This is a genomic window from Rossellomorea marisflavi (genome assembly GCF_001274775.1).
GTDB lineage: Bacteria > Bacillota > Bacilli > Bacillales > Bacillaceae_B > Rossellomorea > Rossellomorea marisflavi.
This window is the reverse complement of sequence record NZ_LGUE01000005.1, coordinates 346,028-457,265: the sequence shown is the minus strand read 5'-3', so window position 1 is coordinate 457,265 and position 111,238 is coordinate 346,028. Positions and strand designations below refer to the sequence as shown.

Annotated in this window: 127 protein-coding genes and 4 riboswitches (1 of these 131 only partly in view); of the genes, 51 read left to right on the top strand and 76 right to left on the bottom strand. The window is 48.7% G+C overall.

What is annotated here, in order from left to right; genetic code table 11:
- Positions 1 to 16: 16 nt before the first annotated feature.
- The 3 genes from AF331_RS17515 to AF331_RS17505 all read right to left on the bottom strand — a co-directional run bounded on the left by AF331_RS17515 (position 17) and on the right by AF331_RS17505 (position 1,665).
- A complete protein-coding gene (locus tag AF331_RS17515) occupies positions 17 to 529 on the bottom strand; it encodes a superoxide dismutase family protein (protein WP_082347037.1) in 513 nt (170 codons plus the stop codon).
- Between the two features lie 78 nt (positions 530 to 607).
- The gene (locus tag AF331_RS17510; protein WP_053429339.1) at positions 608 to 805 is read right to left on the bottom strand and encodes a hypothetical protein; all 198 of its coding nucleotides are present in this window, start codon (positions 803 to 805) and stop codon (positions 608 to 610) included.
- A gap of 143 nt (positions 806 to 948) precedes the next feature.
- Positions 949 to 1,665, bottom strand: coding sequence for a peptidylprolyl isomerase (locus AF331_RS17505; RefSeq protein ID WP_053429338.1), 717 nt, complete (start codon positions 1,663 to 1,665; stop codon positions 949 to 951).
- A gap of 95 nt (positions 1,666 to 1,760) precedes the next feature.
- Between AF331_RS17505 and AF331_RS17500 the strand changes: the two genes are divergently transcribed.
- Entirely contained in the window at positions 1,761 to 2,159 is a 399-nt protein-coding gene (locus AF331_RS17500; protein WP_053429337.1) for a kinase-associated lipoprotein B, read from the top strand.
- A gap of 40 nt (positions 2,160 to 2,199) precedes the next feature.
- Here AF331_RS17500 and kapD read toward each other — a convergent pair whose 3' ends face one another.
- A complete protein-coding gene (kapD, locus tag AF331_RS17495) occupies positions 2,200 to 2,820 on the bottom strand; it encodes a 3'-5' exonuclease KapD (protein WP_053429336.1) in 621 nt (206 codons plus the stop codon).
- 247 nt (positions 2,821 to 3,067) lie between these two features.
- Here kapD and AF331_RS17490 point away from each other — a divergent pair, with 247 nt between their 5' ends.
- Entirely contained in the window at positions 3,068 to 4,918 is a 1,851-nt protein-coding gene (locus AF331_RS17490) for a transglycosylase domain-containing protein (protein ID WP_053429335.1), read from the top strand.
- A 50-nt stretch (positions 4,919 to 4,968) separates the two neighbouring features.
- Here the strand turns inward: AF331_RS17490 and AF331_RS17485 are convergent, their stop codons facing one another.
- The gene (locus tag AF331_RS17485) at positions 4,969 to 5,544 is read right to left on the bottom strand and encodes a DUF5366 family protein (RefSeq protein ID WP_235576426.1); all 576 of its coding nucleotides are present in this window, start codon (positions 5,542 to 5,544) and stop codon (positions 4,969 to 4,971) included.
- A 122-nt stretch (positions 5,545 to 5,666) separates the two neighbouring features.
- A complete protein-coding gene (locus tag AF331_RS17480; protein WP_053429334.1) occupies positions 5,667 to 5,915 on the bottom strand; it encodes a hypothetical protein in 249 nt (82 codons plus the stop codon).
- 282 nt (positions 5,916 to 6,197) lie between these two features.
- Between AF331_RS17480 and AF331_RS17475 the strand changes: the two genes are divergently transcribed.
- From AF331_RS17475 to mnhG, 7 genes are read left to right on the top strand one after another with little or no spacing between them, the layout of a single operon-like run.
- Positions 6,198 to 8,603 carry a Na+/H+ antiporter subunit A gene (locus tag AF331_RS17475; protein ID WP_053429333.1) on the top strand — a complete coding sequence of 802 codons (2,406 nt, stop codon included), beginning with the start codon at positions 6,198 to 6,200 and terminating at the stop codon, positions 8,601 to 8,603.
- Positions 8,600 to 9,022 (top strand): Na(+)/H(+) antiporter subunit B, encoded by a 423-nt coding sequence (locus tag AF331_RS17470; RefSeq protein WP_053429332.1) that lies wholly within the window; start codon positions 8,600 to 8,602, stop codon positions 9,020 to 9,022. Before AF331_RS17475 ends, AF331_RS17470 begins: the two co-directional genes overlap by 4 nt.
- Positions 9,022 to 9,363, top strand: a complete 342-nt coding sequence (locus AF331_RS17465; RefSeq protein WP_053429331.1) for a Na(+)/H(+) antiporter subunit C — start codon at positions 9,022 to 9,024, stop codon at positions 9,361 to 9,363. The genes AF331_RS17470 and AF331_RS17465 overlap by 1 nt, the downstream gene beginning before the upstream one ends.
- A complete protein-coding gene (locus AF331_RS17460) occupies positions 9,356 to 10,837 on the top strand; it encodes a Na+/H+ antiporter subunit D (protein ID WP_053429330.1) in 1,482 nt (493 codons plus the stop codon). The genes AF331_RS17465 and AF331_RS17460 overlap by 8 nt, the downstream gene beginning before the upstream one ends.
- 7 nt (positions 10,838 to 10,844) lie before the next feature.
- A complete protein-coding gene (locus tag AF331_RS17455; RefSeq protein ID WP_053429329.1) occupies positions 10,845 to 11,321 on the top strand; it encodes a Na+/H+ antiporter subunit E in 477 nt (158 codons plus the stop codon).
- A gap of 47 nt (positions 11,322 to 11,368) precedes the next feature.
- Entirely contained in the window at positions 11,369 to 11,605 is a 237-nt protein-coding gene (locus AF331_RS17450) for a Na(+)/H(+) antiporter subunit F1 (RefSeq protein WP_412177728.1), read from the top strand.
- On the top strand, positions 11,589 to 11,948 hold the full coding sequence (mnhG, locus tag AF331_RS17445) for a monovalent cation/H(+) antiporter subunit G (RefSeq protein WP_053429327.1): 360 nt from the start codon (positions 11,589 to 11,591) through the stop codon (positions 11,946 to 11,948). The genes AF331_RS17450 and mnhG overlap by 17 nt, the downstream gene beginning before the upstream one ends.
- Positions 11,949 to 11,986: 38 nt before the next feature.
- Here the strand turns inward: mnhG and AF331_RS17440 are convergent, their stop codons facing one another.
- From AF331_RS17440 to AF331_RS17430, 3 genes are all read right to left on the bottom strand, one after another.
- Positions 11,987 to 12,613, bottom strand: a complete 627-nt coding sequence (locus AF331_RS17440; RefSeq protein ID WP_053429326.1) for a nitroreductase family protein — start codon at positions 12,611 to 12,613, stop codon at positions 11,987 to 11,989.
- A 103-nt stretch (positions 12,614 to 12,716) separates the two neighbouring features.
- Positions 12,717 to 13,085, bottom strand: a complete 369-nt coding sequence (locus tag AF331_RS17435) for a DUF2188 domain-containing protein (protein WP_053429325.1) — start codon at positions 13,083 to 13,085, stop codon at positions 12,717 to 12,719.
- A gap of 55 nt (positions 13,086 to 13,140) precedes the next feature.
- Positions 13,141 to 13,530: a hotdog fold thioesterase gene (locus AF331_RS17430; RefSeq protein WP_053429324.1), complete on the bottom strand. Its 390-nt coding sequence runs from the start codon at positions 13,528 to 13,530 to the stop codon at positions 13,141 to 13,143.
- A 168-nt stretch (positions 13,531 to 13,698) separates the two neighbouring features.
- Here AF331_RS17430 and AF331_RS17425 point away from each other — a divergent pair, with 168 nt between their 5' ends.
- Complete coding sequence (locus tag AF331_RS17425; RefSeq protein ID WP_053429323.1) at positions 13,699 to 14,067, top strand: hypothetical protein; 369 nt, start codon at positions 13,699 to 13,701, stop codon at positions 14,065 to 14,067.
- A 113-nt stretch (positions 14,068 to 14,180) separates the two neighbouring features.
- Here the strand turns inward: AF331_RS17425 and AF331_RS17420 are convergent, their stop codons facing one another.
- Both AF331_RS17420 and AF331_RS17415 read right to left on the bottom strand, forming a co-directional pair.
- Positions 14,181 to 15,497 carry a Na+/H+ antiporter family protein gene (locus AF331_RS17420; protein WP_053429322.1) on the bottom strand — a complete coding sequence of 439 codons (1,317 nt, stop codon included), beginning with the start codon at positions 15,495 to 15,497 and terminating at the stop codon, positions 14,181 to 14,183.
- Positions 15,498 to 15,721: 224 nt separating this feature from the next.
- The gene (locus AF331_RS17415; RefSeq protein ID WP_053429321.1) at positions 15,722 to 17,224 is read right to left on the bottom strand and encodes a leucyl aminopeptidase; all 1,503 of its coding nucleotides are present in this window, start codon (positions 17,222 to 17,224) and stop codon (positions 15,722 to 15,724) included.
- Positions 17,225 to 17,380: 156 nt separating this feature from the next.
- On the opposite strand from AF331_RS17415, the gene AF331_RS17410 reads away from it, so the two are divergent.
- On the top strand, positions 17,381 to 17,860 hold the full coding sequence (locus AF331_RS17410; RefSeq protein WP_053429320.1) for a divergent PAP2 family protein: 480 nt from the start codon (positions 17,381 to 17,383) through the stop codon (positions 17,858 to 17,860).
- Between the two features lie 12 nt (positions 17,861 to 17,872).
- Positions 17,873 to 18,661 carry a cobalamin-binding protein gene (locus AF331_RS17405; RefSeq protein WP_053429319.1) on the top strand — a complete coding sequence of 263 codons (789 nt, stop codon included), beginning with the start codon at positions 17,873 to 17,875 and terminating at the stop codon, positions 18,659 to 18,661.
- A gap of 66 nt (positions 18,662 to 18,727) precedes the next feature.
- Here the strand turns inward: AF331_RS17405 and AF331_RS17400 are convergent, their stop codons facing one another.
- The 4 genes from AF331_RS17400 to AF331_RS17390 form a co-directional block, all read right to left on the bottom strand.
- Positions 18,728 to 19,417 (bottom strand): 3D domain-containing protein, encoded by a 690-nt coding sequence (locus AF331_RS17400; protein ID WP_053429318.1) that lies wholly within the window; start codon positions 19,415 to 19,417, stop codon positions 18,728 to 18,730.
- A gap of 137 nt (positions 19,418 to 19,554) precedes the next feature.
- Positions 19,555 to 19,872, bottom strand: coding sequence for a YuiB family protein (locus AF331_RS17395; RefSeq protein ID WP_235563709.1), 318 nt, complete (start codon positions 19,870 to 19,872; stop codon positions 19,555 to 19,557).
- A 152-nt stretch (positions 19,873 to 20,024) separates the two neighbouring features.
- Positions 20,025 to 20,147 carry a YuiA family protein gene (locus AF331_RS22560; protein WP_159129969.1) on the bottom strand — a complete coding sequence of 41 codons (123 nt, stop codon included), beginning with the start codon at positions 20,145 to 20,147 and terminating at the stop codon, positions 20,025 to 20,027.
- A 316-nt stretch (positions 20,148 to 20,463) separates the two neighbouring features.
- Positions 20,464 to 21,681 carry an NAD(P)/FAD-dependent oxidoreductase gene (locus AF331_RS17390; RefSeq protein WP_053429316.1) on the bottom strand — a complete coding sequence of 406 codons (1,218 nt, stop codon included), beginning with the start codon at positions 21,679 to 21,681 and terminating at the stop codon, positions 20,464 to 20,466.
- Between the two features lie 443 nt (positions 21,682 to 22,124).
- On the opposite strand from AF331_RS17390, the gene AF331_RS17385 reads away from it, so the two are divergent.
- The 3 genes from AF331_RS17385 (at position 22,125) to AF331_RS17375 (ending at position 24,629) form a co-directional block, all read left to right on the top strand.
- Positions 22,125 to 23,123: an NAD(P)/FAD-dependent oxidoreductase gene (locus AF331_RS17385; protein WP_053429315.1), complete on the top strand. Its 999-nt coding sequence runs from the start codon at positions 22,125 to 22,127 to the stop codon at positions 23,121 to 23,123.
- A gap of 107 nt (positions 23,124 to 23,230) precedes the next feature.
- A complete protein-coding gene (locus tag AF331_RS17380; RefSeq protein WP_053429314.1) occupies positions 23,231 to 23,872 on the top strand; it encodes an SDR family oxidoreductase in 642 nt (213 codons plus the stop codon).
- Between the two features lie 112 nt (positions 23,873 to 23,984).
- Positions 23,985 to 24,629: a DUF6944 family repetitive protein gene (locus AF331_RS17375; protein ID WP_235576425.1), complete on the top strand. Its 645-nt coding sequence runs from the start codon at positions 23,985 to 23,987 to the stop codon at positions 24,627 to 24,629.
- Positions 24,630 to 24,678: 49 nt separating this feature from the next.
- Here the strand turns inward: AF331_RS17375 and AF331_RS17370 are convergent, their stop codons facing one another.
- Positions 24,679 to 25,041, bottom strand: a complete 363-nt coding sequence (locus AF331_RS17370) for a HesB/IscA family protein (protein WP_053429313.1) — start codon at positions 25,039 to 25,041, stop codon at positions 24,679 to 24,681.
- Positions 25,042 to 25,191: 150 nt separating this feature from the next.
- Positions 25,192 to 25,428 (bottom strand): YuzB family protein, encoded by a 237-nt coding sequence (locus tag AF331_RS17365; protein WP_048007027.1) that lies wholly within the window; start codon positions 25,426 to 25,428, stop codon positions 25,192 to 25,194.
- 306 nt (positions 25,429 to 25,734) lie between these two features.
- Here AF331_RS17365 and AF331_RS17360 point away from each other — a divergent pair, with 306 nt between their 5' ends.
- Positions 25,735 to 26,802, top strand: a complete 1,068-nt coding sequence (locus AF331_RS17360) for an NAD(P)/FAD-dependent oxidoreductase (RefSeq protein WP_053429312.1) — start codon at positions 25,735 to 25,737, stop codon at positions 26,800 to 26,802.
- Positions 26,803 to 26,872: 70 nt separating this feature from the next.
- Here the strand turns inward: AF331_RS17360 and AF331_RS17355 are convergent, their stop codons facing one another.
- A complete protein-coding gene (locus tag AF331_RS17355; RefSeq protein ID WP_053429311.1) occupies positions 26,873 to 27,193 on the bottom strand; it encodes a YuzD family protein in 321 nt (106 codons plus the stop codon).
- Between the two features lie 243 nt (positions 27,194 to 27,436).
- Here AF331_RS17355 and AF331_RS17350 point away from each other — a divergent pair, with 243 nt between their 5' ends.
- A complete protein-coding gene (locus AF331_RS17350; RefSeq protein WP_048007030.1) occupies positions 27,437 to 27,676 on the top strand; it encodes a NifU family protein in 240 nt (79 codons plus the stop codon).
- A 42-nt stretch (positions 27,677 to 27,718) separates the two neighbouring features.
- On the opposite strand, the gene AF331_RS17345 is transcribed toward AF331_RS17350, so the two are convergent.
- Positions 27,719 to 28,681 (bottom strand): 2-hydroxyacid dehydrogenase, encoded by a 963-nt coding sequence (locus AF331_RS17345; RefSeq protein WP_053429310.1) that lies wholly within the window; start codon positions 28,679 to 28,681, stop codon positions 27,719 to 27,721.
- A gap of 71 nt (positions 28,682 to 28,752) precedes the next feature.
- On the bottom strand, positions 28,753 to 29,754 hold the full coding sequence (yutH, locus tag AF331_RS17340) for a spore coat putative kinase YutH (protein ID WP_053429309.1): 1,002 nt from the start codon (positions 29,752 to 29,754) through the stop codon (positions 28,753 to 28,755).
- A gap of 220 nt (positions 29,755 to 29,974) precedes the next feature.
- Between yutH and AF331_RS17335 the strand changes: the two genes are divergently transcribed.
- Entirely contained in the window at positions 29,975 to 30,457 is a 483-nt protein-coding gene (locus AF331_RS17335) for a phosphatidylglycerophosphatase A family protein (RefSeq protein ID WP_410528340.1), read from the top strand.
- Between the two features lie 256 nt (positions 30,458 to 30,713).
- Complete coding sequence (sda, locus tag AF331_RS17330) at positions 30,714 to 30,908, top strand: sporulation histidine kinase inhibitor Sda (RefSeq protein ID WP_053429307.1); 195 nt, start codon at positions 30,714 to 30,716, stop codon at positions 30,906 to 30,908.
- On the opposite strand, the gene AF331_RS17325 is transcribed toward sda, so the two are convergent.
- From AF331_RS17325 to AF331_RS17315, 3 genes are all read right to left on the bottom strand, one after another.
- On the bottom strand, positions 30,894 to 31,145 hold the full coding sequence (locus tag AF331_RS17325) for a helix-turn-helix domain-containing protein (protein ID WP_053429306.1): 252 nt from the start codon (positions 31,143 to 31,145) through the stop codon (positions 30,894 to 30,896). The two genes, sda and AF331_RS17325, sit on opposite strands and share 15 nt — an antisense overlap.
- Before the next feature lie 584 nt (positions 31,146 to 31,729).
- Positions 31,730 to 32,494, bottom strand: coding sequence for a TIGR01457 family HAD-type hydrolase (locus AF331_RS17320; RefSeq protein ID WP_053429305.1), 765 nt, complete (start codon positions 32,492 to 32,494; stop codon positions 31,730 to 31,732).
- Between the two features lie 50 nt (positions 32,495 to 32,544).
- The gene (locus tag AF331_RS17315; RefSeq protein WP_053429304.1) at positions 32,545 to 32,982 is read right to left on the bottom strand and encodes a DUF86 domain-containing protein; all 438 of its coding nucleotides are present in this window, start codon (positions 32,980 to 32,982) and stop codon (positions 32,545 to 32,547) included.
- A gap of 131 nt (positions 32,983 to 33,113) precedes the next feature.
- On the opposite strand from AF331_RS17315, the gene AF331_RS17310 reads away from it, so the two are divergent.
- Complete coding sequence (locus AF331_RS17310; RefSeq protein WP_053429303.1) at positions 33,114 to 33,383, top strand: DUF3055 domain-containing protein; 270 nt, start codon at positions 33,114 to 33,116, stop codon at positions 33,381 to 33,383.
- A 60-nt stretch (positions 33,384 to 33,443) separates the two neighbouring features.
- Entirely contained in the window at positions 33,444 to 33,734 is a 291-nt protein-coding gene (locus AF331_RS17305) for a hypothetical protein (protein WP_053429302.1), read from the top strand.
- A 32-nt stretch (positions 33,735 to 33,766) separates the two neighbouring features.
- Here AF331_RS17305 and AF331_RS17300 read toward each other — a convergent pair whose 3' ends face one another.
- A complete protein-coding gene (locus AF331_RS17300) occupies positions 33,767 to 34,042 on the bottom strand; it encodes a YutD family protein (RefSeq protein ID WP_048007039.1) in 276 nt (91 codons plus the stop codon).
- A gap of 116 nt (positions 34,043 to 34,158) precedes the next feature.
- On the opposite strand from AF331_RS17300, the gene AF331_RS17295 reads away from it, so the two are divergent.
- Positions 34,159 to 34,860, top strand: coding sequence for a YhcN/YlaJ family sporulation lipoprotein (locus AF331_RS17295; RefSeq protein WP_053429301.1), 702 nt, complete (start codon positions 34,159 to 34,161; stop codon positions 34,858 to 34,860).
- Between the two features lie 452 nt (positions 34,861 to 35,312).
- On the opposite strand, the gene lipA is transcribed toward AF331_RS17295, so the two are convergent.
- The gene (lipA, locus tag AF331_RS17290) at positions 35,313 to 36,230 is read right to left on the bottom strand and encodes a lipoyl synthase (RefSeq protein ID WP_053429300.1); all 918 of its coding nucleotides are present in this window, start codon (positions 36,228 to 36,230) and stop codon (positions 35,313 to 35,315) included.
- Positions 36,231 to 36,460: 230 nt separating this feature from the next.
- Here lipA and AF331_RS17285 point away from each other — a divergent pair, with 230 nt between their 5' ends.
- Complete coding sequence (locus AF331_RS17285; RefSeq protein ID WP_412177727.1) at positions 36,461 to 37,453, top strand: M23 family metallopeptidase; 993 nt, start codon at positions 36,461 to 36,463, stop codon at positions 37,451 to 37,453.
- 42 nt (positions 37,454 to 37,495) lie between these two features.
- Here AF331_RS17285 and AF331_RS22010 read toward each other — a convergent pair whose 3' ends face one another.
- From AF331_RS22010 to AF331_RS17260, 6 genes are all read right to left on the bottom strand, one after another.
- A complete protein-coding gene (locus tag AF331_RS22010; protein ID WP_082347024.1) occupies positions 37,496 to 37,609 on the bottom strand; it encodes a methionine/alanine import family NSS transporter small subunit in 114 nt (37 codons plus the stop codon).
- The gene (locus AF331_RS17280) at positions 37,609 to 39,138 is read right to left on the bottom strand and encodes a sodium-dependent transporter (RefSeq protein ID WP_053429299.1); all 1,530 of its coding nucleotides are present in this window, start codon (positions 39,136 to 39,138) and stop codon (positions 37,609 to 37,611) included. Before AF331_RS17280 ends, AF331_RS22010 begins: the two co-directional genes overlap by 1 nt.
- A gap of 255 nt (positions 39,139 to 39,393) precedes the next feature.
- On the bottom strand, positions 39,394 to 40,959 hold the full coding sequence (locus AF331_RS17275) for a Na+/H+ antiporter NhaC family protein (RefSeq protein ID WP_053429298.1): 1,566 nt from the start codon (positions 40,957 to 40,959) through the stop codon (positions 39,394 to 39,396).
- Between the two features lie 113 nt (positions 40,960 to 41,072).
- Positions 41,073 to 41,254: riboswitch (Lysine riboswitch) on the bottom strand.
- A gap of 134 nt (positions 41,255 to 41,388) precedes the next feature.
- Positions 41,389 to 42,495 carry an HD-GYP domain-containing protein gene (locus tag AF331_RS17270; RefSeq protein WP_327205427.1) on the bottom strand — a complete coding sequence of 369 codons (1,107 nt, stop codon included), beginning with the start codon at positions 42,493 to 42,495 and terminating at the stop codon, positions 41,389 to 41,391.
- 139 nt (positions 42,496 to 42,634) lie between these two features.
- Positions 42,635 to 43,996 (bottom strand): bifunctional metallophosphatase/5'-nucleotidase, encoded by a 1,362-nt coding sequence (locus AF331_RS17265; protein WP_053429296.1) that lies wholly within the window; start codon positions 43,994 to 43,996, stop codon positions 42,635 to 42,637.
- A gap of 43 nt (positions 43,997 to 44,039) precedes the next feature.
- Positions 44,040 to 44,882 carry a DUF72 domain-containing protein gene (locus AF331_RS17260; protein WP_053429295.1) on the bottom strand — a complete coding sequence of 281 codons (843 nt, stop codon included), beginning with the start codon at positions 44,880 to 44,882 and terminating at the stop codon, positions 44,040 to 44,042.
- A gap of 259 nt (positions 44,883 to 45,141) precedes the next feature.
- Here AF331_RS17260 and AF331_RS17255 point away from each other — a divergent pair, with 259 nt between their 5' ends.
- Positions 45,142 to 45,651, top strand: a complete 510-nt coding sequence (locus AF331_RS17255) for a DoxX family protein (protein ID WP_053429401.1) — start codon at positions 45,142 to 45,144, stop codon at positions 45,649 to 45,651.
- A gap of 103 nt (positions 45,652 to 45,754) precedes the next feature.
- Here AF331_RS17255 and sufB read toward each other — a convergent pair whose 3' ends face one another.
- From sufB to AF331_RS17165, 19 genes are all read right to left on the bottom strand, one after another.
- Positions 45,755 to 47,152, bottom strand: coding sequence for a Fe-S cluster assembly protein SufB (gene sufB, locus AF331_RS17250; RefSeq protein ID WP_048007050.1), 1,398 nt, complete (start codon positions 47,150 to 47,152; stop codon positions 45,755 to 45,757).
- A gap of 39 nt (positions 47,153 to 47,191) precedes the next feature.
- On the bottom strand, positions 47,192 to 47,632 hold the full coding sequence (sufU, locus tag AF331_RS17245; RefSeq protein WP_048014620.1) for a Fe-S cluster assembly sulfur transfer protein SufU: 441 nt from the start codon (positions 47,630 to 47,632) through the stop codon (positions 47,192 to 47,194).
- The gene (locus tag AF331_RS17240; protein ID WP_053429294.1) at positions 47,622 to 48,851 is read right to left on the bottom strand and encodes a cysteine desulfurase; all 1,230 of its coding nucleotides are present in this window, start codon (positions 48,849 to 48,851) and stop codon (positions 47,622 to 47,624) included. The genes sufU and AF331_RS17240 overlap by 11 nt, the downstream gene beginning before the upstream one ends.
- The gene (gene sufD / locus AF331_RS17235; RefSeq protein WP_053429293.1) at positions 48,851 to 50,161 is read right to left on the bottom strand and encodes a Fe-S cluster assembly protein SufD; all 1,311 of its coding nucleotides are present in this window, start codon (positions 50,159 to 50,161) and stop codon (positions 48,851 to 48,853) included. The genes AF331_RS17240 and sufD overlap by 1 nt, the downstream gene beginning before the upstream one ends.
- A gap of 17 nt (positions 50,162 to 50,178) precedes the next feature.
- Positions 50,179 to 50,964, bottom strand: coding sequence for a Fe-S cluster assembly ATPase SufC (gene sufC / locus AF331_RS17230; RefSeq protein ID WP_048007054.1), 786 nt, complete (start codon positions 50,962 to 50,964; stop codon positions 50,179 to 50,181).
- Between the two features lie 306 nt (positions 50,965 to 51,270).
- A complete protein-coding gene (locus AF331_RS22780; protein ID WP_162838966.1) occupies positions 51,271 to 51,447 on the bottom strand; it encodes a hypothetical protein in 177 nt (58 codons plus the stop codon).
- Between the two features lie 237 nt (positions 51,448 to 51,684).
- Positions 51,685 to 52,050, bottom strand: coding sequence for a carboxymuconolactone decarboxylase family protein (locus AF331_RS17225; RefSeq protein WP_053429292.1), 366 nt, complete (start codon positions 52,048 to 52,050; stop codon positions 51,685 to 51,687).
- A gap of 74 nt (positions 52,051 to 52,124) precedes the next feature.
- On the bottom strand, positions 52,125 to 52,952 hold the full coding sequence (locus tag AF331_RS17220; protein ID WP_053429291.1) for a MetQ/NlpA family ABC transporter substrate-binding protein: 828 nt from the start codon (positions 52,950 to 52,952) through the stop codon (positions 52,125 to 52,127).
- A gap of 15 nt (positions 52,953 to 52,967) precedes the next feature.
- Positions 52,968 to 53,636 carry a methionine ABC transporter permease gene (locus tag AF331_RS17215; RefSeq protein WP_048013292.1) on the bottom strand — a complete coding sequence of 223 codons (669 nt, stop codon included), beginning with the start codon at positions 53,634 to 53,636 and terminating at the stop codon, positions 52,968 to 52,970.
- Positions 53,633 to 54,643 (bottom strand): methionine ABC transporter ATP-binding protein, encoded by a 1,011-nt coding sequence (locus AF331_RS17210; RefSeq protein ID WP_048007058.1) that lies wholly within the window; start codon positions 54,641 to 54,643, stop codon positions 53,633 to 53,635. The genes AF331_RS17215 and AF331_RS17210 overlap by 4 nt, the downstream gene beginning before the upstream one ends.
- 151 nt (positions 54,644 to 54,794) lie before the next feature.
- A riboswitch (SAM riboswitch) is annotated at positions 54,795 to 54,901 on the bottom strand.
- Positions 54,902 to 54,998: 97 nt separating this feature from the next.
- On the bottom strand, positions 54,999 to 55,352 hold the full coding sequence (locus AF331_RS17205) for a hypothetical protein (protein ID WP_048007059.1): 354 nt from the start codon (positions 55,350 to 55,352) through the stop codon (positions 54,999 to 55,001).
- 239 nt (positions 55,353 to 55,591) lie between these two features.
- Positions 55,592 to 55,903: a thioredoxin family protein gene (locus AF331_RS17200; protein ID WP_048007060.1), complete on the bottom strand. Its 312-nt coding sequence runs from the start codon at positions 55,901 to 55,903 to the stop codon at positions 55,592 to 55,594.
- Positions 55,904 to 55,905: 2 nt separating this feature from the next.
- On the bottom strand, positions 55,906 to 56,265 hold the full coding sequence (locus tag AF331_RS17195) for a toprim domain-containing protein (protein WP_048007061.1): 360 nt from the start codon (positions 56,263 to 56,265) through the stop codon (positions 55,906 to 55,908).
- A gap of 135 nt (positions 56,266 to 56,400) precedes the next feature.
- On the bottom strand, positions 56,401 to 56,634 hold the full coding sequence (locus AF331_RS17190) for a YusG family protein (RefSeq protein ID WP_222115231.1): 234 nt from the start codon (positions 56,632 to 56,634) through the stop codon (positions 56,401 to 56,403).
- 88 nt (positions 56,635 to 56,722) lie between these two features.
- A complete protein-coding gene (gcvH, locus tag AF331_RS17185; protein WP_053429290.1) occupies positions 56,723 to 57,106 on the bottom strand; it encodes a glycine cleavage system protein GcvH in 384 nt (127 codons plus the stop codon).
- A gap of 95 nt (positions 57,107 to 57,201) precedes the next feature.
- The gene (locus tag AF331_RS17180) at positions 57,202 to 57,558 is read right to left on the bottom strand and encodes an arsenate reductase family protein (protein WP_053429289.1); all 357 of its coding nucleotides are present in this window, start codon (positions 57,556 to 57,558) and stop codon (positions 57,202 to 57,204) included.
- A 354-nt stretch (positions 57,559 to 57,912) separates the two neighbouring features.
- On the bottom strand, positions 57,913 to 59,697 hold the full coding sequence (locus AF331_RS17175; protein ID WP_053429288.1) for an acyl-CoA dehydrogenase family protein: 1,785 nt from the start codon (positions 59,695 to 59,697) through the stop codon (positions 57,913 to 57,915).
- Between the two features lie 58 nt (positions 59,698 to 59,755).
- Positions 59,756 to 60,934 (bottom strand): acetyl-CoA C-acetyltransferase, encoded by a 1,179-nt coding sequence (locus AF331_RS17170; protein WP_053429287.1) that lies wholly within the window; start codon positions 60,932 to 60,934, stop codon positions 59,756 to 59,758.
- Between the two features lie 23 nt (positions 60,935 to 60,957).
- Positions 60,958 to 63,342: a 3-hydroxyacyl-CoA dehydrogenase/enoyl-CoA hydratase family protein gene (locus AF331_RS17165; RefSeq protein WP_082347023.1), complete on the bottom strand. Its 2,385-nt coding sequence runs from the start codon at positions 63,340 to 63,342 to the stop codon at positions 60,958 to 60,960.
- A gap of 202 nt (positions 63,343 to 63,544) precedes the next feature.
- Between AF331_RS17165 and AF331_RS22005 the strand changes: the two genes are divergently transcribed.
- Positions 63,545 to 63,676 carry a YuzL family protein gene (locus AF331_RS22005; protein ID WP_082347035.1) on the top strand — a complete coding sequence of 44 codons (132 nt, stop codon included), beginning with the start codon at positions 63,545 to 63,547 and terminating at the stop codon, positions 63,674 to 63,676.
- A 31-nt stretch (positions 63,677 to 63,707) separates the two neighbouring features.
- Here the strand turns inward: AF331_RS22005 and AF331_RS17155 are convergent, their stop codons facing one another.
- Positions 63,708 to 64,205 carry a GNAT family N-acetyltransferase gene (locus tag AF331_RS17155; protein ID WP_053429285.1) on the bottom strand — a complete coding sequence of 166 codons (498 nt, stop codon included), beginning with the start codon at positions 64,203 to 64,205 and terminating at the stop codon, positions 63,708 to 63,710.
- 57 nt (positions 64,206 to 64,262) lie between these two features.
- Complete coding sequence (locus tag AF331_RS17150) at positions 64,263 to 65,180, bottom strand: proline dehydrogenase family protein (RefSeq protein ID WP_053429284.1); 918 nt, start codon at positions 65,178 to 65,180, stop codon at positions 64,263 to 64,265.
- A gap of 228 nt (positions 65,181 to 65,408) precedes the next feature.
- On the opposite strand from AF331_RS17150, the gene AF331_RS17145 reads away from it, so the two are divergent.
- The 4 genes from AF331_RS17145 to AF331_RS17130 all read left to right on the top strand — a co-directional run bounded on the left by AF331_RS17145 (position 65,409) and on the right by AF331_RS17130 (position 67,652).
- Entirely contained in the window at positions 65,409 to 65,666 is a 258-nt protein-coding gene (locus AF331_RS17145) for a ferritin family protein (protein WP_053429283.1), read from the top strand.
- Positions 65,667 to 65,678: 12 nt separating this feature from the next.
- On the top strand, positions 65,679 to 66,017 hold the full coding sequence (locus tag AF331_RS17140) for a spore coat protein (RefSeq protein ID WP_053429282.1): 339 nt from the start codon (positions 65,679 to 65,681) through the stop codon (positions 66,015 to 66,017).
- Positions 66,018 to 66,115: 98 nt separating this feature from the next.
- Positions 66,116 to 66,424 (top strand): hypothetical protein, encoded by a 309-nt coding sequence (locus AF331_RS17135; protein ID WP_053429281.1) that lies wholly within the window; start codon positions 66,116 to 66,118, stop codon positions 66,422 to 66,424.
- Positions 66,425 to 67,010: 586 nt separating this feature from the next.
- Positions 67,011 to 67,652: a hypothetical protein gene (locus AF331_RS17130; RefSeq protein ID WP_235576424.1), complete on the top strand. Its 642-nt coding sequence runs from the start codon at positions 67,011 to 67,013 to the stop codon at positions 67,650 to 67,652.
- Between the two features lie 66 nt (positions 67,653 to 67,718).
- Here the strand turns inward: AF331_RS17130 and AF331_RS17125 are convergent, their stop codons facing one another.
- From AF331_RS17125 to AF331_RS17100, 6 genes are all read right to left on the bottom strand, one after another.
- On the bottom strand, positions 67,719 to 68,405 hold the full coding sequence (locus AF331_RS17125) for a hypothetical protein (RefSeq protein WP_053429280.1): 687 nt from the start codon (positions 68,403 to 68,405) through the stop codon (positions 67,719 to 67,721).
- A 122-nt stretch (positions 68,406 to 68,527) separates the two neighbouring features.
- The gene (locus AF331_RS17120) at positions 68,528 to 68,788 is read right to left on the bottom strand and encodes a DUF2573 family protein (RefSeq protein WP_048007073.1); all 261 of its coding nucleotides are present in this window, start codon (positions 68,786 to 68,788) and stop codon (positions 68,528 to 68,530) included.
- Between the two features lie 3 nt (positions 68,789 to 68,791).
- On the bottom strand, positions 68,792 to 69,544 hold the full coding sequence (fhuF, locus tag AF331_RS17115; RefSeq protein WP_053429279.1) for a siderophore-iron reductase FhuF: 753 nt from the start codon (positions 69,542 to 69,544) through the stop codon (positions 68,792 to 68,794).
- The gene (locus AF331_RS17110; RefSeq protein WP_053429278.1) at positions 69,541 to 70,359 is read right to left on the bottom strand and encodes an ABC transporter ATP-binding protein; all 819 of its coding nucleotides are present in this window, start codon (positions 70,357 to 70,359) and stop codon (positions 69,541 to 69,543) included. Before AF331_RS17110 ends, fhuF begins: the two co-directional genes overlap by 4 nt.
- 14 nt (positions 70,360 to 70,373) lie before the next feature.
- On the bottom strand, positions 70,374 to 71,429 hold the full coding sequence (locus tag AF331_RS17105; RefSeq protein WP_053429277.1) for a FecCD family ABC transporter permease: 1,056 nt from the start codon (positions 71,427 to 71,429) through the stop codon (positions 70,374 to 70,376).
- A gap of 3 nt (positions 71,430 to 71,432) precedes the next feature.
- Positions 71,433 to 72,422 carry a FecCD family ABC transporter permease gene (locus tag AF331_RS17100; protein ID WP_053429276.1) on the bottom strand — a complete coding sequence of 330 codons (990 nt, stop codon included), beginning with the start codon at positions 72,420 to 72,422 and terminating at the stop codon, positions 71,433 to 71,435.
- A gap of 220 nt (positions 72,423 to 72,642) precedes the next feature.
- On the opposite strand from AF331_RS17100, the gene AF331_RS17095 reads away from it, so the two are divergent.
- From AF331_RS17095 to AF331_RS22775, 6 genes are all read left to right on the top strand, one after another.
- Entirely contained in the window at positions 72,643 to 73,596 is a 954-nt protein-coding gene (locus AF331_RS17095) for an ABC transporter substrate-binding protein (RefSeq protein WP_053429275.1), read from the top strand.
- 130 nt (positions 73,597 to 73,726) lie between these two features.
- Positions 73,727 to 75,238, top strand: a complete 1,512-nt coding sequence (locus AF331_RS17090; RefSeq protein ID WP_053429274.1) for a spore germination protein — start codon at positions 73,727 to 73,729, stop codon at positions 75,236 to 75,238.
- Between the two features lie 18 nt (positions 75,239 to 75,256).
- Positions 75,257 to 76,342, top strand: a complete 1,086-nt coding sequence (locus AF331_RS17085; protein ID WP_053429273.1) for a GerAB/ArcD/ProY family transporter — start codon at positions 75,257 to 75,259, stop codon at positions 76,340 to 76,342.
- 8 nt (positions 76,343 to 76,350) lie between these two features.
- Positions 76,351 to 77,433, top strand: a complete 1,083-nt coding sequence (locus tag AF331_RS17080) for a Ger(x)C family spore germination protein (RefSeq protein WP_160316581.1) — start codon at positions 76,351 to 76,353, stop codon at positions 77,431 to 77,433.
- Positions 77,434 to 77,493: 60 nt separating this feature from the next.
- Positions 77,494 to 77,808, top strand: coding sequence for a thioredoxin family protein (locus AF331_RS17075; protein ID WP_048013305.1), 315 nt, complete (start codon positions 77,494 to 77,496; stop codon positions 77,806 to 77,808).
- 122 nt (positions 77,809 to 77,930) lie between these two features.
- A complete protein-coding gene (locus tag AF331_RS22775) occupies positions 77,931 to 78,080 on the top strand; it encodes a hypothetical protein (protein WP_162838965.1) in 150 nt (49 codons plus the stop codon).
- Positions 78,081 to 78,139: 59 nt separating this feature from the next.
- On the opposite strand, the gene AF331_RS17070 is transcribed toward AF331_RS22775, so the two are convergent.
- The 3 genes from AF331_RS17070 to AF331_RS17060 all read right to left on the bottom strand — a co-directional run bounded on the left by AF331_RS17070 (position 78,140) and on the right by AF331_RS17060 (position 82,225).
- A complete protein-coding gene (locus AF331_RS17070; RefSeq protein ID WP_082347022.1) occupies positions 78,140 to 78,994 on the bottom strand; it encodes a dimethylarginine dimethylaminohydrolase family protein in 855 nt (284 codons plus the stop codon).
- A gap of 157 nt (positions 78,995 to 79,151) precedes the next feature.
- Positions 79,152 to 80,735 carry a long-chain-fatty-acid--CoA ligase gene (locus tag AF331_RS17065; protein WP_053429271.1) on the bottom strand — a complete coding sequence of 528 codons (1,584 nt, stop codon included), beginning with the start codon at positions 80,733 to 80,735 and terminating at the stop codon, positions 79,152 to 79,154.
- A gap of 170 nt (positions 80,736 to 80,905) precedes the next feature.
- Positions 80,906 to 82,225, bottom strand: a complete 1,320-nt coding sequence (locus tag AF331_RS17060; RefSeq protein WP_053429270.1) for a DEAD/DEAH box helicase — start codon at positions 82,223 to 82,225, stop codon at positions 80,906 to 80,908.
- Between the two features lie 95 nt (positions 82,226 to 82,320).
- Between AF331_RS17060 and AF331_RS17055 the strand changes: the two genes are divergently transcribed.
- The 3 genes from AF331_RS17055 to AF331_RS17045 all read left to right on the top strand — a co-directional run bounded on the left by AF331_RS17055 (position 82,321) and on the right by AF331_RS17045 (position 83,819).
- Positions 82,321 to 82,779, top strand: coding sequence for a hypothetical protein (locus tag AF331_RS17055; RefSeq protein WP_053429269.1), 459 nt, complete (start codon positions 82,321 to 82,323; stop codon positions 82,777 to 82,779).
- Between the two features lie 79 nt (positions 82,780 to 82,858).
- A complete protein-coding gene (locus AF331_RS17050) occupies positions 82,859 to 83,395 on the top strand; it encodes a flavodoxin family protein (protein ID WP_048007086.1) in 537 nt (178 codons plus the stop codon).
- 136 nt (positions 83,396 to 83,531) lie between these two features.
- The gene (locus AF331_RS17045) at positions 83,532 to 83,819 is read left to right on the top strand and encodes a hypothetical protein (protein WP_053429268.1); all 288 of its coding nucleotides are present in this window, start codon (positions 83,532 to 83,534) and stop codon (positions 83,817 to 83,819) included.
- A 2-nt stretch (positions 83,820 to 83,821) separates the two neighbouring features.
- Here AF331_RS17045 and AF331_RS17040 read toward each other — a convergent pair whose 3' ends face one another.
- Entirely contained in the window at positions 83,822 to 84,256 is a 435-nt protein-coding gene (locus AF331_RS17040; protein ID WP_327205426.1) for a MarR family winged helix-turn-helix transcriptional regulator, read from the bottom strand.
- Between the two features lie 183 nt (positions 84,257 to 84,439).
- On the opposite strand from AF331_RS17040, the gene AF331_RS17035 reads away from it, so the two are divergent.
- Together AF331_RS17035 and AF331_RS17030 are read left to right on the top strand one after the other, a co-directional pair.
- Positions 84,440 to 84,862, top strand: a complete 423-nt coding sequence (locus AF331_RS17035) for an organic hydroperoxide resistance protein (RefSeq protein ID WP_053429267.1) — start codon at positions 84,440 to 84,442, stop codon at positions 84,860 to 84,862.
- A 635-nt stretch (positions 84,863 to 85,497) separates the two neighbouring features.
- Positions 85,498 to 86,580 carry an MBL fold metallo-hydrolase gene (locus AF331_RS17030; protein WP_053429266.1) on the top strand — a complete coding sequence of 361 codons (1,083 nt, stop codon included), beginning with the start codon at positions 85,498 to 85,500 and terminating at the stop codon, positions 86,578 to 86,580.
- A 23-nt stretch (positions 86,581 to 86,603) separates the two neighbouring features.
- On the opposite strand, the gene AF331_RS17025 is transcribed toward AF331_RS17030, so the two are convergent.
- From AF331_RS17025 to AF331_RS17015, 3 genes are all read right to left on the bottom strand, one after another.
- Complete coding sequence (locus AF331_RS17025) at positions 86,604 to 87,581, bottom strand: LLM class flavin-dependent oxidoreductase (protein ID WP_053429265.1); 978 nt, start codon at positions 87,579 to 87,581, stop codon at positions 86,604 to 86,606.
- Positions 87,582 to 87,699: 118 nt separating this feature from the next.
- The gene (locus AF331_RS17020) at positions 87,700 to 88,551 is read right to left on the bottom strand and encodes a VOC family protein (RefSeq protein ID WP_053429264.1); all 852 of its coding nucleotides are present in this window, start codon (positions 88,549 to 88,551) and stop codon (positions 87,700 to 87,702) included.
- 15 nt (positions 88,552 to 88,566) lie between these two features.
- Positions 88,567 to 88,941, bottom strand: a complete 375-nt coding sequence (locus AF331_RS17015; protein WP_053429263.1) for a DoxX family protein — start codon at positions 88,939 to 88,941, stop codon at positions 88,567 to 88,569.
- 146 nt (positions 88,942 to 89,087) lie between these two features.
- On the opposite strand from AF331_RS17015, the gene AF331_RS17010 reads away from it, so the two are divergent.
- A complete protein-coding gene (locus AF331_RS17010) occupies positions 89,088 to 89,399 on the top strand; it encodes a winged helix-turn-helix transcriptional regulator (protein WP_053429262.1) in 312 nt (103 codons plus the stop codon).
- Positions 89,400 to 89,729: 330 nt separating this feature from the next.
- The gene (locus AF331_RS17005; protein ID WP_053429261.1) at positions 89,730 to 90,926 is read left to right on the top strand and encodes an MFS transporter; all 1,197 of its coding nucleotides are present in this window, start codon (positions 89,730 to 89,732) and stop codon (positions 90,924 to 90,926) included.
- Between the two features lie 48 nt (positions 90,927 to 90,974).
- On the opposite strand, the gene AF331_RS17000 is transcribed toward AF331_RS17005, so the two are convergent.
- Positions 90,975 to 92,159, bottom strand: coding sequence for an MFS transporter (locus AF331_RS17000; protein ID WP_053429260.1), 1,185 nt, complete (start codon positions 92,157 to 92,159; stop codon positions 90,975 to 90,977).
- Between the two features lie 186 nt (positions 92,160 to 92,345).
- On the opposite strand from AF331_RS17000, the gene AF331_RS16995 reads away from it, so the two are divergent.
- A complete protein-coding gene (locus AF331_RS16995) occupies positions 92,346 to 92,786 on the top strand; it encodes a MarR family winged helix-turn-helix transcriptional regulator (protein ID WP_048007097.1) in 441 nt (146 codons plus the stop codon).
- A 16-nt stretch (positions 92,787 to 92,802) separates the two neighbouring features.
- On the top strand, positions 92,803 to 93,537 hold the full coding sequence (locus AF331_RS16990) for a sugar phosphate isomerase/epimerase family protein (protein ID WP_053429259.1): 735 nt from the start codon (positions 92,803 to 92,805) through the stop codon (positions 93,535 to 93,537).
- Between the two features lie 115 nt (positions 93,538 to 93,652).
- Here the strand turns inward: AF331_RS16990 and AF331_RS16985 are convergent, their stop codons facing one another.
- A complete protein-coding gene (locus tag AF331_RS16985) occupies positions 93,653 to 94,633 on the bottom strand; it encodes a zinc-binding dehydrogenase (protein ID WP_053429258.1) in 981 nt (326 codons plus the stop codon).
- A gap of 138 nt (positions 94,634 to 94,771) precedes the next feature.
- On the opposite strand from AF331_RS16985, the gene AF331_RS16980 reads away from it, so the two are divergent.
- A complete protein-coding gene (locus tag AF331_RS16980) occupies positions 94,772 to 95,149 on the top strand; it encodes a winged helix-turn-helix transcriptional regulator (protein ID WP_053429257.1) in 378 nt (125 codons plus the stop codon).
- A gap of 67 nt (positions 95,150 to 95,216) precedes the next feature.
- Here the strand turns inward: AF331_RS16980 and AF331_RS16975 are convergent, their stop codons facing one another.
- The 3 genes from AF331_RS16975 to AF331_RS16965 all read right to left on the bottom strand — a co-directional run bounded on the left by AF331_RS16975 (position 95,217) and on the right by AF331_RS16965 (position 97,661).
- A complete protein-coding gene (locus tag AF331_RS16975) occupies positions 95,217 to 96,161 on the bottom strand; it encodes an arginine deiminase family protein (RefSeq protein ID WP_053429256.1) in 945 nt (314 codons plus the stop codon).
- Positions 96,162 to 96,242: 81 nt separating this feature from the next.
- A complete protein-coding gene (locus AF331_RS16970) occupies positions 96,243 to 96,971 on the bottom strand; it encodes a YqcI/YcgG family protein (RefSeq protein WP_053429255.1) in 729 nt (242 codons plus the stop codon).
- 60 nt (positions 96,972 to 97,031) lie between these two features.
- Positions 97,032 to 97,661 carry a LysE family translocator gene (locus tag AF331_RS16965; RefSeq protein WP_053429254.1) on the bottom strand — a complete coding sequence of 210 codons (630 nt, stop codon included), beginning with the start codon at positions 97,659 to 97,661 and terminating at the stop codon, positions 97,032 to 97,034.
- Positions 97,662 to 97,813: 152 nt separating this feature from the next.
- On the opposite strand from AF331_RS16965, the gene AF331_RS16960 reads away from it, so the two are divergent.
- Together AF331_RS16960 and AF331_RS16955 are read left to right on the top strand one after the other, a co-directional pair.
- Positions 97,814 to 98,410, top strand: coding sequence for a spore coat protein (locus tag AF331_RS16960; protein WP_053429253.1), 597 nt, complete (start codon positions 97,814 to 97,816; stop codon positions 98,408 to 98,410).
- Between the two features lie 373 nt (positions 98,411 to 98,783).
- Positions 98,784 to 99,278, top strand: coding sequence for a L,D-transpeptidase family protein (locus AF331_RS16955; RefSeq protein WP_053429252.1), 495 nt, complete (start codon positions 98,784 to 98,786; stop codon positions 99,276 to 99,278).
- On the opposite strand, the gene AF331_RS16950 is transcribed toward AF331_RS16955, so the two are convergent.
- Both AF331_RS16950 and AF331_RS16945 read right to left on the bottom strand, forming a co-directional pair.
- Entirely contained in the window at positions 99,279 to 100,469 is a 1,191-nt protein-coding gene (locus AF331_RS16950; RefSeq protein WP_160316580.1) for an aspartate kinase, read from the bottom strand.
- Between the two features lie 24 nt (positions 100,470 to 100,493).
- Positions 100,494 to 101,735 (bottom strand): homoserine dehydrogenase, encoded by a 1,242-nt coding sequence (locus AF331_RS16945; RefSeq protein ID WP_082347021.1) that lies wholly within the window; start codon positions 101,733 to 101,735, stop codon positions 100,494 to 100,496.
- A gap of 110 nt (positions 101,736 to 101,845) precedes the next feature.
- A riboswitch (SAM riboswitch) is annotated at positions 101,846 to 101,950 on the bottom strand.
- Between the two features lie 228 nt (positions 101,951 to 102,178).
- On the opposite strand from AF331_RS16945, the gene AF331_RS16940 reads away from it, so the two are divergent.
- Positions 102,179 to 103,564, top strand: a complete 1,386-nt coding sequence (locus AF331_RS16940; protein ID WP_053429250.1) for a DUF2254 domain-containing protein — start codon at positions 102,179 to 102,181, stop codon at positions 103,562 to 103,564.
- A 76-nt stretch (positions 103,565 to 103,640) separates the two neighbouring features.
- On the opposite strand, the gene AF331_RS16935 is transcribed toward AF331_RS16940, so the two are convergent.
- On the bottom strand, positions 103,641 to 105,344 hold the full coding sequence (locus tag AF331_RS16935) for a M3 family oligoendopeptidase (protein WP_053429249.1): 1,704 nt from the start codon (positions 105,342 to 105,344) through the stop codon (positions 103,641 to 103,643).
- Positions 105,345 to 105,735: 391 nt separating this feature from the next.
- Between AF331_RS16935 and AF331_RS16930 the strand changes: the two genes are divergently transcribed.
- A complete protein-coding gene (locus AF331_RS16930; RefSeq protein WP_053429248.1) occupies positions 105,736 to 106,980 on the top strand; it encodes a DUF5068 domain-containing protein in 1,245 nt (414 codons plus the stop codon).
- 275 nt (positions 106,981 to 107,255) lie between these two features.
- Positions 107,256 to 107,669, top strand: coding sequence for a VOC family protein (locus AF331_RS16925; RefSeq protein ID WP_053429247.1), 414 nt, complete (start codon positions 107,256 to 107,258; stop codon positions 107,667 to 107,669).
- Positions 107,670 to 107,706: 37 nt separating this feature from the next.
- Here AF331_RS16925 and AF331_RS23130 read toward each other — a convergent pair whose 3' ends face one another.
- The 3 genes from AF331_RS23130 to AF331_RS16910 form a co-directional block, all read right to left on the bottom strand.
- On the bottom strand, positions 107,707 to 109,089 hold the full coding sequence (locus AF331_RS23130; protein ID WP_053429246.1) for a M28 family peptidase: 1,383 nt from the start codon (positions 109,087 to 109,089) through the stop codon (positions 107,707 to 107,709).
- Positions 109,090 to 109,178: 89 nt separating this feature from the next.
- Positions 109,179 to 109,976 (bottom strand): alpha/beta hydrolase, encoded by a 798-nt coding sequence (locus AF331_RS16915; RefSeq protein ID WP_053429245.1) that lies wholly within the window; start codon positions 109,974 to 109,976, stop codon positions 109,179 to 109,181.
- A 206-nt stretch (positions 109,977 to 110,182) separates the two neighbouring features.
- Positions 110,183 to 110,286, bottom strand: a riboswitch (SAM riboswitch).
- Between the two features lie 191 nt (positions 110,287 to 110,477).
- Positions 110,478 to 111,059: a hypothetical protein gene (locus AF331_RS16910; RefSeq protein WP_160316579.1), complete on the bottom strand. Its 582-nt coding sequence runs from the start codon at positions 111,057 to 111,059 to the stop codon at positions 110,478 to 110,480.
- Positions 111,060 to 111,213: 154 nt separating this feature from the next.
- Between AF331_RS16910 and AF331_RS16905 the strand changes: the two genes are divergently transcribed.
- A protein-coding gene (locus tag AF331_RS16905; protein ID WP_053429243.1) for an SDR family NAD(P)-dependent oxidoreductase crosses the window boundary here: on the top strand, positions 111,214 to 111,238 show its 5' end (the start). Its footprint extends 737 nt past the window's final position; 25 of the gene's 762 nt are visible here — the first part of the coding sequence; the start codon lies at positions 111,214 to 111,216; the stop codon falls past the right edge of the window.

The window sequence follows — 111,238 nt, the reverse complement described above, 5'->3', positions numbered from 1 at the left end:
GCATCCCCTTCCTTTTTTATTTTTTCCCGATGGACCCGCAGGCAATGCGCTCCCCGGAGTCTCCCGATGGCTGGGTCATGCCGTCATCGGCGCTTTCGTCAATGACCAGCGAGGTCCCGTCCTTGGTCATGAGGGAGGTCTTGCCCTTTGATAGGGTCACCTGAGGAGCCGTGATCGTTGCTTTCACGCTACCATCTTCCCCGACGATCAGATTGGGTAGATCCCCTGCATGGGGACCTTCGGGATGGAGAAGTCCATGCTTCTTTTCCAAGGGATTGAAGTGATTTCCCGCCGAAGCAAAATCAGGCCGTTTACATGCGCTCTTTTCATGGATGTGGATACCGAGGTCCCCCGGCGGAAGCCCTTCAAGATCAAGGGCGATCTCCACCCCATCTGCTGTTTCCTCGAGAATCGCTGTTCCGATGGTGTCCCCGACCCCGTTCTTCATGTCAACTTTCACTTTCGTCGGCTCTTTCAGGACGCATCCTGACAAAAGAAGCGCCGTGATTCCGATCAAAAATAGTTTCATCAGCCGTTCCTCCACGTTCATACTCCTCACCATTGTTGACGAGCGATGAGAAAAATATTCGCGGAAGCGGTGAATTTGTCAGTCCTGCTGGCGTCGTGACGCCTCTTCTTCCATCTTCTTCGTCTTCAGCTCTTCACGCTTCGAGATGCGGATGATCAGCCGGAACGTGAGGACGGCGGCAATCATGAAAATGAACATCGTGATGCCTGCAGGGATATATTCACTTTTATCTTCAGGAAAATACAAGAATAGATTAAGGACAAAGAATGATAACATAGAAACGCCCCTTTCCAATTAAAGCGATTACAGTCATGTTCATTATAGCAATCTTCCCTCCCGTTCACCATGCCGGATCGGGAAGGAATGTCACAATCCCTTGAACGCCGCATAAGAAAGACCCGGATTTCTCCGGGCCCCTGTCACTTCACGACTTTGATGCTTTCGATGATCACGTCTTTTTTCGGTGCGTCCTGGTCTCCGACTTCTACCGCAGCGATGTCATCCACGACGTCCATGCCTTCAATCACCTGACCGAAAACAGTATGCTTCTGATCAAGCCAAGGCGTGCCGCCGTTTTTCATGTACGATTCAATGACCTCTTTGGGGAATCCAGCCGATTTCATTTGCTCCTCAACATCTGGGTCGACTGCTTTATTCTGTACAATGAAGAATTGGCTACCGTTCGTATCCGGACCGGAGTTTGCCATAGAAAGGGCCCCGCGAAGATTAAATAGTTCTGGAGAGAACTCATCCTCGAATGGTTTCCCCCAGATGCTTTCACCACCCATTCCGGTTCCCTCGGGGTCTCCCCCCTGGATCATGAAATCATTGATGACCCGGTGAAACTTGAGTCCGTCATAGTAGCCTTCCTCGCTGTGGGTCACGAAGTTCTCGACGGCTTTCGGTGCTTGATCCGGGAAGAGCTTGATCTTGATCGTTCCCATGGAGGTTTTCATCTCCACAAGCTTCTCATTCCCCGTCACTTCCTTTGTAAGTTGCGGATAGGTGATGTTCGCGTCCGACGACTGTTCCTTCTTCGTCTCTTTCTTGCTTTCTGAACTTTTGTCGTTATCTTGTCCGCAGGCTGCCAGCAGGAGGGCCAGGCCGACCATTAGGACCAAAAACCACTTCTTCATATATGTACCTCCACGTGTTACATTGTATATAGCGTATTCTCAAACATTTCCACCTATTATTATAATCGAGTTCATCTTCTGTTAGGAGGGGTTTTATGAAAAATATCCAAATTGGTGATTATGTCACGGCCTTTTATAAGACAGGCACTTATATCGGTGAGGTGACGGGGGAACGCCCGGGCAGCTATGTGGTGAAGGTACTCGCCGTCGTGAAGCATCCGCGCCAGGGAGACCTCCACAACCCGGGAAAAGTCGACGTACCGCTCTTTCATGAGCGAAAAGCACTAGCTTTCCGTGAGCAGTCAAACATACCCGATAAAATGGTCAAGCCATATGAAGGGACGATTCCCGAATACAACGAATCATTACTTACTGCTTTCAAGGAATTCAAGGAGAAACTCTCCTCCGACCCGACACCCCATGATGTGAAAAGCCTTGAAGCACTTGCCGAAATCCAGAAAGAATATGCCTTGATGTACGGGATTGAGTTTTAAAGAAAAGGACCTGATCGCTCATCGGCGGTCAGGTCCTTCATCATGCAAGCTGATTATAGAATTTCGAAAGGTCGATCCGGTCTCCTATAGTGGTGGGCTCGGCTTTTTCGAGGTATTTCTTATCCTTTTCCACGAGATGATAGATATGCTGGGTCGTCATGGCGTCATCAAGTGCTTTGTGATGTTTCCCCACGCCCTCACGTCCGTATTCCTGCACGGCCTTCCACAGCCCCGTCTGGTTCTGATCACCGAAGAACCGCTTATATTCCATGGAAAGGTCGACGAATCGTGCATGGAAAGGGAAGGCAATTCCGAGGCGCGAACAGCTGTCCCTGAGCACCTTCATGTCCATATTCCCCCAGGTGACCACTTCCTTTACCCCCAACTGGTCCAATGATGTGAAATAATCATGCATCTCTTTGAACGAGCGTCCCCCATCTACATCGGCCTGAGTGATGGATAAGAACCTTTTGCATCGATTCGTTAGCCTAGGGAAGAAGACCGGCTTGATATAGCAGGAAAAGGTGTCGATGACTTTCCCTCCGTTCACCACGACCACACCGGTCTCGATGATTTCCGGATGAAAATCCTTCGGGACCTTCTGCCGCTCGGGCATTGAAAACTCAAAATCAATGAAAACAAGCTGTCCGTCACTCCCCATTTCAACCCCTCCTTGTTTGGTCGTATCCCGTTATCCCATCCTGGCGTGGGACCACTGATGGTGTATTCTTCTATTATATCATGTTTATTTCCTGAATTATGACTATTTCCTCCCATCTCCACTGAAACTTCACTCATCTAACCATCAGGGTAAAAAGAACCATCCTCTACACGAAAATGCTTCTTTATTAATTGGTTCAATTGGATTATCATGGGAGAATAAGATTACGAGAAAAGTAGAGGGTTTCATGAGAACTTTTGCAGGATATATCGCCATCAGTTGTATTGTTGCCGTCTTTTTCACCACCTTGTTTTTTTCCGCCGGGGAAGTGAAGAAAGCCGGTGAATTCCAAGAGGCGCTGGAATCAAAGGTGAGTAAGGAGCATATGAACGTAAACCGCACATCCCTGATGAAGGATGCGGACGGTCGGGTATTTTCCGAGATCAACCGTCCATACAGGCTTTACACGGAGGATGAGGACATACCTGACTTTGCGAAGGATATTATCATCACGAGTGAAGATCAGAATTTTTACGAGCACGTCGGATTCGATGCTGGAGCAATCCTTAGGGCAGTGGTGAAAAACCTTGTGTTCACCCATATCCAGCAGGGAGGCAGCACCATCACCCAACAGCTCGCCCGCAATATGTACCTTGGTCAGGAAAAGACGTATAACCGGAAGCTGACCGAACTCTTTTATGCCGGTCAGATCGAAAAAAATCTGACCAAGGATGAAATCATGGAAATGTATTTGAACGTGATCTACTTCAGCAATGGCGTGTACGGTATCGGAACGGCTTCCGAGTATTATTTCAGCAAGCCCGTGACCGAACTCAACCAGGGGGAAATCTCCTTCCTCGCCTCCATCCCGAATAACCCGGGGAAATATGATCCGATCAAGCACTTCGATGAAGCGAAAAAGCGTCAGGAGCGGCTTCTCGAGCTTATGGTCACATCGGACAAGCTCACGGAAAAAGAGGCCGTGAAGATCAAAAAGACCCCGGTCCATTTGAAGGTGAAAAAAACCGTCGAAGAATATCCAGACTATGCCTTTTATGTTGAACATGAACTGAAGGAACTGATCGGAGAAAAAGAAGGATTCGCAGACGAGCTTGCAGATGCCGGATCTGAAGAGGAGCGGGACGGGATCCTGAAAGACTGGGATGAACGTTTCCATGCCGTGATTTCTTCCGGCGTCATCATCAACACCGCCCTGGACCCCGCCATGCAGAAAAAAAGCACGAAAGCACTGAATGATACGCTTGAGTCCACGGAACTAGAGGGGGCGAGTGCTTCCATCGACAACAAGACCCGTAAGATCGTTGCCATCACAGGCGGCAAAAACTATAAGGAATATAATTTCCACCATGCCTTCCAGGCGTTCAGGCAGCCAGGATCCGCCATCAAACCGCTCCTGGTCTATGGTCCCTATTTGGAGAAGCTGCATCCCTCCCTGCAGGAAACGATCGATGGAAATCAATACTGCATCAAGGGATACTGCCCCGTGAACTACGGGAATGCGAGTCCCGGCATGGTGACGATCAGTCAGGCATTCGCCCAATCGTATAATGGTCCCGCCCTTCGCATGATGGAAAAGGTGGGCGTCGATCAGGCCTTCGCATTCATCCGCCCGTTCCACTTCCAAAAGGTCAACAAGGAGGATATGACCTACGCCGCTTCCGTCGGAGGATTCACCTATGGGATGAGCCCCCTTGAAATGACAGATGCCTATACGTCCTTCATCGATGGGGAGTATACACCGGCAAGGGCCATCACCAACGTGACTGATTCCGAGGGGAACCTCCTGTATCAATGGAAGGACAACGCAACGGACGTATGGTCAAAATCCACCACTGCACAAATGAGATCCTTGCTTCATCAAGGAGCCGTCAGCGGGACTGGCAAACCTGCCTATGTCTCAAAGCCTTATGTGGGAATCAAGACGGGGACGACGAACCAATATCATGATTTTTGGGTCATGGGCCTCACCGACCGCTATACTACAGGGGTATGGGTCGGCCATGATACGCCTGAAAACATGAGCAGCATCGAGTCATGGCGGCCCGGACACAGGATCTGGAAGCAGATCATGCAATAAATAAAAACGGATATCCCCCGTGTGGTGGATATCCGTTTTTTCATTCTAGCTCACAGCTTGACCTCCGATATGATTGGAAGGCTCGCCATCAGGCCGTTGTAAAGTTTAATGAGAACGAAGAAAATGGTCAGGATGAGGGCGGCCCATGAAAAAAGCTGCATGGTGACGACACCAAGCAAGCCGACTTTGGTAAGGGAAGAGCTGATTTTATTCACAAAATAAAAGAAGTAAACCGCCGAGGTCAAAACAAAGATGGCGATCAATCCCTTGAATGATTGCAAGCTGAGGACAGAAACGAGGCCCCCGAGAAAATAAATCATCGAACCCGGACGAACTTTATTATACAGTTCACCCTCTGAATCAACCGAGAAGAACAGCATGGAAATGCCGTTGATCGTCTCAGCGATGAGCTTAAGGGCAGATAGAATCATAAAGAAGACCATCATAAGCAGGACAAGGATGGCCAGCTTCAGCTGCATCTCGGAAAGGAATTCACTCATTCCCGCATAAACGCCGATCTTTTTGGACAGCGTCTCGAAAACGCCCACCCCGTATACCGAAAACGTCAGGCTGAACAAAAGGATGGACAAAATAGGCAGATAGCTCGTTAAGTATGTATTCTTCAAAAAGTACCTCTCCCGTGATCAATCTGTGCATTCTCATCATAATCGTTTATGAGCAGATTGAAAAGGGTAAAGGTACCAAGTGTACAGGTCGAAAGTCCCTCCATTTCAAGAGCTGACTTCCCTCATTCAACAGCCGATCCCGACTTGATCATGTGTCGGTCCCTGTCGATCACCTTGATGTATTGACGCGGTTTGAATTCAACAGGTACCAAAGGGTCTGTACCTTCCCGGTCGTACCCGATTGGAAGATAATTCGTTCCTTCCCCGCTTTCGACCGATTCCAGATCGATTTGATCCCTCGAATCCACCACGATGGCCAACATGAGCAATCCTGTGAAGATGGCACATGCAATCAGCAGCTTTTGCTTCATGAATATCACCTCTTGAATAGGATGCTCACAATAGTGTTAAACTATTCTAAAACATGAACCACAGCACGGAATGTGCTTTTTTTTTCGACGTGATTTTCCGTTTCTCTACATATTTAATAACAAAGGGGGAAACCCTTATAGGCTGGGCGTCCGACTAATGCAAGGTGCTTTTTTTTACGTTATAATGCCTATTAGGTGCACTGTTCGGTCGCAGAATGCTCTAGTGACTATCTTAATTCAGCAATTACCTACATAATCTGATGTATTCAAGGGGGGTTTTTTGTGACACTGCTACATTGGGCAATCCTATCGCCTTTTTTATTCGCTATACTCATTCCGTTCCTGTATAAGGCGTTCCGCAAGATTCACACCGGCTGGTTCGTCCTGATCCTGCCCGTAGTCCTGTTCGTCTATTTCTTCCGCTTCATCTCATTGACGAAGAATGGAGATACGGTAACGGAAACCGTCAATTGGATGCCTTCCTTCGGTATTCAATTCACCGCATATGTGGACGGTCTAGGCCTCCTGTTTGCCATGCTCATCACAGGAATCGGGGCGCTTGTCGTCCTGTACTCGATCTACTACCTGGATAAAGCAAAAGAACAGCTACATAACTTCTATGTCTATTTACTCATGTTCATGGGGGCCATGCTCGGGGTCGTGCTATCGGATAACCTGATCACCCTCTATATGTTCTGGGAGTTCACATCCATTTCATCCTTCTTGCTGATCGGATATTGGTATCAGAAGGAACGCTCGAGATACGGGGCACTAAAATCGATGCTCATCACCGTATTCGGAGGCCTTTCCATGCTCGGGGGAATCATACTCCTCTATCTCATGGGCGGTACATTCAGCATCAGGGAGCTTGTGGGGATGAGCGATCAATTGGTAACGGACCCGCTATTCATGGGGGCTCTGATCCTGATCCTGCTGGGGGCATTCACGAAATCGGCCCAGTTCCCATTCCATATCTGGCTGCCTGATGCCATGGAAGCACCGACTCCAGTCAGTGCCTACCTTCACTCAGCCACGATGGTCAAAGCAGGGATCTACCTCGTTGCCAGGATGAGTCCGATCTTTGCCACTTCGGGTGTTTGGATCTGGCTTGTTGGCGGGATCGGATTATTCACCGTGTTCTGGGGTTCATTCAATGCCGTCCGTCAAAAGGATCTGAAAGGGATCCTCGCCTTCTCCACGATCAGTCAACTCGGAATGATCATGTCCTTATTGGGCATTGGAGGAGCAGCGCTTCATTACAATCAACTCGATGAAAACATTTATATGGCTGCAACCCTAGCGGCCGTGTTCCATCTGATCAATCACGCGACATTTAAGGGAAGCCTGTTCATGGTCGCAGGAATCGTCGATCACGAAACCGGGACAAGGGATATCCGTAAGCTCGGCGGACTGATGAGCTTCATGCCCATCACCTTCACCATTGCCATCATCGGAGCATTCTCCATGGCGGGGCTGCCTCCATTCAACGGCTTCCTCAGTAAGGAAATGTTCTTTACTGGAATGATCAATGTCCTTAGCCTTGATATCTTCAACTTTGAAACGTTCGGGGCGCTCTTCCCGGTGCTGGCTTGGGTGGGAAGCATCTTCACCTTCGTCTACAGCATGATCCTCGTCTTCAAGACGTTCACAGGGAAGTATCAGCCTGAGAAGCTTGAAAAGAAACCACATGAAGCACCGATCGGGATGCTGATCTCTCCGATCATCCTTGCTTCCCTGGTAGTCATTTTCGGTTTCTTCCCGAACATCTTATCGGATCGGATCCTTGCTCCAGCAGTGGAAGCCATCGTACCGAGTCTGATTGCCGACGGACAGACCGTGAAGACGGAAATCTCCTTCTGGCACGGCTTCAGTCCGGAGCTATTCATGACAATCGGCGTCATTGCCTTTGGTGTGATCTTGTATCTCACCCTTTCAAAATGGGAGAAGATCTATCGGGTACTACCGCAAAGGCTTTCCCTTAATTCCTTATATGACGGAGGATTACGTGGGAGCGAACGTGGGGCATACAGTTTCATGAACGGACATATGACAGGGTTCATCCGCACCTACCTTGTTTATATCTTTACGTTCTTTGTCGGGATCTCCCTCTTCAGCCTCTGGTATAACGATGCCTTCTCCCTGGAGATGGACAAAATGGCCCCGATCGGGATCTATGAAGTGGCCGTCGCACTCCTTCTTGTGGTCAGTACCGTCATGATCCTGTTCGCAAAATCACGCCTGACATCCATCATCCTGTTGGGAGCAACCGGCTATACGGTATCCTTATTCTTCGTGGTGTTCAGGGCTCCAGATCTTGCCCTGACACAGCTTGTCATCGAAACCGTGTCGGTTGCCCTATTCCTGCTTTGCTTCTATCATCTGCCAAAATTGAGCAGGCATGAAGAACGCATGCGCTTCAAGCTCGGGAATGCATTGATTGCCCTCGGCGTCGGTGTGACCGTGACACTGTTTGCCATCTCGGCATACAGCACAAAGCTATTTGATTCGATCTCAGAGTATTACATCAAAAACGTTTACGAGGAAGCAGCTGGTAAGAATATGGTCAATGTCATCCTCGTCGACTTCCGTGGATTCGATACATTATTCGAAATTTGCGTTCTTGCCATTGCGTCCCTCGGAATCTTCGCCATGATCAAACTGAGGCTGACAAGGAGGGATGAAGGATGAAGACGAATGATGTGATTCTCCAAACCGTAACGAAAGTGACTGTGTTCATTATCATCCTGTTCTCCCTTCGCCTCTTCTTCTCCGGTCACTATACTCCAGGAGGAGGCTTCATCGGGGGACTCATGACAGCAGGAGCCCTCGTCCTTCTGCTCCTGGCATTCGATCTGAAGACAGTTGCGAATATCCTGCCAATCGATTATAAGATCGTAACGGCAATCGGCCTTCTGTTCGCCATCGGGACTGCGGCAGGGGCACTATTATTCAATGTACCGTTCCTGACGCACGCGTTTGACTATTTCACCCTGCCGATCATCGGCAAGACGTCCCTTCATACGGCCGTCCTGTTTGATACCGGGGTGTATCTTGTCGTCGTCGGCGTCACGATGACCATCATCCAAACGATAGGGGTGAGCGATTAATGGAATTATTAATGGCCATTGTCATTGGGATCCTGTTCACCTGTGCAGTGTATCTCATGCTTTCAAAAAGTTTACTTAGGATCATCATCGGCACCGCTGTTTTGAGCCATGGCGCCCACCTTCTCATCTTGACGGTGAGCAGCCTGAAAAAAGGGGCACCCCCGCTCCTCGGACAGCATGCCGAATCCTACGTCGATCCGTTACCGCAGGCACTGATCCTGACAGCGATTGTCATCAGCTTCGGTGTGACGGCCTTTTTCCTGGTCCTTGCCTACAGGGCCTATCAGGAGCTTGGAACCGATAATATGGATCAGTTGAGAGGAAACGAAGGAAATGATTAATTTATTGATTCTACCGATACTCATACCACTTATCACGGCAACGATTCTCATGTTCTTCAGCAAACAGGTGAAGACGCAGCGGACAATCGCAGCGGTTTCCACGATCGGGACCGTCATCGCATCCGTCATCCTCGTCATCACGGTTTCAAAAGAAGGGATCCAGACCTTGAACCTGGGGAGCTGGACGGCACCATTCGGAATCACGCTTGTATCCGATATGCTCTCTGCCCTTCTTGTACTTACTACGAGCATCATCACCCTGCTGGTAATCCTCTACTCCTTTAAATCGATCGGACGGGACAGGGAACGATTCTATTATTATCCTGTTGTCCAATTCCTTTTAGTCGGGGTGAACGGCGCCTTCACGACAGGGGACATCTTCAATCTGTTCGTCTTCTTTGAAGTGATGCTCATGAGCTCTTATGTTCTCATCGTCCTGGGCGGGACAAAGGTCCAGCTACGGGAAGGGATCAAATACATACTGGTGAATGTCATTTCATCAGCCCTGTTCGTCATTACGGTTGCCTATCTGTATTCAGTCGTCGGCACCCTGAACATGGCGGATATCTCACAGAAGATCGCGAGCGTGGAACAACCGGGCATCCTGACGGCCATCGCCATCCTGTTTTTGATCGTGTTCGGTCTGAAAGGCGCCATATTCCCGCTTTACTTCTGGCTTCCGGGCTCCTACTACGCACCTCCTACACCGATCCTGGCTTTATTCGGGGCATTGCTGACCAAGGTCGGCGTCTATTCGATCATCAGGACCTATACGTTGTTCTTCTATCACGATCCAGGGTTCACCCATGAAATGCTCGGCATACTGGCAATCCTGACCATCGTTGTCGGATGCGTGGGTGCCATCGGGTTCTGGGATGTGAAGAAGATCATCATTTATAATATCGTCATCGCCGTCGGGGTCATCCTTTTCGGGATTTCCACCATGAACGGTGAAGCGATGGAAGGTTCCATCTACTATCTCATTCACGATATGCTCATCAAAGCCGCTCTCTTCCTTTTGATCGGCGTCATGATTTCCATTACCGGTACGACGGATGTCCGGAAAATGGGCGGACTGATCAAGGAGTATCCGTGGCTCGGATGGACCTTCCTCGTAGCAGCGTTTTCACTAGCGGGAATTCCTCCCCTCAGTGGCTTCATAGGGAAATTGTTGATCCTGAAGGGCAGTTTCTCTTCTGAATTCTATGTAGGGGCGTTTGTCATCCTCGCCTCGAGCCTGATCGTCCTTTATTCTGTGATCAAGATCTTCCTGACCGGTATCTGGGGCGTACCGAAAGAATACACAGGCATTTCCAAAAGTCACGCACGCTATCTGTGGGCAACATCCGCCGTACTTGTCCTCCTTTCCGTGTTTTACGGGTTGGGAGCAGATGCACTCCGCCCGCTATTTTCACAGGCGGCAGAAGTACTTGTGGATCCGCAAATCTATATTGACGCAGTGTTAAAGGAGTGATGTAACCATGGCTTTTCAAATCTTATTGAACTTCATCCTGGCATTTGTCTGGATGTTCCTATCCGTCTCCTTTACCGCTCCTTCATTCATTGTCGGTTATCTCCTCGGCTTATTGATCATCCTGGCCATGAGGCGGTTCTTCCCGGACCGCTTCTACCTTTGGAGGGTATTTGCTGCCATCAGCCTGCTTTTGTTGTTCCTGAAGGAACTGATCAAAGCGAATATAGATGTATTGAAAACGATCCTTAAGCCTAAACTCGATTTCCAGCCGGGGATCTTTGCTTACGAGACCAAGCTGAAAAAGGATTGGGAAGTCACCCTGTTGGCCAACCTGATCACATTGACTCCGGGGACGCTGGTGATGGATGTTTCCATGGATAAGAAGATCCTCTATGTGCATGCCATCGATCTTCCCGATAAAGACGCGGTCATCGATGACATCCGTAACTCTTTCGAAAAAGCTATCATGGAGGTGAGCCGCTGATGCTTGAGATCATCATCCGTATCACTCTGATCTGTGTGTCCCTTTCCATGCTGGGACTCATTTACCGGGTCATCAAGGGGCCAACCATCCCCGACAGGGTAGTGGCATTGGACGCCCTAGGGGTAAATCTGATCGCCATCGTCGCACTGGTCTCCATGCTGATCGATTCCGATGCCTTCTTAGAAGTTATTCTATTGCTCGGAATCCTTGCCTTCATCGGGACAGTGTCATTCTCCAAATTCCTTGAGAAAGGAGCGATCATCGAACGTGACCGAAATCGTTAACTATGTCATCGGATTCTTTCTTCTTGCAGGTGGATTCCTTAGCCTTGTGGCATCCTTCGGAGTGCTGAGGCTTCCGGACATCTATACACGGAATCATGCGGCATCCAAAAGTGCCACGCTCGGAATCATGTGCATCTTGCTAGGAACATTCCTTTATTTTTATATCGTACACGGCATCTTCAACTCCAAGGTCTTACTGGCCATCGTGTTCATCTTTGTCACAGCGCCGGTCGGTGGTCACCTCATCGCTCGTGCGGCCTATCATTCAGGGGCAAAACTCTGGGATAAAAGTATACGTGATGACTTGAAGGAGAAGGAGAAATATGACCGGCAACATCCATAAAAAAAAGCGAAAGCCATCGTTTGACGGCTTTCGCTTTTTCATTTCCCGATATATGTAACAAACTCACTGACGGGCTTCCGGTAGCCCCGGGGTTTTCGACTCTCTCTCTTTTCCTTCCCCATTGAGATCATCATGACGACTTCGTACTGATCCTCTATCTTCAAGATTTCCTTGATCTTTTCCGGATCGAAGCCAATCATGGGACAAGTATCCCAGCCCTTTTCCTTGGCAGCAAGCATGAAGACCATGGAGGAAAGGGACGCATTACGGATGGCTTCATCACGCTGGAACCCAATTCCCTTCCCTTCATAGAAGGCCGTGGTATTCTCGACCATACCGGAGAATTCCTCTTCATTCACGATTTTCAGCATCTTCAATCCCCGGTAAATTTCTTCTGCTGACTTGTACGCTTTTTTATCCCCCAGGAGCAGGACGACCGCTGAAGCAGAACGTACTTTATGCTGCCCCATGGCTGCACCCTGCAGCTCCTCCTTCACGTTCTCGTCTGTTACGACGATATACCGCGTATGTTGAAGGTTGAACGCGGATGGAGAAAGCTTCACCAACTCAAAAATATCGTTCAATTCGTTTGTTTGAATCGGATGATCAGGAAGAAAATTCGATGCCGAGCGGCGCTCTTTCATCAGTTCTGTAAAACCGGCCATGCTTCCACTCCTTCAGTTATCTTGAATTCAAGATAACTATACAGAATAGGCAGAATATTGTCAAATCTAACCATAAGAAAACCCCCGTCTCCGGGAGCTCTCCTTATTTCTGATAAAGATGATTTTCAACCGATCCATCCTCTTTATACACCACAAGTGTGCCGGAATGATCCGTTGCATATCGCTTTGCCCGCTCCAACAGCTTTTCCTTCGTCTCTTCCACCATGATGGCGCGCTCTCCTTCGGCTTTTTTCAGCTGCCAGCCATCATCATGGACAGTGACGTGATATTCTGCCTTATCGGTTTGCGTACCCTCCTCGGACTTGTGGGCCCGATCCGTGGCTATGGCAATCGCCCTGCCCTCTTCATACCCTTCATCAAGCAGGGCATTTCCAATCTCGATGGCTTTATTCCGGACATCAGACGGCAGATTCTTCAGTGATTCAGGGTAATCTTGTTTTGACCAGCTCATGTTCATACCTCCGTAGTAAGTGGGATTGTTTATCCTTTTCCCCCACCAGTCACGGTTAAACGTTCTTTTTTGGTACCACGGCCATTGTACAGCGTGACACACAGATGAGATCGTCTGCCTCGTCCGTGATCTTGATGTCCCATACCATGGTGGTTCGTCCCTGGTGCAGGACGGACGCCGTCGCTGTCACCTCACCGTCTTTTTTCGCCTTGATGTGATTGGCATTGATCTCGAGACCGAAGCATATCTCTTTATCGAGATCGATCAGTTCCACAGCCCCGACGCTTGCGACGGTTTCTGCCAGGGCGACGGATGCTCCTCCGTGGAGGAATCCAAAAGGCTGCCTCGTCTGCTCATTGACGGGCATCGTCGCCACGATCCTGCCTTTTTCTACCGTTTTGAATTCAATTCCCAGTGCACTGATCAATGTGTGATCAAGTTTCATATTCCTTCACCCCTTCCCCATACTCTTCGACCTCGCGAGTCAAAATCCTTTATCTGCTCACTAGGTCCAGATTCAGCCTATCACAAGGTGGCAGGAAGATGAATGAATAAATGCAGTGCCTCTTTCATACGTTTACGTAGATGATGTCAGAGAAAGGAGTGTTTCTCGATGTACCGTTTCCATCCTTTCCATGGGAACAGACCGTCGCCTCAATCGTATATGAACCAGCAGCGGGTGCTCCCTGCAACCGCCCCCGATATACTAATGGCTTCGGCAGGGAAGACCCTTAGCTTGATGGACGATGCCAAATTGGTTCTCGGGCGCATCAACAGCTCAAGGGAATTTGCCTCTAAGCTGATGACCGCCGCTCAACAATCCAATCTGCCTGAAGTACATAAATTACTTCAGACAATCCCGACGCGCGTACAGCCGGTCGTATCCTTCAATCCTGATGGTGTGAGATTCGTATTTGATGAAAAATTGGGTCAGGTGGATTGCTGTCATTTGATTGTATCCGTCAAGTGGAATGAGTTTTGAAAAGCCGAAGGAAGCCGGAGATCCTGCTTCCTTCGGCTTTTTCCATACAGTTGATCCAGAGGAGGGTGCTTTCTCGATTTCTACAAAAAAAGAACCTCCGAAGAGATTCTTTTTTAAAAGATCATGGCCGCAATCCAACCGAAGGCCACAAGAGGGATGTTATAGTGCAGGAATGTAGGGACACATGTATCCCAAATGTGGTTGTGCTGTCCGTCTGCATTCAAACCGGCAGTCGGCCCCAGTGTGCTATCCGAGGCAGGTGAACCGGCATCACCGAGGGCCCCGGCCGTCCCAACTATGATAATGGTAGCAAACTCACTGAATCCTAGCTCCATGCAGAGAGGAACAAAAATCGCTGCAATGATTGGGATGGTGGCGAACGATGATCCGATCCCCATTGTGACAACCAGCCCGACTAGGAGCATCAGAAGGGCAGCAAGGGCTTTATTCCCACCGATGGCATCGGCTGTTCCCTTCACCAGGGATTCTACATCACCGGTTTCCGTCAGTACGGCTGCAAACCCGGAGGCTGCAATCATGACGAATCCAATAAAGGCCATCATCTTCATTCCATCGTTAAGGAGTCCATCTGCTTCCTTCCAGTTGACCGCACCCGACACATACAGGACGGCGATACCAGCAAGTGCTCCGAAAATCATGGATCCGAGCAGGAGCTGGACCGCAAGTGCGGCAATGATGGAGATTCCGGCAAGGATCATCGCCCGCTTACTGTACTCGACCTCCTCTTCCACCACTACTTCCTTGGACTCATCATACTGGCGTGGTTTACGATAAGAGAAAAATACGGCAATCAGAAGTCCTAGAACCATCCCGCCTACTGGAAAGAGCATGGCTTTCGGAATATCTCCCATGGAGATGGCCATTCCGCTCCTGTCCATATTCTGTGCAATGACCTCGTGGAACTGAAGTCCGAAACCGACCGGCAACAGGATATAAGGCGCCGTCAGTCCGAACGTGATGACTGTGGCGATCAGACGGCGGTCGATTTCGAGCTCCGTCATCACCTTCAGGAGCGGTGGAATCAAAATCGGGATGAAGGCGATGTGAATAGGGATGACGTTCTGAGAGAAACAAGCCATGATCAGGATGGCAAACACGATCAGCGCCTTCGATAGCTTCTTCTTCTTTGAGTCCCCGTTCCGGCCGACCATCTTCAAGACGAAATCAACCAGTAAATTCGGGATGCCTGTATAGGAAATCGCTACAGCAAATCCCCCCAAAAGGGCATAGCTCAGGGCGATATTGGCTCCTCCGCTAATTCCATCGGAGAAGATGGTGACCGTTTCATTCAACCCCAGGCCTCCAACTAACCCGCCTGCAAGCGCCCCTGCAATAAGGGCAAAAACTACATTCACACGCAGTAAGCTAAGTATGAGCATGATGAGTACGGCAATGACGACTGCGTTCATAATAATGTCCTCCTTGAATCTATCTTCAAATTGCTTTAGTCTGCTAAATTGGTAGAGTGATAAAACACGTTTTCTACTTTATCAACATAAAGGCTGTTTGTCAACGGTTATTCCTCTCATTATTCTTCCCTCTTTCTTGGCATACGAACCTGCTGTTGAGAGCCGTACGCGCGCTTATATCAACCCATACAAAAAAGACCGACGATTGTCGGCCTTTTCTTGTATTATTTCGCAGGTTCAAAGGATTCCACCATAAGGGCAAGGGTACGGACCATCACGCCCGTGGCACCGGAAGGCCCGAGGTCATATGCTTTGTTGGTCGTAGCCGTACCGGCGATATCAAGATGCACCCATGGAGTGCCTTCAGCAAATTCCCCTACGAATCCGCCTCCCATGATCGCATGCCCGGCGCGGCCTGGAGAGTTGTTCAGATCCGCGATCTTGCTGCTTCTCACGCGCTTCTTATCCCCTTCTGTGTAAGGCAGCTGCCAGATGAACTCGCCCGATTCAGCTGAAGCAAGCAGCACTTGCTCAAAGAATGCTTCGTTATTGGTAAGGGCCCCTGTCTTATCTTCACCCAATGCAACGATGACTCCTCCTGTGAGCGTCGCGACATCCACAAGATAATTTGCGCCGTGATGCTTTGCATAGGTCATACCGTCAGCAAGTGCAAGGCGTCCCTCTGCATCGGTATTCAATACTTCGATCGTCTTTCCGCTCATGGATGTGATGACGTCGTCCGGCTTGAATGCTGCTCCGCTCACCATATTATCGGTTGATGGGATGACGGCAATGACATTCTGTTCCGGCCTCGTCTCCCCGATGATTTCCATGGCGCCTAGGACGGCTGCGGCACCACCCATATCCGTCTTCATGCCGACGATGCCATCCTTCGGTTTAAGGGAATATCCGCCTGTATCAAAGGTAATCCCTTTTCCTACAAGTCCGATGACGTCTTCCCATTTCTCTCTCCCTGCATATTTCAGGACGATCATCTTCGGAGGCTCCACTGAACCCTGGTTGACTGCCAATAAAGCACCCATGCCCAGATGCTCCATTTCTTCCTTATCCAGGATCTCTGCCTCGAAATCATATCTCTTTGCAAGCTCGAGCGCATACTCGGCGAGCTTTGTGGATGTCAGCAGATTTCCCGGTGTATTCACTAGGGTCCTTGCCGAGTTGACACCGTTTCCGAATGCCGTACCCACCTGCAGAGCCGTTTGGACTTCCTTATCATCCGAACGTGTGATGAATTCGACATCAGCCGCTTCATAGCCTCGTTCGTTTGAAGATTGTTTATACCCGTGGAAGGCATAAGTCGCCATCGTAAAGGCTTCTGCCCATGCGTGGGCTACATCCTCTGCCGGTACTTCATCTGTTTCAAACGTATCGATCGCGACTGCAAATGAAGTGAGCTTCATCTGTTTGATCTGCTTGGCTGCCGCACCGAACGCTTCTTTCATATCATTGAAAACCGCTTCCTTGGCCTTTCCAAGTCCGACAAACACAATCCGTTTCACGGAAAGCTGTCCCAGCGTATGTACAACGGTGATTTCTTTGGCAGCTGAAGAGATATCTCCCTCTTTGGCAAGCTGGGTGAGATGCCCCCCCATGGCTTGATCAAGCTCTTTCAGTTCTCCTGAAAATTCAGGTTGATTATAGACCCCGACGATGAGGCCACCACCTGTTGTTTCTGTTAAACGTTTACTATTGACTGCATAATTCATTATCCAACACCTCCTCCCCCATTATAGCCCGAGTGAGTGAACATTTCGACTATCTAAGCAAAAGCGTTTGTAAGTTAAGGTTGGGTGGATAAGGGTATGTTATAATGGAGGCAACTCAGAGTATTCAAAACATTAGAAAGGATGGGATGTTTTACCATGGAGATCTTTCATAATTTCCCCCTTTGGGCTTCATTGATTTCCATCTTGTTCGCCCAGTTCGTCAAGGTTCCCATCCAATTCATCGCCACGCGGGAACTCAATTGGTCGCTCATCACGTCGACCGGAGGGATGCCGAGCTCCCACTCTGCCGCTGTCACCGCCCTTTCAACCGGGGTGGCAATCGAAAGTGGAGTATCTTCACCGGTCTTTGCCGTAGCTGCCATGTTTGCCATCATCACCATGTTCGATGCGACAGGGGTCAGAAGGCAGGCCGGTGAACAAGCCATCGTGCTCAATCGACTCATGGGCGACTTCCAGAAGTTCATGACCGATGCCAAAGGCTGGCAGAACAAACCCGATCAGGAAAAACGGAAAGAGCTGAAGGAGCTGCTCGGTCATAAGCCGATCGAAGTCTTCTTCGGGGGGATCACGGGAATCGTCCTTACACTGCTCATCCACTTTTTCATGTTTCAATAGGAGGAATGATCAATGCGCCTCATATCCATATGCCCCAATAATACGGAGCTGATTGATGAGCTTGGACTCACCCCTTACCTCGTGGGGGTTGACGACTACTCCGATCATCCGGAAGCCGTCTTATCCCTGCCCAGGCTCGGCCCCGACCTATCCATCGATATGGATCGGGTCGAAAGCCTTCAACCCGATCTTGTCCTTGCATCGCTGAGCGTACCGGGAATGGAGAAGAATATCGAGGAGCTGGAGAAACGGGGCATTCCCCATCTCACCTTGAACCCTCAAAGTTTCAACGATATAGGCGATGATCTCCTTGCCATCGGTCGCGCCTGCGGTATGAAAGACTCTGACGCTTTGACTAAGCGAGGGCACTTCCTCCAAAAAGTCGAAGAACTGAAGGCCATCGGCCAAGGCATCACCAATCGCCCTTCTTTGTACTGGGAATGGTGGCCGAAGCCCGTCTTCACACCCGGCAGGACGAACTGGCTGACGGAGCTGAGTGACATGTGCGGGGCCGTAAACCTCTTCCGTGACGTCGAACTGGCGAGCGTCCAGACAGACTGGGAAGATGTCCTGGCAAGGGATCCTGATTATATATGCCTCGCCTGGGTAGGTGTGCGGCAGGATAAAGTAAAACCCGACCTGATCAAAAAGAGACCGGGCTGGTCCTCCTTGAAGGCCGTTCAGGATGAGCGCATCCTCGTACTCGAGGAAGCCCTCTATTGCCGGCCATCCCCACTCCTGTTAAAAGGTGCCGTCAAGCTTGCAAAAATCCTGCATCCTGACGAATACGCCCATATGTAAGCTGAGAAATCCATCATTCTAGCACAAAACAAAACCGGCAGGAGCCCCTGCCGGTTTTGCCTTTATTCATTCTTTCTCAGGTGAAAGGATCTGATCCCTGAATACCTGCATGGTTTTATTTTCATTCAGCTTGGTCAACTGTTCTTCTGTCAGCTTACCTGAACCCTCTTCGATGATATATACATCTAGGGTTTTCTTCCCCCATTCCGCATATACCTCATCGACCGTGTCATAGTACAAGTCGAGCTTGTTTCCTTTGATGGCACTCCCAGTATCGGCGACCACGCCGAATCCATAGTCAGGGATATAGAGGACCGTTCCGATCGGAAAGACCGTCGTGTCTGCTGCAATGGTCGAATAAAGGTCACGTTTCACTTTGACGCCGGAGTATGTAATCCCATAGCCAGGATGGCCAGGATTCTTCCCGGTTGACTCCACCCCCGCCGTGTAGCCCGTGGCGACGACGGTATGCTTCTTATATTGATTCCAATCCAGCCCGTTCAGGGTGACCGGCTTGTCTTTCACAGGTTTACTCGATGAAATCTGGGTTTTGGTACTGCTCACTTTCTTAAGGATTTTTGCTGTCATCCCTAATTGATTGATCTCATGTTCCCCGCGCCCGGCGTTCTCCATCTGGGTCTCCCACCACGCTTTAAGGGTTGCAGCCTTGACACCTGATACCGATTGGAATGTCGTCTCAAGGGCAAAAATGAACAAAAGGACCATCAAAAGTCGTTTGCTCCAATTCTTAATCATGTATACACTCCTCCCACCCTTATTCCTTCCCATCCTGGAGGGCATGTATTCATAAATTGATAAAATAATCGAATTATCTCAAAAATTGGAAGTAAAAAAGCCCGCTCTCCGGAATTCACCCGGACGAACGGACTGTTTTAAAACATTCGATATCCCTTTGATCTCAATATCCTCATGACGACTCCTGAAAGGACCGCCCCTATTAAACCGCTTCCAAGAATCAACAGATCGGCTGAAGCCAAATGACTGATCCTTCTCCCTAGTTCAGGGAAGGCTTCCCCGGCGTTTCTGAAATAGTCGATGAAACGCACTTCATCCACGATGAAAATGACGATGATCGGATAGATGATGGTCATGATCCATGTCATTCGGAGCAGCATATTAAGCAGAAAACCGATTCCGAAAAACAGGACAAGAAACAGAAGCATTGAAATCAAGATGACGTGTATTGGCATTTCCCCACCCCCATCTAACACTGGCTCCATCGGCAAATTACACCTGTCGTAGGAGCCAAACACTATTGTTAAGTGTACTGAATGTTGATGGAAGCGTCAATAAGTCGAAGGAAAATTTCGACATTATTCACAAAATCACCACAACTGGTGGACTATTTTTGCTTGCCGCTTCCACTGCAGCAAGGACAGGTTTCAGATCCGCCCAATACCAGCTGGAAATATCCTTTTCCCGAACAATATTCACATGATTTGGTCTTCGTTGTACCAGCTCTCATCGAATCTCTCCTTTGATTTCTTAATTTTCTGATAATATATCATCTTTTCCGATCCATGAAAAGGTTCCTATGAGGGGATGTACACCGAAGAAAGCGAATACATTTTATGTTTACTTTAAATATCTCAATATTTCAAAAAGTTTGTAAGCTTCTTTCACAAAAACCTTTCCTTGCTGGGAGCGTTCTATTTCATGCCTTTCCAAATCGTCCATTTATTCTTTTCTTCCAGTAGATTGAGTTCCTAGAACTTATGTATAAACGTTTCTACACAAAAAAAAGCGGAGCATCAGCGCTCCACTTTTTTCAGCCAATCGGCTTAGAAAAATTTGAATTTCCCTTTTTTGAATACGAGTGATGGTCCGCCTACCATGAAGAGTGAACGGTTATCGATCACTTTTTTCATGAATGAAGCTTTCACACCAGTCAATTTCTTACCGTAAACAACACCGATTGCATCGTCTTCACCAAGTGAGCAGACGGTACCTTTGATGTCCGGCTTGAAGTTTTCCAACTGATCTTTACCGTGAACAAGTGCTGCGATGTTGCGCGCACAAGTTTCCCCTTGCTGCATGGCGATCTGTGCAGTTGGAGGATAAGGGCGTTCTGTTTCTTCGTTGATCATGAGTGAACAGTCACCGAGGACGAAGATATCGTCATGTCCAGGTGCACGAAGATCAAGGTTGACTTTGACACGGGCACGCATGTTTTCGATGCCTGATTTCTCGATGAGCGTGCTTCCGCGCACGCCGGCTGCCCATACGATGGTACCGGCTTTCAGTTCCTCGATTTCATCTTCGCTTTTCGCAATGAGGACACTGCCTTCTCTTGCTTCTTTAAGCGGAGTTCCGATCGAGAATTCCACGCCTTTCTTCTCAAGTGCCGCACGAGCGTATTTCACTAGTTCCGGATCGAATCCAGGAAGGATCATCGGAGCAGCTTCCACACAGACGATGCGTACTTTCTTCTGATCGATATCGTACTCTTTGCATAGCTCAGGGACACGGTTACCAAGCTCACCTAGGAACTCGATCCCTGTGAAACCTGCACCACCGACGACGATCGTCAAACGCTCATCGTTGATTTCGCCTTCTGCTTTGTACGTAGCGAATTGAAGATCGATATGGTCACGGATCTGACGTGCACCATTCACATTGGAGATCGTGAACGCATGCTCGTGAAGACCTTGGATACCGAATGTTTCAGCTTCTGCACCAAGTCCGATCACAAGGTAATCATACTCGACATCACCCTGGTCCGTTACGACTTTCTTCTCAGCTACTTTAATATCTTCAACAGATGCTTGAAGGAAGTTGACCTTGCTAGTATTGACTACACCTTTGATATCGTAGCGTACACGATCATGATGCAGTGTACCAGCTGATGCTTCATGCAACCATGTTGTTTCATAGTGATAATCATTTTTATTCACTAGGATAATTTCTGCGTCATTCGTACCCAATTGTTTTTGAAGACGGGTAACCGTCATCAATCCAGCGTAACCTGCACCTAAAACGACAACTCTTGGCTTTCTCAACTGAATCACATCCACCTTTTATTTAGATTTGTGTAGGATAGTATTAGAATCCTCCACATGATAGGTTTTTATCCCGTAAGTCTCATCCATCTTCTTTTCCCTGGATCGATGGGAATCAAACGGCACAACACCTTTATTAAAACGGTAATGAATAATATAAAGACAAAGGAACAAGAAAGTATGTGACATCTTTCACGAACTAGGACATAAGACCGCGAAAATTGTCATAAATCCTTAACAATACGTCCATATAACATAATATGCTTTTTACTGCGGTTTTTCAAGATATTAAGGCTAAATAATAAACTTAAGAATATTGGAAAAACGACAGTTTTCTCATTCATAAGTCTGAATTATCGCCTGCCCCATTTCAAATCATAGGAAGAATGGAATTGCGTATGATAGAATACGTTATAATAAATGAAATTTCGGAGGGATCGCAAGTGAAGGAAGATCAAAAAGTATACGATATCACGGTCATCGGCGGAGGTCCTACAGGATTGTTCACGGCCTTCTACGGGGGAATGAGGAAGGCATCCGTCAAAGTCATCGAAAGCCTGCCCCAGCTCGGCGGACAGCTCGCCACCCTTTATCCTGAAAAGTACATATATGATGTTGCCGGATTCCCGAAGGTAAAGGCACAGGAGCTGGTCAACAACCTGAAAGAACAGATGTCGAAGTTCGAAACGACAGTCTGCCTCGAACAAGCGGTAGAACAAGTCGAGAAACAGGGCGACGGCTGCTTCAAACTGACGACAGACAAAGAAATCCACTACTCCAGGACCATCATCATCACAGCCGGGAACGGAGCGTTCCAACCTCGCCGCCTGGAACTTGAAGGGGCACTGGAATACGAAGGGAAAAACCTTCATTACTTTGTGGATAACCTTGAATTTTTCCGTGGTAAAAACGTCGCCATCTGCGGCGGCGGTGATTCAGCTGTGGACTGGGCTCTCATGCTCGAACCGGTGGCAAGCAAGGTACAGCTCATCCACCGCAGGGACAAATTCCGTGCTCACGAGCACAGTGTCGAGCTTCTGGAACAATCGAGCGTCGAACTCAAGACCCCATTCGTTCCATCCGATCTGGTGGCAGATGGAGAACGGATCAACCAGCTTGTTCTCGATAAGGTGAAGAGCGAAGAAAAAGAAGTGATCGATTTCGACGAATTGATCGTGAACTTCGGTTTCGTCTCATCCCTTGGCCCGATCAAGGACTGGGGTCTGGATATCGAGAAAAATTCCATCGTGGTGAACTCCCGCATGGAGACAAATATACCGGGAATCTATGCAGCAGGTGACATCAGCACGTATGATGGCAAAGTCAAACTCATCGCAAGCGGATTCGGCGAAGCGCCTACAGCCGTCAACAATGCGAAGGCCTTCATGGATCCAAAGGCACGTGTACAGCCTCTTCATAGTACGTCCATGTTCAATGACTGACATCCTAAGGGCAGCAGGGAATCCCCCTGCTGCCCTTTTTTTGTTTAACCCGGGCGCCTTCGGGTAAAAAATAAGTATGAATCCATTTAGAAAGGGAGATTAAGTCAATGAATGTATTAGTAATCGGAGCCAACGGTCATACGGGTCGTCTTATCGTAAAAGAACTCGCTCACAGTGATCAGCATTTCGTTAAAGCGATGATACGTAAGACTGAGCAGGCAGAAGAATTGGAGAGTCTCGGTGCAAGGCCGATTGTCGCAGATCTTGAAGGGGACTTCTCCTATGCCCTCGATAACGTGAACGCCGTCATCTTCGCAGCAGGAAGCGGCGGAAGCACAGGGGATGATAAGACCCGTGCCGTTGATCGGGAAGGCGCCATAAAAGCCATCGACTTCGCGAAAGAGAAAGGCATCGAACGCTTCGTGATGCTCAGTTCCATGGGGGCAGACAACCCCTCAAACGGACCCGAAGGCCTGCAATACTATCTGGAAGCCAAGGGGATCGCCGACGAACATCTCAAAGAGAGCGGGCTTAACTATACCATCGTCCGACCAGGTGCCTTGAGCTTTGATCCGGGAACAGGCAAGATCACCGCGTCCGAATCCATTGCGGACAAAAGCAATGATATCCCCCGTGAAGACGTGGCAAAGGTCCTCGTCGAATCGATCACCACAGAGGAAACGTATCACAAAGTATTTGAAATCCTCGGTGGGGACGTACCGGTTGAGCAAGCACTCAAGACCATATGACCAACGGCCGTCTTCATAATGAAGGCGGCTTTTTCATGCATGGCTGGGTAGGTACCCATCCTGAATGGATTGAATACGATATAGCACTATATCCACTGATTGGGTTGATGACATGAGCAACGAATCCAAAGCCATCTTCGGGGCTTCCGTCACCGCGGTCGGTACCGTCATCGCCGCAGTGGGAGCCACCCCCTTCCGCGTCCTCTCCAAACCGTTCCGACTGGATTTGAGCGTCATCGGGAACGTCATGCAGGGAGTGGGAAACGGAATCGAGGCCGATACCCAGGAACCTTTTTCCCTCGGCCGGATCGGAAATGAAATCCAATCCCTCGGAAACTCGACGGTCGTCGCCGGACTGATCATCAACTTTGACGATGAAACGAAGCAAAAGCTGGTGATCACCGGGAACTGGTTCCAGGCACTGGGAGGAACCGCCGCCCTCGGACCGGAATTCAGTGAACCCGACCCCGATCTAAACGACGGCCTCTCAATCATCGGAAATATACTCCAAGTGACCGGAAACTCCCTACAGGCCATCAACGGCATCGAAAACCTAAAGAAGAGCAGGATTCAAAAGAAGCTTCAGTACCCTGATGACGGGGACGATGATGACGGAAGCTTCCGAACCTTTGACGTGGTCGGCAGCTGGATCCAGGCGACCGGCGCCGTCATTTCCCTGATCAGTACGATCGGCATCCCCGAATGCAGCCGGTTCGGGTATCTCGTAAAGGAAGACGATCCGGAAGATCCCACATAAAAATCCCCTGACCGGAGAACGATCAGGGGATTTTCGTTGTTTTTATGAATCAGCATTCCTCAGGCGTACCTTTATTGTTGGCCGTCACGAACGACGATCCGCACCCGCATGACGCGATGGCGTTCGGATTGTCGATGGTGAAGCCTCCACCCATCATGGACTGCTTATAGTCGATCTTTGTGCCATTCAGGATGGCCGCATCGTTTTTTGCCACGACCAGCTTGATGCCGTGCTGTTCAAGGAGGGTATCCCCTTCCTGCACGTCATGTTCGAATCCCATCCCGTAGGACAAGCCGCTGCATCCACCGCCTTTGACTCCTACGCGGAGCATGGCATCCAGCTCATCATGTTCCTGCATCATATCCTTGATCTGACCGGCGGCTGCTTCCGTCAGGTTGACGATTTCACTCATTTCTTACACCTCCAGCACCTTATGGTATCTATAGTATACTCCTTTCTATTTTACTACTCAACCGAAGTGGATGCGCCAAAAAAAGGCTCACCCTCTCCATTTATAATAGAAAGAAGAAAATGCCTCTCCGACAAGGGAGCAGGCATTGAATTAAAACATCGGGTTTTCTTCAAGGAATTGATAAATCTCATCCACCAATCCCTGTGGTGTATCGCCTGTTACGACTTCCCCGTTAACGAGGGCGTACATGGATTGGGCACATTTACCGCAATACCCGAGACAGCCGTATTCGATGACATCAAGATTCGGGTCCCTCTCCAATATTTCAAGCGCTGCCTGCGCACCACTCGCAAGATTACTGATACAAAATTCAATTATTGGTTTCAACGCGATCACCTCACTGCTGTTATGCTACCTTTTTTTATTTTAAACGTCAATCATTCGTCACTGATTGAATTGGTATAACAGATTGTGAACAATTTACCTTGTTTCTGTTGTGAAAAAGGCGTGATTTCGATATACTTTTAGTGACAAAAGGATTCGAAACTATTATTCAAATGTAATTAGTACTCACATTGAAAGTGCTTACTTCTGTAGGGTCCTGTTCAAGGGTCTCTATGCACCCTGTTCTCTGGGGATAAAATCAACGCTACTGTGGCTATCATACTGTAGAGTGCAAAAGGGGAAATCTGTATGAAACATTTAGTGCTGCTCGGCGGCGGATATGGCAATATGCGCGTACTCCTTCGCTTATTACCGAATCAACTTCCAGAAGATGTATCGATCACCCTGATCGACCGCAATCCGTATCACTGCTTGAAAACAGAATATTACGCCCTCGCGGCAGGTACCATTTCCGATCACCATGTGAGGGTCACCTTCCCTGAGCATGAACGCCTTTCCTACATATATGGAGATGTGACACAGGTCGACATGGACACCAAACAGATCCATATCGCCGGCCAGGATTCGGTTCCATACGACGACCTGGTCATCGGATTGGGCTGTGAGGACAAGTTCCACGGAGTGCCTGGTGCTGAAGAGAATTCGTACAGCATTCAAACCATCGAGAAATCCAGGAAGACCTATCATACCTTGAATAGCCTTCCTGCGGGCTCCATCGTCGGGATTGTAGGGGCCGGATTAAGCGGCATCGAGCTTGCCAGTGAACTCCGTGAGAGCCGCAGCGATTTGAAGATCAAGCTCTTCGACCGCGGACCGCGTATCCTCAATGCGTTCCCGGAACGCCTCAGCTCCTATGTGCATGGCTGGTTCGACGAGAACAACGTCGAGATCGTGAATAATTCCAATATCACGAAGGTGGATCCGACAATCCTTCACAATCACGAAGAGCAGATTCACTGTGATGCCATCGTATGGACGGCGGGTATCCAACCGAGCAAGGTGGTACGCGACATGAATGTCGAAACGGACGCGAGTGGGCGTGTCGTCATCAGCAAGTACCATAACCTCCCGAATGATGAGCATGTCTACATTGTCGGGGACTGCGCCAGCCTCCCACAGGCACCGAGTGCACAACTCGCGGAAGGACAGGCAGAACAGATCGTCACCATCCTGCTGAAACGCTGGGCCAATGAGCCCCTTCCCGAGACCCTTCCCAAGATCAAGCTGAAAGGGATCCTCGGTTCCCTTGGCAAGAAGCATGGCTTCGGTCTGGTGAATGAGCGCTCCATTACGGGTCGTGTCGCACGACTATTGAAGTCCGGTGTCCTCTGGATGTACAAATATCATAACGGATAATGGAAACGCCCGGTGATCCCGGGCGTTTTTCTTTATTGAAAAAAGCATTCCATCACGGGAATGCTTTCGTTCATACGGCCTTGTAACCATACTTCTCGAGCTCTGAATACACGTCTTTCAGGCGGGGATTCCCCTCGCCCACGATCGTCCCTTCCACCGTCACTACGGGATAAAAGAGATCTTCTTCGATCACACGTGCGGAAAACTCCTTGAAGACGTCATTCTCGGGAGGAGAATGGATATCGATATACGTGATGGTGAAGGGCTGTTCGGGGTACTTCCTCCCGATTGCGGCCTCCAGCCACTCGTACGTTTCTTTTGATGACGGCAGGTTCACACAGCTTGGACATGTGACTTCTGCTCCATACACACATAGTTCGATCGGTTTCATGGCAGACTCCCCTTTGGCGTGTTCCTATGACCATTTTACAAAAATGCCGGGTGATTTGGAACTCCAATTTTGACATTGGAGGTGTTTTTATCATATCTTGGTAGTAATCCATTAACCACCAGCGTGTGGAAATGACGGGATCGACGATCTATGCCACGAAAAAAATCACCATTCTTTTCAGGTTGATAGATTTTTTGTGGATATGTCATTATAATAGGAGATAAGGAAAGGAGTCGATCAAATATGACTGAACAAACAGATATGATGTCGTCCGTACAGGAAGTATTAGATAAATTGCGTCCGTTCCTCCTTCGCGATGGCGGTGACTGTGAGCTCGTCGACGTAGAAGACGGGATCGTCAAACTTCGCCTATTGGGTGCATGCGGAAGCTGCCCGAGTTCAACCATTACCCTCAAAGCAGGTATCGAGCGTGCCTTGGTTGAAGAAGTACCTGGAATCGTCGAAGTAGAACAAGTCTTTTAATGCAATGAAGAACAGCTCCGGACTCCCGAAGCTGTTCTTTTTTTATAGGGCCGTCCTTGGTTCTTTTCCTTCAAGGACGGCCTGTATATTATCGGTGCAAAGCCGGACCATATCATACCTCGTATCGACGGATGAACTCCCGATATGTGGGAGCACCACGACCCTATCCAGTGAAAGGAGGGGATGATCCATGGAGATCGGCTCCTGGGTGAACACATCCAGTCCCGCTCCCGCAATCATTCCTTCACGAATCGCTTCAACCAGTGCATCTTCGTCCACGATGGGTCCCCTGGCGGCGTTGATGAAGATCGCGCTGTCTTTCATCATGTCAAACTGTTCTTTCTGGAACAACCCTTTCGTCTCCTCTGTCAGTGGAGCAAGGACCACAACGAAATCGGACTCCTTCAATAGCTCATCAAGGGATCTGAACGCAGCACCCAAGGCCTCCTCCGCTTCCGGTCTACGGTTCCGGTTGTGATAGAGGACGTCCATGCTGAACCCCTTGGCTCTCCTCGCGACCGCTTCCCCGATGCTTCCCATCCCGACGATGCCCAAGGTCTTGTGATGGATATCGGCTCCGGCGAGGAGGAGTGGAGACCAGCTTTTCCATTCGCCTTCCCTTATGTATCGATCACCTTCAACGATCCTTCTTGCCGTAGCCATCATCAAACCAAAGGCAAGGTCCGCCGTCGTTTCCGTCAAGACGTCCGGGGTATTGCAGACCGCGACGCCCTTTTCCTTTGCGTACGCCACATCGATATTATCAAACCCCACTGCCAGATTGGCGACGACTTTCAGGTGTTCCCCCTGGTCGAGCAGTTCACCGTCGATCCGGTCTGAAAGCATCGTCAGGAGCGCGGACGCCTTCCCTGCTTTCTCCAAAAGGACCTCCCTCGGTACTTGCACATCGTCCTGGTCCCACATCTCCACTTCATAACGATCTTGCAGTGGCTGTATCAATGTTTCAGGTAGCTTCCGCGTAATGTAAATGAACGGTTTCATGATCTGTTCCCCACTTTCATGTTGGTAGTCGACTATATACTACCAGTGTAGCATAAAAGCAGGGGATCTTCTTTTCATAGCCAGTCGATCACGGGGATTCCCCATTTCTTCACAGGGACCTCCGACATATGGTAAAAGTCTGCGAGAAAGGACTCATACTGACCCGAATTCCTCAAGTGGACGTTCAATTGATCCTCCACAAGCTTTTTTTGCTGCTCGGAAGTGGAAATATAATACTCTTCGATACACTCGAAATAATGGAGCGGGAAAAGAAGGCGGGAATACATCAACCTCCACGCAAAGGGTGATAGCGGATTGATTTTTTCATACTCCCGGATGAATTCCTGCAGCTCAGGGTGGAACGTCTGGCTCTTCTCGAAGTACTTCTCTCTCAACCACTCGGCCAGATCACGCGTGCTGTGATCGAATACCCACTGAAACGGGAAGTGTATACAGTTCTCGGTCCCCCACGTATTCTGCCCGAACCGTTCGTGGCAGACCGTCCCTGCATCGGCTACATCGGGGTCTTCATCAAGCTCCGTATCCACGAGATACTGGATGGCATTCTCTGCGAGAGCGGTGTAATAAGGGTAGCTTTCGACAAACCGCTCTTCGAATTCATCAACAGGCTGATCCTGGATCACTTGATAATATGCCTTCTCAAGCTGGGAAAGCCTCCGTTCCCACAGCATCTTCCACTGTCCCATCCGGTTGATTTTTTCGACCTTCTCCTCATACAACCTTCCCCTGAAGTGGAACTTGCCCAATTTCCTTCCGAGTGCATTTCCCTCAGGTGGTGAAAGCGGTTCATTCCGGAGGACGACGAAGTCCTTTTCCCCTTCCGTGACCAGGAACTTTCCTTCGTTGCTCTGTACAAAACGCGACGTATACCGGTCCCCTTGAGCGCTGAGATGCTCCGACAATTTGTAGATCTCCACAAGGGTTTCCTGTTCCGTATTCGATACGCCGACAATACTATATAAAGATCCCCCCGCCATGTATCGGTTCATCGTCCCATCAAAGAATGTTCGTTCTGGGCGCAACCCAAAATGGTTCATCAATAGTTCTGAAGACATCACGTTCTCTCCTTAAAAACCAGAATAGTGGCCCATACAGTCATCATAAATATGAATACGCTCATCGTGCCGAGGGCATGAATGAAAAGAATGACTTATTAGTAAAGTCTATTTTCCATGCCATCATCATATGAGTAAAAAACAGGGCTTCGTCTAATCGAAACAGGGGCTATCATTATCTTCCAAGGAAAAGGTGAATAGGATGAAGGATAAAGAATCGATGGATTTATTAGAGAAAACGGCACGCAACTGGCTTCTCGAAAGAGGAGTGACTATCGAAGATATTGCAGATCTGGTCATGTTCCTGCAGAAAAAATATCATCCTGATCTTGAAATGAAGGAATGCATCCATAATGTCGAAAGGGTGCTGACGAAACGGGAAGTCCAAAATGCGATCCTGACCGGGATTCAACTGGATAAGCTGGGTGAAAAGAAAATGCTTGAAGAACCCCTTCAAGCCATCATCGAAGTAGACGAAGGCTTATACGGGGTGGATGAAATCCTCGCTTTTTCCATCGTAAACGTCTATGGATCAATCGGGTTCACCAACTACGGGTATATCGATAAATTAAAACCGGGGATACTGGAACGATTGAACGATAAGTCCACCGGTATGTGCCACACCTTCCTTGATGACATCGTAGGCGCCATCGCTGCTGCAGCTTCAAGCAGGCTCGCCCACCGCGCCAAGCACCAAGACTAAGGGCAAAAGAAAAATCAGACGGAGCCCCGTCTGATTTTTTTAGTGTGTTAAGAAGCGATGCCCAGTGACCATTTTTTCAAACGAAACATTCCCCTCATTCAACCATTATATAAACAGTTAATAGAACCTTTTTACTAACTTACTGTTGCACAATGTGCTATACTTAGATATAGTTACAATTATAGTTGTAATAATTATCACTATAGTGGTACTAAAGCATTGAACGGCAAAATACATCTAACAAGGCGATCACTTCATGCGTTTCGCAGAATTCGAATCAAATTTCACGCTACCCAAAACGGAAATAGAGGTGGATTCCATGAAAACATTAAGTGATCAAGCCCTTTTAGATGCATATAAAAAAGCAAAGTTATTAAACCTCAGCTCTGAATTCATTCTATTGATCGAAGAGGAATTGAAGAAAAGAAAACTGGGATCAATAACTCGATAGTTCCTTCTCGCTGATGACCTTTTGCTCATCCTTCGACGGCATGATATCCGACCAGTGAACTTCCAATGCATTGATGATTGCATGGAGTTTATTCAACGATGGATTCGCCTCCCCTTTTTCAATTAACGAGATGTAATTGACCGTTAATCCGCATACACGACTTAGTTCCTGAATGGTGATTTCTCTCGACCTTCTATGATGTCTGATTTTCTTCCCGACAAGTTCTGTAACACTCATTACCTCACTACCCTTTTAAAATTCTTTAGAATTGATGTGTGTTGTTTCGCGTCAAAATAAGAAACAATGTCTTCCATTCTTAAAGTTGCCTTACTTTTCGTAAAGAATAGTTAGAAACTGAAAAGGTACCAATGCTAATAGTCCCCAATTTTCATCTTGTCTGTTGTCTTTACCCGATTAAGTCTCATTTAACACATGAAAAGATTAGAAAAATTGTAGCTTTTTAACCTTTTCAACTCTATCAGTATTGGCAAGAAGAAGACCTTCTGTTCAAATTGATGGTACTGGGAAAGTTAGCTAGAGGGAGTAGTCAAATCCTGATGGAGTAAACGCAAATTCCACGAATGCTTATACGCTAAGTTGAATGAGGGATGTCTCGATCATAGGGTTCATAGGCTTTTCAAACAGAAATATGTCTTTTTTGCTTCTTAAACACTAGTTCTATTTTACTTATACAAGGGGATGTTGTCCATTAAAAATGTGTTATTTCTTATGGGATTTTCCTCTTAAATACCAAAAATTTTCACACTTGATCAAGAGAAAAACCTGTCCTCCCATGGGAGGTACAGGCTTCTCTTCACGGATCAAATTTCCCATTGGCCAAGGTGGTCCAATGAATACGTAGGTTGCTCTCTCTTTTCTTTCAACATTTCCTTCGGTGTCACTCCCGTGTGAACCATCAGGGTGTCGATCCCGGCACGGATTCCGGCCATGATATCGGTGTCGTAATTATCCCCAACCATGAGGGTCTCCTCTTTACTGGTGCCGAGTACAGAAAGCGCCTGCTCCATGATGATCGGCTCAGGCTTCCCGATGAACACAGGATCCGTCCCCGTCGACACGGTCACGACTGACGTCAGCGAACCGTTCCCCGGGAGAAGTCCCCTTTCAGTCGGGATGGCGATGTCTCCGTTGGTCGAGATGAACTCTGCCCCGTTTCGAACCGCAAGGCAAGCAAGAGATAATTTTTCATAGTTGATCTCCCGGTCGATCCCAACGATGACGAAATCCACTCCGTCGTCCTTAAGGGTGATGCCTTTGTTCTCGAGTGCATCACGGATTCCTTCCTCACCGATCACGTAGGCACTGCCCCCTGCTTTCCGTTCATGAACGTATTGAGCAGTCGCCATCGACGTCGTGAACACTTGCGCGGCTTCAGCCGGGATATCGAATCCCCGCAGTTTTTCTGCAACCTGCTCCGGTCTTCTCGAAGAGTTATTCGTCACAAATAGATAAGGGATCCCCTTATGTTGGAGACTGCGGATGAAATCACCCGCTTCTTCAATCTTTTCCGTCCCTTTATACATGGTCCCATCCAAATCAATGAGATACCCTTTATAGTCCTTCATGTTCTCCACCTCATCAAGAAAACGCTTTCTGCAAGGAAAGCGTTTCGTTATCAATTTTTAAATGCCGATACCGGGCCAAGCTCGTTTTCAAGATAGCTCCTGATTTCATCAGGGAAGCGCTCCAGATTTGCTTTGATGTCTTCAAGCAATGTCCGGATTTCTTCACTATCGACAGACGGATAGTCCTGGACAAGGTCCTTCCGTTTGGCAATGAACCTCTTGAAGTCCCCACTCATCGCTTCGTCGATTACTTTTTCATCGAGGAGGATATCAATGATATCATCATAACTCCCTGGATCCCTCATGATGAAACCATCGATCATGCTGTTTCCTACATCCAGGATCGACTCGATCAAGGTATGCGCAATACGTTCAAGGGCTAGCCTTCCGTATGGCGTGTCCCATTCCCTGCCTTCCGTGTAAAGGACCAGTTGATCTTTCATGAATACGAGTCTTTCTTCGATTTTTTCCCTGTCCACAAAATACATTATGTCCACCTCATCTCGCAGTACTGTCCCCATTTTATCACAGATTCCGGGAACCGACTAAGATCGGATGTTGCACATCAACCTGATTTTGTTATGATGAATGAAGCGATATACAAATGGAGGGAATACAAGTGGAAGAACGTTTTTATCTTTATGACGACCAGGAACAGACCCGCACCCGATTCGTCAGCTTCATGGGAGAAGAGCAGCGCTACGACCTGGCCATCACCCAGACGGAACGATACTACGGGAAATCTTTGGTCTTTGATTTGCAGGGAAACCGCTTCGCCATCATCGGGCGTGACGATCTGGACGAGCCCGGCTATTTGGAAAGCACATTCAAGCTTACGGAAGAAGAAGCCGGCGAATTAAGGGATTTCCTCTCTGAAGTCATCATGTAATCATGAATGAAGCTTGCCCGCCCTTCACATACTATTCCCAAACGAAAGTGAGGGAATACCATGCCGGATAAAGAGAATCAGTCGTATACAGACTTCTCAAATGTAGAAACGGGTAGAAACTTTCTCGTCCCCGAGACCCTTCCAGAAGGTCCCTATGGATCGCCCATTGGGAAGAAGACCCCCGTTGAGAACAAAAGCACCCCATGGAAAGAGGGACAGCGCTATTATAGCGCCTTCAACTACGAAAACAAATCGCTCCACCAGGATATCCCACGTCAAATGCCGGGTGCCCATCCTCCCCATGCGGATCCGGACCGGAATGAAGAACCGCCTTATACTGAAAATGAATGAACAAAGGAACAACATAGACGTTGTTCCTTTGTTCATTTCTTTACTTTTTTCACAAGAAAGTATGCACAACCGAAGTTACAGTACTCATACAGGTAATCCTTATGGGTGCTTACCTTTGTGTCGAAAGATGACTTTTGGTTCTGATCATCGAAGAATCCCTTCAACCGAAGCTGACCATAACCCCAGTCCCCCAAGATGTAATCATATTTACTCAAGATATCACTGTAACGTTCCTTGAAAGCTTCCTCATTGAACCCATCCCGGTACTCATCTATGATTTCATAGCACGCATTCTGTATACAGATCATATGCTCCCACCTACTTTCCATTTATCTCTCTACTTTAAATTATAACGGATTGTCCATTAATTACTATGATAAATTGCATTTCAGGTTGGTCACCCTAGAAATAGGGGGTGTTTTGATTGAAGAAAACATTCGTAAGCTTCGCCATACTCGGCCTGACTGTGACCAGTGCCGGCTGTAATGGCATCAACAAATCGAATGAAGAAATGTTCCATGACAACGGAAATACGATCAATGTTAACGACAGAGAAGATCTCTACAACAAAGACAGCTGGACCAAAAAGGGCTCACAACGCGGAGAAGACTTTGGATACGTGCGACACCAAAAGACACCCGGCGGCAACGTCATGCCCATGAAGGATATGTACAGCATCAACCGGGAACAAGTGGCGGACACCATCAGTAAAATGAGCGTCGCCATCCCTCACGTGAAAGACTGTGCGACCCTCGTCACCGACGAAGAGGTCCTCGTTTCATATGTAACGGATAAAACCGATAAAGACGGACGGTTCAATGTCGCCGACCAGGTCAAAAAAACCGCCATGTCGGTCATACCGAGATGGTACCATGTGTATGTAACCGATGATAAAGCCCTCATGAGGGACGTGGAAAACCTGGCCAAGATGGATACCGATAGCCAGCATGTAAGCGACAGCATCGACAACACCATCAGCCTCATGCTACAGGATTCCCCCCAAGGCAGGGAAATAAACAATGGTGAAAACGCCAACGGTGAAATGTCATCTGACTACGAAATGCAAGACGACGACGTCCACCAGATCAACCCGGATAAAATCAGAAAAGACAATATCATGGATTAACGAAAAGCGGAGGCGGGTTGCCCTGAGGCGACACGCATAAGACGAGACACCCGGAAAGGCGTCCTTTGCCTTATTGGGTGTCTTGACTTATGACCTCGAGCCTCAACACGCCGGAGCTAGACATCACGAAAAGCGGAGGCGGGTCGCCCTGAGGCGACAAGCATAAGGCGAAGCACCCAGAAAGGCGTTCTTTGCCTTTTTGGGTGCTTTGACTTATGACCTCGAGCCTCAACACGCCGGAGCTAGACATCACGAAAAGCGGAGGCGGGTCGCCCTGAGACGACAAGCATAAGGCGAAGCACCCAGAAAGGCTTGCCTTTTTGGGTGCTTTGACTTATGACCTCGAGCCTCAACACGCCGGAGCTAGACATCACGAAAAGCGGAGGCGGGTTGCCCTGAGGCGACACGCAAACAATAAGAAAGCATCCCGGAACCCGGGATGCTTTTTGACATTATGCGTTTTGAGTTTCCTGTTCACCTGCTGCCTGTCTTGCTTTGGCTGCAGCATTGACTTGTTCGTCCGCGTGGTATGAAGAACGCACGAGTGGACCTGCTTCACAGTGGCTGAAGCCTTTTTCCATGGCGGCTTCACGAAGTTCTGCGAACTCATCAGGGTGGTAGTATTTTTGAACTTTCAAGTGCTTCTTGGAAGGCTGTAGATATTGACCAAGCGTAACAATATCCACATGGTTTGCACGAAGATCATCCATTGTTTCAAGGATTTCTTCCTTCGTTTCACCAAGCCCCACCATGATGCTTGATTTCGTCGGGATGTCAGGGTTGAGTTCTTTTGCACGGCGAAGGAACTCAAGGGTACGGTCGTAGGTTGCACGGGCACGAACTCTCGGAGTCAGACGGCGCACCGTTTCAACGTTATAGTTCATGATATCCGGTTTCGCATCCATCAATGTTTTGATGTTTTCGAAAACTCCACCCATATCGGAAGGAAGTACTTCGATAGATGTGAACGGACTCTTCCGGCGGATGGCACGGACCGTTTCAGCAAATACTTGGGAACCTCCGTCTTTCAGATCATCACGCGCAACAGCTGTGACAACCACGTGCTTAAGGTTCATGAGCTGAACTGAATCCGCAACGCGTTCCGGTTCTGCCAGATCAAGTTCATTCGGAAGGCCTGTTTTGACCGCACAGAAACGGCATGCACGCGTACATACGTCACCTAGGATCATGAATGTAGCCGTACGGCGTGTTCCCCAGCATTCATGGATATTCGGGCAGCGGGCTTCCTCACATACTGTGTGAAGATTCTTTTCCCTCATCATTTTCTTAAGACCCATATAATTATCATTCGTATTCAGCTTAATCTTAAGCCAATCCGGTTTTCTGATATGTTCTTCTTTCTTGCTCATCCTCCACATCTCCCATCCTAAATAGTTGACTTAGGCAAAGAGTGAAACGCAAATACAGCTCGTTCATCTTATGTAAAAAAGCCATCATCAATAAGTCTCTTTTGTCACTTTATCATACTAAAAATGCGAAAACAAGCATGCTGACCATGATTACCATTTATTGATGTTAATGAAAATGCGTTCTGGAAACAAACTATAAACAGATAGAAATCCTAGGAGGGTTGCCCTTGTTGAATAAGGTGATTTTAGTTGCTATCATGTTCTTCTTCATTGTCATCCATCCGGTTCAACTGACCGTCGCTAAGGAAATGTCAGAAGAACAGATCCATAATAAAAGGATGGAGCTTTTCAAAAAAAATGAAGCCCTCACCCAGATTCCCTGGTATTATATGGCGGCCATCGATCAATACGAGAGAAGTTTGCGCTTCTCCAGGCAGGACCGGGAAAAACCAACCTCTCCGATTTCCATTCACATCAGCCCTGAAACATGGACCGGCGCCCTCAATCCCAACCGGGAAGATGCCAATCCATTGACCATCTCTCTATTTGACGGATTCGGTCGTGATGGTGATCTTGACGGTAAGGCCAGCCTGCTGAGCGATGAAGATCGCCTTGCATCCCTTTCCCACTTCATTCTCCGCTATGGGATCGACCACGATAACGTGAAGCTTGCCCTTTGGGAGTATTATAAGCGGGATAAGACCGTCAGCATCATCATGGGGAAGGCGCTGGTGTACAAGAAGTTCGACACGATCCACCTCAACGCGAAAGCATTCCCGCTACCTCAGAGGTATAACTACAGCTACCGGAATACATGGGGTGATGCCAGGGGTTGGGGCGGTAAGCGGATGCATGAAGGAACAGACCTGTTTGCCGATTACGGGGTACCGGTCCGATCGACTTCATATGGCATCGTCGAAATGAAAGGATGGAACCGATACGGAGGATGGCGCATCGGAATACGTGATATCAATAATACGTATCACTATTATGCACATCTGAACGGATTTTCCAAAGATCTGAAGGTCGGGCAGGTTGTTGAACCGGGCACGGTGATCGGAGGCGTCGGGAGTTCCGGTTACGGTCCCCCAGGGACGGCAGGAAAGTTCCCACCTCACCTTCATTACGGGATGTACAAAGACAATGGAATCACAGAGTGGTCCTTCGATCCATATCCCCACCTGAAAATGTGGGAGCGACAGGATCGGACAAAGGGCGAATAAAAAAAGCAGACAAGGGAGATCATCCCATCGTCTGCTTTTTCCTTATGCCTGCTTTTGCTTTTTTGAACGGATGACGGCATTGGCTATGCTGGCCGCTAAACCGCCCCAAATGATTACGATACCAACGATCATGCTGATGATGGCTCCTGTACCCATTAGCTTACCTCCTTGTATGTGGTGTCAGCTTCTGTTTTGGAGCTCCAACGCTTGACGGTAAAGAGGAAGCCAAGTACAAGGGCAAAGGCTGCAACCGCCCACCCGCTCAGGTTGATGAACATATCAGGATATCCCTCATAATTTCCATTCTCAGTGTCAAATTGCCTCAAAAGATTCACTTTGAACAATCCAAACATCATGACTCCGAGAACAACCGGTGTGATGATTCCAAGACAGACTTTCCACCAGGCTCCAAGACGGATATCAGAGATTTCATTAGCATGCGCTTGAAGGGGATTGAGCTTGCGCAAGAACCAAACGACCGCAATGACTTCGATCAAGCCGACGAAGGCCACTCCGAATTGATTGATAAAGTAGTCAGCTACGTCGAGGAAGAGTAATCCTCCCTGCGTTGCGAATAGGATCGATACCAAAGCCGAAAGTCCGCCACCGAATAGAACGGCTTTCTTCCTGGAAAGTCCAAATTTCTCTGAGACTGCTGCCACATAGGTCTCGGTAATCGAGATCAGGGACGTCAATCCGGCCAGGACAAGTGAGGCGAAGAACAGGAATCCAAACAAGCCATTCAACGCTGGGAATGAATTGATGATCTGCGGGAATACGACGAATGCAAGACCGACTCCACCGCTAACGACTTCCTGAACCGTAACCCCTTGAGACTGGGCCATGAAGCCCAATGCTGCAAATACTCCGATCCCTGCCAGCAATTCAAAGCTGGAGTTTCCGAAACCGGTAATGAACGCGTTGTTGGTGATATCCGATTTTTTCGGAAGATAACTCGAGTATGTGATCATGATGGCAAAGGCGATGGATAGACTGAAGAAAATCTGTCCATATGCTGCCACCCACACGCTCGGATCGGCAATTTTCGTGAAATCTGGTTTGAAGAAGGCGTTCAGTCCTTCAACAGCCCCGGGAAGAGTGACGGCTCTGATCACAATGATTAAGAATAAAATGACAAGTGCCGGAATGAAGATCTTGTTCGCCACTTCAATTCCCTTTTTGACTCCACGGAAGAGGATACCGAGGGCAACCACCCATACAATCACCAGTGGAATAAATACGCCAGGGACGATGCTTCCCGTCTGCCCTGCACTCACATCCAGTTTCAGGTATTCCCCGAACAAGAAACCTTCTGTATCATCTCCCCATCCAAGATTGAAGGAGAACACGCTGTACGACATGGCCCAGGCGATGATGACCGAGTAATAGGTCGAGATGACAAACGCAATGGCCACCTGCCACCAGCCAAGCCATTCAAGCTTGCGGTTCAACCTGAAGTAAGAAAGCGGAGCGGATCCACGATATTTATGCCCGATCGTGAACTCCAGGATCAAAAGCGGAATTCCCGCCGTTAAAAGGGCGAAGAGATACGGGATGAAGAATGCTCCTCCTCCGTTTTCATAGGCGACCGCCGGGAATCTCCAGATATTCCCTAGTCCAATGGCGGATCCGACAGCCGCCATGATAAAGCCTGCACGGGTGCCGAACTGACTGCGATTTTCCATCTTATTTCCCCCTGTGTCATTCCAACCTTATAAGATTGAAATTTTTATATTTTCTGAACATTAAATCTAAAGACAGTATAGCTAGTTCTAGGACAATTGTCAAAGAGATTTTTCATAATTCAGACACATTAGAGGAGAATGCATTACTTATTCACCACGCCTCTTTCCCCATATAAAAATGCGCTTGCGGAGAACTGTTGATTCCACGTCATTCCCGAAATAAAAAAGAAGCCGGGATACATTCCCGGCTTCTTGCTAATGCTGTTCTGCCACTGTTTCTGATTTCTTGCCGATCAGGAACGATACTCCCACAACGAGCACGATGACCGTCAACAGCCCGAGCCACGTGTTCTCAGTGAATCCAAGGACAAGATAGCCGATTGACGCTGCACCCGCTGCAATGAGGGCATATGGCAGCTGGGTGAGGACGTGGTCGATGTGATTGCTCCCTGCTCCGGTGGAGGAAAGGATGGTAGTGTCTGAAATCGGAGAGCAGTGGTCTCCGAATACCGCTCCGGCAAGGACGGCCGCCATTGATGGAAGCAGGATCGTAATATCCGTATTTGCCGCAATCTCACCTGCAATCGGGAGAAGCAACCCGAAGGATCCCCAGGAAGTTCCCGTAGAAAAAGCCATGAATCCAGCCACAACGAACAGGATGAACGGTAGGGCCGCAACAGGTATGCTGGATTGTTCAACGAGACCCGCAAGATACTTGCCTGTCTCCAATTCTCCGATCAGCGTCACGATCGTCCAAGCGAAGAATAAGATGTAAACGGCCGGCAACATGGATTTGATTCCCTCGATGATCCCTTTACCAAGTGCACTCCTCTCTACCCCTTTCATGCTTACCTGTCTAAGGAAGAAGAAGAGGGAAACGATGAATCCGACAATCCCGCCAAGAATGAGCGAAAGGGTTACGTCGGTGTTTTCGAATACTTTAAGAAGGTCGAAGCGCCCCACCGCACGGTATCCCGTCCAAAGCATGGCACCAACTGTCCCTACGACAAGAGCAACGATGGGCCAGACAAGGTCACCGACTGTTCCCCTAGGGCTGACGGGAAGTTCATTTTTCAGCTCTCCAGGAATTTCTTTTGAGGAATCATACAACTCTCCTGTTTGGATCGCTTTCACTTCATGCTCACGCATCTTCCCGAAGTCGATGCCCCTTACGGCAATCAAAAATACAAAAAGGATTGTGCCCCATACATAAAAGTTCATTGGAACAACCTGCACGAATGCTGAAAATGCCGAGATGTCGGTCACATTATGGGCAGCCAGAATCGTCCCCATGATCCCGATGATATACGCCCCCCAGCTTGAAACCGGAGAAACAACGCAGATTGGGGCTGAAGTCGAATCAATGATATAGGCAAGTTTTGCCCTTGAGATATTGTGACGGTCCGTGACAGGACGTGCTACCTGACCGACCGCAAGTGCATTGAAGTAATCGTCGATGAAGATGATGATACCGAGTACGGCTGCAAGAAGCTGTGCTCCCCTGCGGGTCTTCACGCGCTTGATGGCCCATTCACCAAAGGCACGGCTTCCGCCCGTGATATTGATGAATGCAGTGATGATACCGAGCAGAAGCAGGAAAAGGATGATGAAGATATTACCCTTATTCCATTCTCCATCTGAGTATAGATTTCCGATGAATCCGTCCCATACGAGGGAGATCGTTTCTACAATCGAAAAATTAGCTATTAAAAGTGCGGATGCCACAATCCCCACACCGAGGGATAAAAGCACCCTCCGCGTCAGTATGACCATCAAGATGGCCAAGAGTGGCGGGATTAATGAATAAATAGTGTTTTCCATGATTTCCTCCTATGAATTGATAGGGGGGAATGCTGAAACATGATAGAAGGCAAACAAAAAAGGCAATGATAGAGATACTATCATTACCTTGTCAGTAACGTAAGTGCTCCATCACGATCTGTAGCTCCCCATTATAGAGTGTCTCTATAATGACAGTGTCATCCTTTTTCAAGATAACCCCAGCACCCATGCATTCGACATACATGGCTACTTCGGCAAAAGTTCCCTTTCATCTGTTCTCTCTGTTGTCATCCTCAAACAGCTTACTAATGAACCCTGCTCCTCTACCCCATCGGATTGATGATGTGGTTGCATATAAAATTTTCTATATAACTATATCAAACTGCCGGGTCTATGACAATGGGTATTCCCTATTGGAAATATTTTAAACCTTCCAACGCAAAAAAAAAGACCCCCATGAGTGAGAGGTCATGTACGGGAAGGGATCCCGACTTCAAAATCAGGATCAAAGCCCGTGATGATGATATCAAATTCCTTGCTCAAATCGATTTCATAAGGGGTTTCCAGACGTTCTCCCCGCTCTTCGACGATCCGTACAACAGGACGGTCGGTCACTCCTTGATTCTGCTCGGCCACGATGGCTTTCCGATCGTCGTTCAGCTCGATGATCATCCCATTCGGATAGATGGCCACGGAGCGCCTGAAGGCTTCGATGACATCCCTGTCGAACAAGGTCCCCGCTCCTGCATAGAGAATCTCGAGGGCCTGATGGGGAAGCATGGCATCCCGGTATACCCGGTTGGAGGTCATGGCATCAAAGACATCAGCGACCGCGATGATCTTGGCGAATGGGTGGATATCTTCTTCTGTGATTCCCCGGGGATATCCGGACCCGTCTAATCTCTCATGATGCTGATACGCACAGTGCGCTACCAGGATGGATACCGAATGAAGGCCTCGAAGAATTTCGAATCCCCTCTCGGAATGGAGTTTGATTTCAGCAAATTCCGCTTCCGTAAGCCTGCCCGGCTTCATGAGGATTTCCTCAGATATGCACATCTTGCCGATATCATGAAGAATCGCTCCCACCCCTAGTTGCTCCAGCTGCTTTTGGGGAAGATTCAGCTTAAGGCCGATCGACAGGGTATAAAGTGTCACATTGAACGAATGATGGAAGATATAAGAATCATAGGAGAAGACATCTGTCAGGATTGTAAGAAGGTCATTGTTCTCCTTGACTTCCTGCAGGACGACTCCGATGATACCGGTCATCTGCCTGGCACTCTCCTCAAACAGGACGCTTTTTGGGATGCCCGATTGCTTGACCTGACTGAATGCCTTCTCGATGCTTTTGATCGTCTCTTGTCTCACTTTCTTTGAAACGGTCTCTTTGACTTCAATTCCATGGGAAAGAGAATCTTCGATATAGACATATTGAATATTCAACTCTAACAGCCGCTGAATCATGCGGTCCGTTAAAGGAACCCGATCATGAATCAGCGTCTTCCCTCTCATGTTATAGACCGGTGAACCTAGAACCATGCCGGATCTGATGGACCTTGTAGAAATGAGCATCATACTAATCTCCTATATATCCCCTTCATTTTTCGACAAAATTTACTAATATGTCCATTATAAAGGAAACCTGTAATTCTGCAAGGTATAATTACCTATTGCAGGGGATTATTCATAGAAGAATAGCAAATCGGTTCCATCAGTTCTTCATTTTGCCCAGTTTCCACCCAAGCACATCCCGTAAGAACTCAGGCATGAAATATTTCTTGGTTTTTGTTTTTAGAGAAGGGAAGAAATGACCGAATGTAAACATATCCGGCAGTGCCACCTTGTAGCTCTCATGAGGATCAAGACGCTCTCCTCCCACCAAAAGATCACCTTCAGTAAAGCTGATATTGGTGTAAACGAATTGCCCGAGGACCCTACCCCTGAATCCCAGACCTTTCACTTCAAGGGCTGGCCATGATTCATTTAAGGTGAGCGTGATGATCTCCTTCAACTCTTCTCCCGTGAGCGTGATCAGACACGGATTAATCGGGTGTGGCAGGATGTGATGCAGGTCCCTCTTTGTGACGGCCCCTTTTTGCAGGCCTTCCATGAGGAGTCCCGCATTCACGAAGGAACAATCGGCATCTGTCCACTCCATGAGTGCTTCACTGAGAAGGAGCGGCAGCGGCGACGGAGCATACCAATCGACGGAGAGCCCTGTTTTAAGATCGGCAATTTCTTCCTCCAGTAATGCCTGACCATTCAGTACCCACCCTCGTTCCTCATCCAGCTCAACACCGGATTCAGGAAGATCTTCATACGCATAGAGCCCGGCTTTCCTCGTGAGGATCTTCTTGCTTGAAGAATCCACTTCAATCACCATATGACCGACAAAATTACCGTACTTGCCTGCTGCACCGAGAAGGGTGCCGTTGACCTCTTTCCCTTCATGTAGGATGTGATGGGTGTGGGCACCGAGGATGACATCCACTTCGGGAAACTCCTCCCCGATCCATTCATCGTCACGGATGCCCAGATGGGATAAAAGGATGAGGACGTCCACTTTCGGCCTCAGTTCGTCCAACAGCTTCCTCAGCTCAGCGATGGGCTCGGTGACGGTCCAGCCCAGCGCCTGATAAAAAGGATAGAAAGGCGCCGTTAAACCGAGAACCCCGATCTTCACGCCTCCTTTCGTCCTGTAGATCTGATAAGGACTTGCCCAATCCGGCAGCGCCATGGATTCGTCAAAGAGGTTCCCCAGAATGACCGGGAATGCCGCTTCATCATACAGGTGATTCAGTTCTTCATGATCAAGGGTGATGCCTTCGTTGTTCCCGATCGTGACTCCGTCGTACCCTGCTTCGTTCAGGAACTTGATGTTTCCCTTCCCTAGGGTGGCCTCTGTGAGAGGATGGGATCGATCGACATGATCTCCTATATCAAATGCGAAGACTTCGTCTCCTTCGCCCTCATGCAGCAGTCTCCTGTCCTTCATGAGGTCCCGGATCCTCGACCAGTGTTCAAAATGGCTATGCAAATCATTGGTGTGATAAATATGGATCGTTTCTTTCAATTAAGTTCACTCCTGTAAGGCTATTCCTTTTTCTACATGTGCATCAGAACAGATCCAGCTGCTTAGGTGCAAGGCCACTGTACTGTATTCCAAGCAGGTCGATCATCTGTTTGGCATTATCCGCAGCGTCACCGCCTGAATTATTATTGAAAAGGATATACAGATCCTTCGATTCTTGCTCCAGCTTCCTGATATGGGGAATCCACTCCTCAAGCTCGGCCTGATTATACCGGTAGAGATAACGGACCTCGCGCCAGTTTTCCTTACCCGTGTGATTCCAGCCATACACATTCCGTCCGTGGAAACGGATGAGGGTGGCATCTCCGTTCGTCGCTTCGACCACTCTTGGGACAGATCCTTCTCCAGCCTGAGGCTCATCACAGATCGAATGGATCCAGTCTTCATTCTTCATGAAACCGAGCGTCCCCTGGCGGAAATCGGGTGAATACCAGCTTTGGTGACGAAATTCCAGAGACACGGGGATGCCCTGCATCTGTTCCCTGCAATATCTGATATAGTTCACATTATCTTTTGTACAGTCGAACCATGGCGGGAATTGGAATAAGATCATGGCAAGCTTACCGCTCTCCAGGAATGGAACGATGGATTCCTTGAAGGCCTCGAACATGGCATCCTTTGATTCAAACGGGATCTCACCGCGCTGATGCCCCGTCATCCCCTGATAGGCCTTCACGATGAATCGGAACGCATCAGGTGTTTCATCCACCCATTTCCTTACATTTTTCACCGGCTGTACGGCATAAAAGGATGCATCCACTTCCACCACAGGGAAGTGAGCGCCGTACTCCTTCAGCTTATCCCTTGCCGGGACGTTTTCATAAAGGGTGTCATGGTCCCCCCACCCTGTCACGCCAACATAGATCATCGTTCAGCACCTGCCTTTTATGTGAATTCATTCTATCACAGAACCCATTCGATTTCCGTTTGGAGGTGTCGGAATCGCTTATGAAAAGCCCCTCATTGCTCCTTTTAACCCCTTCATCCAAAAGTTAACAAGTTTGTCATGAAGAATTGTCTAGTTTGTGAAATACTGAACAAACTTATCGTCTTTTTTCTCTTTCGTGCTTATACTGAAAGTGTAGAGGAGCTAGCCCTCTTAAAACGGAATCAGGGAGTGAACGATGATGATAAACGCATTTCTACGTAACAATAAAGCAGTGGCAGGCGTATTGACGATTATCAGGCTGTATCTGGGGTACTTCTGGTTGACATCCGGCATTGGAAAGATTACCGGGGGATTTGAAGTCAACGGGTTCCTCCAAGGAGCAATCGGCAAGGCGACAGGTGATCATCCGGCTGTACAGACGTGGTGGGCAACCTTCCTTGAACAGGTCGCACTCCCTAACCATGAGCTGTTCGCCACACTCGTCATGTGGGGAGAGGTTCTCGTCGGAATCGGCTTGATCCTCGGACTGTTCACGAATCTTGCAGCCCTCGGTGGCATCACGATGAACTTCAGCTTCCTTCTCAGCGGAACCACCAGCACCAACCCGCAGATGGTCATCCTCACAATCTTCCTGCTTGTCGCAGGAGCGAATGCCGGCCGGTATGGACTGGATCGGTGGGTAATGCCTTATGTGAGGAAACAGCGAAAAAATCGAAAAGGGCATAAGAAGTTAGCTCCAGCGGTATGAGAGCCTGTGAGCGGGCTACAAAACAGATAAATTTTCTTCCTTATGAAATAAATAAAAAAAGACGGAGCCGAGATGGGCTCCGTCTTATCGTCTGCGTTGATTATTATCCGATTGAACCTTCCATCTCGAACTTGATGAGACGGTTCATTTCAACGGCATATTCCATTGGAAGTTCTTTTGTGAACGGCTCGATGAAGCCCATTACGATCATTTCCGTTGCTTCTTCTTCTGAGATTCCGCGACTCATCAAGTAGAAGAGCTGCTCTTCAGAAACCTTCGATACTTTCGCCTCGTGCTCAAGGGAAATGTTATCGTTCAGGATTTCGTTGTAAGGGATCGTATCAGAAGTGGATTGGTTATCCATGATCAGCGTGTCACACTCGATGTTCGAGCGTGCGCCTTCCGCTTTGCGTCCGAAATGCACGATTCCGCGATACGTTACTTTCCCACCGTGTTTCGAAATGGATTTGGAAACAATCGTAGAGGACGTGTTCGGTGCAAGGTGGATCATTTTGGCACCGGCATCCTGATGCTGCCCTTTACCTGCAAGTGCGATGGAAAGCGTCATACCACGAGCGCCTTCCCCTTTAAGGATGACCGCAGGGTATTTCATCGTCAGTTTTGAACCGATGTTTCCATCGACCCATTCCATCGTTGCGTTCTCTTCACATACTGCACGCTTCGTTACAAGGTTGTAAACATTGTTCGCCCAGTTTTGGATCGTTGTATAGCGGCAGTACGCATTTTTCTTGATGATGATCTCGACGACAGCCGAGTGAAGGGAGTTCGTTGTGTAGACAGGTGCTGTACATCCCTCTACATAGTGAACGCTCGCATCTTCATCCACGATGATGAGCGTACGCTCGAACTGACCCATATTCTCAGAGTTGATACGGAAGTAAGCTTGAAGTGGCGTATCCACCTTGATGCCCTTCGGTACATAGATGAAGGATCCACCTGACCATACAGCCGAGTTCAATGCTGCGAACTTGTTGTCTGTAGGCGGGATGACTTTCGCCCAATGCTCACGGAACAGCTCTTCATTTTCTTTAAGAGCAGAATCTGTGTCCTTGAAGACGATCCCCATTTCCTCAAGATCTTCCTGCATGTTGTGGTAAACCACTTCGGACTCATACTGAGCCGATACACCGGCAAGGTATTTTTGCTCTGCTTCAGGGATCCCAAGCTTATCGAACGTCTGCTTGATTTCTTCCGGAACTTCATCCCAGCTGCGCTCGGACTTCTCAGATGGCTTCACGTAATATGTGATATCATCGAAATTCAGTTCCTGGAGATTTCCTCCCCACTGAGGCATCGCCATATTATAGAAATGATCCAATGATTTCAAGCGGAAATCAAGCATCCATTTCGGTTCATCTTTCATACGGGAGATCTCTTCAACGATTTCCCGCGTCAAACCGCGTTTTGAACGGAAAATCGATACGTCTTTATCGCTAAAACCGTATTTGTAATCTCCGATCTCAGGCATCTTCTTCGCCATGTTGATTCCTCCATTCGTTAATGGAGCAAGAAGAAAAGCTTAGTTCTGCTCTTCTTCACGCACTCCTTTTTCCATCGCCTTCCACGCGAGCGTCGCACACTTGATGCGGGCCGGGAACTTGGCGACTCCTTGTAATGCTTCTATATCTCCAAGATCGACATCATCGTCATAGTCATTTCCTTGCATCATATCAGAGAAGATCTTCGAAAGCTTGAGTGCTTCGTCGATTTCCTTGCCTTTGACCGCCTGGGTCATCATGGATGCCGAAGCCATGGAGATGGAACATCCTTCTCCGTCGAACTTCGCATCCTGGACGATCCCGTCTTCCACTTTCAGTGTAAGGTGGATGCGGTCACCGCACGTCGGGTTGTTCATGTCGATGGTAAAGCTGCCATCTTCGAGAGAACCCTTATTACGTGGATTTTTGTAATGATCCATGATGACTTGCCGGTAGAGCTGATCTAAGTTATTAAAAGACATCGCTGAAAAACTCCTTCGTCTTCACTAGCCCCGCAACCAGTCTGTCGATCTCTTCCTCTGTGTTATACAGGTAGAAGCTGGCGCGGGCCGTTGCTGATACATTGAGCCATTTCATCAGCGGCTGAGCACAGTGATGGCCGGCACGGACGGCTATGCCTTCCGAGTCGAGGACGGTAGCGACATCATGTGGATGGACGTCATCGATGTTGAACGTCACGAGTCCGGCACGCTGCGCAGGATCCTGTGGTCCGAAGATCTTCATGCCTTCTACGGCGCTCATTTTTTCAAGGGCATAAGCGGCGAGCCTATGCTCATGGGCTTCAATGTTGGAAAGACCGACATCTTCGAGGAAGTCGATGGCGGCTCCTAAACCGATCGCTCCTGCAATGATCGGGGTGCCTCCTTCGAACTTCCACGGAAGCTCTTTCCAGGTAGAGTCATACAAGCCGACGAAATCAATCATCTCGCCGCCGAACTCTACCGGTTCCATCGCTTCCAGGTGCTTCTTCTTCCCGTATAGAACACCGATTCCTGTAGGTCCGACCATCTTATGGCCTGAGAAGGCAAAGAAATCACAGTCGAGATCCTGGACGTCGATCTTCATATGCGGGGCAGCCTGGGCACCGTCCACCATCATGACCGCTCCGTTTTCATGGGCGATCTTCGTGATCTCCTTGATTGGATTCATCGTACCGAGTACGTTTGAGACCATCATGATGGCCACGATTTTCGTCCTGGATGTGATTGTTGCACGTACATCCTCCAGGGTGATGGTTCCATCCTCCTGCAGGGGAACATACTTCAGGACGGCCCCTTTTTCCTTGGCAAGCTGCTGCCATGGAATGATGTTGCTATGGTGCTCCATGTGGGTGATGACGATTTCGTCGCCTTCTTCCACATTGGCGCGGCCGTAGCTTGCTGCGACGGTGTTGATGGATGTCGTCGTCCCACGGGTGAAAATCACTTCTTCCGTGGTCGCCGCATTGATGAAGGAGCGTACCTTTTCACGTGCTCCTTCATATCCATCCGTCGCCCTTGTACCGAGGGTATGGACCCCGCGGTGGACGTTCGAATTATAGCCTTTATAGTAGTCGCTCACAGCCTCAATGACCGAAATCGGTTTTTGAGAGGTGGCTGCACTATCCAGATACACCAATGGATGGCCGTTCACTTCCTGGTCGAGAATCGGAAAATGTTTACGAATCTCTTGGATATCCATTAGTTGACTTTCCTTTCGATTACCTCGACAAGCTGTTTCTTCACGCCCTCGATCGGCAGCTGGTTGACAACCGGCGCCAGGAATCCGTGAATCACGAGACGTTCAGCTTCTTTCTGAGGGATCCCGCGGCTCATGAGGTAGTAAAGTTGAAGCGGATCAACGCGCCCTACAGAGGCAGCATGTCCTGCAGTTACATCGTCTTCATCGATCAATAGGATCGGATTTGCATCTCCGCGCGCTTTTTCACTCAGCATGAGGACGCGTGATTCCTGCTCGGCATTCGATTTCGAAGCACCGTGCTCGATCTTTCCGATTCCATTGAAGATAGAAGAAGCTTCATCTTTCATCACACCATGTTTAAGGATATAGCCTTCGGAATTTTTACCGAAATGAACAACCTTGGTGGTGAAATTCTGCTTTTGTTTGCCTCGACCGACAACAACTGATTTCGTATCGCCGTAAGAACCGTCACCGATCAGGTTCGTCACGTTTTCAGAAACCGTATCTCCGTCGTTCATCAGGCCCAGTGCCCACTCGATGCGCGCATCACGTGATGCCACACCGCGTCGGTTGACGTATGTCGTCACTCCGCTGTTAAGGGTATCCACGGCACCGTAAGCAACTTTCGCATTATCCTTTGCCACCACTTCTGATACAATGTTGAACACGCCGTTCTCCACGTCCACTGTAGAGATATAGTTTTCCACATACGTGACAGAACTATTGTCTTCTGCCACAACGAGTACGTGGTTGAACATGGCTACTTCCGCATTATCATGGATGAATACGGCTTGAACCGGTTCAGTCAGCTCCACATTTTTAGGAACGTAAAGGAACGTACCGCCGTTCAAAAGGGCTGCATGAAGGGCAGTCAGCTTGTTCTCATCCACTTTCACACCATCGGTCATGAAGTATTTTTGAACAAGGTCACCGTGCTCCTTCACAGCAGTGAAGATATCGGTGAAGATGACGCCGTTGTCCTTCAGTTCGTCCGTGATCTTCAAGTGGGCAGGCGTATTATTACGCTGGATATACAGGCTGCCTGATTCACTTTCAGATTCTACTAATGCTTTTATTTCTTCGGGCAGCTCGCTCATGGATGAAAACGCAGCACTTTCGACTGTATGCTTCTGGAATTGAGTGAAGTTCCAGTTGGTGATCTTCGTTTTATCCGCAACAGGGAGGTTCAGGTCTGAGACTTTGGCGAATGCGTCTGTACGCAGGGCCGTCATCCATTCTGGTTCTCCGAGTTGTTTTGAGTAGGAGCTGACATAGTCTTGATCTACTGGTAGTTTCGTTTCTACAGTCATATTCATCCCCCTAACTCTTACGCTTCTTGGCCGACAGTTTCGTCTTTGATTCCCAGTTCTTCTTTGATCCAGTCATATCCTTCTGCTTCAAGGCGCTGAGCAAGTTCTTTACCGCCGGATTTCACAACGCGTCCTTGCATCATCACGTGAACGTGATCAGGCGTGATGTAGTTCAATAGACGTTGGTAGTGAGTGATGATCAAGCAGCCGAAGTCTTCTCCGCGCATTTTGTTGATTCCTTTTGACACGACTTTGAGGGCATCGATATCAAGTCCTGAATCGATCTCATCAAGGATGGCGATTTTAGGCTGAAGCATCATCAATTGAAGGATTTCGTTACGCTTCTTCTCCCCACCGGAGAATCCTTCATTCAGGTAACGCTGTGCCATGTCCGGATCCATTTCAAGGTATTCCATTTCGGAATCCATTTTGCGGATGAACTTCATAAGGGAGATTTCTTCCCCTTCTTCGCGTCGGCTGTTGATGGCAGAACGAAGGAAGTCGGCATTCGTCACACCGCTGATTTCACTTGGGTATTGCATAGCGAGGAAAAGACCTACGCGTGCGCGTTCGTCTACTTCCATTTCAAGGACATCTTCACCGTCGAATGTGATGCTTCCTTTTGTCACTTCGTATTTCGGGTGACCCATGATTGCAGATGAAAGAGTGGATTTACCAGTACCATTCGGTCCCATGACCGCGTGAATTTCTCCACCTTTGATTTCAAGGTTGACACCCTTGAGGATTTCTTTACCTTCGATCTCCACATGAAGATCTTTGATTGTTAAAGTAGAACCTGCCATGTATATTACCTCCGTGACTTTATAAATGAAATAAAGGGATTCTTTATCCATTCTCAATTTATTATCATTACAATCTTATAACAAATAAAAGCTATAATCAACTTTTTCAGACAAAAGGGGACGGCATGGAAACGGGAAAAAATACCCTTCTATTGTTGGCCCAAACGCCCTTCTGCATACATGATCCGTCCCATGAGCGAATCATGTTCCCACAACCCCTACCTTATCACGGATGGGTGCCCATTTAAACCTCTATACATAAGAAAAACCAGTGATTCATCCATCACCGGCTCCTCCGTCATTCTTCTATATATTAGCATGCACTTTTCGATCGAGTGCAGCAATCATCCTGCGGCTTTCCCTATAATCCTTCTCTCTCTGCTTCTCTACTTGCATCCGAACTTCATGCTTTCGTTTGTACACCTCGTACCCTACTCCGTGGGCTCCATGCATGGCCTTTTCCATTTCGCTTGTGTACGACATACTGTCAAGAGAGTCGATAGTGAATCATTCCTTTCAGGTTTTTGTGTTACTCATTAAGGATACTACCCTGCCATTCTTTTGCCAAAACGTGTGTAGGGTGATTTTTTCAGAAAATCATCCTTCACTCCTGTTCTGCACTAAATTGTCAGACTTTCTTACACGTTTCCGCCTGTATCCTCCTGAAAGGAGTTCATCCTCTTTTATAATGCAAAAAAAAGAGAGTCCGAAGACCCCCCTTTAATGCTTCAGTTCATTCAGATCCTGCATGGATTGCTGAACAAGCGTGACCGCCTGGCTCATGGCTGCGCCGCCGCCGAATGCAGCGGTCACCCCCACGGCTTCAAGGATTTCCTCTTCCGTACACCCTTGATCGAGACAACCCTTTGTGTGGTAGATGATGCAGTACTCATCTTGAGAATACAAACTGATGCCAAGGGCGATCAGCTGCTTCTCTTTCTTTGATAATACCCCTTCACGGAAACAGTGCTCCGTGAAAGCATTGTATTGCTGCGCCAGCTCCGGCATTTTTTCAGTGAAGATCCCAAGCCCCGTCTTATAATCGAGCAGGGCCGCTTCCGTTGTATTTCTAGGCTCTACCTGCATTCACTTTCAGCTCCATTCTAATTCGAGTGATCGAAAATAGTATGAGCTTATTGCAAAAAGATTATGTTTGGTATTTATTCTTTGACCGGAACCACGGAACCTTTCCACTCTTTATTGATGAAGTCCTGGATTTCATCAGACTGGAGAACCTTCACAAGCTCCTTGATTTCTTTTTTGTCCTCATCACCTTTTTTGACCGCGATGATGTTCACATACGGTGATTCCTTGTCTTCGATGGCAATGGAATCCTTGACCGGATCCAGTCCGCTATCAATGGCATAGTTGGAGTTGATGACGACGGCATCGCCTTCTTCATTATTGTAAAGCTGAGTAAGAAGGGCCGGCTCATATTCGTAGTCGAATTTCAGCTTTTTAGGGTTTTCGGCGATATCATCCAACGTCGCCTGGGTTTTATCGATACCATCCTTCAATTTGATCAGACCGTTTGCTTCAAGCAAGGTAAGGATCCTTCCGTGCTCTGCAACGGAGTTACTGAATAGAATGGTTCCGCCTTCCGGGATATCCTTAAGGGATTTATGCTTCTTGGAGTATACTGCCATCGGTTCGATGTGAATTCCTCCGGCACTTACGAAGTCATAACCATGTTCCTTCTTTTGCCCCTCAAGGTAAGGAATGTGCTGGAAGTAGTTGGCATCAAGATCTCCACTTTCTAGATCTTTATTTGGCAGGACATAATCCTGGTACGTTTCGATCTTGAGGTCGATCCCTTCTTTTTCAAGGATTGGTTTTGCTTCCTCCAGGATCTCAGCATGAGGGACATTGGATGCTCCGACCACGAGTTCCTTTGAATCGCCAGAGCTTCCGTTGCTCCCGCCGGTTCCGCATGCTGCCAATCCTACAATACTTGCTGCTGCAATCGTTCCCACTAACCATTTTTTCATCTGAATTCTCTCCTTTTATCGTTTATCTATTTTATTGGTGAAATAATCACCCACAAGCTGAATGATGAATACAAGAACCAGGATCAAGATGGTCGCCGCCAGGGTGACATCGGTCCTGCTGCGCTGGAATCCATCAAGGAATGCCAGATTCCCAAGACCGCCAGCGCCGATGACGCCCGCCATTGCGGTATAACCGACCAGTGCGATGGCCGTCACTGTGATTCCGGAGATGAGGGCAGGCATGGATTCAGGAAGAAGGACCTTCATGATGATGGTGCTCGTTTTTGCTCCCATCGCTTTTGCCGCCTCGATGACCCCTTTATTGACTTCGCGCAGGGCGATCTCGACCATGCGGGCATAGAACGGGGCAGCCCCGATGATCAAAGCAGGCAACGCTGCGTTCGCCCCTCGGATCGTACCAATCAACACTTTGGTGAAGGGGATCAACAGGACGATCAGGATGATGAAGGGGATCGACCGGAAGACATTGACCACAGCGTTGGTGATGGAATAGGCCACCTTATTTTCCCAGATGTTCCCTTTTGATGTGAGGAACAATAAAATCCCTAGTGCGAGCCCGAGGACAAATGTTACGATCACCGACATACCAGTCATATACAGGGTCTCAAGAGTGGCTTCCCACATCTTTTCCCAATCGACGTTCGGAAAGATTTTCTCGATCATCGCTCCATCACCTCCACTTTCACCGATTGTTCTTCAGCGAAGGCGACCGCCTGATCGAGGATTTCACGTTCACCCTTCAGATGGATGAACAGCGTGCCGAATGCTCCTTTTTGAGTTTGCGAAATCTGGCCCTGAAGGATGTTCACCTCAAGATCGAACCTTCGGATCAGTGAGGTGATGAGAGGCTGATCCGTACCGCTTCCAACGAATGTAAGCTTCAACACTTTCCCATCCGGATACTGATCGAGGATGTCATCCGACTCCTGCTGCTGTGCGACCTCTTTCACGAAGCGCTTCGTCACTTCCTGACGCGGATTACGGAATACCTCTAGGACATCCCCCTCTTCGACCACTTTTCCCGCTTCCATGACCGCCACCCTGTGACAGATTTTACGGATGACGTGCATTTCGTGGGTGATGAGGACGATGGTGAGCCCAAGACGCTCATTGATATCAACAAGAAGATCCAGGATGCTGTCCGTGGTTTGGGGATCCAGTGCGGACGTAGCTTCATCACATAGGAGCACCTTCGGATCATTCGCAAGTGCCCTTGCAATCCCGACGCGCTGCTTCTGACCTCCACTGAGTTGCGCCGGATAAGCATCCCCCCTGCCTTCAAGTCCTACCAGATGGAGAAGTTCATTCGCCTTCCTGATCCGTTCTCCTCTTGGCACTCCGGCTATCTCGAGTGGGAACTGGATGTTTTCAAGTACCGTACGGGACCAAAGGAGATTGAAATGTTGAAAGATCATCCCCATGGACTGCCGGGCTTCACGGAGTTTACGTCCCTTCGCCTTTGATATCACTTGACCGTTCACATCCACAGATCCATCAGTGGGTAGCTCGAGCCCATTCAGCATCCGGATCAACGTGCTCTTTCCTGCACCGCTGTACCCGATGACACCGAAGATTTCCCCATCCTTGATGGTCATATCCACCCCATCGACAGCTGACACCGTACCATTTTTGGTTTGAAAGATTTTTTTTACATCAGAAATCGTAATCATGTTGTATCCACCTCGTCATCAGTAAAACCACCTGTTTACTAGGAATTATATCCAAATACGTCATTATTGTTAAAACATCCAACCTCATTTGAAAAACAAAAATGCCTCCCTGCGATAAGCAGAAAGGCATACTATTTCAATAGTTGACTTTCCCTCATCTGTCGAAGCCTTCGCTTCGAGTGAATTGGCACCGTGTCAATTTTCATTGACGGTTGCCGGGTTTCATCGGGCACTTCCCTCCACCACTCTAAATAAGAGATAAACGTTATTCAATTATTCATACTAAATACTCAGAAATTTGTTACTAAACAGATACTATCACCGAATAAACAAGGTGTCAATTCTTTTTTGCACATTATACGCTCACTGGTTCGACCATGTGAAATCGGGTCAACCAAAGCACCGATTCAGCAAACAACAGATGCCGGTAACCTCCACGGACTTCGATTTCCTTTTTATCGACAAGGGAAGTCAATCGTTCATTCCCTTCAAGTAAAGCAATCAACCGCCGGACATCTCCAGCCGTTATCGTCAGGTTGGGATCTGGGTGAGGATCGGGAAGTACGTTGCAGCCCTTATTAGAAATGGACAGACTGTGGCCGCTAGTGCCGCATTGGAAATGTAGGACGAACGGGGTGTCTGGAAATAACAATTGTAAGTGATACCTGGTCTCGCATTGATCTACGACTTTCTCTAAATACTCTCTCATGCAACCCCTCCAGTATCTCGGATACTTAACTAATTCCACTATTGGATAGTTTATCCTCCTGTACTTTCTCGACAGATTGTGGACGCACTGTCGAAGGAAGGGCCCAACAGACAATAAGTTGGCGGGTTCGCTTCATTTCCCGAGAAATATGTCCCGGTATGTAGAAAAGTCGCAGTGGTTTCCGTGAGAATCTTTCAGTTTCTTTTATCGTTCGAACAAAAAAAGGCCTTTTCGGCCCTTTATGCTACCTTATTCAAAGCTTCATACAAAAACGGTACAGATTGAAACGCATAGATCCGTTCCACCTCGACTCCATCTTTGAATAGCAGGAGGCAAGGAACGCTTTCGACCGCATGCTCTGTTGCAAATCCTGCCAGGTAATTCAGATTTGCCTTTGCAAAAACGAATGGTTGAGGCAGTTTCTCTACAATATCAATCATCCTACCTGCAACCTGGCAGGTGCCGCACATGGGGGTGTACAGATAGAGCGCAAGCAGTCTTTCATTCTCCCGTATCGTGTGCAGCGCTTCCTGGCTGTTCAACTCTTTCAAAGCTAATTCATCCTTTTTCCAAGATATTGTTTGTGGACATCAATGTTGGCTCCGATCAAGACGGAAGCGAGGTGATATTCCGGGGCAGCCGCCACTTCCTTGTACATCCTGTCGATATACAGGTGACCCGCTTCGGGGAACTCCCGCTTGAATTGCTTGCGGAGTTTCTCACCGGCTTCATCGGCATCCACCAAGATGTATACATCCCTGTCGAATAATGAATCGATTAGTTCGTCCATTTTGGTCAGACTGATCGTACCATTGGTACAGATGATTTCTACGGGCTCACTGATGATATCTTTAACCTTTCGTTTGTCGGATGTCCCTTCTACGATCAGAACTTTTTCATCCACGACTTCCATGACAATCACCTTGACTTTCAGTGAAGTAGTAAAAGATTTGATAGATCCACTTATTATCTCTATTTTCTCATGTCAGTGGGATTTTGCAAAGGATTTGATCCAAAAGAACACCGGGGGTGATCCCCCGATGTCATTCTAACACCATCCACCTTCATCGCAATCCGTATAGCGGGCATCATGCCCTTCTGATGAGGTATAGCTCTGGTAGATTTTGTTTTCTTTCGCCTCGAAATTCGGCTGCATGCTGATCCCCTCCAACGAAAGGGGGACTTTCCCGATTGACTGGTTATCGAGGAACAGCTCAATGGAGCCATCCTTCACTTTTCCAATGACACGATCGGTCACATCGGCCTGTTTGGGTGTAAGCATGACCATCATCCTTTCCTTAAAGGTTGAATTTATCTTGCCCCTCCGGATAAAAAAACACCTTGAGAATTTATCCCAAGGTGTTCCTGTTTTAGCCTTCGTTGATCATTTTATCGTATTCTTCAGATGTCATCAGTTTGTCCATTTCACCAGCGTCTGAAGGTTCCACAACAACCATCCATGCTTTCTCGTATGGAGATTCGTTGACGAATTCAGGGCTGTCAGACAGGTCTTCGTTCACTTCGACCACTTTTCCTGATACAGGAGCGTAAAGTTCAGAAACGGTCTTGACCGATTCAACGCTTCCGAAAGGCTCGTTCGCTTTGACTTCATCGCCGACTTCCGGCAGCTCGACAAAGACGATGTCACCAAGTTCTGATTGTGCGAATGCTGTGATTCCGATTCGGACGTTACCGCCTTCGGACTTTACCCATTCATGTTCTTCTGAATAACGCAGTTCTTTCGGTGTGCTCATCTTTATCCCTCCACATGCTAGTTATACAAACTAATATTGACACATTCTTTAAGAGAAAAGCAAGGAAGTCTTGCACAAATATTCTGTTGCTTCCATTACTTCCAAGCATCTTCAAACGTTTCTTCCTTGAAGCCGAGGGTCACCTTTTGACCATTGGTCGTGAGGGGGCGCTTGATCAGCATCCCATCTGAAGCCAGTAGTTCGAGGAGTTCGTCGTCTGAGGCGGTATTTACCTTGTCTTTCAAGCCTAATTCCCTGTATTTCATGCCGCTTGTATTGAAGAATTTTTTCAGGGGCAGTCCGCTTTTTTCATAAAGTTCTTTCAGCGTTTCCTTAGACGGTGGCTCCTCGACAATATGTATTTCGTTGAAGTCAACCTCTTCTTGTTCAAGCCATTTTTTCGCCTTGCGGCATGTCCCGCATTTAGGGTAGGAATAGAATGTGATTGCCATTGTTTTCACCACCTTTCGTTTGAGTGCTTTCCTCTTCATTATATCCGTTTTTGTCCTTGACGAACAATACCGGCTGTCGAATGTTGTAGAGAAATGACCGGCCATTATGGTCTGTTACATTTAATGAGAGATTTTTCTTCCTCAGCTATCCTGTTATTGCGCAACCTGCACACGTTCCCGCCTAAAGTGTCTCTCCCGCTCTCCCGCAGTTATCACATTGGGGCGAAATGGGGTGATGGTTGAACATGCTCTGCATGAAGTGACATTCTGTTCTGCATACCGGGCTCTTTCTCGATTTTCACACTCTATATGCCTCCATGAAAAAGGGGCTGCATACAGGCAGCCCCCTTCTCCTTACACGGTATATTTTTCAGCGTCGATCAGTTTCACGGAGGCATCGCGTTTGAGGGCGATGACGTTGACCGGCGTGTGGCGGGTGAATTTTTTCAAGGCCGACAGCATGATGCGGAGCGTGTCACCTGATTCCGTCGCCACCAATGTTTCTTTGGCATGCTGCTCGATTTTGTTGAATGCTTCCTGACAGAAGATCTGAGTATAAAGGAGCTTCTGCTTGGCTTTCTCCAAACCGGTCGTTTCGATTGCTTTTTCGGTCCTCAATACAACGGATTCCATTGCATATGCTTCTGAGACGATATCAGCGATATTCACAAGGACTTCCTGCTCTTTCTCAAGGGCCTTACCGAATTTTTGCGCGGCAAGTCCTGCAAGCATCAAGCCGATCTTCTTTGCATTGCGTACCAGGTACTTTTCTTGAGCAAGAGGCTCGTCGCCCACTTCTTCTGGCATGAGCATCATCAGTTCTTCCTGCAGGGCCTGTGCTTTTTGAAGGAGTGGAAGTTCGCCTTTCATGGCTTTTCTCAAATAGGTGCCAGGTACAAGGAGACGATTGATCTCGTTCGTGCCTTCGAAGATCCGGTTGATACGGGAATCCCTGTAGAGCCGCTCGATTTCATATTCCTGCATGAACCCGTAACCACCGTGAAGCTGGACGCCTTCATCCACGATGTAGTCCAGCACTTCCGTACCGAAGAATTTATTGAGTGAGCATTCGATGGCATATTCCGCAATGGATTTGGCCACTTCCGACCCGTTTTTCACTTCTTCATCAGAGAGCTTGCTCATCCTATCCTCGAAGAGGCCGACCGTACGATAGACGGAGCTTTCTGCGGCATATAGCTTGGATGCCATGGTTGAGAGTTTTTCTTTTGTCAGGTTGAAAGAAGAGATCGGCGTCTTGAACTGCTGACGCTGATTCGTATAGGCTACCGTTACTTCCAGTGCTCGCTTGCTGGCCCCTACTGCCCCCACCCCTAGCTTATAACGGCCGATGTTGAGGATGTTGAATGCGATAATATGCCCTTTACCTGCTTGACCAAGGAGGTTTTCAACCGGTACTTCTGCATCTTCAAGGATCAGCGTACGGGTGGAGGAACTCTTGATTCCCATCTTCTTCTCTTCAGGACCCGTCGATACCCCAGGGAATTCTTTTTCTACGATGAAGGCGGAGAAATGCTCGCCATCGATCTTGGCGTATACGATGAAGACATCGGCGAAGGCGGAGTTAGTGATCCACTGTTTCTCACCATTCAGTACGTAATGGGTCCCCGCTTCGTTCAATTTGGCAGTCGTTTTTGCCCCCAATGCATCAGATCCTGACCCCGGTTCTGTCAGGGCGTACGCCGCAAGCTTTTCTCCCGTGGAAAGAGGCGGCAGATACTTTGTTTTCTGTTCTTCATTCCCGAAAAGGACGATTGGGAGGGAACCAATCCCCACATGTGCACCGTGTGAAATCGAGAATCCTCCTGCTCTCGACATACGCTCTGCAATCAGGGCTGAGCTTACTTTGTCGAGGCCAAGTCCGCCATACTCCTCTGGTACATCCGCACCGAGAAGTCCCAGCTCACCTGCTTCTTTCAAGAGGCGCACGGAGTGATCGAACTCATGGTTTTCAAGATTCTCGATGACCGGAACGACTTCGTTCAGTACATAATCTTCCGTCGTCTTAGCAATCATTTTGTGCTCATCGCTGTAGTCTTCAGGCGTGAACACCTGCTCATACGTTACATCTTCAATCAGGAAGCTTCCGCCTTTGATCAATTTATCTGTTTGATTTGCCATTTTGGTCTCCTCCAATTTCTCTGTTTTCATAAGGTCATTCAACTCTGGGTGGTGGGACTCAGCCAATCAGTTCAAAGACTCCAGCTGCGCCCATTCCACCACCGATACACATCGTGACGATCCCAAACTGTTCATTGCGCCTCTTCATCTCGTGCATCAGAGAGAGGGTGAGTTTTGATCCTGTGCATCCAAGGGGATGCCCCAAGGCAATGGCCCCTCCGTTCACGTTCACCTTCTCTTCATCCAGACCAAGATGACGGATCACCTGGAGGGACTGGGATGCGAATGCTTCATTCAATTCGAACAGGCCGATATCTGAGAGCTCCAGGCCTGCCATCTTGAGGGCCTTCGGAATCGCTTCAACAGGACCGATCCCCATGATTTCAGGTGGAACACCCGCTACGGCAAAGCTTCTGAATTTCACCAATGGCTGGAGTCCGAGTGAGCCCGCTTTTTCGCGATCCATGACCATGACCGCAGCTGCCCCGTCACTCGTTTGGGATGAGTTCCCCGCCGTGACCGATCCCTTTACGTTGAATGCCGGACGAAGTTTTGCCAGTACATCGGAGCTCGTTCCTTCCCGAACCCCTTCATCCGTATCAAATGAGAATGACTTTTCCACCAGTTTATTGGCGTCTGATACGGAGCGTCTCACAACATCGACCGGTACGATCTCGTCGGTGAACTTTCCTTCTGCGATGGCCCTGGCCGCTTTTTGGTGGCTTCTAACTGCAAAGGCGTCTTGATCTTCACGTGATATACCGAATTTCCTGGCCACCTCTTCAGCCGTGTGACCCATGCTCATATAGTACTCAGGTGCTGTTTCAGCCAAGGATGGATTCGGTCGTGCTACATGCCCCATCATCGGGACCATGCTCATGCTTTCCGCACCGCCGGCGATGGCTGTGTCTGAATGGCCCAGCATGATCTTCTCCGCTGCATAGGCAATGGATTGCAACCCGGAAGAACAATAGCGATTGATGGTAATGGCCGGAACCGTATCTGGAAGACCCGCAAGCCCTCCGATGTTACGGGCCATATTCAACCCCTGTTCTGCTTCCGGCATGGCACAGCCGATGATGAGATCATCGATGTTGCCTTCGTAAGCGCCTGCGCGTTTCAACGTTTCCTTGACGACCAGTGCTCCAAGGTCGTCCGGTCTCACCCCGGCAAGCGAACCTTTCCTTGATTTCCCCACCGGTGTACGAGCACCGGCGACAATGACTGCTTCACGCATGATGATTCCCCCGCTTCCTTCGATTAATTGCGCAATGGTTTTCCTTTAACGAGCATATGCTGCATCCGCTGCTGTGATTTCGGTTCTGCTACAAGACTGAGGAACGCTTCCCGTTCAAGGTCCAGAAGGTACTGTTCATCCACTTCCGTACCGAATGGAACTTTTCCGCCTGCAATCACATAGGCAAGCTTCTTGGCGATCTTCAGATCGTGCTCCGAGATATACCCGGAATGAAGCATCGCTTGTGCTCCTAGCAATAATGTCCCGTAGCCTGTTTCGCCCACGACCGGCACTTTTTTGCGTTGCGGGGCGCGATACCCGGTTTGATGGAGGGCAAGGACCGCCTGCTTCGCATCATAGAGCTGGTGATCCTGATTGACACTCACACCGTCACGGTTACTGAGGAAATTGTTTTCCCTCGCTTCATCACCCGATGTGGACACCTTTGCCATGGCGATTGTTTCGAACACTTTATTCGCTACTTTCTGAAGATCGAACTCCACTCCGTTTGGAAGGTCCTGCAGGTGCTTCATATAAAGCTCCTTATTGCCCCCTCCCCCGGGGATCAATCCGACTCCAACTTCGACAAGTCCCATATACGTTTCCATCGTTGCCTGGACGCGGGCTGCCGGCAAGCAGACTTCGCTTCCGCCCCCCAGTGTCATACCGAACGGGGCAGCCACAACCGGTTTGGATGAATACTTGATTTTCATCATCGCCGATTGGAAGTGGCGGACGACCATATCCAATTCGTACACATCATCCTGCGCTTCCATAAGGATCATGGCGAGATTTGCCCCCACACAGAAGTTTTTGCCCTGATTTCCGATGACCAGTCCTTTGTAATTCTTCTCCACTTCTTCAACGGAAGCATTGATCATCTGCAGGATGTCGAGACCGATGGCATTGTTCTGAGAATGGAACTCGAGGAGTGCCACGCCATCGCCGATATCGATCAGGCTTGCGCCTGTGTTTTTCTTGATGACCTTCCCTTGCTTCTTCAGCTGCTTCAAACTGATATGCTTGGGATTTTTCTCTTCCGTTCTGTAGCTTCCTTCGTGGTAGAAGGATCGCTCCCCGGATTCATCCTCGCTATAGAACGTCGTGAACCCAGCTTCAAGCATTTGATCTACCCAAGCAGGGACGTTCAGTCCTTGTTCCTTCATTAAACTGACGGACCGCTCCACTCCGATGGCATCCCATGTTTCAAACGGTCCCTTTTCCCAGCCGAAGCCCCATTTCATCGCCTGGTCGATGGCCACGATATCGTCGGCGATTTCACCGTGCAGCTCAGCAGAATAAAGAAGGACCGGAGATAGTATATTCCATAGTAAGGAACCAGCACGATCCTTGGCATAGACCAATGCTTTCATCTTATTGTTCAAGCCTTTTTCATTCCGGCTCAGCTCTGTTGAGGCCGTTTTCAATTTTTTCCTCTGACCATATTCAAGTGTTTCCGGATCAAGCTCAAGGATCTCTTTACCTTGCTTCAAGTAAAAACCCTGCCCGCTCTTGCTTCCATACCATCCTTTTTCAAGCATGGTCTGGATGAAGGCCGGGATCTCGAATACGTTTTTCTCATCTCCGTCCACCTGGTCGTACACATTTTTCGCCACATGGGCAAATGTATCGAGCCCGACAACGTCAAGGGTCCGGAAAGTGGCGCTCTTCGGCCGTCCGATGGCTGGACCCGTGATGGAGTCCACCTCGCCGACGCTGTATCCGCCTTTGAGCATCTCCTGCACCGTGACGAGGAGTCCGTACGTGCCGATCCGGTTGGCGATGAAGTTCGGCGTATCTTTCGCAAGGACGACGCCCTTCCCAAGCACATCTTCGCCGAATTCCTTCATGAACGTCAGGACCTCAGGATCGGTTTCGCCCGTCGGGATGACCTCCAATAGCTTCAGATAGCGGGGAGGATTGAAGAAGTGGGTGCCGAGGAAGTGCTTGCGGAAGTCCTCTGATCGCCCTTCCTTCATCGCTTCGATGGAAATGCCGGACGTATTCGAGCTGATGATGCTCCCTTCTTTTCTGAACGGCTCGATTTTCTCGAATACCTGTTTTTTCACATCCAAGTTCTCCACGACCACTTCAATGATCCAATCACAGTCTTTCAGTGATTCAAGATCGTCTTCCAGATTTCCAGCCGTGATCAAGCTGAGATTCCCTTTCACCGTGAGAGGTGCGGGCTTTTGCTTCAAAAGCTTTTTTAAAGCGTTTTCACTGAATTGATTCCTAAAGGACGGATGCTCCATGGTCCATCCTTTTGCTGCGTCTTTGTCGGAGAGTTTTTTAGGGACGATGTCGAGAAGCATGGTGGGGATCCCGATATTTGCAAGGTGTGCAGCGATGCCGGAACCCATGACACCTGATCCCAATACTGCCGCTTTCTGAATTCTACGTGCCAATCTATTTTCCCCCTTTGAAGGTTTTTGAATGAATACTCATTCATTTTATGTCGAAAAAAAAGACCCGAATGAGTTTCTGCTACCTATAATATATACGAAAATCAAAACTATCGCAATATTTAAACGTTTAAAAATTCTATTTTTTGTTAACGGTACATCTCCTTCTCTGTCTGCGGACACCCTAAGGGTGGAGGTGAGAAACTTGGCCAAACATAAGAAGGATCCATCAAAAGGCGGGGTCAGTGCAGCCAGCATCAAAGGGGATGCCGGTCCGGGCACTGAACCTAGCGGCAAGCGCAACAGTCAGAACAATCAATACAAAAAACAACCGTAATGCGGAAGGCGTTTCCTAGGGGAACGCCTGTTTACGTAAGCTTTTTGCCCATGATGAAATATTCCTCCGGTACATGGGGGAAGAATCCTTTCTTTACGACCACCCATCCTTTTCTTTCATATAATCGGATCGCTCCTGTATTTTCCTTCCTGACAGTCAGAAGTGCCTTTTCTTCCCTCCTTCCTTCAAGGAGGGTATCCATGAGTTTCCCTGCAATACCTTTTCCCCTATGTTCAGGAGCCACGCCCAGTTCCACAAGTTCCATAGCGTCCCTTATCCAATCTGTTTCAGGTAGCAGATGCCGGGCGAGTAGATCGTGGTAATACTGGCCTTTGAGTGAGGTGTACCCATATATGTAGCCGATGACAGCCCCATTCTCCACCACAAGATACCCTTCATGCCCCGGGTATTTCGCATGTTTTCTGAACTGGATCTCCATCGGTATGCGTTCCACGTTAAAAAGCCTGCTGTACAATCTGACCATCCTTGGAAAATAAGGACTGCGGATCTCCATCGGTATAAACTCCATTCCACCCCTCCATTCTCTCCAACCAAAAAGACCCCATTTGAGGGGTCCTTGCCATTCTTATTTCTTCATGACCCCTTTTAGAACAAACGCGACGTTTGCCGGTCTTTCAGCGAGCCTCCTCATGAAGTATCCGTACCAGTCGGTGCCATACGGAACATAGACGCGCATTTTGTATCCTTCCTTCACAAGTTCATGTTGACGCTCCACCCTGATCCCGAACAGCATCTGGAATTCAAATTGGTCGTAAGGAATGTTATATTCCTCGACGAGCTGTTTCGTGTATTCGATCATGGCATCATCATGAGTCGCGATGGCGGTGTAATTACCGTTCAGGAGATGGGTCTTGATGATGCGCTTGAAGCTCTCGTCCACGTCTTTTTTGTCTGGGAACGCCACTTCGGGTGATTCTTTATATGCTCCCTTCACCAAGCGCAGATTGGGTGAGTAGTGATTAAGATCGTCTATATCCTTTTCCGTTCTATATAGATAGGCTTGAATGACCGTACCGATGTTGTCATATTCGGATTTGAGCCTCTTGAAAATATCGATTGTCTGGCCGCAACGTCCATAATCCTCCATATCGATGGTAACGAATACATTTTGCCTTGTAGCCTCATCGAGGATCATCCTCATGTTCTTCATGACCACTTCCTCTGAGATATCCAGTCCCATGGACGTCATCTTCAAGGATAACTGTGAGTTCAGATGCTCTTTCCCGATGGCGCGGATGGCCTCAACACATTCCTTCGCCATGGCATTCGCCTCTTCTTCATTATCCACAAATTCACCAAGGTAATCGATGGTGACAGCAAGATTCTGTTTGTTAAGCTCCCGTATTACTGCTGTTGCCTGGACGATCGAAGACCCTGCCACGAAACGTGCGGCACCGAATCGCAAACCGTACTTCTTGGCAAGCTTCGTCATTGATTTATTTTTTGAAAGGAATAAAAAGAAATTACGCATTGCCTGTTCCATGTTGTTATGCCCCCTGTAGAACAATTATCTTTATTCGGAAAACGTTTTCTTTAGTGCCAAAAAATAAAATGTTCAAACAATTATCATATTTACCAACATTCTATCACCTTTTGTCGAGTTTGAATATAGTGTTTGATTACTTTATCAGGAGAACGTTCCGACTGAATACTTGATTGTAGGGGAGGCACAATAATACATGTTCGCCCATTAAGAAAAGGAGGAACCATTTTGGACCAACAACCAATGAATACTTCCCAAGGTACCGTCTATCAACAACCGCCGCAAGTGATCACAACAAAGGATTCCCTTTATATAAACGATATGCTGGCATGGAACCTCAATGCCATGAAAAAATGTCATTTTGCCGCTGCCCATTCACAAGACCCATCCATCCGCTCCATGCTCGATCGGTGCGGTCAGATGCATCAGCGACATTACGAACAATTGATGAGTCATCTTCAGAAGCATACGATGCAACAATCATAAGGAGGAATTCACATGGATCAGTCCAAGATTCAAAACCCCAAGACCCAAGTACCCGACACGCCACAGATGAATGATCGGGACTTCATGACCGACATCTTGTCACTGGAAAAGCATATGACTGCATCTTACGGGACCGCATTGAACGAAGCGAGCCACGACGGATTGTACCAGGACATCCTCTCCGTCTTCACGGAAACCCAGAACGCCCAGCGGGAGCTCTACAATGAAATGTTCAGGAAAGGCTGGTATTCACTAGAAGCAGCGGACAGCCAAACACTGCAGCAGTCCCTCATGCAGCACCAGCAGACCGCATCCCAGTTCCCCTATAAGGGGAATGGGCCCATTCAATAATCCCACAAGCAGACAGGCGAACATTCCTGTCTGCTTTTTTCTTTCTCTGGCTGCTCATCATGGTATGATGATTAAAAAGATGATAGGAGAGGATATAAATGGGGAAAATTACAATTTCAAGAGAGTCACAATTCATGAACAAAATGCGCAGTTATGACATTTATGTGGATGGGGAAAAAACGGGGGAGATCAAAAATGGTGGTACAGAAGAATTCTCTGTCACTCCAGGTGAACATGTCATACAGTTGCAGATCGACTGGTGCAAAAGTAAAAAAATCCCCTTCCGTGTATCAGAAGGAGAATCGCTTTCCTTCCAGTGTGGAAGCAGGCTGAAGGGATGGAGGGTATTGAAGGCTTCTTCAAGCATGGATAAAGAGGATGTTTTCGTTTATCTGGATCAAGTGTAAGGACTGGGGCGTTTCTATTCTTACTGAGAATCCATTTATGAACACTAGCAAAAAGCATCGTTCATAAATGCTCAGAAGTACGCTGATGAATTGGAGAGTGCTGTAGGGTGAGCGAATCTATCATATGGATGGGACAGGGGTTCGTTCCGTTCCGCTGCGGCCACCCGCTTTCCATGGGGCGTGCGGTGAGCCGCTTCGGCAGGCCTGCAGGGTCTCACCCTGCCCGCTTTTCCCATAGGAGTCGGGTGGCCTCCGCTTCACTGCACTGTGTGCATTTGGATTGGTGAAGGCTTTCTGGTCATCCACCTTTTCACACATATATCACCTCAATTAACATCCCAGAGCTTACATCGCTTCTTCTTGCTTTTTTGAGTTTCCTTTGAGAATGGCCTATTCACTTAGGATTTGGTCGATTACTCTGTATACTCACTATCCACGCCTTTTTATCAGGGCGTTTTTTTCATATGGCGGTATCGTTGATTGGTAGAGAGGATAATCAGAAGTCTACTCTTCTAAGTTCTGCAGAAATAGTCCGAACCCTTCTCTATCATTTTCATATACTATTACTAGAAATGGAGGTGATTACATGGCAAGAAACCGAAGACATCAAAGAGGGGAAGGTCCTCCTGCTTCTTCGGATCATGATGATGCGTGCATGGTTCACAAGAAGTGTATGGACAGGGCGTTCCGCCTTCCTGTTTTCTTAAGTACTACCAACACCCTCAATCCCCGTCAGCAGCAATTCCTTAATCGGCTGATAGCCGAGATGGAAGAAGCCCTTCTTTTCCCCCGTACTGGCCCTATTACCGAAAACTATCCGGAAACCATTTTAACCAACGTTCGAAGACTGGTATCATCAAGCTACGGCATGCTGGCTATGAACTTCCGCCGCTTTCTTGTAGAAGTGGTGGATACCAATGTAGGAGGTACACCTTCTCCTGAACCGTTTTGGCAGGGCTCGAGCTTTGCTCAGATCGAGCCCGCGATGGCCTTCCAGCGAGGCATCCCGATCCTTCTGGTCAGGGAGAAAGGAACAGATTTGACGAACGGTCTATGGCTTGGAGGTATCCCACCGCTCAACACGTTGATTGAATGGGATTCAGAGAACCAGTCCGTTGATGAATTCTTTGAGAGCGTATCTTGGAGAGAGGCATTTGCTTTCTGGACGGCGGAGGTCAGGACCACTTATTACAACCTGACTGAACCGGATGTCCAGTACAGGTGCTGATACCCGTTCCATAATAAAGCCCGTCCCGGTGTGTCATCACACATCGGGACGGGCTTGTTTGTACTCTTACGTTTCATCGACGGCACGCTGAATGGCATTGAAGGGATTCTTGTCATCTGAATCAATGGTATAGACTACTTTTCCATCCTGCCACATCACTTCCGTACCGGGATGCTCCTTGAATCCGTTGATGGTGATGACTCCCCTGTCATGCGGAGCAGGAAGAGCGTGGTCTTCAAGATAGGCAACGACCTCTTTGGCCATATCAAGGCCTCCATCATAGCCGTCAATGGCATATTGCCCGTCAGTTGGGAAATCGACCCTGATCAGCCAATTTCCTTCATTCCATGAAACATATTCATGTCCTGCTGCTCCTTCTTGGAGGGCTTTGAGTCCATGCCCCAAATCGGTATTGGTTTGTTCCACTGTTGAATAATCTTTGATGGACTCTGCTGCTTTTTCAGCTGTTTCATACTTTTCCTCTTCAACATTCAGTTGATTTTCACCTTCCTGTTTCCCTGTCGCCTGCTCTTCTTTGTCTTCACTACGATCATTCATTTCATCTTCATCGGATACTGAAGTCCCTTGCGTCTCTTCCATTTCATCAGGCTTCATGTCATCGGTCTGGTCGGTTTGTTTCTGGGAGGTAACCTTTTGATCCTTGTCATCTGAAGCACTACTGTCCTGGCTGCACGCCGACAACGTAAGGAATCCCGTCAACAAAAACGCCGCTCCGGCATAATATCCTTTCATAGAGTTGCACCACCTTTTGTTGAATATATAGATTCTTTTCCCTTCTCTTTCTCCATAAAACATGGATACAAAAAGAGCCACCCGAAACGGTCCGCATTCTGCGCCCCGTTTGGGAATGGCTCTTATGAATCATCCTGGCCTTTCGTTTGCTCGCGGTGGATCCTGTTCCACTCCTTGATCTGCTCCACCATCTCTTTCATATCCGCTTTCCCTTCCGGATAAAGGGAGTTCCAATGCTTGACGAGAGCGGGCATATTCTTCGCAATGAAGGAATATAGCGCATAGCGTGTGACCATTTCTTTCTTTTCAGATGTGCTCTCACCAAGGAGCAGCTCCGTGTATTTTTCAATCAAGGCATCAAACTGATCGTCGAATTCACTCATGGTTCAACTCTCCTTTCTGGTCCTGTCTTGAAGGGGACAGGTTATACATTTACCGGTGGCTCCGTCTAGACGATATGAAAAACAGCAGGTTTTTCTGACTCTGATCATTTCCCCGTCAACCGGGGATTTCTCCCTGAAAAAGCGGTTAAGGGGGTTTTTCCTGCAGGTGCCGAACCAGTGGGCGTTTTCTTCAGACAGGATCATACGGAAATCTTCTTCCCTGTCAGATTCATTCCCTTCCCCCATGAAAAAATCGTCTGTTTCATAGACCCAGTAGATATAGACGGCAACATTTTCCCAAAGAATCATCTCTGGCACGTTGAATGTGGAGTTCACAGCTTGGATGATCGGAACAATGGTATTTTGGAAGAGGTTTTGGAGATATGTCCTTTTCTCTTCATTAGAATGGAAAGCCTCCATCCCCACATTTTTCATATGCACACGGGGAAGCCATAGTCCACTCTTCATATGATCGACAAGGATCATATTCTCTGGGTTCACGTCCATCTTACGATTCCAGCAGGTCATCGCCATGAGTGCCATGGCAGCGGTGAAGGCGTATCGTTTCATAAAGATCGATGCGGCTGCCATACAATCTTCCGTTCCGATCATATGGAGCCTGCTTGAGATGTACAGGTCCAATTCGGCAGGATCGAGTAAAGATGCCACATCGGTACCGTCTTCATCATCGTGCACCGTGAAACGATATTTCTCGAGTAAGCTCCATTGGTCCCTGCCGAGACCCGCTTCTGTCATCCCGTGACACCGACAGGTTTGAGGATGCAGCGCCCCTTCCCGAACGGAATGCAGAGCGGTGTACCAAATAATGGATCACTGGAAACCTGACAGTCCATCCCGAATACGTGCTTCACCAATTCACAGCTGATGACTTCTTCCGGTTTTCCTTGGGCGTAGACTTCCCGGTCGCGGATGGCCACGATATTGTGAGCATACCGGCATGCAAGGTTGATATCATGAAGGACCATGACGATCGTGCGGCCCTCCCTTTCATTCAACTCAAACAGGAGATCCAGGATTTCGATCTGATGGGTCATATCAAGATAGGTTGTCGGCTCATCCAGAAGAATAATATCTGTATCCTGGGCGAGAGTCAGGGCAATCCATGCGCGCTGACGCTGACCGCCGGAGAGTTCATCCACTTTACGATCGCGGAATTCCTCCATTCCCGTCGCACGAAGCGCATCTTCAACGATTTCTTCATCCTTTCGGGACCACTGCTTAAGCCATGACTGATGAGGATATCTTCCCTGCTTCACAAGCTGAAGCACCGTCAACCCTTCAGGTGATACCGGCGTCTGGGGGAGGATGGCCATTTTCCGAGCAACTTCCTTCGTCGACAAACGGGAAATGGATTCGCCATCAAGGAGGACAGATCCCTCCTTCGGCTTCATTAACCGGGCGATGGAGCGCAGGAGCGTCGATTTTCCGCATCCATTTCCTCCGATGAACACCGTGATTTCACCCTTGGGGATATCGAGGTCCATCTGATCGATGATCGTTCTTTCTCCATATGCCAATGTTAGATCCTTCGTTTGAAGACACTTGCTCATTCTGGCCAACTCCTTTAAGAATGTCTTGTTTTAAATAATAGATAGATGAAGTAAGGTGCTCCGATTGCGGCGGTAAACACGCCCGCCGGCACTTCCAGGGGAAGGAAGAGTGTCCTTCCGATCAGGTCTGCGAGCAACACAAGCAGTCCGCCGATCAAAGCCGCCACGGGTAGAAGTGCACCAAATGATGACCCTACAAGGCGACGCGCCATATGAGGGGCCATCAATCCAACAAATCCGATCCCACCTGCGAAAGCGACCGCGCCCCCGACCAATGCCGTAGACATGAGGAGGAGGATGAATCTTTGCCGCTGAACGTTGGCTCCTGCGCTTGTCGCCACCTCCTCACCAAGCTCCTGAATGTTCAGCTGCCGGGTGATCATGAAGCTCAGGAGGATGAAGATGATGCTCCACGGAAGCAAGATCCATACGTCCTGCCAGTCTGATCCGTTCACGGTGCCGGTGATCCATATGTTCGCCTGACTTGCCCGGTAGATCGGCCCCATGACCATCAGGAGCGTCGTACAGGCCTGGGTAAGGGCGGAGATCCCGATTCCGATAAGAACGAGCCTTACGGGTGAAACGCCCTTCTTCCATGCCAGGAAATAGACGAGGAAAGCGATGATCGCCGCACCGATGAAAGCTGCCACCGGGAGCCACTTGATGCTGACCATCAATGTATTATCCTTGTTGCTGAAAATCGTCAAAAATGCGACAACGGCTGCCCCGGCCCCCCCTGTCACCCCGATGATATCGGGAGAGGCAAGGGGGTTGCGGATCATGCCTTGGAGGATACCACCTGCAACGGCAAGGGCCATCCCTGCCAGAAGCGCGATGAGGATCCTCGGAAGCCTGAAGGATGTGACCACTAGCTGATCGATGCTTGATCCTCCGCCGAAGAAGACGGAAACCACCTTCCACGGTGCGATCTGCATATCACCGATGCCGGTACTGATGATCACGGCGAGCATTGTGAGTACCGCCAGCAGAACGATTTTCTTTAAAGCCGATGTATCCATAAGAACGGATACCCGCTCTTTCAACCATCTTTTCCCTGTGAACCGACTCATTGCTCAGTACCCCCTCCTGGCCACATACACAAAGAATGGTGCCCCGATGACGGCCGTCATCACGCCGACAGGCACTTCCTGTGGCATGATGATGTAACGGGCCCCGATGTCTGCCGCCAATAGTAGGATCGCCCCAAGCAGACCTGAGTATGGGATGAGCCAGCGGTGATCCACCCCAATGATCTTCCGGGCGATATGGGGGATCACGATTCCGATGAATCCGATCGGCCCTGCCACCGCCACGGATCCACCTGCCAAAAGCACCACGGCGACGAGGGAGATCACCTTCAGGATATTCGTCTTTACGCCAAGTCCTTTGGCGACGTCTTCCCCCATGGCAAGTATATTCATCTTACCCGCTATCATGAGGGAAAGGATCCATCCCGCCAGAATATAAGGAAACACCCCGGCAAGGATCGCAAGGCTCCTTCCCTGGACCGAACCGGCCAGCCAGAACAATACCTGTTCGAGTGCCGCTTCGTTCAGAGCAAGAAGTCCTTGGGTAAAGGATGAAAACATCGCGGTGATGGCAGCGCCTGCAAGCGTGAGCTTCATGGGCGTCAATCCGTTGGAGCCGGATGCTCCTCCGATGATGAAGACACCGACAGCCGCGATAGCAGCACCCAGGAATGAAAGCCATGCAAAAGATTGAAGGCTCGTGACGCCGAACAGCGTCACGGCCATGACGACCATGAATCCCCCTCCCGCGTTGATCCCGAAGATTCCGGGTGAAGCAAGTGGATTCTTCGTCAAGGTTTGCATAAGCACCCCTGAAATGGCCAGGGAAGCCCCGACTGCCGCAGCAATGAGCGCACGGGGAAGCCGGATATTCTGGATCACAAGGTGTTCAGTCGACCCATCTGGTTCCATAAATGTATCGAACGCTGCCTTCCAGGACGTATCCGTGTAGCCGTACACGATGCTCAGTGCAATGAAAGCCACCAGCAAGACGACCGTCCCTGTGAATACAAGCAGCTGATTCTTTGGTTTCATCATCTGTTTCCCTTTCCATTAACCAGGACCCGGACGCAGATCCTATACCGGTCTTCACGCCCGCCCGTTCTCTTTTTATCTCTATCTATTTTAAAGAAGTTTGAAGGTTGCGTCAATGACTTTGAAAATCATTATCAATTAAGGATTGACAATGAAACCCTTCTCAATTATTATAAAATTTGTAATTGATAACGATTATCACTCAGGAGGATACGTACATATGAAATGGAAAAGTTTACTGACGCTATTATTCATTTCTTCCATACTCTTACTCGCTGCCTGCGGCAACAATGAAGAGAAGGAAGACTCTTCAGGAAGCAAGGAAGACAGCTATAAAGTCGAGCATGCCATGGGGACAGCAACCGTCAAAGGAACTCCGAAACGGGTCGTGATCTTGACGAATGAGGGAACTGAAGCCCTTCTCGCTCTTGGTGTGAAGCCGGTAGGAGCCGTTCAATCATGGACCGGTGACCCTTGGTATGATCATATCGCCGATGACATGAAGGATGTTGAAGTCGTCGGGACCGAAAGCGAACTGAATCTCGAAGCCATCGTCAAGCTCAAACCGGATCTCATCATCGGGAACAAGATGAGACAGGAAGAGCAATATAACCAATTGAAGGAGATCGCTCCGACCGTCATGGCCGAGACCCTGCGAGGCAACTGGAAAGAAAACTTCGAGCTATACTCTAAAGCTGTGAACAAAGAAGACGAGGGCAAGAAAGTCATCGCCGACTATGACCAGCGCGTGGAAGACATGAAGGGTGAGCTGGGCGACCAGTTGAAGAAAGAAGTATCCATGGTGCGCTTCATCTCTGGGGATGTCCGCATCTATCATAAGGACTCCTTCTCAGGTGTGATCCTCGACCAGCTTGGGTTCGCACGTCCTGAATCACAGGAAGTTGATGACCTTGCCGAGCAAGGTGTGACGAAGGAACGGATCCCTGCCATGGATGGGGACGTCCTCTTCTACTTCACTTACGAAACCGGAGACGGCGAAGCCAACAAACTGGCTGAAGATTGGCTGAACGACCCCCTCTTCAAAAACCTGAACGTCTCAAAAGAAGACCAGGTGTATGAAGTGAATGATGCCATCTGGAATACAGCAGGTGGCGTGCTTGCAGCGAACAAGATGTTGGATGATATCGAAAAGATCTTCCTCGAAAAACAATAAACCTGCGCGACCAAAAGGAAACCTCCTTTTGGTCGTTTTTTGTTCCACGCCCGATTCCCCTTATTCATTCATAATTCTTCTATATTCGGAAACACTACTCCCTAGACAAACATCGATATGAGGGATCAGCATGTTTCCATTTTTCAAATCTAAGAAAAAGAAAAACACCAATAAAAATGAAAAGAAACAAAGCTTTGAAACAGTGGCCAAGACCGCAGGGAAATCTGCGGACTTCAAGGAATCCCACTATAAGAACCCGTTCACAGGAGCTGAATTCAGTCTTTACTTCATCACCACCCTGATTGATCCGAAGATCCTTCAAGAGGATGTCCTGCCTTCATTATTATCAAAAGAATTCCATTCCATCGACGACCTGGTTACCCTTGTACCCATCCTCGACATACAGATTTCCCAAAAGGAAGAAGACATCGAGCAGAAGCTGTTTAACGGGTATACGCTCCTGAAGATGAAGAGTGGCCAATCCTTCGCATTCATTGCCACGAAAAATGAGTTGGGACGTGAAGTATCACAACCTGAAGTGGAATTCAGCGTCGTCGGCCCGAAGGAAGCATTCGTCGAGAACCTGAGCGATAACATCAATCTTGTCAGGAGGAAGCTCCCGATCAAGGAACTGGTAGTGGATGAAATGAACATCGGATCCATGACCCATACCCGGGTGGCCCTAGTCTATCTGGACGGACTTGCCGATAAAGCCAACGTCGAGATTGTGAAGAATCGTCTTCAGGCCATCGATTTCGATCAGATCATGGACAGCTCCTTTATCGAGCAGATCATTGCAGACAATAATTACTCCCCCTTCCCCCAGCTGCTGGATTCGGAACGTCCCGACCGGGTGGCCTCGGTCCTCGCTGAAGGGAAGATCGGGATCATGGTCGACGGGTCTCCCCATGTGCTGATTGGACCGACCACCCTGGTGGAATTCTTCTCGGCATATGAGGACTACTTCCTCAATTTTTCCATTGCATCATTCTTCAGGCTTGTCCGTGTTTTTGCCGTAGCGTTCTCTGTCTTGATCACCCCGGTTTACGTTGCTGCCCTGACCTATCATTATGAGCTGATTCCGAAGGACTTGACAGCAACCCTGGTCACATCTCGTCAGGAAGTACCGCTGCCTCCGATCCTGGAAGCACTCTTCCTTGAATTGACGATCGAGCTGCTTCGCGAGGCCGGCGCACGCCTTCCAACGAAGGTCGGTCAGACGATCGGTATCGTCGGCGGTATCGTCATCGGGACCGCATCGGTGGAAGCGGGTATCACGAGTAACGTCCTCCTGATCCTCGTCGCACTTGCTGCCCTGGCATCCTTCACGACGCCTGTTTACCGGATGAGCAATACGATCCGGATCCTGAGATTCCCGTTTTTATTATTTGCACAGCTGTGGGGGATGCTCGGTATTGTATTCTGCTTCTGTATCCTGATGGGTCATCTCTTGCAGTTGACTTCACTCGGGAGACCGATCCTGGAGCCCATTTATCCACCGAGACTGAAGGATTTGAAGGACTCACTGATCAGACTCCCGTTCAGTTCACAGACTCAGCGCCCCCAGTTTTTACGGACTCAAAATCCATTCCGGTTCAGTGAAACGGAAGGAAGCAAAAAGAAAAAGGACATTGATGAGTGAGTTGAGGAGGTGAGACCCATGCAACCGGTACCAGAGAATCGTAAAGTTTCCCCTAGCCTTGCCTTTTTCCTTGTCCATTCCATTCAGGTGGGGGCGGGGGTTTTAGGATTCCAGCGCATCATTTCCATCCATGCCGGGTATGATGGCTGGATCTCTGTCATCCTCGCAGGGGCCCTCACCCATATCATCATGTTCATGATGTATAAGATGCTATCAACGGTGAAAGGAGATCTGGTTTCCATTCACACCTATGTGTTCGGAAAGTGGATCGGGAATTTCTTCTCCTTTCTCTATGCCCTGTATTTCGGACTTCTTGTCATCACCATCATCCGCTCCTATGTCGAGGTCGTACAGGTATGGATGTATCCTCGTCTAAGCACGTTTATATTCTCTTTATTCTTCCTTTTGCTGACTTACTATATCGTGAACGGGGGAGTCCGGACCATCGCAGGAGTTGCCTATCTCGGGACCTTGCTCCCGAGCTACCTGGTCCTGACCTTCGTCTTCACCTTCAAGTATGCGGATTTCCGCAATATACTTCCTGTGTTTGATCACAGTGTCATGGAAATCCTTCTCTCTACGAGGGATATGTCCCTTACCTATCTTGGATACGAAGCCATCCTCATGCTCTATCCATTCATAAAAGATCCGGAGAAATCCCAAAAGTATGCACAGTGGGGGCTTTTCGCCACGAGTACCATCTATACATTGATCGCCATCATCTCATTTGGCTTTTTCGCTCCAGATCAGCTGGATAAGACCATCTGGGCCACCCTTTCCATGTGGAAGATCGTCGAAATGCCCTTTGTAGAGCGTTTCGAATATATCGGAATTGCAAACTGGTGTCTCATCATACTGCCGAACGTATGCATCACTGTCTGGTGCTCAAGCAGGGTGCTCAAACGGATGACCCCCATGAAACACCGACACACACTGTTGCTGATTTCCGTCCTGTGCCTTGCCGGTCTGACGTTTATCGACAAGCGCGACCAGATTAACCTGTTGAACACGATTTCGGGGAAATCCGGGTTTTACTTTAACTTCATCTATATTCCCCTCTTGTTCGCATTGGTGTTTATCATGAAGAAGGTGAAAAAACAATGAGGTCCATCATGTTATTGATTACATTCACTTGCTTACTGTTGTCCGGGTGCGTCGAGAAGGAGATCCTGGATGATCTGTACCTGGAAACGGGTAAAGCCTACGATTATGTTTCTCAAAATCGTATCAGGGGAACTGCTGTCTTTCCGATTTATTTACCGGATAAGACCATTAAAAATGGATTTCTTTCAGAAGAAGCCTCTTCTACACGGGAAGTTATAGAAAAGATCGAGCGCAGAGCACAACAGCCCCTTGTCCGGGGTTCTCTGGATGTCGTGCTGATAGGAGAGGAGCTTGGGGAAAAAGGCATCATCGATATAGCAGACTCCCTCCAACGGGATGCAAGCGTCGGTGCTCGCGTCTTTTTGATTATAACCGAAGGAGATGCAGGGGACGTACTTACCGGAAACTATGGAAACCGAGGAAATGGGATATATATATACAATCTCATACAGCATAACATTTCCAAACGGGAGCTTCCTGAAACGAATCTCCACTTGTTTCTTTACGATTATTATCAACAGGGGCAGTCTTCCTATCTGCCTATTCTCAAAAAAACATCGGACGAAAGCATCGCCATTTCGGGAATCGCCCTGCTGAGCTACGATAAAGTCGTGGCCAAGATACCCGATGAAGATATGTTCTTCTTCAAGATCATGGTCGACAGGATCGCCGAGGGCAGTCATGTGATCAAGATGGGGAAAAACCCCAATAAACCAGAGAAAAATATTGAAGCTTCCGTCACCAGCCTTCACTCCAAACAAAAAATCCGCATAGACCGAAAGGCCGATCCTGTGAAGGTGGACGTAGAGATCAGCATCAGGGGCATCATCAAAGAATATACAGGAGATACCCTCGGTGCCAAGCAAATGGCGGCAGTCGAGAACCGGATGAAGGCAGATATCGAGAAAAAATGCAACACCATGATCAAATCATTCCAGGAACTTGGTATCGATCCACTGGGAATAGGACAGTATCAAAAGCACGGGGTCCGCGGGTTCGATCTCAAAGAATGGAAAAAAGATATCTATCCCAAAGCCGACATCAAGGTGAAAGCCAAGGTCAAAATCCTTGAAGCCGGTACCGTCGAGTAGAAGCGATTTACAATCTCTCATTATCCGGTATAATAAATGGGCATAAGGGGGTAATACATCATGCAATCCATTAAAAACGAAGAAACCTTTTATGAATTCATCAACTCTGGTGATCCGGTCATCGTGAAATTTCATGCGGACTGGTGCCCTGACTGCCGCCGGATGGATATGTTCATTGACGACATCATGGCTGAATACAATCAGTTCAAATGGTACGATGTGAATAAGGACGAGCTTCCGGCTCTTGCTGAAAAGTACGACGTCATGGGCATTCCAAGTCTGCTCGTATACAAGGATGGCGAAAAGATTGCGCATCTTCACAGTGCGAATGCCAAATCGCCAGAGCAGGTAACCGAATTCCTCAGCAGCTTATAAAAGCTCAACAGCCGACCAGGCCCATGCGGATCTGGTCGGTTTTTTTGTCCTCAGGACCTGAATAGGTTTTCTTTGTGGGGAAATCCTACTTAAGAATCTGAATAGATAAAGGAGGGTTTGATATGACCAGATCACCGAATAATGGGAGCCAGAATCAGAATTCACCGAAGCGTGGAACAACTGAATTCGCTAAAGAAATCACAAGTGGCGATAACAGCAAGGGAAATAAACATAATAAAGACCAGCAGAACAAAACAAATAAAGACCAATAACCTTACGGAAAAGACCGCACCCACTACCTTGGATGCGGTCTTTCAATGGATCTCAACCATCATTGTCTGATTAAGGGAAGGGTACAGCATCTAAAAGATCCACCAGATTTGATGATTTCGGACAGATCCACTTCCTGTACGGTAAACCCTTCCGCTGCAATGCGGCGGTTCAACTCTTTATTCTGGGTCAGGCTGATGATCTTGCCGTCCCCGATGGAAAGGACGTTGGGTCCCATCCTGAATTGCTCTTCTTCGGAAACCGTTATGACGTTGTAATGCTGCTTGATTTCTTCATAATCGGACTCAGCGAAGGCAGGTGGATAAACAAGGGCCCACTCACTTGAAATGATCGTGAACACGCAGTCAAGATGAAGGATCCCTTCTTTCAAGGGTAGCGTATGGACCTTGAGATCCGACAGCTGATTCCTCAAATGTTGAGCAGCAAGATCATTGGTACGTCCGCTGATCCCCACCCAGACGCGCTCACCATCTACAAGGACGTCCCCTCCCTCAATTGAGTGACGCAGCTCATGATAAGGGATATCCTCCTCGTCGAGCCATTTTTTCAGGGTGATCACTTCATTCTGGCGAATCTCCGTGTTCATGGCAGAAACAAAGAATTGGTTATGGATCGAGATCCCGATATCCCTTGTGAACACCTGCTCGTTCAGTTCCTTTGAAGGATCGAGATGGATGACCTCGGAGCCGTGGCTTTCGAGGACCCTGACGAACTCCCTGTGCTGGCTTACAGCTTTATCCGTATCGATATTTTCTTTCAGGAAATGCTTCTGGGTTTCATTGATGATTTCTTCTATGTGCATGTACTGTGGTGAAACGACCACCACTTTTTTTAATGGATCATATTCATTCGGGCAATGGATGGAATCCCCCATCACCGGGAAATGTAAACTCATAGTGACACCCCTTCAGTAAAGATTCTCTCTGCCTGAACCTTTTCCCTTTTAGTATGAATCCAAAACGTCGAATTAAACCATTGGATCCTTTCACACAGCATACCTCAATGGACCTTCCACATAAAGGAGTTCAGCAGGGTGTCTGACAAAGCGTTCCTTACTGCACCAAGCGATCACGATCTTTCCAGAATGCATTCCGGATCACGACCTTCTGGATCTTACCCGATGCGGTCTTTGGCAGCTCATCCGTGAAGGTGATCCCCTTTGGCGCCTTGAAATGAGCCATCCTATCCCGGCAAAAGGCAATCAGTTCATCTTCCGTGACCTCCGCCCCTTCCCTCACCACGACCACTGCATGAGGCACTTCTCCCCATCGTTCATGGGGGACGGCGACGACCGCTGCTTCCACGATAGCGGGATGTTCATAAAGCATCCCCTCCACTTCAATGGAAGAGATGTTTTCCCCGCCACTGATGATGACGTCTTTCTTACGGTCAACAATATCAATGTACCCGTCAGCATCGACCGTCGCCATATCTCCCGTGTGAAGCCACCCATCCCGTATCGCTGCCGAGGTGGCATCCGGATTCTTGAAGTACCCTTCCATCACCGTGTTGGTCCGGGTGACAATCTCTCCTGTCGTCTCCCCGTCACGCGGAACCTCCTTTCCCCGTTCATCCACGACCTTCACGCGGGAGCCGATCATGGCATAACCGGCTTTCGCCTTCAACCGGTATTGGTCCTCCAGTTCGATTTCCTTTCCTGCTGATCGGATCACTGATGTGGTGATAAGGGGAGCGATTTCGGTCATTCCGTATACTTGGACAAACTCCCAGCCAAGGCCCTCTTCCACTTTCCTGACAAAGGCAGGCGGCGGGGCAGATCCAGCAATGATAACCCTTACATTTTGTTGATGCATAGCTTCTTGGTTTGCTTCAAACTCATCAAATATCATATTGAGTACAGTCGGTGCCATATGCATGACTGTTACATTGTGTTCATGAAGGAGCTGTAAGATCTTCTTAGGATCCACCTTCCTCAACATTACCTGTGTGGCACCGTTTGCCGTATAGTAAAAAGGTGAGCCCCACCCGTTCACATGGAACATGGGGAGGACATGGAGAAGCGTATCCCTGTCGGATACACGTAAATGGTGCATGGCAGACATGGCATGCAGGTAGTTGGTACGGTGCGTCAACAGGACGCCTTTCGGCTCGCCCGTGGTTCCGCTCGTGTACAGGAGGGAGGCAATATCCGTCTCTTCAAGCGGCTCCCGATTGAAAGGGTCCCCTCCGAAAGAAGCAATCCATTCTTCATAATTGGCATGCTTCCCGCTATAATCTCCATGGACCACTACTTTCTCCAGTGCGGGCACTCCATCAAGGATCGGCTCGACGAGATGTAGGAGCTCGTGATCAACAAGAAGCACCTTGCTTTCACTGTGAGTGAGGATGAACCGGTATTCTTCCGGTTTCAGACGGGTATTGAGCGGGGTCATGATACCACCGACACTGAATACGCCGTAAAATCCTTCAAGCATTTCCACCGAGTTCGGAGCAAGGTAAGCTACCTTATCCCCCTTCTCCACACCGGCATTCTTCAATCCCCGGGCCAGACGGTTCACCCGACGATTCATATCACTGTAAGTAAACTTCCTCTCCCCGTCAATGACCGCGACCTTATCACCGTACAATTCAACGGCCCTGTCCAAAAAATCTGTTAAAACCAATGGTACATGCATGAACTCCACCCCTTATTTTGTCCTTGATTCAGTTATAAGGGAATTTATGTGAATTTTCAATCATTTCGTTTTATAAAAGGACATCCTGTGTCCCCCTTTTTCTAAAGGCGGTCGGTTACATCCGATTCTCCTTGCAAAAAAAAACGGAGGCATTATTGCCTCCGTCCACATTATCGACTTCTTCTTTGCTCTGTGCTCCTCTTCCGTTCCCCGCCGCGGCGTGAAGAACCAGACCCTTGGGATTTACCGGCCCTCGGTCTTTCCTTCGAGCGGTTCCCCCTGTTGCGGTCACGGCTTTCGCGGATGTTCTTTTCCCTGCGATCTTTGGTGGACTCTCCGCCCGACACCTTTGGAGTCGGCTGAGATAACGCTACTTCCACGACCCTGCGCGGGAGATTCAATCCCAGCCCTTTTTCAATCGTCTGGAGATCCTGTTTATCCTTAAGCGCCACGAATGTGATGGCAAGGCCGTCTTTCCCTGCCCTTCCCGTACGACCGATCCGGTGGATGTAGCTTTCAACATCCTGGGGAATATCGTAATTGAACACATGGGTGACGCCATCGATATCAAGACCGCGGGCGGCTACGTCGGTTGCGATCAGGTACTGGAGCTTCACTTCCCTGAAGCGTTTCATTACGCCTTCACGTTTTGCCTGTGAAAGGTCACCGTGGAGTTCGTCCACGAGGAAGCCACGTGCCTTGAGCTCTCCGTAAAGCTTTGATACCCTTCTTTTCGTCCTGCAGAAGATGATGCCAAGGAATGGCTGCTCTTCTTTGATCACCTTAGAGAGGGCATCGAGCTTTTTCCTGTCTGTCGTCTCGACGACTTCCTGACGGATTTCTTCGACGATCCGCTCCTTAGTCCTGATCTCCACATTGCTTGGGGACTTCATGTAGCGCTTCCCGATTTTGCGGATATCCTTGGACATGGTTGCCGAGAATAAAGCCGTCTGTCTTGTGAATGGCGTCTCCCTGATGATGGATTCCACTTCATCAAAGAATCCGATATGAAGCATCTGATCTGCTTCATCGAGTACAAGGAAGGAGACATCGATGAATTCGATTGTTCCCCTCCGAACGTGATCAAGGATCCGCCCAGGAGTCCCGATCACCACATGGATGGCTTTATTCTTCAGCCTGTGAATCTGCTTTTCAACATCCTGACCACCATATACAGCGAGGACATTGATGTCTTCCTCGGTTGCAGCAAGAAGCTGTTGCAGCTCTGCCGTCACCTGGATGGCCAATTCGCGCGTCGGAGTCACGATCAGTGATTGGATCGTATCCTTATTGCTATCTATGGAATGAAGCATCGGAAGCAGGAAGGCCAAGGTCTTCCCTGTCCCCGTCTGAGCTTGCCCGATGACGTCCTTCCCTGCCATGAGCAAGGGGATCGTCTCTTTCTGGATCGGGGTCGGCTCCGTGATGGACTGCCCTTCCAATGCCTGGATATACTGTTGATCAATGCCTAACTCTTTAAACTCATTCATACTGTCACCTCTTGGTCCATTATACATGGAACGAACCAAGATACATAGGCTCTATGCTATAATGGGACAATCGAAAACAGAAATGAGGATGAAACATGCTGACGTTTGAACAAAAATGCACGATCATAGAAGGGTTCGAGGAGCTGACCCGCAAGGACGTATCCCTCGGCCGGGTGAACTATCACTTTGAAGACAGCCTGTACGAGAAAACGACCGTCGTCTACCACCTTCACCCGAACGGGAACGCCTTCGTCTATACAGGCAATCTTCCGGGTTATTCGCCAAATGCCAAAGGACTCGTGAATGTAAGGGACTTTGATGAAGAGCAATTACGCACAATCATCACAGATTCAATCTCCTTCCTGAGTACGGAAGAAGAAATACTTCCGCCTGAAGAACAGACCTGGATCGACGCAGAGGGACACACCCTCTTGCTCACGGAAGAAGATGACCGCTGGACTATTTATTCTGGAGAAAATCTCGAAGATAGTTTCGGCGGATATGAAGACGCTGCCCATTATCTCCGGGAAGAAGGCTTCAAGCGCCGGAAGTGAGAAAAGAAAGTGACACCTCCCAAAGTGTGTTGACATACTAAATATACTATCGCCTATTTCACAAAAGGAGTGACTTCGATTGAAGATTTTGACGTTGCTAGGTAGTACGAGAAAAAATGGGAATTCAGAAACCCTTGCCCGTAAAGCAGTGGAAGGGACCGATCACACCATCGTCACCCTGGCAGACCTTACCATTGAAGCCATCACCGACCTCAGGCACACGCCTGAAGGATTCTCACCGGTGGATGATGATTACGAAAAACTCGTCACCCTCATGGAAGAGCATGATGTCCTATTATTCGCCACCCCTCTGTATTGGTACGGAATGAGCGGACCGATGAAGGACTTCTTCGATCGCTGGAGCCAGTATCTTCGCGATGACCGTTTCAACCTGAAGGAAGAACTGAAGAAAAAGAAAGCCTACGTCATCATCACAGGCGGTACCAGCGCCAAAGTGAAGGGGCTCCCCCTTGTACAGCAGTTCAATTACATTTGCGAATTCGTAAACATGGAATTTGTCGACTATATCATAGGTGCCGGTGTCAAACCGGGCGAAATCCTGAATGATGAAGCATCCCTTCTTAAAGCAGCACGCTGGAATGAAGCATTCAAGTAACCGATATAAACACCATCTCAAAAAGCCAGGCATGGTCAATGCCTGGCTTTTTACGTTGTGCTCCACGTTTACAAAAGAATAAGCCATGGGAACCCGGTTATACTACTACTAATTCAGTTGAAGAGGTGGAGACAGCATGGACTTTCCGACGATTCATACGAATTTCTGGGATGCCGTCACGGCCATTCCCATCATCATCGTCCTGACCCAGTTGATCAAGATCACCATCAAACCGCGCCCATTCTGGGTACCGACGATTGCCATCATCTTCGGACTTCTTCTCTCGATATTCGTCAGCCACAAAGGTCATCTTGCCACCGGGATCTTCATGGGCTTCTTTTATGGCTATGCAGCCATCGGCAGCTTCGCTTCCATGAAGACGTCTTTCCTGACCTACAGGGGAACGAAGGAAACAGCCGAATGACCTTATCCCTGATGCCGCAGCTTCTTCAGGATTGTTGATAGTGTGCCATCTAGCTGCATCAATTCTTCAGGGTTCATATCCAGATTCTCAAGAAGGCGGGTCGGCACGCATTCAGCTTTTTCCCTCATGTTTTCCCCATCCTGTGTCAGGGTAATACATACACTACGTTCATCTTCAACAGAACGCCGGCGTTCCACAAGCCCGTTTGCCTCCATCCTCTTCAGCATCGGAGTCAGCGTACCGGAATCAAGGAAAAGATGTTTTCCAAGCTCCTTGACAGTCACCGTCCCCTTCTCCCAAAGGACGAGCATGGCCAGATACTGTGGATATGTGAGGCCGATCTCATCCAGAAGTTCTCTATATAATTTCGTAATCTCCCGCTCGGCAGAGTAAATCTTAAAACAGATTTGATTCTCAAGAAGCAATAATTCCTTCATTGATTTCATGTCCTTTCTTATTAAACTAACTACCGATATCATACAGAATAAAAATGAAATCATCAAATTTAATTGCACAAAATTAAATTGTTGACAATTGAAACGAACAGATGTAATATAGGTTTTGTAGTAATCAATTGCGCACAACCTAATTAAATAAAAAAACTCAAGGAGTGAATGAACATGGAAACATTATACACAGCAAAATCAACAGCAGACGGTGGACGTACAGGTAAAGTGGTAAGCAGCGACGGATTGATCGATTTTGATTTGGCCATGCCTAAATCCCTCGGCGGATCTGGTGATATGGATTCCACCAACCCGGAACAACTATTCTCAGCAGGCTACGCAGCCTGCTTCGACAGCGCCCTTAACATGGTTGCACGTCAAGAACGCAAGAAAATCGACTCACGCGTAACAGCTGAAGTATCCATCGGCAAAGACACCGACGGCGGCTTCAAACTCGCAGTCGTCCTCACAGCTGCCATCAACGGCGTAGACGAAAGCGAAGCAAAAGATCTCATTGAAAAAGCACACCAAGCATGCCCGTACTCCAAAGCAACACGCGGCAACATCGACGTGGAATTGAAAACAGAAAGCTTCTGATTCATATCAAGCACAAAAGAACCCGAGCCGATTCTCTTTATGAGATTCGGCCCGGGTTTTCTTTTTATACGATTTGATTGACTCCAAGCAACGAAAGAAAGGGCGACCTTCCTTTCCTATTCCGTGTATAAAGGATGTCGCGACTGACTCCTGCGTGGATCAGAGGCAAGGTTGAGACCCTGAAGGCGCCAGCCGAAGCGGCTCAGGCTACCTCCCCGCCGGAAAGCAGCCGCCAGCGAAATGGAACGGTCTGCTTACTAAGAAACATGTGTCTTAGGGCAGTATAAGTCTGGTAGATATCGAGAGAATTTAGTGTGGATACCTAACCCATCAACTTGATACCCTTACACCATCAAAGAGTGCAATGAAGCGGAGGCGGCTGACTCCTGCGTGGATCAGAGGCAAGGTTGAGACCCTGGAGGCGCCAGCCGAAGCGGCTCAGGCTGCCTCCCCGCCGGAAAGCAGCCGCCGCAGCGAAATGGAACGGTCTACTATTTCTATTACATACAGACTCCACTCACAGTTCTTAGTACAAAATAACCAACACCACTTCTGACTATCCCCCATCTTGGACAGAATAACACCTATCAAGCTATACTTTTCCTATCTAGATCACTCTCGAAAGGAACGACGCCATGACTGCCATCATCACCATCGCTCTCATCCTGCTCATTTCCACCATCGCCATCCTGCGCTTCTACCCACCACTGGGAAGAAAGCCTTCCAAGGCACGCGTGGAATCTTCCACCGCGTTCAAGGATGGATCATTTAAAAATATAGAAGAAATCAACATGGGCACCAGCTTCTCCTCCACCGTTGGGATGCTCAAAGACTTCATGAAAAAAGACACGGAGCGGAAGCCTGCAGAGGCCATTCCCATGGTCCAAATCAAGCCGGGAACCCATATACACGAGACAGCCATCACGTGGTTCGGTCATTCAGCCACCCTGCTTGAACTAGAAGGAAAGCGACTGCTCTTGGATCCCATGTTCGGAAAAGCGCCCACTCCATTCCCATGGCTTTCTGGAAACCGGTTCAGCAAAGGCCTTCCGTTCTCCACCGAAGATCTTCTGCCCATCGATGCCATCCTTTTTTCACACGATCATTACGATCATTTGGATTACGGTACCATCAAACTGCTGAAAGAGTATATCCCTCAATTCTTTGTACCGATCGGGGTCGGAAGTCATTTGGAACGTTGGGGAGTGGAATCAGGACGCATAACGGAAGCAGACTGGTGGGATGAACTGGATTGGAAGGGGCTGAAGCTTGCCTTTACGCCGTCGAGGCATTTTTCAGGACGGAGCGTGAATGATCGCAACGCTACGCTTTGGGGCTCCTGGTGCATAATAGGGAAATCAAAGAAAGTGTTTTATTCGGGGGATGGAGGTTACGGGACTCATTTCAAGAAGATCGGGGAGAACTACGGACCGTTCGATTTGACCATCATGGAGTGCGGCCAATATGATCCCCGCTGGAAGGACGTCCACATGATGCCGGAAGAAACCGCTCAGGCCCACCTTGATGTGGGTGGTGATCTCATGCTTCCGGTCCACTGGGGAGCATTCGTCCTTTCATTCCATTCTTGGACTGATCCAATTGAACGGGTATCTGCCTCTGCCCAGCAATTGAATATCCCCCTCCTCACCCCCAAGATTGGGGAGCGACTGGTAGTCGAAAAAGGAGAAAGGGGCACACCCTACTGGTGGGAAGCATAAGGAGGCCTCTCCTTATGCTTTTTTTATAAAACGGCTTCCGCCAACAGTTCATACGACCTTTTCTTCGCCTCAAAGTCAGCTATGTTCGTGATGATCATGAACTCGTCCGTCCTGTATACTTCACTGAGCATATCCAGCTCCTCCTTCACCTTCTGGGGAGTTCCGATAAGCATCCTCTTCCGGTTGTCTTTGATCTTCTCTATTTCCGAAGGTCGTAGAATCCCGCTTTCAGCCGATGCCTGTGTGGGAATGCGGGTGTCGATGCCCCTTTCAACTTCAAGCAGCCAATGGTCCTGCGTCATGGCAAGGCGCTCGGCTTCTTCCTGTGTCGGGGCACAGACGACGAATATGCACACATTGCTCTTCGGATCCTGAAGTCCTGCTGATGGCCGGAACTGTTCATGGTAAAGATCCATCGCCCTCTTCCCGTTGGCCGGTGAGATGAAATGACCGAAGGTGAACGCTGTACCGAGTTCCGCCGCAAGCCTTGCTCCCCTGTGGGTGATGCCGAGGATCCACGGAATCACGCGTCCTTCTGTCATGGGATATGCCCGGACCTTCGATTCTCCCAGGTTCCACAAATAGGACTGAAGATCCTCTACTTGATGAGGGAATTCGTTCATGCTCTTTTTCACTCCATCCGTAAGGGCGATCCTGGTCTCATACGACCCACCAGGTGACCGTCCGATGCCAAGGTCGATCCGGCCGGGAAAAAGCGTTTCGAGAACCTTGAAATCTTCCGCTATCTTCAGCGGGCTGTACTGAGGCAGGAGGACGCCTCCAGAACCGATGCGGATCTTCTCTGTAATGGAAGCAAGATGTGAGATGAGCACCTGTGGAGCAGTACCAGCCATGCCGTTTGTATTATGATGCTCTGCCACCCAAAACCTTGTATAGCCCCACTCTTCTGCCAGCCGCGCAAGCTCCCCTGTCTGTTTGAACGCCTCCCCCGCCTCTTCTCCTACGGTCCGGACCGTTTGATCCAATACGCTTAATTTCATGAGTCACGCCCCTTTCTTGTTGTATCATTATCCCACTTTCATGAGTGGTTTAACACGGAATTGCTCATATCCGCTCAACCAAAAAAGGGCTCCCGTACAAAACGGGAAGCCCTTCTTCTTAGAGGGTGATCAACTTGATTTTATTGCCTGACGGATCCTTTGTGTGGAACCCGTTTTCAGACTGGTCAGCACTCGCGCCGATCGCTCGAAGGTTCACTGCAGCTTCATCGAGAGCTGACTGAGATGGATATACGAGCGTATAGGCATCCAGGCCGACCTGATTCTCTGCCGGACGTGGCGCCCCTGTCCCGTTCCACGTGTTCAGTCCGATATGATGGTGATAGCGCCCCGTCGACATGAAGATCGCCTGGCCCCCGTAGCGGGTGACGACATCGAATCCGAGTCCGTCATGGTAGAACGCTTCGGCTGCCTTCAGATCATTCACATGAAGATGGATATGTCCCATGACCGTATCGGCAGGAAGACCTGTCCACGGCTCTTCATCTGATTCAGCAAGGACTGCTCGCGCATCAACAGGCTCGGTACCCATCCTGACCTGATCGCCGTTCCATATCCAATCGGATGATGGGCGGTCACGATAGATTTCGATTCCGTTGCCGTCCGGGTCAGAAAGATACAGGGCTTCGCTGACTTCATGATCCCCTGATCCGAGTTGGATATTCGACGCAAGAAGATGATGGAGACTCTTGCCCAGTTCCTTCCGTGAAGGTAGCAGGATGGCAAAATGGTAGAGTCCTGTCGTCCTCCCTTGTTTTGCCTGTACCCCTTCCGGCTGGATGATCGTAAGGAGGGGCACCTTCCCATCAGCAGTCAGGACAGCCTTATGTCTGCTTTGTTCCAACACATCAAAACCGATGACTTCTTTGTAAAACGAGAGCGATCGCTCTAGATCCGTCACCTTGATCGTCACATTCCCAACATACGTATTCGGAGATTCATGAAATCCCATTGAACTCTTCCTCCTCTATGCTTTCTTCCAGCGATTATCTAATGCAAATGCAGATTGACTTGATAAAATGAAGTAAACCGACATGGCCAGCAGTGCCACATCCAACTCATAGCCTCCCACAAAACCGGCAGAAAATTTAACCGTCACGATGGCACCGAGCATAACCAAGGTAAATAGGGCTCCGATGATTCTTGTTCCAAGCCCGAGAATCATGGCCACGCCGCCGACAAGCTCGATGACGGCTACGATATAGGCCATGAATCCTGGGATTCCCATGCTGGAGAAGAAGTCCGCCGTATTGGAGAGCCCTCCCTGAAACTTATCCAACCCGTGGACAAAAAATGTAAACCCGAGAACGATACGTAAAATGAATGAAGCAATTGATTGCATAAAAGATCTGTTCCTCCTTGTTGTATTAAATCATAAAGTTACTTTATGTAACTTACTTTACTTAAATAACTAGGTTGTGTCAAGTAAACAAATTACTAAAAAACCTCAAATGTGGTATACTAGGCATATAGAAGGAGGCGCAAGCTGTGAAACAATCAGAAATTTGTCCTCGATTCGAGAAAGCAATCGGTATCCTCAGTCAAAGATGGACGACCTTGATCATCTATCAGCTATTGAACGGCCCTCAGCGGAACAGTGCCATCAAAGATGCCATCGGGATCAGTGGCAGGCTGCTCTCGGAAAGATTGAAGGATCTTGAGGAAGAAGGAATCATCAAACGTACCGTTTACCCCGAGACACCCGTAAGGATCGAATACTCCCTCACGGAAAAGGGGTATTCCCTTGAACCTTTGATGAAGGGGATCGAGCAATGGTCCCAAGACTGGATCGACCTATAAAAAGAGGCTGAGACAAATATGGTCATAGTAANTTTCCAGCGGTTGATCGGAGTGCAAGACGAAGACTCCAGCGGGAAGAGTAGCTGATGTGAGACCCCGCAGGCTTGCCGAGGAGGCTCACGGGCTACCCGCGGAAAGCGAAGTCTTGCACGGAGATCATGAGCGGTATTAAGATCCTATACTGATCGTGTTCGGCATTAAAGGGGCCTTTTTTAGTTTTGTCCCATCTTCTTTGTTTGTCATACGGTTACATAAATTGAAAATACTTGTTCCAAACATAGCCCTTCCAGTGTATATTTAGAGGAGCGAAATAACGGAAGAAGGTTGCGTATGTGGAAAAATAAAAACGTATGGATCCTGCTGAGCGGTGAGTTCATTGCCGGACTCGGACTGTGGCTCGGGATCATCGGGAACCTCGAGTTCATGCAGGAAAAAGTACCGTCTGATTTCATGAAGTCCCTGATCCTTGCTTCGGGATTGCTTGCCGGTCTCGCGGTCGGACCGTATGCCGGAAAGCTGATTGACAGGATGAAGAAAAAAACGGTCATGCTGGCTGCAGGGTTCATCCGGGTGGTGAGCGTGGTGTTCATGCTGATCGCCATCCACACCGGGTCCGTCCTATGGATGGTCGTTTTCCTCATGGTGATCCAGCTCTCTGCTGCATTCTATTTCCCTGCGCTTCAGGCAGCGATCCCCATGGTCGTAAAGGGAAAAGAGCTCCTGCAGATGAACGGGGTCCACATGAATGTGTCCACCCTATCAAGGATTCTCGGGACGGCACTTGGAGGCGTGCTCCTGGTCATCATGCCCCTCTATATGCTTTATATCCTTTCCCTTTTGGCGTATGCCATCCTATTCGGCCTCACCTGGTTCCTTTCATTCCAGGAAGAAGAGGCATCAACAGGGGCAAAAGGGAAATCAGGTGGATTCAAAGAAGTCTTCCCGGTGCTGAAGAACCTTCCCATCGTCTCCATGACGCTGATCATGACCCTCATCCCACTCCTGTTCATCGGGGGATTCAACCTGATGGTCATCAACATCAGTGAAATCCAGGACAGTACTGCCATCAAGGGATGGATTTATACGGCTGAGGGCCTCTCGTTCATGATCGGTGCCTTCGCCGTGAAGAGGATCGGGGAAAAGATCTCCCCTTATAGGATCCTGTTCACCTTCTCATTCATCATCGGGATTGCACAGCTGGTTCTGTACTTTGCAGGGAACCCGGTGCTGTCGGTACTGTCGTTCATCATCTTTGGTTTTGCCGTCGGCTGCTTCTTCCCGACAGCGGCCACCATCTTCCAGACGAGGATGCCGAAGGACTATCACGGGAGGTTCTTCTCGTTCCGGAATATGCTCGACCGGATGGCCTTTCAGGTTGTCCTTCTCATGACAGGACTGCTTCTCGATCTTGTCGGATTGCCTGTCATGACTGTCCTGTTCGGAGGATTCTCATTGATCATGACCACGATCTTCTACGTGAGGTTCAAAGCACTTCAAGAGGAGAAGGCACATGTAATCAACGTATAAAAAAAGACTGGGGCCACCTCTGTGGGGGCTCCAGTCTTTCTGTTTTTATTAAGCTTCAGATGTTTCCAACTGACGGCCACGGCGTTTCTTTGAGACCCATGCATAGGCAGCGATCGTAATGATGATGATACTTCCACAAACCACATAAAGGGATGAGTATCCGAGATGGGATGAAACGATTCCGAGAGCAAATGAACCGATGGCAATTCCAAGATCATACATGATAAAGAATGTTGACGTCGCATGACCGGTCCGTTCTTTCGGTGCTTTCTGGATGGCCATGGTCTGATAACTTGGGAGCAGCGCCCCATACCCAAGACCAATCAATCCTGCGGAAACCAACAGCAGTCCTGTTGTATGGGTCACACTGAGCATGAACAGCCCGATAGCAAAGATCACAAGGGAGGGATAGATGACGGCACTTGGACCTGAGCGGTCGAACAGGCGACCCGTGAACGGTCTTGATAGCAGCATGATTGCTGCAAACACCACGAAGAACAAGCTAACTGATTCGAACAGGCCAAGAGATTTCGCGTAAACCGATATGAACGACATGATCCCTGAATAGGCGAGGGACGTCAAGAATCCTACGAATGCGATCGGTAATGCCTTGAATTCAAAAATATCTTCGAGGGTCATGCGACCTTTCGGCGATACCTTCGTTTTCTCTTCTTCCACCACTTCGATCCCGAACGAGCAGGCGAAGCCGATCAGCAATACGACAGCAAGACCAAGGAAGATCATTTTAAACGGAAGGATTTGAAGCAGGGCCAATGATAGGAATGGTCCTACCACTACGGCAAGGTTCATGGACATGGCGAAATAACCGAGCCCTTCCCCCTTGCGCTCTGCAGGCACCATATCCGCTGCAAGCGTCATGAGGACGGTGGAACACAGGGCGAAAAAGATCCCGTGTACAAAACGCAATACCATCAACAGGAAGAAGCTGTTGACGAACGGATAAACGAACGTAAAGATACAAAATAAAAAAATGCCGGCGAGAAGTACTTTTCTCTTACCGAACACCTCAAGGATCTTACCTGCAAATAAACGGACGATGATGGCTGCAATCAAGAAAATCGTTGTCACAAGTCCTGCCTGACCTTCATTTCCGTTAAGATCATCCAGTACATATACCGGCAGTATGGTCAGCAACGAGTAAAATACAAGGAACATAAAGAAGTTATTAATGACGGTCATAATGAATGGCCGCGTCCAGATTGGCTTATTCATAACATTTCTCCTTACTGTTATTTAGTTTACTTACTTAATTAATGTCATGCTAATTATAACGCGGATTTGTGAATTTGTAAACATAGTTGCCATGACAACTACTTATGTCTATGATAAAATTACCCTTCCTCATTCACTTTTACGTTATGATAGAGGCAAGAATCTACTACTAGCAGGTGATGAAAAATGAACACGACTTTTGATGAATCCATCGGTTTGAATACGAGTCATACCATTCGCAACGTCATCCGGTATCTTACCGTCCATTTGAAGGAATTTGATCTTACGCCGGAGCAGTGGACCGTACTGAAGCGCCTGGCAGCCAATGACGGTATCAGTCAGAAAACATTAGCAGAGCTTGCCGACAAAGATCAGCCCACCGTCACAAGAATCCTTGATATCCTTGAGCGCAAGAATCTGATTTCAAAGAAAAAGAACGTCGACGATCGCCGCTCATTCCTCATCCACATCACGGAAAAAGGGAAGAACGTCCAGCAAGAACTCACCCCATTCATTGAAGATGTATTTGAAAATCAGATTTTGAAAGGGATTCCCGAAGAGAAGTTAGAAGTGTATAAGGAAGTCCTTCAACTCATCAATCAGAATATGAGGGACAGGACGGACTGAAGGAGGAGGCGGAACCTTGAGGAAAATACCTGTTGCCCTGCAGCTGTATACATTGCGGGAAGAAGTGAAGAAGGATTTCAAAGGTACATTGAGAAAAGTGGCTGAGATGGGGTTCGACGGAGTCGAGCTTGCAGGTCACGGCGGGCTGGGTATCGTGGAGGTCAAGGAGGCACTTCAATCCTGTGGATTACAAGCCATTTCCAGCCATGTGCCCCTCGCAGATCTGCGGAATGATCTGGAGAAGGTATTGGAGGAGCAACTGGAGCTCGGTGTGAAATTCATTGTATGCCCATACCTGACTGAAGAAGAGCGTGACTATGCGCTTTTGATCTCAGACTTGAATGCCATTGGGGAACGCTGTCACGAAGCCGGCCTCACCCTTTGCTACCACCATCATGATTTCGAAGTGCTGACAGAATATAATGGACGCCCGGCCCTTGCTTCTATATTGGAGGAAACGAACGTAAAGGCGGAGCTCGATCTATACTGGCTGACATATGCAGGGGAAAATCCCGCCAAGTGGATCGAACGCCACCATCCTCCCCTTGTTCACTTAAAGGATATGACCACTGATGGGGAACGCTTCTTCGCGGAACTCGGAACCGGTGGTGTTGACCTGGAGCCTGCCTTCGCCCAAGTAGAAAGCGCTAACATCCAATGGTGGATCGTTGAACAGGATGCCTCGAAGACGAGCCCCATCGAAAGCGTGAGGAAAAGCATGGATTATTTAAAACAGATTGGATTGGCCTAACGAAGAAAGAATTCTGCTTGCACTCCGGCAGGGTTCTTTCTTCGTTAGGCCAGATCTCCTCCAATTAAAAAAAGACCCGCACCTCGGGGGCCGGGTCAAACTTCCTGTCTGTATCTTACTTGATCAATGCCACGATTTTTCCTTTTACATGTCGTTCGGAAAGACGTTTGAGGGCGGCTGGTACTTCTTCCAAGCTCACCGTTTCTCCTAGCATTGGATCAATCTTACCGCTTGCCACAAGGTCAAGCAGGTCATCGCCGATGACCGCGAAATCTTTTTCGGCGTGACGATCTCCCGCATGGTGACCCGCCTGAAGGGCGATTTCATGGACAGACGGCACGATGGAGAATGGTGATACACCAGAAAGGTCAGGTGCCCCGGCGATGTAAGCGATATGCCCCATATAGGCAAGCATGTCCAAGGATTCAGTGGCACTTTGCCTGCTGACGGCATCCACTACGGCGTCTACTCCCCGTCCATCGGTCAGTTCCCGTACCTTTTCCACGACCTTTTCCTTTTTGTAGTCGACGACGTAATCCGCCCCAAGGGATTTCACATATTCATGATTGTGCTCAGACGCCGTGGAGATGATCGTCTTTCCTTGAAGCTTCGCAAGCTGGACGCCGAATCCACCGACTCCGCCTGCTCCTCCGTGGATCAGGATCGTCTGGATGTGATCCAGTGGCAATTTCCGGTGAATGGCCTGGTAGGCTGTGTATCCGGCAGTCGGCAATGCGGCTGCTTCTTCGAATGAAACCGAATCCGGAATAATGGATACCGAGTGAGCTTTCACCGTGCTGAATTCAGCAAATGATCCTTTCTTGGTCCAATCTCCGTGATAAAGGACGCGGTCTCCTACTTTTGGATGGTCAACGCCTTCTCCACATTCAACCACAACTCCCGCCCCATCAAGACCCAGGATATGAGGGTACGTCCAAGCGGCATTTCCATTGGTACCTGTTTTGTAATCAACCGGATTCAATCCTGCCGCATGAATCTCAACCAGGACTTCTCCTTTTCCGGGTGAAGGACGATCCACTTCCTCAACCTTCATCTCTTCCCATTGATTTTTCCCTTTTAACAGCAGTGCTTTCATCTATATTTCCTCCTTTATTTTCATGCTATGAACTGATAACTTCTAGGTATATAATATATACTGTCTAACCATACCGCAAGTAGGCACTATTCTGTGCCCCAGTTACCGAATGGAAACCATACAGGGAGGAGAAACACCATGAAAGAACTTCAGCAAGACTACCACTGTGCCATCGATATGGTCATTGAGTTGATCGGAGGAAAGTGGAAAGTATTGATATTATGGAATTTGAACGAGGGGGACAAACGCTTTAATGAGTTGAGGCGCTCCATCCCCGACATCACCCAGAAGATGCTCACCCAGCAATTACGGGAACTGGAGGCCCATGGTCTTGTATCCCGCACCGTATTCCAGGAAGTCCCTCCCAGAGTGGAATATGCCACGACTGACCTCGGCAAAAAGCTTCAGAAAACCCTCTTTGAAATGTGCAGATGGGGAGATGATTATGCAGAGGAAAAGGGCATCAACATGAACCGCTGCTGGACGACCTATGACTTCATGGAGAAACAGACCTGATTCCAGGCTCGAATACACGACAGCATTCAACACTATTTCCCGGGAAACGGGTTGAATGCTGTTGAAACTAGGCGCGTATGAATGGCAGGGTCATACAGCGGATCCCTCCGCCTCCTTTTTCCAATTCATTCACGTCCACTTCGATGATGCGTAATTGCTTCCGTTTCGGGTGTTCCTTCAGGATGTGCCTGTTCATTTTCGTAGAGACAAGCAAGGTTTCCGGATTCAGATTCAGGAAATTGATATCCGCTACCGTATGGGACACGTCGTCGGTCCAAAGGATGTCATAACCGTGCCTCCTCAGGAAATCCCCAAGCATATAATAACGGGATTCCCCCTCACGGACGACCTGTACAGGCAGGAAACGCATATACCCTTTAGCCAGGATCACTCCTTCGCCCACCGCATTGAGATTCATATCCAGATGAAGGGTATCACCTCTCCGCGGGAGATCGATGATGGCGATTTCACTATAGCCTGCGTCAAACATCTTCCCCTGCACGGCTTCGATGCTTTCGATACTTGTCCTCAGACCCGTATTGACGAGGATTGCGTCTTTATTTAACAACATAAGATCCCCGTACTCCAGTGCCTTCAGTTCATTGTTATCCTCAATCCGGAAAATATCCGGTTCAAACCATTCACTGAAGAGACGGTGTGAATGTGCATACTCCGGCGCCCTCATCGATGTCCCGGCATCTCCGGGGATGAGCCGGTCACGAAACACACAGGCAAGATCCCTCACAAAGATCCTGTTGATGAGTTGACGACTCAGCGCAGCATCATCCTCCTTCAGATAGTCTGCATAATCAATGACCTTGACACCTTCCGACTCCATCGCTGCCTTCATCGCCTGGAAGTTTTCCAACGCGATCTCATGATCGACAGGTTTTTCCCACTGCACGTAATCCGCTGTTTTTTGGTCGGGAACGTCCAGGGTGGAAGGGGAACATACCAGTACGGTCTTCAATTCACCAAATTCATTTTCACATCTCGGCTGTATCTTATCCATGTCTTTGCCTCCATCACTTCATATGCTCATTAGAATCCCCCTTGCATCATCCGACCATACAAAAAAAGAGACAAGGAACCCTCATCTCTTAGCGGCTTTCAAGCTATTCAAAAATGGACATTTACTAATGGAGGCATCATCATCTCCCAGATAGTATTGCTGCCATTCAAAATTATCTTCCTGACCGTACCACTTCAAACTAGGATGAACCTCTACCTCATCGTACTTTTCAAGGCGATCTCTGATGACTTTTTTCATTTTTTGGCCAAGGGGTGTACCTGAATTGATATCTTCGAACACCCATCGCGGCTGAAAGGCCATCATGAAGTAAGGGAAGTGCCGACTCTTCCGCTTTTGATGAGCAGGGGTCGCACAGAATGCAAAGTATGACTCTCCGTGATGACAGAATTCCCATGAATGATGGGAGGGATCTTCTGAAATGCCTTCAGGCCATGGTACGGGGTCATCTGCGTGAAGCTGATTCAGCAGCGCCCAGAATCGATCCCTGAATCCATCGACTGTTCCTTCCTTCCATTCAAAGAATACGACCAAGGACGTAAATGTGCCGGCTGACCTCGACATGCGTGTATATTCTGACAGCATGGAAGCGAGTTTTTCCCCTGCGGCTTCCTGTTCGCCTGAAGCGAATCCGTACCTTACCATATCTTTTTGAAAGCCTTGAACTCCTGGAACGCAAGGGTATGGCTGATCACGATTTTCCATCATTCCCTTGAAATAGTCGTATGCCTCTTGCTCCCATTCTTTCATCGCGTCCCTGTTCCCTTCGATCCATTCACGATTCAGAATCATTGGTGTCCCCCCTCGGAAATACACCACATGATATGAAACTGTCATGAACTGGGTGTCTGTCTAGGAGAACAATACATCCGCTGCACGGATGGCAAAGTAAATACCGAAGCCGAACATGACCACTCCAGAGAGTATCGAGATGAGACGCAATGCACCCGGACGGACATATTTCTTGGCGCCCGTGGCAATGAAGGCCATGGTGATATCCCAAATCGTGATCCCGATAAAGATCCCAAGGCTATATAGGAGGACATGACCTGTCCCGTAGGAGGAAGTCGTTTGAGCAAGGATCGAACCGTATATCCCAAGCCAAAAAATGATGCTGAGGGGATTGGATAGAGCCATGATAAAACCTGTCCATAGCGATCTTTTCTTGGACTCTTCTTCAGCTTCCTGTTGCGGTTGAATCAGTTCATGGGATTTCGCAATACTTTCAATACCCGTGAAGATCAGGATGAACGCACCCGACATCCACAGGATCAACTGGATGATCGGTGTATCGATGAACGGTGCGAGACCAAAGTAAATGGCAAGCATGAAGATGGCGTCGGCTCCCATGCCTCCGACGCCTACGAGCCATGAATGCCAAAACCCATAGCGTATCCCCTTGTCCAACTGAGCCGCATTGATTGGCCCCATCGGTGCAGACAAAGATAATCCAAGGAAGATATAACTGAAGAAAATACTCATGAATGCCCACCTTTACCACGTCTTTCTTCCATTGTATTCAGGCTTGTCTTGAAATAGTCGTGGATATTGTGGCGGGGACCTTCTGCTTTGCATGTAATCCTGCGCAGTGTACATACTAAATGGCGAATGACAGTTTCCAGGAGGGATACACAATGGACCAACAGCCTATCAACCAGCAACACATGCAGGCACCACCTAATCATGGAGGGCATGAACTATTTGATGCCCACGAAGTGATTGCAGGCATCATCTCCATGCTTGATCAGTATCAAATGTATGAGCCCCACATTCAGGACCCGGCCCTGAAGGACATCCTTCATCGTCAGTCTTCATTTGTGACAACGCTATATAATACCATTGTCGAGAGCTTCTCGACAGGGAGCAAGCCACAGGTTCCGACACAGGTGTACGAGATGACGCAGGAGCATCAAACCGTTTATGGCATCAAAGCAGGAGCACCTAAAAAGCCGAATGCATCTGTACAGGACCTATCGGACAATGGCTTATCCGCTTACATGCTCGGTCAGACCAAGTCACTCGCCTCCCTTCTTGCCATGACGGCCCTTGAAATGACCAATCCCGTCCTAAGAAGAGTGGTGGCCGACAGTGTGCCGAACTTCATCGAGATGAGCTACGAAACCTTCCTTTATCAGAATAAACATGGGTACTATCAGGTTCCCCAGCTGCAGGCTCAGGACATGGCCCTCATGCTTCAAAGCTATGCCCCTTCCAATCAAACTAAGCATTGATCAAAAAAAGGATGGGACAAAACTAAAAAAGGCCCCTTTAATGCCGAACACGATCAGTATAGGATCTAAATACCGCTCATGATCTCCGTGCAAGACTTCGCTTTCCGCGGGTAGCCCGCTCCTCGGCACGCCTGCGGGGTCTCACATCAGCTACTCTTCCCGCAGGAGTCTTCGTCTTGCACTCCGATCAACCGCTAGAAACGATGAAATTTGAATGGTCATTAAACGAATTTAAAACCCGAATCATTTGCTTTATCGTAGGCAAATGATTCGGGTTTTACTATGACTAAAACATTTTTGTCTCAGCCTCTTTTCACATGCCCACCGATCCAGACATATGATGGTTGATAAAAAGGCATGGAGGTGTATTTCGTTGATCCATATTGTCAAGACAGGAGAAACGCTGTATCAGATTGCCACCGATTTCCGTAAGCCCCTTAAGACCATCATCGATGCCAATCCCGGTGTGAGCCCGGGAGCGATTTATCCAGGGCAGCCCATCGTCATTCCCGGCATCCCGAATACCCATACCATCCCGTACAGGATTGAGGTTTCAGTGAATAAACGGTGGCTCCGCCTTTATAAAAATGGAACACTGGTGAAGCAATATCCCATAGCAGTAGGGAGGATGCTCCATGAAACCCCGATCGGTGAGTTCATCGTGATCAACAAATCTCCCAATCCAGGTGGTCCATACGGGACGATGTGGATGAGCTTGTCGAAGCAAGGTTATGGCATCCACGGAACCAACGATCCAAGCTCGATTGGAAAAGCGGTATCGGCTGGATGCATCCGTATGCAGAATAAGGACGTGGAGGAGCTGGCAGGAATCATTCCGGTGGGAACACCTGTCATGATCACACCTTGATCACCTCACGACCCTTTTGGCCCCGGACACATCGAGACCGGCAAACGTGTGGAGCACGTCAGCAGCTCTGTAAATATCCTCCGACCCGATAAGGGCCGTTACCTTCTCCGGGTCTTCATGGATGGAAGATACATCGATTCCGGAATCACCAAGAGTGGACCTCACTCCGAACCTCAGAATGTCTGAACCGGGAGATTTCACGATGGTCACTTTTGCCTGCTCCATCTTCTTCGAGTATTCCTGGCCAAGATCACGCAACAGATGCTCAACGTCGCTGCGGTCAGACGCATCCACCGTCAGCGTCAGATCCTGCCCCTTCCAATGTAAATCGGGTTTCACATGGATGACTTCGAGGGATTCCTTGAGAAGGGATTCCAACCCGTAAGCGGCATCCTTCATACTGATGGAGGCGACCTCATCTTTGAACGCAACACCGACAGGGCCCCGATCATTGATATGAATGTGGTCATCCACGAGTGTTCCCTCCCCTTTGATCAAGCCTGGAAGGATACGGAATGGAATCCTGCTCTTTTTTGAATGAAAGACGGCCCTGGGATGGATGACGGCTGCCCCGGAATCAGCGAGACAGAGAACCTCACGGTAGGTAAGATGTGGGATTCTCGTCGCAGCAGGGACAACCCGGGGATCGGTCGTATAGATCCCATCTACGTCCGTATAGATATCACAGCGCTCCGCACCAAGGGCTGCAGCAAGGGCCGTCGCAGTCGTATCGGAACCTCCCCTTCCAAGGGTCGTGATTTCACCGGCATCGGTGGATCCCTGGAATCCCGCTACCACGGGGATGATTCCTCTATGGAGCTCTTCCCTCACCCGGGATGGGTCGATTCCTTTTATCCTGGCCTTCCCATGGACGCCATCTGTTCTGATGCCCGCTTGCCGCCCAGTAAGGGAGACGGCTTTGAATCCCGCCTCTTGAATCGACAGGGTCAACAGGGCAATGGTGATTTGTTCACCAGTGGATAACAGGAGGTCCATCTCCCGTTTCGGTGGGTGGGCGGTGATTTCCCCCGCGAGCTTCGTCAAATGGTCGGTCGTGTCACCCATGGCGGACACGACGACGGCCACTTCTTTCCCCTTTTGCTTCTCACGGATGACATGCTGGGCCATCCGTTTGATTCTTTCCACCGATCCCACTGAAGTGCCTCCGAATTTCTGTACGATGATCTCCACCATGTCCCCTTCTTTCGTAAATAGTTAACGTACCGATGCTTCCCTTTTCAGTCTGGACTCGAGGGGAAGTTCCTTCAATACAGGATAGGGCTGCAGCCTCACATCCGCTTGCTGCACTGCGTTCCACTCTTCTTCATTGCCTCTGATGAAGAGATATAGGTGGCCACTCAGTGTGATGCGGTCCAACAGATCAAAGCGATCGACCCATTCCGGCAAGGCCTCATCCGGAGTCCTCACCACCCATTCACCATCACGGCCGGAAAGGGATTCGACTCCTATTCTGGCACGCGTCTCGGAAGATGCGTATCTTCCTTCGATCAGTGAGAGGAAATCCTCCACCATCGCACTTCCTGTAGGTAATTTACCCGCTCCCGGTCCTGAAAGGGTGACCCTTCCCACCAGGCTCCCTTTTACAGACACAACGTTTTCAACATCCTCCACTCCATAAAAAGGATGGGATTCCTTCACCAGTACGGGTTCCACTACCCCGCTTATGCTTTCTCTGTCCCTTTGAATCGACCCGACATGCTTGAACCGGAGGGAGAAGGATTCAGCGGCCTGCAGCCAATCACTGGTTAGATCCGTGATCCCTTTTTTCGGGACCGCTTCCCAGTCGGGCTGACCATGGAAGGCGGCTCGACTGAGGATCATGAGCTTATAGAAGGCATCCTGTCCTCCTACATCACTGGTGGGATCTGCTTCTGCGTATCCTTTTTCCTGAGCTATAGAAAGGGCCCGCTCGAAGGACAAGCCTTCTTTCCTCATCTGGGAAAGGATGAAATTGGAGGTCCCATTCAATATACCTTGAATATGTGTGATTTCATTCACATTCAATAGTTGCCTGATGGCCCCGATAACGGGAAGTCCTCCTGCCGTAGTCGCTTCAAATCCGACTGCGACTTCCCGCTCACGTGCCCGTGTCAAAAGGTCCTCACCCTTCGAGGCAAACATCGCCTTATTGGCCGTTACTACATGGATCCCCCGTTCGATGGCCTTGGTGAGATAGGTGTATCCAGGCTCTTCCCCGACAATCGCTTCAAACAAGACATCGATGTCCTCTTCTTCGAGGATTTCGTCAAAGTCCGTCGTGACCTTGATGCTTGGATCGATCTCTCTTTCCTTTGACGGGTCTTTGATCAAGATGGCACGGATCCGCACCTCTTTCCCCGTGATATCCTTGATTCTCTCGCGATGTGTGTCCAAGGCCTCATATACCCCCTGGCCGACGGTTCCGAATCCGAGTAGTGCTACGTGCAATTCTGACATGTTTCTTCCTCCTAAAGGGTTGAATGACTTGGTTGAACGATGGCAGGGCAGGGGATACAAAAAAGCCCCCTTCTTATGGTTAAGAAGAGGGCTTATCAGGCAGGCTCCTCCCCTTATCTTCCAGATCACCATCGATCTGTAGGAATTGGCACCTTTCATGATTGCAGGTTGCCGGGCTTCATCGGGCCTATTCCCTCCGCCGCTCTAGATAAGAGTGTGTGTTTTTCTGGTTTGTTCAGTCAATAAGTATGAGTAGGATTATATAGGGGATCAGGGCTTTACGTCAATAGGTTTTTTATCTTTTCTGATAATTAGACCCTTTTCGACCCTTTTAAAACAGGGTGAAAAAGATTTATTCAAAATACCTCAAAACATGTTTTAACCCGCTTATGGAGGGAAACAAATGATTACTCAACACCATTCAGAAAGGATCGGGTTACACCATGTTTAAGAAATTCCTGCCAAAAGATGTACAAAAGTACCTGCTCATGTCCAAAAGACAGCGGGCTCACGAGATCCAGCTCACCATCTGGTTCATGCCCTTCCTTTACATCTGCCTGTCCCTGCTGCTTGTGGCATGCACCTTGTTCCTCGACCTGAAACTAGAGCTGTCTCAATATGTACCAAAGCTTTTCAGCATGAATGCATCGGTCACCAGGACGCTCGTCAGCACCCTGATCGGCGGGGTACTCACTCTGAGCGCCTTTACCTTGAACTCCCTTCTCGTCGTCCTTACAACATTCAGCGGACAGTTCTCGCCCCGCATGCTGCTGAATTTCATCTCCGATAAAAAGACCCAGCACGCTCTCGGCATCTTCAATGGGAGCTTTGTCTTTGTACTATTCATCTTCCTCTTCATCGGAAGTTCAAAGAAAGAAATGTTCACCGCCGCACCCGTCTTGACCGTCATCGTCGCCTTCATTGCGGCCATCACCTTCATCTTCTTCATCAACCACGCCTCCACGTGGATGCAGGTACATAATATCACCTACAACATGAAGAAGGTATCCGAAGTCATGATCAATCAAACACTGAAAAAAGACCTGGAATGCCACCGGACAAAGGATGATCATCCCCGGTTCGAATTGGACGAAAGCAAGTGCCTGAATGTCAAAGCAAAGGCATCGGGCTACGTACAGCTCATCGACTTCCATTCCATGATCGAGAAAGCCCGGGAGGACGGGATCATCGTACGCCTGCACTTCAAGATCGGCGATTTCGTCCTCTGCGGAAATGACCTTATCTGCCTGTACGGGGCGGATGAAGAAAAAGTCGATCAGGAAAAATACCTGGCCCTTATTGAAATCGGCCATAAGGAAACGGAAATTCAGGATCTTCAAATGGGAATGCACAAACTTGCAGAGGTGGCCATCAAATCTCTCGGCAATGACGATCCGAAAACAGCGTCCAATACGATCCACCAGATTACGGATCTGATGCTCACCATCAATCATCACCTGTCATTCTCCCCTTACTTGATTGACGATGATGATGATGTCCGGGTCATTCTCGAGATTGAAGACTTTGATTATTACCTGTATCGAGGATTCGGATACGTTCGGCATTATGCCAGGGGCAACCATTTGATCATCACGGATATCGTCAAGGCTCTTTCCCGTCTTTCAGAAACCCTGCCGCGTGAACGGCATCAATGCCTATGGGATTTTGCTGCCAACACCATCGATCATATAGAAGAAGCCGTGATCTATGAACTTGATAAAACCTTCTTACTCAATGAGCTGAAAATCCTTGCCAAGATCACCGGTCATACCGATGAGTACCAACACATCCACCAAAAATTCTATCCCGATGCCAATCGGAACGTTTAACCGGAGCTTCGCGTACGCATACAAAAAGAACCAATTGGAAGCTGTAAATCCGCATCCAATTGGTTCTTTTATCATGTCATGAATTTTTCACGGTTGAACCTTCAAGCTCGGCAATCTCTTTTTCCACGAACGCCACAAGCCCCTTGATCATATCTGCGGAAAAATCAAATGAGAGTCCTGCCGCTTCATACACGTCGGATAGGGAAGCCGTATTCCCGAGGAGGAGCGCTTCCTTGTATCCTTCGATTGCCCGATCCGGGTCCGCTTTATAAATCCTGTAGAGCTGTAATGCCCCAAGCTGGGCGATGACATACTCGATGTAATAGAAAGGAACCTCAAAGATATGAAGGACAAAGAGCCACTGCTTCTTCTTCACCTCTTCATACCCACTCCAATCCTCTTCCGACGAAAGATAGCTGTCTACGATCCTTCCGTACGCCTCTGATCGCTCCTCCTTGGAATGACCAGGGTTCTCGTACATCCAGTGCTGGAACTCATCGACCCTGATTCCTGACGGGAAGAATTGGATGATATCCCTCAGCATATCAAGCTTGGCTTGACGCACCTGCTCTTCGGAATAAAAATGATCCCAGTGATCCATGGACAATAACTCCATTCCCATGCTCGCAAGCTCAGCCGATTCCATCGGGGTGGCCCTGTCAAAAGCGAGTGGAAGCGTCCGCTTGAAATCATTGTGGATGCAGTGCCCCATTTCATGGATCAAGGTCGTCACATCCCCATGGGTGCCCGAAGCATTCATGAAAATGAACGACAGGCCGGAAACAGGAAGCGATTCACAAAATCCTCCCGGGGACTTATTCTTCCTGGTCTCAAGATCCAACAGCCCTTTTGAATCCATCAGGTGGAGAAGTTCAGAAAATCTGGGGGAAATCTCGCCCAATACGCGTCCGGTCTTCGCCACCAGTTCGTCACCCGTTTTGAATGGCCGCAGGGGCTCTTCATCCAGCGGCACGGCCCTGTGGTCATAAGGACGGATGGATTCCACGCCCAACTCTTCTGCTTTCTTGGACAAGATCCTTCCGATTGCCGGAACAACATGCTCACGGATTGAATCCGCCAGTTCCTTACAATCTTCTGGTGTATAGTCGAAGCGATTGTATTTTTTGAACATATAATCCCGGTAGTTCGCCAGCCCGCTGTTGGCAGCCTTCTGCTCGCGGATCACCATGAGCTCATCCATGATTGCCTGCAGTTCCTCTTCTACCCCGCTTAGGGCTCCGAATAGTTGATCGTAGACCTTTTTCCGTTTGGTTCGATCCGGATCTTCGAGCAGTGGAAACAGCTGGGGAATCGTCAGTTGCTCTCCTTCCCACTCTGCAGTCAGAGCACCCGTCAGTTCAAAGTATCGCGTGGCGAGCCGATCCTCCTTCACTTCAAGATCGATATTCTCCTCCCTGTAAAGCTCTGCAGCCGTTTGTTTACTCCTGATCAGGCGCCCATACACGTTGTTGTCCAATTCATGTGGACTTGATAACAACTTTTGATCCAGTTGTGCTTCATATCTCTTAAGGAGGGGAAGCACATGCTCCTGATCGAACTGATACGTTTCCTGAACCTCTTTGTCCTGATTGTGGGTCTGGAAATCAATGTAATGGCCATCGATGGCTTCCCGGAGTTCATCCTGATAATCCGACACCTGTTTCAACCAGTCTTCCACCTCATCGACGTTATGAAACGGCGCAGCAAGAAACTCTTCGAATCTCGTTTTCATCGCTTCTATATTTCTCATATCATGTGTTTCAACATACACCTTAGACATTTTCTCTCCCCCTTTTCACTCTCTTTACTTTACCATTAAAATCCATATCCCCTCAACTTTTCTGCCGTTCTGGTTTATAAAATGACAGATATGGGAAAAAACAGATCGAAAGAACCAATTAAAGGTAGTAATAGGGAAATTATCTTTACTATGACATTTATTCCATTATCAGGTTTTATATGGAATCGTCATCCTTATTGATTCCAGCTTACTACCAAAATCCCAACTTCTTCTTCCTTTTGATGATAAGGACTTTTTTCCTCAATCAAGATCAAGGCGATATTACCTATTCTCAAGGTAAGAGTAGGGAAAGAATGAATGGAAGTGATTGATAGATTTTGGAGAATTCCCTTATACTGTTAGAGGTTCAACCTAGAAAGGAAGTCATAACATGCAGAAGAAATGGATATTGGCAGGAACGATCGCCGGTATGCTCGCATTAACCACAGCATGTGGAAACAGCGACACGGCAGCAAAGAAAACAGATGATGATAAAAAATCCGAACAAAAAGCAGAAAAGAAGGAACAAACCGAGAAAGAGACTTCAGGAGCAAAACTCGAGAAGAAGGATTCCTCTTCCACCCAATCACAATCAGGCTTAATCAATCCTGATCTTGAAGCAAATCTTCCAGACGCCACCCTGGACGTCGTCTATGAAAACGATGAGCCCGGCATAGAATTGAAATCAAATAATATGTCCTTCATGGTCGACCGTTATCAAGTCGTTCACGTCACCAATGCCCCTGCAGGTGAGTTCGATGGGGATGAAGCGTATATCGTATCCATGAATGGAAGCATCGACAATCAAACCAATGGAGATCTCTACTTCAACAACCCGGATATCCTCGGAACGGATCAGTTCGATACGCATATGATGAAGCTCGACTATTCAAGGGAAGTCAGACTGCACCCGGAGATGGACGGAACCGTTGATGATCCCGCCCACTACAAAAAGGGTGAGAAGCAAGAAGGCATACTCGAATACATATTGACGAAAGAGGAATACGGGACCCTCAAGGATGCCAATGTGAAGTTCCGCGTCGCCCAAAGCTCTGCCGATAAGGACTTCTCGGAGAAAGTCAGCGATGAAAAAGTCTTTGATCTACCCCTATCGGGAGAAAATGCCGAAAAGCAAACGGCTGTTTCAAAGGAATTCTACCCTGACAGCATCCTGAAAGATAATGTGGCAGAAAAAGAGATGCTAGCAAAAAATGAATCCATCGGTAAAACCGAAACCGGTGAGAAGGTGGACGTTACACTCGATGGCGTGCAGTTCACGAAGCTGACGCCTACTGAAAGCTACCAGGATGCCTTCACAGGATTCGGTGACGAAAACATCGTAGCTGCCACCGTCAAAGTGACAGTGAAAAACAACACAGAAACCGACATTACACTCGACCAGTTCAGCACGTTCCTATCAACCGACAAGGTACAATACCTCGATGAAGGTTCCCTTGCGTTTGATACAGGAAGCATCAAGCCTGGTGAAACCGGTGAGAAGTACCTCGTTTACCTCATGAAGGAAAAGAGCGACTACGGAGAAGCCAAGGATTTCACCTTCCGACTGACCCACCTCACCAATCAAGATGGAAAAGACCTGTTGAAGAACGAACTTTCATTTGATGTGCCGAAGTAATAGAAAAGGGACCATTTACGGACGAACTCGATCAGTATAGGTTCTTAATAGCGCTCATGATTTCCGTGCAAGCGCTGGAAACGATAAACCCGTAATGTTCATAAAACAAACGAAAAACCCGAATTCACTTGCCAGATCCTAAGCAAATGAATTCGGGTTTTTCTATGACAAAAACACTTTTGTCCCAACCTCTTCTTTTCATATCCACTCCACACCCGCCATGGTATAATCACTTTTGTAAGCGTTATCTACCATTTACAATGAGGAGTGTTTACATGTCGATCAACATTTATCTCAACTTTAATGGAAACTGCCGCGAAGCCGTCCTATTCTATGCAGATGTCTTCCGCACGGAACCCCCACACATCATGACCTTCAAAGAAGCCCCGCCAAGCCCTGATTTCCCACTTCCGGAAGAGGCAAAGGAATTGATCCTCCATGCCAATATTGTCATCGATGGTGATAAGATCATGTTCTCAGACACCTTTCCCGGCACACCCTTCATGGAAGGAAATAATATCACGTTAGCCATCGTCAAGGACAATAAGGACGTACTAACAGCACTCTTTGATCGCCTGAAAGAAGATGGCCATGTGGATATGCCTCTGCAGGAAACGTTCTGGAGCCCCCTCTACGGCCAGGTCACCGACAAGTTCGGCATCCAGTGGCAGTTCAACTACGAAGAATGATAGAAGCCTGCTGGCCAATCGGCCAGCAGGCTTTTGATTACCTTATGTTCTTTTCATGGACGGAATCTTTTGATGCTTTCACCTTTGAAGCCGATTTAGGCTTCGGACCTTGGTGGTCAGGACGAGCCTGCTCATACACCGCGGCCCCTACAATTTCGGCTACATCCTGCAGCTTCTCTTTGCTGATTTTATCGATTGTATCCTCGGGAGTATGGTACCATGGCTCAAACGGACTGTGGATGAAGGCTCCCGCCGGGATTCCCTCTTCAGCAAACGGAACATGATCGCTCCTGCCGCCTTCACCGATCGGAGTCGGGAATCCGTTCAATCGCTCGCTCGCAGCCTGGGATAGCTCCGTTACGAGGTTCGGGCTTCCATCGAGTGTGCGGAGGACCAGATCACCTGCATCCCTGCTTCCCACCATGTCGAGATTGAAGTACCCGATGATCCGGTTACGTTCTTTTTGCGGTAGGGAATCTACATAGTGATAGGACCCCAGCAGTCCCAATTCTTCAGCCCCGAATGTAATGAAGCGTATCTCTGTATCTGTCGGTACATTTTTGAACACCTTTGCGAGTTCAAGGGTAACAGCTGTACCCGACGCATCATCGTTCGCGCCAGGAGCCCCTTCTACTGAATCATGATGGGCCCCGATGATAAGCACATCATCCGTTGCTTTTTTCTTATTGACCGGAGCTTTCGAGGCAATGACATTGTGGGAGGTGCGCTCCGATGTTTCCGCTCCCTCGATCGTCAGCCGGACGGTCTCCCCGATATGTCGGCCCAGCTCTTCTCCTTCGGCCTTGGAAAGGGTGATGGCCGGTATGTAGCGATCATCCGCTTCTCCCAATGTCCCGCTCAGCGAGCCATCCGTATTATTGTAGATGATAACCCCTGCGGCTCCTGCTTCAGAAGCATTGATGATCTTCTGTGCAAACGTAATTTCCCCTCGCTGGATAAGAACGATCTTCCCCTCTACATCTACTCCATCAAAGTCTCCTACTCTTCCAAGTCCTGCAGAAACGAGCTCTCCTGACACATCACCACTAACCGAGTAAGTGAATGCATCCGGGTTCCACTCGCCTTCCACCCCTGACAGTTCGATTGCAGTAGGTGCCGTGTACCCTATAAAGGTAAAGGGTTGAAGGGTCACATCATACCCGTACGATTCAAATTGTCGTTTTACAAACCTGATGGCATTTGCCTCGGATTCTGTCCCGGCTACCCTCGGTGTTTGTTGCAGATGGTCGATCGTCTGATAGATTCGCTCCGGATCGATTTTCTTGATCAAGTTCCGCTCATGCGGATTTTGCAAGAGCTCCTTTCCTGGTTCAGGTGCCCCTGCAATGGCTGGTTGGAGTCCGACTGCGCCAAACGATAGGGTGGTCGCAAGAGCAATGGATACGACAGATTTTTTCAAACGGTTTCCTCCTCTACTCATTTGATAGAATAATAACAATATTTTGTCATTTAATGAAAGAGTAGGAATAACCGGTAAGAAACTACCATTTATAGACCATTGGCATGATCATAGCCGGTGGATTGAACCTGTAAAAGCCAGCTCCGAGTGAAATCAAGGAGTTGTTGAAAGGCCCCTGAAGTTGAGTAAGTATGGGAACCTTTCGGAATGATTGCCTTTTCTACCTCTCCTGATAGCCGATTGGAGAAGCTTGAGTGATAGAGGGAGCAGTAATCGACGGAGATTTCTTCATCCTGGTCACCGTGGGCAAGCAAGACATTCCCCTTATACTCATTTGCCCGCCGTATCGGGTCCCACCCTTGAAGGGTCGTGAGAAACTCCCGCTTCAGCTCATAGCCCAAATAATCTGCCTTCCCGTCCCGCAAGATGGCTTCTTCCACATCATCTCCGATAATGTGTCCAAGATCATGCCGGGGAGAGCCGACCGCCGACCAGAGGGCAAGGTGGCGAACTTCTTCTTCGATGGCTGCTTCAAGGGCCACTGCCCCCCCAAGGCTGTGGCCGATCAAGGCAATGCTCTCCGGGTCCACCCCTTTCATCTGCTTCACAAACCCGATGACCGCCTTCGTCTGTGCAATGAAGCGATCTTTTGTATTCAAGCCGTACTCCCCCAGACTTTCTCCGCAACCGTCGTAATCGAAACGTATGACGATGTGTGAGCTGAGTTCATGTGCCGCCTTCACGAATAATCGGTCCACGCCTTCTTTTGAACCGACGAAACCATGACAGATGATGACGGCCGGATGGACGCCTAGACGCGTAGCAGGATACTGTATGGCTGCAGGAAGGTGGGTACCCTCCCATGGAATGGATGTATACCAGCTCATCTTACCCTCTCCTTTTATCTTAGTAGATTTTCCTTACGGTTTGTCCGTGCCTTCGAACACTGATTCCCCTATGGCTAGGCCTCTACATGCGCGCCTTTTAAAATGTATAAATCCGCGCCTCAGCTTTACGACTAATTAATCCAATCGTTTTAATCGGATTTATATACAAAAAAAATCCCCCATAAGGAGATGGACATTACTCTCTCCCCTTATCTGCCAGGCTGAAGTTGCCTGCTGGAATGAGCACCTTCCACTTGGAGGTTGCTGCGGGATCGTTGGACCAGATTCCTTCCCCGACTCTTTATAAGGTAGTATAAATTAAATTATCTTACAATTCACTCTTTGTCAACCATAAATCCTACAGTGATACTATGAATTAAAGAGGAATCCCCACTTGACAGGTTGGTTTTGACGCTGTAAGATTGGCTCAACATCTTTACCCCCAATGATCCATATCCACCGAAGGCATATCAACTGCCTCCGGTCCTTTTTTTCGAGAAGTCAGTCTTCCATCTCATATCGCCCATCTTCATAGATCCTGAATGCCCCGACTTCCCCTGTTCCTCCTTCATCTTTGAGGGTTTGTGATATGAGATGGAGGGTATAATAGGTCCCTTTTTCATCGGTCTGAGGCTTGCCGTCACCCTCATCAATCAGGATATCTCCGTCAGATGCCACGTTCAGCTCATCCTTTAAGAACTCAATGGCGGTTTCCACATCCGTAATGCCTGCAGTGGACCCGGATTCCCCGACTGGTCGTTGCGGTTCAGGAGCATTCCGTGCCGATGATTCGCCATCCTCTGCAGGCTCCTCCGCTTCCTGACTGTCCTGATCATCCCCGGAAGAGTCCGATGCTTCTTGATCCTCTTCACCGAGTGATACTTGATCGGATGTTTCATCAGGCTGTTCCGGGGCAGCCTCTCTTCCCGCTTCGTCTGCATCGCTTGTTTCTGTTGCCGTTTCCACCGGTGCCGTATTTCTTGGGGATTGTCCGCATGCACCCATCAACAACATGATGGGAATCAAAGCGATTAACAGTTTCCAGCCGTTCATTGCCGTCTCCCCTTCCTCATTCTTCCTCATACTACCATTATTTCAGAAACCAGGAGACCGGACAACTCTCAATCCCGGGGGACGGTCATTCACCCTCCGTGCACACAGACCGAGTATAATCATTGGCTCAACGAGCATCCTATGCCTTACAATCAGCTTATAACCTAACCGAGGAGGAAGTATCATGAAATATACCGTCATTACTGGAG

What these genes read in the sequence shown, in the direction of transcription:
- AF331_RS17515 (WP_082347037.1), bottom strand. Translation starts at nt 529, where the DNA reads ATGAAACTATTTTTGATCGGAATCACGGCGCTTCTTTTGTCAGGATGC.
- AF331_RS17510 (WP_053429339.1), bottom strand. Translation starts at nt 805, where the DNA reads ATGTTATCATTCTTTGTCCTTAATCTATTCTTGTATTTTCCTGAAGAT.
- AF331_RS17505 (WP_053429338.1), bottom strand. Translation starts at nt 1,665, where the DNA reads ATGAAGAAGTGGTTTTTGGTCCTAATGGTCGGCCTGGCCCTCCTGCTG.
- AF331_RS17500 (WP_053429337.1), top strand. Translation starts at nt 1,761, where the DNA reads ATGAAAAATATCCAAATTGGTGATTATGTCACGGCCTTTTATAAGACA.
- kapD (WP_053429336.1), bottom strand. Translation starts at nt 2,820, where the DNA reads ATGGGGAGTGACGGACAGCTTGTTTTCATTGATTTTGAGTTTTCAATG.
- AF331_RS17490 (WP_053429335.1), top strand. Translation starts at nt 3,068, where the DNA reads ATGAGAACTTTTGCAGGATATATCGCCATCAGTTGTATTGTTGCCGTC.
- AF331_RS17480 (WP_053429334.1), bottom strand. Translation starts at nt 5,915, where the DNA reads ATGAAGCAAAAGCTGCTGATTGCATGTGCCATCTTCACAGGATTGCTC.
- AF331_RS17470 (WP_053429332.1), top strand. Translation starts at nt 8,600, where the DNA reads ATGAAGACGAATGATGTGATTCTCCAAACCGTAACGAAAGTGACTGTG.
- AF331_RS17465 (WP_053429331.1), top strand. Translation starts at nt 9,022, where the DNA reads ATGGAATTATTAATGGCCATTGTCATTGGGATCCTGTTCACCTGTGCA.
- AF331_RS17460 (WP_053429330.1), top strand. Translation starts at nt 9,356, where the DNA reads ATGATTAATTTATTGATTCTACCGATACTCATACCACTTATCACGGCA.
- AF331_RS17455 (WP_053429329.1), top strand. Translation starts at nt 10,845, where the DNA reads ATGGCTTTTCAAATCTTATTGAACTTCATCCTGGCATTTGTCTGGATG.
- AF331_RS17450 (WP_412177728.1), top strand. Translation starts at nt 11,369, where the DNA reads ATGCTGGGACTCATTTACCGGGTCATCAAGGGGCCAACCATCCCCGAC.
- AF331_RS17440 (WP_053429326.1), bottom strand. Translation starts at nt 12,613, where the DNA reads ATGGCCGGTTTTACAGAACTGATGAAAGAGCGCCGCTCGGCATCGAAT.
- AF331_RS17435 (WP_053429325.1), bottom strand. Translation starts at nt 13,085, where the DNA reads ATGAGCTGGTCAAAACAAGATTACCCTGAATCACTGAAGAATCTGCCG.
- AF331_RS17430 (WP_053429324.1), bottom strand. Translation starts at nt 13,530, where the DNA reads ATGAAACTTGATCACACATTGATCAGTGCACTGGGAATTGAATTCAAA.
- AF331_RS17425 (WP_053429323.1), top strand. Translation starts at nt 13,699, where the DNA reads ATGTACCGTTTCCATCCTTTCCATGGGAACAGACCGTCGCCTCAATCG.
- AF331_RS17420 (WP_053429322.1), bottom strand. Translation starts at nt 15,497, where the DNA reads ATGAACGCAGTCGTCATTGCCGTACTCATCATGCTCATACTTAGCTTA.
- AF331_RS17415 (WP_053429321.1), bottom strand. Translation starts at nt 17,224, where the DNA reads ATGAATTATGCAGTCAATAGTAAACGTTTAACAGAAACAACAGGTGGT.
- AF331_RS17410 (WP_053429320.1), top strand. Translation starts at nt 17,381, where the DNA reads ATGGAGATCTTTCATAATTTCCCCCTTTGGGCTTCATTGATTTCCATC.
- AF331_RS17405 (WP_053429319.1), top strand. Translation starts at nt 17,873, where the DNA reads ATGCGCCTCATATCCATATGCCCCAATAATACGGAGCTGATTGATGAG.
- AF331_RS17400 (WP_053429318.1), bottom strand. Translation starts at nt 19,417, where the DNA reads ATGATTAAGAATTGGAGCAAACGACTTTTGATGGTCCTTTTGTTCATT.
- AF331_RS17395 (WP_235563709.1), bottom strand. Translation starts at nt 19,872, where the DNA reads ATGCCAATACACGTCATCTTGATTTCAATGCTTCTGTTTCTTGTCCTG.
- AF331_RS22560 (WP_159129969.1), bottom strand. Translation starts at nt 20,147, where the DNA reads ATGAGAGCTGGTACAACGAAGACCAAATCATGTGAATATTGTTCGGGA.
- AF331_RS17380 (WP_053429314.1), top strand. Translation starts at nt 23,231, where the DNA reads ATGAATGTATTAGTAATCGGAGCCAACGGTCATACGGGTCGTCTTATC.
- AF331_RS17375 (WP_235576425.1), top strand. Translation starts at nt 23,985, where the DNA reads ATGAGCAACGAATCCAAAGCCATCTTCGGGGCTTCCGTCACCGCGGTC.
- AF331_RS17370 (WP_053429313.1), bottom strand. Translation starts at nt 25,041, where the DNA reads ATGAGTGAAATCGTCAACCTGACGGAAGCAGCCGCCGGTCAGATCAAG.
- AF331_RS17360 (WP_053429312.1), top strand. Translation starts at nt 25,735, where the DNA reads ATGAAACATTTAGTGCTGCTCGGCGGCGGATATGGCAATATGCGCGTA.
- AF331_RS17355 (WP_053429311.1), bottom strand. Translation starts at nt 27,193, where the DNA reads ATGAAACCGATCGAACTATGTGTGTATGGAGCAGAAGTCACATGTCCA.
- AF331_RS17350 (WP_048007030.1), top strand. Translation starts at nt 27,437, where the DNA reads ATGACTGAACAAACAGATATGATGTCGTCCGTACAGGAAGTATTAGAT.
- yutH (WP_053429309.1), bottom strand. Translation starts at nt 29,754, where the DNA reads ATGTCTTCAGAACTATTGATGAACCATTTTGGGTTGCGCCCAGAACGA.
- AF331_RS17335 (WP_410528340.1), top strand. Translation starts at nt 29,975, where the DNA reads ATGGATTTATTAGAGAAAACGGCACGCAACTGGCTTCTCGAAAGAGGA.
- sda (WP_053429307.1), top strand. Translation starts at nt 30,714, where the DNA reads ATGCGTTTCGCAGAATTCGAATCAAATTTCACGCTACCCAAAACGGAA.
- AF331_RS17325 (WP_053429306.1), bottom strand. Translation starts at nt 31,145, where the DNA reads ATGAGTGTTACAGAACTTGTCGGGAAGAAAATCAGACATCATAGAAGG.
- AF331_RS17320 (WP_053429305.1), bottom strand. Translation starts at nt 32,494, where the DNA reads ATGAAGGACTATAAAGGGTATCTCATTGATTTGGATGGGACCATGTAT.
- AF331_RS17315 (WP_053429304.1), bottom strand. Translation starts at nt 32,982, where the DNA reads ATGTATTTTGTGGACAGGGAAAAAATCGAAGAAAGACTCGTATTCATG.
- AF331_RS17305 (WP_053429302.1), top strand. Translation starts at nt 33,444, where the DNA reads ATGCCGGATAAAGAGAATCAGTCGTATACAGACTTCTCAAATGTAGAA.
- AF331_RS17300 (WP_048007039.1), bottom strand. Translation starts at nt 34,042, where the DNA reads ATGATCTGTATACAGAATGCGTGCTATGAAATCATAGATGAGTACCGG.
- lipA (WP_053429300.1), bottom strand. Translation starts at nt 36,230, where the DNA reads ATGAGCAAGAAAGAAGAACATATCAGAAAACCGGATTGGCTTAAGATT.
- AF331_RS22010 (WP_082347024.1), bottom strand. Translation starts at nt 37,609, where the DNA reads ATGGGTACAGGAGCCATCATCAGCATGATCGTTGGTATCGTAATCATT.
- AF331_RS17280 (WP_053429299.1), bottom strand. Translation starts at nt 39,138, where the DNA reads ATGGAAAATCGCAGTCAGTTCGGCACCCGTGCAGGCTTTATCATGGCG.
- AF331_RS17275 (WP_053429298.1), bottom strand. Translation starts at nt 40,959, where the DNA reads ATGGAAAACACTATTTATTCATTAATCCCGCCACTCTTGGCCATCTTG.
- AF331_RS17270 (WP_327205427.1), bottom strand. Translation starts at nt 42,495, where the DNA reads ATGCTCATTTCTACAAGGTCCATCAGATCCGGCATGGTTCTAGGTTCA.
- AF331_RS17260 (WP_053429295.1), bottom strand. Translation starts at nt 44,882, where the DNA reads ATGATCTATGTTGGCGTGACAGGGTGGGGGGACCATGACACCCTTTAT.
- AF331_RS17255 (WP_053429401.1), top strand. Translation starts at nt 45,142, where the DNA reads ATGATAAACGCATTTCTACGTAACAATAAAGCAGTGGCAGGCGTATTG.
- sufB (WP_048007050.1), bottom strand. Translation starts at nt 47,152, where the DNA reads ATGGCGAAGAAGATGCCTGAGATCGGAGATTACAAATACGGTTTTAGC.
- sufU (WP_048014620.1), bottom strand. Translation starts at nt 47,632, where the DNA reads ATGTCTTTTAATAACTTAGATCAGCTCTACCGGCAAGTCATCATGGAT.
- AF331_RS17240 (WP_053429294.1), bottom strand. Translation starts at nt 48,851, where the DNA reads ATGGATATCCAAGAGATTCGTAAACATTTTCCGATTCTCGACCAGGAA.
- sufD (WP_053429293.1), bottom strand. Translation starts at nt 50,161, where the DNA reads ATGACTGTAGAAACGAAACTACCAGTAGATCAAGACTATGTCAGCTCC.
- sufC (WP_048007054.1), bottom strand. Translation starts at nt 50,964, where the DNA reads ATGGCAGGTTCTACTTTAACAATCAAAGATCTTCATGTGGAGATCGAA.
- AF331_RS22780 (WP_162838966.1), bottom strand. Translation starts at nt 51,447, where the DNA reads ATGTCGTACACAAGCGAAATGGAAAAGGCCATGCATGGAGCCCACGGA.
- AF331_RS17225 (WP_053429292.1), bottom strand. Translation starts at nt 52,050, where the DNA reads ATGCAGGTAGAGCCTAGAAATACAACGGAAGCGGCCCTGCTCGATTAT.
- AF331_RS17220 (WP_053429291.1), bottom strand. Translation starts at nt 52,952, where the DNA reads ATGAAAAAATGGTTAGTGGGAACGATTGCAGCAGCAAGTATTGTAGGA.
- AF331_RS17215 (WP_048013292.1), bottom strand. Translation starts at nt 53,636, where the DNA reads ATGATCGAGAAAATCTTTCCGAACGTCGATTGGGAAAAGATGTGGGAA.
- AF331_RS17210 (WP_048007058.1), bottom strand. Translation starts at nt 54,643, where the DNA reads ATGATTACGATTTCTGATGTAAAAAAAATCTTTCAAACCAAAAATGGT.
- AF331_RS17205 (WP_048007059.1), bottom strand. Translation starts at nt 55,352, where the DNA reads ATGAGAGAGTATTTAGAGAAAGTCGTAGATCAATGCGAGACCAGGTAT.
- AF331_RS17195 (WP_048007061.1), bottom strand. Translation starts at nt 56,265, where the DNA reads ATGGAAGTCGTGGATGAAAAAGTTCTGATCGTAGAAGGGACATCCGAC.
- AF331_RS17190 (WP_222115231.1), bottom strand. Translation starts at nt 56,634, where the DNA reads ATGCTTACACCCAAACAGGCCGATGTGACCGATCGTGTCATTGGAAAA.
- gcvH (WP_053429290.1), bottom strand. Translation starts at nt 57,106, where the DNA reads ATGAGCACACCGAAAGAACTGCGTTATTCAGAAGAACATGAATGGGTA.
- AF331_RS17180 (WP_053429289.1), bottom strand. Translation starts at nt 57,558, where the DNA reads ATGGCAATCACATTCTATTCCTACCCTAAATGCGGGACATGCCGCAAG.
- AF331_RS17175 (WP_053429288.1), bottom strand. Translation starts at nt 59,697, where the DNA reads ATGGCAAATCAAACAGATAAATTGATCAAAGGCGGAAGCTTCCTGATT.
- AF331_RS17170 (WP_053429287.1), bottom strand. Translation starts at nt 60,934, where the DNA reads ATGCGTGAAGCAGTCATTGTCGCCGGTGCTCGTACACCGGTGGGGAAA.
- AF331_RS17155 (WP_053429285.1), bottom strand. Translation starts at nt 64,205, where the DNA reads ATGGAGTTTATACCGATGGAGATCCGCAGTCCTTATTTTCCAAGGATG.
- AF331_RS17150 (WP_053429284.1), bottom strand. Translation starts at nt 65,180, where the DNA reads ATGGAACAGGCAATGCGTAATTTCTTTTTATTCCTTTCAAAAAATAAA.
- AF331_RS17140 (WP_053429282.1), top strand. Translation starts at nt 65,679, where the DNA reads ATGGATCAGTCCAAGATTCAAAACCCCAAGACCCAAGTACCCGACACG.
- AF331_RS17135 (WP_053429281.1), top strand. Translation starts at nt 66,116, where the DNA reads ATGGGGAAAATTACAATTTCAAGAGAGTCACAATTCATGAACAAAATG.
- AF331_RS17130 (WP_235576424.1), top strand. Translation starts at nt 67,011, where the DNA reads ATGGCAAGAAACCGAAGACATCAAAGAGGGGAAGGTCCTCCTGCTTCT.
- AF331_RS17125 (WP_053429280.1), bottom strand. Translation starts at nt 68,405, where the DNA reads ATGAAAGGATATTATGCCGGAGCGGCGTTTTTGTTGACGGGATTCCTT.
- AF331_RS17120 (WP_048007073.1), bottom strand. Translation starts at nt 68,788, where the DNA reads ATGAGTGAATTCGACGATCAGTTTGATGCCTTGATTGAAAAATACACG.
- fhuF (WP_053429279.1), bottom strand. Translation starts at nt 69,544, where the DNA reads ATGACAGAAGCGGGTCTCGGCAGGGACCAATGGAGCTTACTCGAGAAA.
- AF331_RS17110 (WP_053429278.1), bottom strand. Translation starts at nt 70,359, where the DNA reads ATGAGCAAGTGTCTTCAAACGAAGGATCTAACATTGGCATATGGAGAA.
- AF331_RS17105 (WP_053429277.1), bottom strand. Translation starts at nt 71,429, where the DNA reads ATGAGTCGGTTCACAGGGAAAAGATGGTTGAAAGAGCGGGTATCCGTT.
- AF331_RS17100 (WP_053429276.1), bottom strand. Translation starts at nt 72,422, where the DNA reads ATGAAACCAAAGAATCAGCTGCTTGTATTCACAGGGACGGTCGTCTTG.
- AF331_RS17095 (WP_053429275.1), top strand. Translation starts at nt 72,643, where the DNA reads ATGAAATGGAAAAGTTTACTGACGCTATTATTCATTTCTTCCATACTC.
- AF331_RS17090 (WP_053429274.1), top strand. Translation starts at nt 73,727, where the DNA reads ATGTTTCCATTTTTCAAATCTAAGAAAAAGAAAAACACCAATAAAAAT.
- AF331_RS17085 (WP_053429273.1), top strand. Translation starts at nt 75,257, where the DNA reads ATGCAACCGGTACCAGAGAATCGTAAAGTTTCCCCTAGCCTTGCCTTT.
- AF331_RS17080 (WP_160316581.1), top strand. Translation starts at nt 76,351, where the DNA reads ATGTTATTGATTACATTCACTTGCTTACTGTTGTCCGGGTGCGTCGAG.
- AF331_RS17075 (WP_048013305.1), top strand. Translation starts at nt 77,494, where the DNA reads ATGCAATCCATTAAAAACGAAGAAACCTTTTATGAATTCATCAACTCT.
- AF331_RS22775 (WP_162838965.1), top strand. Translation starts at nt 77,931, where the DNA reads ATGACCAGATCACCGAATAATGGGAGCCAGAATCAGAATTCACCGAAG.
- AF331_RS17070 (WP_082347022.1), bottom strand. Translation starts at nt 78,994, where the DNA reads ATGAGTTTACATTTCCCGGTGATGGGGGATTCCATCCATTGCCCGAAT.
- AF331_RS17065 (WP_053429271.1), bottom strand. Translation starts at nt 80,735, where the DNA reads ATGCATGTACCATTGGTTTTAACAGATTTTTTGGACAGGGCCGTTGAA.
- AF331_RS17060 (WP_053429270.1), bottom strand. Translation starts at nt 82,225, where the DNA reads ATGAATGAGTTTAAAGAGTTAGGCATTGATCAACAGTATATCCAGGCA.
- AF331_RS17055 (WP_053429269.1), top strand. Translation starts at nt 82,321, where the DNA reads ATGCTGACGTTTGAACAAAAATGCACGATCATAGAAGGGTTCGAGGAG.
- AF331_RS17045 (WP_053429268.1), top strand. Translation starts at nt 83,532, where the DNA reads ATGGACTTTCCGACGATTCATACGAATTTCTGGGATGCCGTCACGGCC.
- AF331_RS17040 (WP_327205426.1), bottom strand. Translation starts at nt 84,256, where the DNA reads ATGAAGGAATTATTGCTTCTTGAGAATCAAATCTGTTTTAAGATTTAC.
- AF331_RS17035 (WP_053429267.1), top strand. Translation starts at nt 84,440, where the DNA reads ATGGAAACATTATACACAGCAAAATCAACAGCAGACGGTGGACGTACA.
- AF331_RS17030 (WP_053429266.1), top strand. Translation starts at nt 85,498, where the DNA reads ATGACTGCCATCATCACCATCGCTCTCATCCTGCTCATTTCCACCATC.
- AF331_RS17025 (WP_053429265.1), bottom strand. Translation starts at nt 87,581, where the DNA reads ATGAAATTAAGCGTATTGGATCAAACGGTCCGGACCGTAGGAGAAGAG.
- AF331_RS17020 (WP_053429264.1), bottom strand. Translation starts at nt 88,551, where the DNA reads ATGGGATTTCATGAATCTCCGAATACGTATGTTGGGAATGTGACGATC.
- AF331_RS17015 (WP_053429263.1), bottom strand. Translation starts at nt 88,941, where the DNA reads ATGCAATCAATTGCTTCATTCATTTTACGTATCGTTCTCGGGTTTACA.
- AF331_RS17005 (WP_053429261.1), top strand. Translation starts at nt 89,730, where the DNA reads ATGTGGAAAAATAAAAACGTATGGATCCTGCTGAGCGGTGAGTTCATT.
- AF331_RS17000 (WP_053429260.1), bottom strand. Translation starts at nt 92,159, where the DNA reads ATGAATAAGCCAATCTGGACGCGGCCATTCATTATGACCGTCATTAAT.
- AF331_RS16995 (WP_048007097.1), top strand. Translation starts at nt 92,346, where the DNA reads ATGAACACGACTTTTGATGAATCCATCGGTTTGAATACGAGTCATACC.
- AF331_RS16985 (WP_053429258.1), bottom strand. Translation starts at nt 94,633, where the DNA reads ATGAAAGCACTGCTGTTAAAAGGGAAAAATCAATGGGAAGAGATGAAG.
- AF331_RS16980 (WP_053429257.1), top strand. Translation starts at nt 94,772, where the DNA reads ATGAAAGAACTTCAGCAAGACTACCACTGTGCCATCGATATGGTCATT.
- AF331_RS16975 (WP_053429256.1), bottom strand. Translation starts at nt 96,161, where the DNA reads ATGGATAAGATACAGCCGAGATGTGAAAATGAATTTGGTGAATTGAAG.
- AF331_RS16970 (WP_053429255.1), bottom strand. Translation starts at nt 96,971, where the DNA reads ATGATTCTGAATCGTGAATGGATCGAAGGGAACAGGGACGCGATGAAA.
- AF331_RS16965 (WP_053429254.1), bottom strand. Translation starts at nt 97,661, where the DNA reads ATGAGTATTTTCTTCAGTTATATCTTCCTTGGATTATCTTTGTCTGCA.
- AF331_RS16960 (WP_053429253.1), top strand. Translation starts at nt 97,814, where the DNA reads ATGGACCAACAGCCTATCAACCAGCAACACATGCAGGCACCACCTAAT.
- AF331_RS16945 (WP_082347021.1), bottom strand. Translation starts at nt 101,735, where the DNA reads ATGTCAGAATTGCACGTAGCACTACTCGGATTCGGAACCGTCGGCCAG.
- AF331_RS16940 (WP_053429250.1), top strand. Translation starts at nt 102,179, where the DNA reads ATGTTTAAGAAATTCCTGCCAAAAGATGTACAAAAGTACCTGCTCATG.
- AF331_RS16935 (WP_053429249.1), bottom strand. Translation starts at nt 105,344, where the DNA reads ATGTCTAAGGTGTATGTTGAAACACATGATATGAGAAATATAGAAGCG.
- AF331_RS16930 (WP_053429248.1), top strand. Translation starts at nt 105,736, where the DNA reads ATGCAGAAGAAATGGATATTGGCAGGAACGATCGCCGGTATGCTCGCA.
- AF331_RS16925 (WP_053429247.1), top strand. Translation starts at nt 107,256, where the DNA reads ATGTCGATCAACATTTATCTCAACTTTAATGGAAACTGCCGCGAAGCC.
- AF331_RS16915 (WP_053429245.1), bottom strand. Translation starts at nt 109,976, where the DNA reads ATGAGCTGGTATACATCCATTCCATGGGAGGGTACCCACCTTCCTGCA.
- AF331_RS16910 (WP_160316579.1), bottom strand. Translation starts at nt 111,059, where the DNA reads ATGAGGAAGAATGAGGAAGGGGAGACGGCAATGAACGGCTGGAAACTG.